The following is a 111,874-nucleotide window of genomic DNA, read 5'->3' on the forward strand; positions in this document are numbered from 1 at the left end:
AGCGGATCAATTAATCAGGAAAGATGTACTTGGTCGGATGGATACATTAAACCCATACATGACGGTTATCGGTCAGGTTATCGGTACAGCGTCATCGAGTTGATGTCGGCGGCGCTGCAATCGAATCGCAAGACATACATGTCGGTAGCGGAAAGGAGGGAGAAGCCGGAGCATGTGGCTAAACAGCCCGAGATGGCCACCATACGACGGGTAGGAAAGAAATAACCTTCAACGATAGCCCCAATAGCCCTGCAAATTGAACGCGGGGCTATTTGGTTTGAGACTAGCCAAAAACGAAAGATACGCGCGCGAGGGAGACCCACGATAATTCAGGTCAAATAGGTATTCTCTGTGTCTATTGACATGATAGACGTGGATTATTTTGAAAACGGATGATATTTAGTTACGTTTGCTCACTAGATCTAAAAAAACAATTATGAACCAATTTACCACAACCACAACAAACTCAATTGAAGGGTGGGACATAAAAGAGTATCTACAGCCCGTGTCATCCAATGTTGTAGTCGGCGCAAATATCTTTAGTGATTTTGCAGCGTCGATAACAGACTTTTTCGGCGGCCGTTCCGATGGCTATGAGAGGCGACTAAATGAAATCTATGACCAGGCACTTAAAGCCCTCATCAATAAGGCTAGATCAATAGGCGCAAATGCCATTGTGGGCGTAAAAATTGATTTCGGCGAGGTAAGCGGCAAGGGAAATCAAATGTTTATGGTTTCTGTTGTAGGCACTCCAGTTAAGGCTGTCAAAAGGGGAGACAAGGCAGGCGGCGGCGAATCGTCGAGCTATGAGGTTTATGATGGCGAACTCGTAGAGCGAAAAGTCAGGGCAAAAAACATCATTGAACGCTTCGATAGTGATAAACCTGCTATTTCGAAGATACCCGAAAATACCGTGAATTTTATTGTCGAGAGCAGACTACCCGAATTATGTAATTTGGTTATGGGTCTGCTTTCTGTGTGGTCGATGGAACCCGCATCTTCTTCGAAGCAGCTGGCGCTACCTAAATATTTTGATAATTTAGATACCGATTCGGCTATAAATGGCCTGTATAGCTATTTGGAAAAACATGATATTGATAGCGACGCGCTTAGAAGGTTCTTAAAGATAGCGTCTGATAATAACCTCATCGATTACGAAAAACTTAAGCCATTACTATACAACAACCATTTGAACGGTAGAAAATTTGCTTTGGAATTGCTCAGGAGAGGTAAAGCCTCTTATTCAGCGAAGGAGATTGAGTTGCTGCGTAAATATTCGGATGACTTGGTTGGCCTCTTCCAGCCTTTGGGTACGACCGACCAGGTTAAAGGAATGTTTTCATCCACAGCCAAGGAAGTTTGGGTCTGTGTCTGTGGCACTAAAAACAACCAAAGCGTCAAATATTGCGGTAATTGCTATAAGGATAACTATGGGTTTTATGAGGCTGAGGTCAAGCCCGAAACAGTTGCAAACTTGATTAGAAAAAGGCTGGATGTAATATCGACGTTGTAAAACATTATATTTGGCTGGGGCATATCTTAGCTTTAAGATGTTTATAAAGTGCCCTACGATCTCACTAGGGCCACCCCGGCAACACCAAGTCGGGGTTACTTAATTTGGGTTGAGGTTTAACAATATTTAACGTTACGACCGATATTGCGGCACACCCTTTGAATGTCTATGGTCGTAGAATTGTCTTTTCATAATTTAGGTTTATAATTGGTTAGTTAGAAAGCCCTGCGTCTCCCCGGCGCGGGGTTTTCATTGTCGGTCGACACAGGAATTTTCAGTCCCTTGCTTAAAACAGCACAAGGATAACTAGCACTCTAGATTAATTTGCATAGAAGTAACTTATAAGTTACCTTTGCATAGTGAAAGTCAGAGAAGTCATAGCATTCAGAAACTACTTTGAGGATTTCCTCAATGGCCAGCCACAAAAGGTGCAGGACAAGATTTTCAAGATTATTGAGGCCATTGAGACACTGGAGCGCGTGCCTTCGAATTACCTGAAGGCCATGACCGGAACGGATGGGCTATACGAGGCAAGGATACAGCTTGGCTCAAACATCTGGCGGGTATTCTGTTTCTTTGACGGTGACCGGTTGGTCATATTGCTGAACGGTTTCCAGAAGAAAACACAGAAAACCCCGAAGAAGGAAATCGATAGGGCATTGAGATTGATGGCTGAATATTACGAACAGAAAAGGAGCAAATGATGGAAACTAAAAGCTGGAAAGACATCAAGGATAGTGTTTACGGTGCCCAGGGTACCGAAAGGAGGGATGCGCTGGAAAGGGATTTCGAAGGTTTCAAGGTTGGCTTGTTGCTTAGGAAGGCGAGGGAAGATAAACACCTCACCCAGGCGGAACTTGCTGAGTTGGTGAACCGGAAAAGGGAATATATTTCGAGGATCGAGAACAACGGGAGCAACCTAACATTAAAAACCCTATACGACATCGTAGAGAAAGGGCTCGGTGGTAAGGTGAAGATTTCGATAGAGGTGTAATCCTACGTCCTGTCAATAAAACGTCGAAACCCCATCAAATAAATGACGGGGTTTCTTTTTCGGTTAAAAATTACAGCCTCACGGCCATGATCCAAAGTTACGGATTATTGGCGGAAACAGGGCATACCTCAACAAACCGACAACAAAACCGACAACAGAAAATGAAAAAAGCCGTTCTGTTTGATTAGAACGGCTTTTGTTGTGATCCCGCTGGGATTCGAACCCAGGACCCATACATTAAAAGTGTATTGCTCTACCAGCTGAGCTACGGAATCGCTTCTTATTCTATTCAGAACGAACTTCCCTGCTTTTGGAAAGTGGTGCAAAGATAGAATTATAGGGTGTACTGTCCAAATGAAATTTGAGATAATTTCGGCTTCCATGATAAAAGCTTTAGTCTCAACCATTAATATTAATACAGCCCGCATGCTTAGTGCTGCTGCAGGAAAGCGATGCCAGGGTGGTGAAGGCTGCTGTCAAGGTGACGATGACGTACTTCATAAGCGCAAATAAATTATCGGTTAATTATTTCATGGCGTGCACCATTCGGTCGGCACCTTGCATATCTTGATGGAGTGTAACTTGCTTTAGGCCTTTTTTCTCAAACAATTCAATTACCGAATCGCCGTAACTCCGGTTGATTTCTACGTATACCCCCCCGCCGGGCTCCAAGTGGTGCGATGCGAAAGCAGCAATGTAGTCATAAAACAGTAGCGGGGCACCACCCTGCACGAAAAGTGCCAGATGTGGCTCATGTTCCAACACGTTACGGTGCATGGCCTCCCGCTCGGCCAACGTGATATATGGTGGGTTGCTTACCACGATATCAAACCGCTGCTCGTCTTGGAAAACCAACTCCCATTCCAGAATATCGGCATGGAGGAAGTCAATATGTACGAGTTGCTCTTTCGCATTTTGCCGAGCGACAGATAGTGCATCTTCAGATACATCAAGTGCGCATACATGAGCCTGTGGTAACGCTCGTTTCAGTGCAATGGCGATACAGCCGCTCCCGGTTCCTATGTCGATGATGCGCAAGGGCCGAGATGTAAGTTTGTAGTGATTTACAATCAATTGGACGAGTTCTTCGGTCTCGGGCCTCGGTATCAATACGGCATCACTGACGGTCAGCTTCATTCCCATAAACCACGCATAACCTAAGATGTGCTGGATAGGCTTCCCTTTCGACAGGTCTGCCAGAGCGGCCAACAACCAATTTGTATCATCCTTGCTCAAAAGGGTTTGCCGGTTCAATAGGTGTGTCGACTTAGACCACCCTAGGCGATCTTCAAGCAGCATGTGATACAGCTGTTTGATTTCATTCAAGTGGTACAGGTGCAACAGAGCATCCACAAATCGTTTTTCTATTGCCGTTACGGATTGCATGAATACAAACATACGCTATCTATACGGGTTGAGCAAGGGCCAACGAGGTTTAGGGAAGAAGACTGTAAAAAGAACATTTTTAATTAAGTTTGCGTCATGCATGAACATGAGCTTTACATGCGGCGTTGCCTGGAGCTAGCCCAATTGGGCATTGGGTCAGTAAGCCCCAACCCGATGGTAGGGGCACTACTGGTACATGACGGGAAAATTATTGCTGAGAATTACCACCAGCGGTTTGGCGGTCCACATGCTGAGGCCCTGGTAATCGAAGAGGCCCTCGGCAAGTATGGCGACCGTGCGCCGGCGCTATTCCGCGACTCAACGATGTATGTAAGCTTGGAGCCCTGTGCCCATTATGGGAAAACCCCACCATGCGCCTCGCTATTGGCGCAGCACCAGATTGGCCACGTGGTTGTGGCTTGCCGCGACCCGTTCGACAAGGTGAATGGCCGCGGTATAGCCTTGATGGAGGAAGCCGGCATCCGCATAACAGAGGGGGTATTGGCCGACGAATCTCGCTGGTTGAACCGGCGGTTTTCCACGAGGGTGAGCCGGCAGCGGCCATATGTTATCCTTAAGTGGGCACAAACAGCTGACGGCTACATGGCTCCGGTCGACGGGACCCAACGGTGGATAACCGGTGCGGCAGCCAAGCAATTGGTACACCGGTGGCGCAGCGAAGAGGATGCGGTACTGGTGGGAACCCGTACCGCGTTGGCAGATAATCCGCAGCTCACCGTGCGGGAGTGGCAGGGCAGGAACCCGAAACGGGTTCTTATCGATAAAGACCTTGCCGTAGGTGCAGCAGCGCAGCTGTTTGGCCAGCAGGCCGAAACGATTGTCTTCAATGCAACAAAGGCAGACTGGGACAGGAATATCAAATACATCGCGCTCGAGAATTTTGACTGGTACCTACCCCAGAATATATTGTTCCAACTTTACCTGATGGATGTCCAATCGGTCATTATAGAAGGGGGACGCAAAACGCTCGACCTTTTTTTCGATGCTGGTCTTTGGGATGAAGCCCGTGTTTTTACTTCGCAGACGGCTTGGGGTGCGGGTGTATTGGCCCCGGTTTGCCGGGCTGCTGTAGCTAGCAGCCAGCAAGTGGGTCATGATCAGCTAAATATATATTATCACAACACACAACGTAGCACCGATTAATGGATTTTTACCTTGCAGCAGTCATCCAGGCTTTATGTTTCGGCCCGTTAGTCATCGGCCTTTTTTTGTCCATGAAGATTTTCAATATCCCGGATATTACCACGGATGGGAGCTACACATTGGGTGCCGTGATTACGGCGGTGGGGCTATCTAATGGATACCCACCGTTGCTAACGCTCCTTTTGGCGATGGTTGGCGGCGCATTGGCCGGATGCTGCACGGCACTGATACATACGTGGCTCCGCATACATGCGCTATTGGCCGGTATTTTAGTGATGACCGCGCTTTACTCGGTAAATCTAGTGCTCATGGGCCGTTCCAATATGCCGCTGCTTGATTATCCTGATGTGTTTAACGGGCTGGGGCTATTTGATAATACAGACGATAATACCTTGTCGGTTCTGCTGCTGTTTGTAATTGCGTTGCTTTTGGGCATGGGCTATTTGCTCCGGAGCGATTTTGGCATCGCGCTTCGTGCTACGGGTGACAGTGAGCCTATGATCCGTGCCCAAGGGGTGAATACCACACGGATGAAGGTCTACGGACTTGCCCTTTCGAATGCCTTGGTTGCCTGGAGCGGAGGGCTAATGGCACAATTTCAAGGGTTTGCAGATATCAATATGGGTATCGGTATTGTAATCAGTGGCTTGGGGGCAGTAATCATCGGCGATACGCTGATTAATTTCCTCAAACTACGTGCTATGTTGCCCATGCTGGTTTGTGTTATTGCGGGGGTCATCTTATTCCAATCGATGTTGGCGCTGGCACTAAGTGCCGGGATCAACCCTAATCTGCTAAAACTTGCCACGGCATTGCTGGTATTGACCATTGTAGCCTTACCTCGCGTAGGGGGTGTATTGCAGCTGGCCAAACGTTAATTGAGATCGATAATGCTTCAGCTCCAACATATCACCAAGGTATTCAATGCTGGCAAGGCGTCGCAGGTCGCGGCCGTCCAGGACCTCACACTCCGGCTGGAGCCAAAGAGCTTTACCGTACTGGTGGGAGCGAACGGTTCGGGGAAAAGTACGCTGCTCAACCTTATTGCCGGCAGTATATACCCGGATAGGGGCAGCGTGTTATTGCAGGGTCGGGAAATCCAGCGGATGCCCGATTACCGCCGCAGTCGGTGGATAGGGCGTGTTTTCCAGAACCCCTTGATGGGAACATCCGCTTCGTTGAGCATTTTAGACAACTTCCGAATGGCCGCCCTCCGTAGGTCTACTAAATGGATAAAACTGGGCACCGGCAGTGCTTTCCGCAGTCAGGTTGCGCAAAAGGTAGCCACGCTGGGCATGGGCTTGGAAAATAAGCTCACGCAGCCCATGGGTACGTTGAGCGGCGGACAGCGGCAGGCGCTCACACTGCTGATGACCGTGATGGCCGATTTAGATGTGCTATTGCTCGACGAACCATCGGCCGCACTCGACCCCCGTTCCGCACGCGAAGTGATGGAAATAGCGAACCGGCTGATTGCTGAAGACCACCTCACGGCATTACTTGTTACCCATAATATCAGCGAAGCCATCCGGTATGGCAACCGGCTTATACAAATGGAAAATGGAAAAGTGATCCGCGATTACGATGAACCGGCCAAACGTAAGCTCGATCACACTGCAGTTGTGTCATGGTTTGATTATTACTGACGGAATCCATATCTTTGGTCTGCATTACCTGCGACCAATTGTATGGCTTTATCTGAAGATATATTGCATTTTGTATGGAAGTACCGTTTGTTTACCATACAGGATTTGCGCACGCATTCAGGTAAGCGGATTCGGGTTACCCAAACGGGTACGCATAACCGCAATGCGGGCCCTGATTTCCTGGCTGCCCGAGTGTTCATTGACGACGTGGAGTGGGGCGGCAATGTGGAGATCCACGTCCGGGCCTCGGAATGGGAACGCCACGGACACCATCAGGATGGTGCTTACAACAGCGTCGTGTTGCACGTGGTTTATGAGTACGACAAGCCTGTCTACCGCGAAGATGGGACACTCCTCGAAACGGTCGTATTGAAGGATCGGATTTCGGCTTCTATTTTACCTAAATACCGGGAGTTGATGAGCGGAATGTGGTGGATACCCTGCGAGAAGCTGATCCATAGTGTCCCGCCGTTCCACCTATCCCAATGGTTATCTCGCTTACTGATAGAACGCTTTGAGCACAAAATCGCAGCTATATACACCATTTTGGAAGAGCAGAGAGGTAGCTGGGAAGACACTTGCTATATCTGGATGGCGAGGAGCTTTGGGTTTAAAGTGAACTCCGAAGCGTTCGAGCAACTGGCCCGAAGCCTGCCCCAGTCGGTCATTGCCAAATACAAACATCGCCCACGAGCGGTGGAGGCATTGTTTTTCGGGCAGGCAGGTATGTTGGATGAAGCAGTTTTCGAAGATGCTTATCCGCAGGAACTGCAACGGGAATATGTCCATTTACGCCGGCTGCATGCACTGCGACCGATGAATGCGGCCACCTGGCGATTCATGCGCACACGCCCGGGCAATTTCCCTACCGTCCGCATCGCACAGTTCGCCGCTCTTTGCCTGCGTTCTACACAACTATTTGCCGCCATCACAGATACCAAGGAAATCCACTTGCTGAAATCATTCTTCAACCACCTTCCAATACATCCCTACTGGCTTGAACGATACCGTTTTGATAGCCCCGGCCCGACCCACAAAAGCCAATTGGGTGAACGCTCGGTAGAGGTACTGCTTATTAATGCCATCGCAGCCATAATATTTGCTTATGGTAAATATATCGGCAAAGAAGCGTATATTTACCGGGCTATTGCATTGCTTGAGGATTTAAAAGCAGAAGATAATGCGGTTGTAAGGCGTTTTTCCGCATTGGGGGTACAGGCGGCGCAGGCTGCCGAGACACAAGCTTTGTTACAAATGAAAGCGTTTTACTGCGATAAGAAAAGATGTTTGGAGTGTGGGATAGGGTTGCAGTTAATCAAACACAGTGAATGATGGTAAAGCGAATTCTCCTGTTCTTCGAACAGCGCTCCTTTGGAGTCTGCACGTACATCGGTGAGCGCTTGGGTATTTCTATTTCCAAGCTCCGATTGTTTTTTATCTATACGTCTTTCCTGGCCGTAGGTTTCCCGATTATCTTTTATTTTTTGGCGGGTATCGTGTTGGACTTCCGGGATTATATCAAGCGCATGCGTCACCAAGTTTGGGACGTTTAGGCCTCTATACTTTCAGTATATTCGCTATTTCCACATGCCCTTTCTCACCTGCTAAGTCAGACGCAGTTTTTCCCATATCGTTTTTGATTTCTACCATCGCTCCGTTCTCCAGCAGTAGGATAATCAGGTCGATGTTGCCCGTTTGGGCCGCTAGATGAAGCGGGCTGGTTCGCGATGCTTGCAGTACGTTGACTTCGGCGCCTGCTTCTATAAGCATCTTCGCGATACTGTCAAAACCCGACCCGACCGCGGCGTGAAGTGGGTATACGCTATAGCCATTCTGCGAGTGCATGTTCGGGTCGGCGCCTTTTTCCAATAGGAAGCGGACAATCTGCTCGTTACCGAAATGCGTCGCCATCCCTAGTGGTGTGAATCCGTGGTCCGAAATTTCGTCCGGCGCGTCCGGTCTGTTTTCCACCATTGCCTGTAATTGCTCTAAGAGGTTGGCTGCTGCTGCTTCGTGAATGGAAACCTCATTGATGTGCTTGAGCAACACTTTCACGATCTGGGGCTTATTATAGTAGCAGGCAAGCAGGAGGGGGGATATGTCATGACTGGTTTTTTGGTTGCACAGCGCTGGATTGCCATTCAGCAAATCGTCGATGGCTATACTGTCACCCGTCTCTATATATTCTTCCAGTAAACTAAGACTCATTTTCTTTTTTTCGGTGGTCAACAACAAAATTACAGAGACGAAATAACTAAAAATTTATCAAACCTGCACCAGTAGCCGATGAAAAAAAACCCGAATAAAGTGGCTGGTGGATACTCCGCCGTGGTGAACCAAGTAGAAATGTAGTATTACGTCTACAAAAACCGTTTTTAGGCAGCTATTTGTTTGGTATCATCAATCTTTAATGTACTTTTGTAATGCCCTCCCAAAGGGCATGTTTTTCATAGGTAGATGTAGGGTCGAATATTCAGTTATTCGGCCCTTTTTTGTTTGCCCCGGTTTAAGCTTTGATTTTGTGCCCTTTAAGGGCATAATATACAATAAACGCAAACAAGGGAATGGGGGCCAGGAAACCAGCAGCCATGCCATGTATGTCGGCCACGTAACCCATTATAGGGGGGAATATTGCACCGCCGCCCACAGACATCACCAAAAAAGAAGCACCTTGTTTAGTGTGGATCCCTAAACTCCTGATGGTCAGTGCGAATATCGTTGGGAACATGATAGACATGAAGAAGAAAACGCCATAGAGCGCGATGAATGAAACCCAACCCAGTTTTAACGATATGATGGGCAGTAATATGCATATAGCCACCGCATAGCAGGCCAGCATACTGGCAGGCTTGAAATACTTCATCAATGCACTGCCTGAGAAACGGCCCGCCATGAATAGGAAGAAGCCTGCCGACAAGAAATATGGACCGTATTCCACATCAAACCGGGGGTGCATATCATGGTCGGTAACAAAGTTAATGAGGTAGCTGAAAACACCGGTCTGGGCCGCCACATAACAGGCCTGTGCGGCGACACCGAGTTTGAAATGTCTGTTTTTCCATAACGGTTTCTTGGAAATGTAGTCCGGATGCGTAGGGTCCGAAATTTCCATATCGCCACCTGGTACGCTGCCTCCGTGGGCATGCATTAAATCTTCCTCATCGATTTTAGGTAGCTTCAACCGCGAGAAACCAAAAGCGATGGCTAATACACACAATCCGATAATTGCAAAAGGTATGACAATCGAAATCATCTTTTCGCCTTCAACATGGCTGCGGTTGCCATAAATAGACAGTGCAATCAATGGTCCAATTACCCACGCAAACCCGTTGAAAGACTGCGCAATATTAATCCGACGTTCGGCAGATTCCGGTGGCCCTAGCTTGGTGGTATACGGGTTGGCTCCGGTTTCCAGTGTCGCTAAGCCGGCACCGATCACCAATAGGCAAAACAAAAAGAGAATGAACGATTGTAGCGGGGCCGTTCCGGCAGCGAGAAGTGCGCCGATCCCAAAAAGGCTCAACCCGAATATAATCCCTTTTTTGTAGCCGTATCGTTTGGTATATAGGCCTGCCGGTATCGCGGTGCAGAAATAGGCGCCATATAAAGAAACCTGTATGAAGCTTGATTGCCACTTTTTCAGATGCAGTAGGTCTTGGAAGTTCTTATCAAGCGTGTCCAGCAGACCATGGGCAATTCCCCAAGTAAGGAACAGCACGCAGATGGCCATAAAAGACCTTGTATAATTCACACCGTCCTTGACGAAAATCGATTTTTTGCTCATAATTCTATATTGGTCGTTCGCTACGTATTAATTCTGCCGTCAAAAAAATAATCGGCCTAAAATAGAGATTATTTTTTAGTTCTTTTGTCCAAAATCGTAGCCTCCCATGAATTAATATGTATATTGGACAGGTGAAAGTCGGCGTACGCTCAAGAAAAAGGAATTATGCATTACTCACTTTACTTTCCGCAAAAGGGAAAGACTGAACTTCAAGGAAAGACAATTCTAGCGGCCGACATCGGCGGCACCAAAACAAGTCTGGGTTTATTTGCGGCGCAGGGCGACACACTGAAGCTCTTGCGTGAGGCCACGGTGCCGTCTGCTGGAAACAGTACCTTTAAGGGGATTGTCGCCAAATTTCTAGAGAGCCATTCCGATACTCCTGATATATTGTCCATCGGTGTTGCCGGCCCTGTTGCTGATAACCGGGTAAAGCTGACCAATCTGACTTGGGAGCTCGATGGCAGTGAATTGCAGCACAACCTAGGTATCGGCCATGTTGTACTCCTCAACGATTTGGAAGCCACCGCATATGGGCTAGCCGGATTGATGGAGGACGATTTAGCCACCGTATTTGACCACGGCGAGCCTGCTAAAGGTAATATGGCTATCCTAGCCCCGGGTACAGGGCTTGGTGAAGCCGGGCTTTTCTGGGATGGTAGTGCTTATCGACCCTTCGCCACCGAAGGTGGTCATAGTGACTTCGCGCCCCAAACGGAGTTGGACCTGGAGTTGTATGCCTACCTCGGGCAGGAAGAGGGTATCGTGTGTTGGGAGCACGTCGTCTCGGGCCCCGGTATTTCGCGGATTTACCGGTTTCTTCGCGACTCGAAGGGATACAAGGAGCCGGCATGGCTCACCGAGAATTTTAAGAATGATAGCGATCCTGCGGCAGTAATCAGCCACGCAGCGATGCGTGAGCTGGATGCCACTTGCATCAAAACCATGGAGCTCTTCGTACGTTATATGGCACGTGAGGCTACCAGCCTGGTACTTAAACATAAGGCTACCGGAGGGTTGTTGCTCGGTGGCGGCATACCTCCCCGGATTTACCCCTTGCTGCACGATGCGCCTTTCCGCGAGCAGTTTATCCGGAATTCACACATGGCGGAACTATTGGAAAATGTGCCCATCAAGGTAATTCTCAATAGTAAGGCAGCACTCATCGGCGCTGCTTATTATGGTGCTTACGGAGAGATATAAGCATGTTTTACCGTATTCTTATTGTATTTTCCCTTCTTGCAAACGCATGTGTCAACACCCATTACCTCTCGGGCGAAGTTGTGCGCGTGGCCGATGGTGATACGTTTACCTTATTGGTAGAAGGGCAGCAATACCGTATCCGGTTGCATGGGGTCGACTGCCCGGAGCGCGGACAACCTTACAACCGTGTGGCAACGCAATTCACGCAGGAGCTGCTCGCTACGGGCGAAGTGAAGGTGCAACAGATGGATACAGACCAGTATGGTAGGGTGGTAGGTATCGTATTGATTGATGATACTATAAACCTGAACGAGCGTTTACTGAAATCCGGATTGGCCTGGCATTACCGGACTTATGACCGGAATCCCCGGTGGGCGGAGCTCGAAACAGCAGCTAGGGAGGCAAAACGCGGCCTTTGGGTAGAACCCGGTGCGATTCCTCCGTGGAAATGGCGTAACCGGGAGCGCGCCGAACGTAATAATCACCGGTAGTAGCCAATGGTATTAAACTGAATAGCAGATTTAGAATTTATGGAATCAATTTTACCACGCCATATATCAGCTTCCACAAGCCGCTTTGCGGCGTTCACGTTCGATGTCCGATTCCCGTTCATCATCAATCAGCTCAAATCCACCAACGTGCTTTCCCACAGGCAGCAGGCGGAGATCGATGACCTCGTGTATGAAATTGGATCGGGAGTGGTGCCGCATCTTGAAGACCTGTTTTACCCCGGAGACAGGGCATATTGGGAAACGTTTCTCGACGCACATACCGGAAAGCGATATGCCGACATACCCTTTTACGAAGCAGAGGCTTATATCTATTACCGAATCATTCGTATTGTCGACTATAAACGTAGTGGTTTAGACCCATTTTATAACCTCAAGGCGGATAGCCTAAGGCACCACCGGCAGTTTGTCGAAACTGTAGCACGCAAACACATGCAGCATCCGCCTGTTTTCGAGGCGGCACATTTCACCTCATTGTTGCAGGCCGCATTATGGGGGAACAGCGCAGATTTAAGTCAGCTGGAAACCAACGATGCACTGGTTGATCCGGCTCTCCGGAATAACCTGTTGATCGACGATTCCCCTGTATTGTATGAGTTGCTCACATCCGCACCCGCCCGAGAAGTGGATTTCATCGCAGACAATGCCGGACTGGAATTATTTTCAGATTTACTGCTGATTGACTATTTGTTGAATACCGGCCAAGTGTCGCGGGTCAACCTGCACCTGAAGGCTTATCCCACGTTTGTTTCCGATGCGACTGTCCGCGACTTGATAGGCCATTTGGAGATCATGCGTAGCTTCCGGTCCGGGCCATTGAGCCAATTTGCCGATCGGCTCGAATCCCATCGGCAATCGCATAGAATCCGTTTGTTGGACCACCCGTTTTGGAACAGCCCCTGTTATTTTACGGAGTTACCGCCGGCAATCAAACAGAGCTTCAGTGATGGGTCCGTGCTGGTTTTCAAGGGTGATGCAAATTACCGGAGACTGTTTGAAGACCGTGAATGGCGGTATACCACGCCGCTTGACAATATGCTGGATTACTTGGGGCACCCGTGCTTTTCTATCCGTACCCTCAAATCGGAGATTGTGTTAGGGTTGCATGAAAGCCAGATCAACAGCCTTGTCAATACCGATAAAGATTGGCTTACCAACGGTAAATACGGACTTATTATGGGAAATCGGTAAATATATCCCATTTATTATCGCAGCATCCGTAAATTTGCAGCCGATGGGCGGTCGAAGATGGTGTACCGCGCTTTGACCAGGTGAGCATGTGGTGAGCCCTCACGAAAAATAATTAAAAATTTAGCACACAGTTTTATGAAGAAAGCCATTGTTTTATTATTCCTCGCCTCCTTGAGATTAGGTGTTTATGCTGACGAGGGCATGTGGTTCCTAATGCATCTGGAACGCCTTAATGAACGCGACATGCAGAAAATGGGTCTCCAGCTTACCGCTGAAGAGATTTATAGCATCAACCATTCTAGCATCAAAGATGCCATTGTACAGTTTGGCGGTGGATGTACTGCCGAAATCGTCTCGGGGCAGGGACTGGTACTCACCAACCACCACTGTGGCTATGGTGCAATCGCTGAGCTCTCCACCCCCCAAAACGACCACCTCACCAACGGATTCTGGGCTGCGACGAAAAGTGAAGAACTGAAACCCCAAAATCTCTCGGTACGTTTTTTCGTACGCATGGACGACGTTACCCAACGGATACTTGCTGTAGTGGATGAAACGATGACGGAAGCAGATCGCGAACGGGCCATCAATCAAGAAATTGCCCGGATTGAACAGGAAAATAACGAGGACGGGAAATATACTGTTTCTGTACGCTCATTTTATGAGGGTAATGAATATTATTACTTTGTCTACCAAGATTTCCCCGATGTGCGGCTGGTAGGTGCCCCACCCAATAGTATTGGCAAGTTCGGGGGCGATACCGATAACTGGGAGTGGCCGCGCCACACCGGTGATTTCTCGCTGTTCCGGGTGTATGCGGATAAAGATGGTAATCCGGCGCCGTATTCGATGGATAATGTGCCACTGAAGCCGAAGTACCACCTCACTGTCAGCCTGGACGGTTACACGGAGAGAGACTTCGCCATGATTCTCGGTTATCCCGGCCGGACTAACCGCTGGATGCCATCCGGCGGCGTGAACCAAAACGTGAACTATGCATACCCGGCCTGGGTAGAAGCCTCTAAAGTCGGTATGGATCGGATGAAAAAATACATGGATGCCGACCCCAAGGTGAAGCTCGACTATGCTTCCAAGTACTCGCAGGTAGCTAATTATTGGAAAAACCGGCAGGGGATGATCGACGCACTTACCCAACACCAAACCGCTAGCGTCAAGGCCGCAGAAGAAGCCAAGTTTAATGCCTGGGCCCAGAAACGGCGAAACCTCCGGCGCTACGGCAATGTCATAGCCGATATCAATGCATATTATGAGAGAACCAATTTGAAGGCCCGCCACGATAACTACCTTATCGGATTACTGCGTTCCAGCACCTTTGCGGCGTTGCCTTATTCATTGGGGAACACGTTAGCATACTACGCTACCCAAAACGAAGCCAAGCAGCGAGAGGTCGCCCAGCAGATTACCGCCAACCTCGGTAATACATACGATAACCTTTATCTGCCTTTAGAAAAAGATGTGCTCGGAGCGTTACTTAACCTTTATGCAGCGAAGGCCGCTGAAGCCGGGATCCCGCCGTACATCGATTCGCTGTACAGGAACCATAACCGCGACCTCTCCGGATATATCGATGCGGCCTTCGAAAACAGTATCTTCTCGAGCCGGGAGCGGGTAGAGGCATTCCTCGCCCGACCTGATACGTTAGCCGTACAGGCTGACCCGCTCTACCGCCTATCGGTCACGTTGCTCGGCCGCTACCGCCAAACAACGCCCGAACAAGAGGAGCTCGATGGGCAATTTCAGAAAGCTTTCCGCCTGTATGTGGAAGGGACGCGCAAGCGTAACCCCAAGAAGAAATATTACCCGGATGCTAACAGCACCCTCCGGCTAACCTATGGAAAAATTAGTCCGCTGCCACCCGATCCACGCAATGATGCCAGCGCCAACTATTTCACGACACTGAAAGGAACAGTAGCCAAATATCAGCCGGGCGACGAGGAGTTTGACCTCCCCGAGCGGCTGCTGGATCTATACGAGCGCCGCGATTATGGGCAGTATGCCGACCGCGAGGGCAACCTGCCCATTAATTTCCTTACCGATAACGACATCACAGGAGGTAATTCGGGGTCGCCCGTACTCAATGGGAAAGGTGAATTGATCGGAATCGCTTTCGATGGCAACATCGAGGCCATGGCCGGTGACGTGATTTTCGATAAGGAACTCCAGCGTACCATCGCTGTTGATATCCGCTATGTGTTATTCATCATCGACAAATTTGCGGGAGCCCGCCATTTGGTCGACGAGATGACAATAGCACAGCGTTAAAAAATGAGGTATGTTCGGCAGCTTCGCTCCGTTCTTTCCTGAAAAGTATGTAAATTTGTGTTGTGAGACCGGTAATCAAAACACAAACCGGAAGCAATTGAGGGCTCCGGAAATACATGAATTTCCGAACATCCTTATCGACGTTTGAGTTTTGATAAACGGCCACGATATATAAAACAAGCTTATGAACACAAAAGTGATCATTGGTGCCGTCATTCTTTTGGTTTTGCCTTTTGCGTTTCTGGCAAGCAAAATGATAAACGACAGACCAAGCAACGAGCAATCAAGGAAAGAGAATACGTTAAACAAGCAGGTAAACGACAAACATATGGCTAATAGTAAAAAAGTATATATCGCAGGTGGGTGTTTCTGGGGGATGGAAGATCTGTTCAGAAACCAAAAAGGCATTTTAGATACCGAGGTAGGGTATATCGGTGGAAAAAATGAAAACCCTACTTATGAAAACCATCCCGGCCACGCCGAGGGGATTGAAATCACGTATGATACGACCGTAACCAATTTCAAAAATATTTTGGATTATTTTTTTCGTATCCATAATCCTACAACGGTTAATAGACAAGGTAACGACATTGGATCGAGCTATCGATCGGCAATTTTCTATCAAAATGAAGAGGAAAAGCAAACGGCTGAAGAAATGATAGACATCGTAAATCGATCGAACCGATGGGACGGAAAAGTGGTTACTACATTGGAACCATATACCAGGTTCTGGCCCGCGGAGGATTACCATCAGGACTATCTGGTTAAAAAGCCCAATGGTTATACCTGCCACTTTGAGCGGTTTGGAACATTTTTAGATGAAGAATAGAAAACAGCCATAATTATCACAATGTATACCGACAAGATCCAAAACACCATCGACATCTTGAATTTTTAACGAAAATAAAAACTATGCGGAACAGTGTGTTTACCTTAGTGTGTTTGGCATTGATGGCGTGGAACGCGTTTGGACAGGAGGATGCCGAAAGGGCTAAATACGAGCTCATCCGGGAAACCATCAACTTTTTAGCAACGGACAAGACGGTTTCGCAAGACACAGCATTTCGGATTACATGCGAAACGCTTGATTATGGATGCTTTGGGCAGCAGTTGTCCAGTAACCCCATAACGGGTATCGTAACATGGTATAACCGTTGGCAGTCTATTCCGGTAACCAAGAAGGAAGAGCTACAGCGCTTGAAAGAACGGATATTCGCAGATATCCTCGATAGACCGGGTAAAGGATACCGAAAACAATTAGCAGGCTACAGCGGTTATGCTGCCCGCGTGGCCGACCTCCTTGGGCCGCCATCCGGAAATACAGTGACCACGGATGAAGGGGCTGAAGATACAGCAGCATTAGAACTGGTGCCAGACCACGCCGGATTGCAAACGATATACCCCGAACAATTAACCGATCAGATTGATAACCCCGAAAACGAAAATCCTATGATTGCCTACATTGCCATTATTATCGGCCTCGCCGCACTGGCCCTTGCAGCACTGCCTTTTATCAAGAAAAAAGAGCCGCATGAGTCCGCAGATTTCAGTAAATCGGATGAGCTGCACGTACGCCTCGATGGGATTGCGATGCGGATGAAAAACCTGGAACAAAAAATCGGTGATGCCCAGATGGCTGATGCCGTGGCCCACCTGACTGAGATCATGGAGTCTGTGGAAAAACGGGTCGTTGAACTAGAACGCCGTAAGGGCGAGTGAGGTTAAATAAAAAAAATAATTTATTATTTAAGTTTGATATATGAAACAATCTATAATCCGGTGCATCTTCGTCAGTACATGCTTATTCGGATACGTATTCCATGGCTATGGACAAGAGAAGAAGACAGCATTCAACCATGTCGCACTATCTGTTTATGACTTGAAGAAAAGTGCTTCATTCTACGAAGAGGTGTTGCAGCTTGACACGATACCCGAACCTTTTAAGATAGGTAAGCACAAATGGTTCAAAATCGGCCCTGGTTTATCGTTGCACCTTGTCAATGATGCGCCGGAAATCACTGAGCACCGACGGAATACGCATATCTGCTTCAGTGTGGCCTCCATAGACGAGTTCGTTGGCCGGCTCAATGAGTTTGGTGTGGCATATTACAATGTGCAACAAGAACGTGGTAAAGTAGGGGTCCGGGTGGATGGGGTAAAGCAGCTCTATATTCAGGACCCTGATGGATATTGGATAGAAATAAACGATGAACGAATAGGACGGTAAAAATTGTAACTGGCTATAACTATGTGTAACTTGCGCGGGCAAATAAGAGTATATGCAGTATAGGCAATGGCGGGGAGGATCCGAGAAGCGGGAAACCAATCAGCACGTGTATGGTATCCGTGCAGTCATGGAAGCCATCGATGGCGGAAAAGAAATCGAGTCTCTTTTCATTCAACGGGGATTGTCCGGACCATTGTTCCAGGAGCTGAAGCAGTTGCTCCGGCAGTATGACATCGGTTACCAGCAGGTACCCGTGGAAAAGCTGAACCGGATGACGCGCAAAGTCCATCAGGGGGTAATAGCCGTTATCTCACCCATTACCTACCAGCGGGTGGAAGATGTAGTGCCGCTCATATATGAAAGGGGAGAGGTGCCCTTGCTCCTCATCCTCGATGGCATTACCGATGTACGCAATTTCGGTGCAATTGCCCGGACGGCCGAGTGCGTGGGCGCGCATGCCGTCATTGTACCCAGAAAAGGCTCGGCCGAAATCAATCCCGACGCCATCAAGACCTCCGCAGGCGCCTTATTCAAAATCAATGTTTGTCGCGAAGATAATTTATCGCGTACGGCACGGTTCCTCCAGGAATCGGGCATACAGGTAGTAGCCTGTACGGAAAAAACCGAAAATAGCATCTACGAATTGGATTATTCAGGACCAACAGCGTTTATCCTCGGTTCAGAAGAACGGGGGATTGCTGATGACCTGATTCGTGTTTCCGACCAATTGGCGCGTATCCCGATGACGGGTACTATCGCATCGCTCAACGTTTCCGTTTCAGGAGGCATTGTACTTTATGAAACACTTAGACAGCGTATGGCAACCGTTAAATAGACTTCTCGTCGTTTTTTTTCGCTGCGGCTTCCTGTGACTTCTTTCGTTTCTTGGCCGACTGCCGTCTCCGGCCGTAGGTTCCGTTCACGATTTTCCCACGCTTGGTTTTCTTATCTCCTTTTCCCATATTGATTAGATGACTTGTCAAACATAATAAAATAGGGTTCCGAAAATTTTAAAACGAATATAGCGATTACCAGCGTCAAAACCGAAAAATGACGATGTTTTTCGCTAGATATTGGTGTTTATTTGCATTAACTCGTGGTTAATTATACTTTTTAAACTATTGTAAATCAATTTATAATATATTATATATAATCTATTTGTTTAAAGCGTTTCCTTGCACGTATTTCTCACCGTAATACCACAATTTTCGCATATCTTAGTGGGATGTTGGAAAAGCAATATACGCCCGGCGGCTTGCCCATTCGTGTGGAAATAGCGGATGGCATGGTGCGTATTGTTAGTGACCGGCCACTAAAACAAACCGTGGTTGCTCAACCTGAAGCGGCCACCAGTACATTAATTGCAGAGATTAAGGCAGACTATAAGGTTGCGTTTGGCAAGCACATTGATATACAAGACGATTCCTTCATCGTGGAAATATGGGGACATTTATATGCTGATTATTTGTTGCTTAAATACAGTAAAATACTGAGATATATATTCATGTTTGGTTTATATGCCAGGTTTCGTCGTTCTTGTGAAACAATTGACTGTGGCGAATATGAGAAAGACCCTAATCGGTGGTTGTGGAATAAGTTGGTGCCATTTCGGCAATTGCTGGCCCGGCGATTGGGCAATATCCCGTCATCTCGCTTTTCGGAAGGTTAATCCAATAGCACTGATGTCCGCTAGGGCATATCCTTATTGATTTCATCGCTATGTATCAAGCGACTTCGCGCATATCAACAGCAACCACACGGGAAATGCCTTGCTCGACCATGGTGACCCCATAGATAATATCGGTGCTGGCGATCGTACGCTTATTGTGCGAGACGATAATAAACTGCGATTGGTCGGAAAACTTGCGGATAATGTTATTGAACTTATCAATGTTGGTATCGTCGAGGGGTGCATCTACCTCATCAAAAATACAGAAGGGCGCAGGCTTAAGAAGGTACAGTGCAAAAAGCAGCGCAATCGATGTTAACGTCTTTTCCCCACCGGATAGTTGGTTAATGGATAATGGTCGCTTGCCTTTGGGACGCGCCATGATGTCGATATCGGACTCCAAGGGATTCTCCGGGTCGGTAAGAATCAGGTCGCAGGTATCCTCCTCATTGAATAAGGAGCGAAATACAGTAATGAAGTTATCGCGGACTTTGCTAAAGGCGGACATGAACTTATCGCGTGCGGTATCATCAATTTCCCGGATTGTTTCCAGTAGTGAGTTTTTCGCGTCCAATAAGTCCTGCTTTTCCTTGATGATGAAGGTGTAGCGTTCGTTCATCTCTTGGTATGCTTCCATCGCCATCGGGTTGATGCTTCCGAAGTCGTCCAATTGCCGTCGAAGTTTATCGGTTTTTTGGCGGAGGGTTTCCTCGTCCTGTACGGCAACTGTTTCGCCTTCGTTGGGCTCGGGCAGTGACAGGTCATTGATATCGATGGAGAATTCGACGGAAAGTCTTTCTTTCAACGCATTGAGGTCGAGTTTTAGATTTGTTTTCTTGTCACGAAGTTCATCAAGCAGGACGTCTACCTGTTCTTTCTGCCGGCGCAAATGCGTTATTTGTTCTTCAGTTTCATTTATCTTCCCCCGGGAGGCGTAATAATCGTCTTCTATTTCCTGTAATCCCTTTTCATAGGCTTCTTTCTGGGTGTACATTGCAACGAGATCATCATCGGAATCATCCACATGCTGCAGCGTGTCTTTTATGGCTGCTTGCACCTGTTCATATTCCACTGTATTTTTGGCGATCCGGCTCTCGTAGGTCTCCTGTAGACTTTCGCGGTACTCCAGGTCCTTGTTTATGCTTGCTACCGCATTTTGCTGTTGGTGGAAACGGATATTCTCTTGGTTGAACTCAGACGATTTATCGGTCAGTATATCAGATAGTTCTTGGTAAGTAATCTGCATTTCTTGTAGTTCGGCACCCGTACGCTCTCTTTCTTCGTTCAACTTCACGATTCTGGGTTCGGCCGCACGCAGGTCTGCAGCTATACTCATCATCTTCTGTTCGATATCTTGTTTCCGGTTCTGGCTATTGGTGATGAAGGCCGCATACTGTTCCTGCTTGGTTTTTACAGATACCAGTTCATTATTCAGGCGGTTTAGCTGACGGGTCAATTCTTCGATATCCGCTTTTTTGGAGCTGCTTTTCATCACGGTCACCTGTTGGATAGCGTCATCCAACGCCTCCTGTTGCTTGGCAATACGCAGGCCCAACGATTTGATTTCTTTTGTCAGGTTTTCCAGGTTCTTTGCTCGGCCGATGCGCTTGCCCTCGAATAACCCTACGGAGCCGCCCGATAAGCCTAGCCTATTTTTGCTGAACTTGCCGCTTTTATGGAGGAGTACAATATCCTCCTGAGGTAGTTTACTGGCTGTCGCTAACTCGTCCTCGTTCTCAAGGAGATACACGTTGTTAAGCAATGTGCGGCAGAGGGGGAGGTATTGTTCTTCCACGCTGATAATCTCGAGCGCTGAGATGAGCCGCTCGCCGGGCTTGAGCACCGGCATCGTATCCCCATGGTTGCCGATGGCGTCGAGCACGAAGAAATTGGCACGCCCACGTGCTGCGTCGCTCAATAACCGGATGGCATGTACAGCCTCGTCCAGCCGTTGAACGACATAATGGTTCATGTAAGGCTCCAGGTAGTTCTCGATGGCAACCCGATATTCTTCCTGGCAGAAAAGGATATCCGAAAATAGGGGATATTGGTTTTTCCACCCGGCATTTTTACGAAGGAAGCGTATTGAGTCAGGAAATCCCTCCAGGTTATCTACCAACGACTTGGTGAGGTTGTATTCGTTTTGCTTGGCGTCGAGTTGTCGATTGTCGTGTATCAGGCCCTCTTTGAGGGATTGAATAGCCTTCTCTGTAGCATCCAGCCGTTGTTGTAGGGCGGTTTCAGCGTCGTAAGCGGCATTATATGTTTGTTGTACGGCTTCCGTTTGGTCTTCCAGCTCAGCAACCAATACATTGAATTGGTCGAGCTCTGCGGCTTTGGATTCAGCGTCGGTTACATTCCGAAGGCTCTCCTGTTCGAGCGCATCATGTTGGATGCGTAGTACGGCTATTTCCTTTTCCAGTTTATAGATTGCATTCTGCTCCTCATTGTGCCGACGTATCGTGCCGTCGAGTTTTTGCTTAGTGCTATGCTGCTGGCCACGTAGTTCGTCCACCTCCGCTCGGCGCTGCTCCAAAGTGATGGTGATTGCATTTAGTTTTTGTTGAGCTTCGAGGTGCTCTTCATTGAGGCGCTTAATGTTGTACAGCACATGATTGAGTTGCTGCCGGTCCTGTGCGAGCTCGTTACTGATCCTCGCTTCTTTATCTTTCAGGTTCCGGAGCTGCTCGTTCTTCACCTTCTTATCACTTTCATACGCGCGTATCTTGGCCACGTATTCGTTTGTGGCTCGTTGCTGCGCCGCTAGATTTTTTTCCTTAGCCAGGCTCTCCTGCTTCAGCTGTTGGGTGAGCGCTTCCAGTGTCGCGATTGCTGTGCCGATGCGTGTCTGCTCGGCACGGTGAGCGAGCTCTTGGGCGTCGAGCGATGCCAACGACTCTTTGAAATGGCCGATGCGATAAGTAGCCAGTGCAATGCTCGACACTTTATACTCTTCTTTGATCCGATAATATCGCTCGGCCTTCTTGGCTTGGTTTTCCAGTGTTTTGAGGTTCTTTTCGATTTCGAATAGCAGGTCATCCACACGCTCCAGATCACCTTCTGTATCTCTTAATTTGTTGAGTGTCTGCTTTTTGCGAACTTTATATTTAGAAATTCCAGAGGCTTCTTCAAACAGTATCCGCCGTGAGTTCTCTTTATTGTTGATGATCTCATCGATCATTTTTAACTCGATGATGGAATAGGTATCCGCACCAATCCCCGTATCGAGGAAAAGGTCGGTGATATCTTTCAGTCGGCACTTCACATCATTGAGCCGGTATTCGCTTTCGCCACTCCGGTATAGCTTCCGGGTAATGGTTACCTGCGAAAACTCAGTTGGTAAAATATTCTTGGTATTGTCGAACGAGAGCGATACTTCGGCCAGATTCGCCGCCTTACGGCTTTTGGTACCATTGAAGATGATATTTTCCATCTTTTCGGAGCGTAAAACACGCGTGCTTTGCTCGCCTAATACCCAGCGTATGGCATCCACCACGTTCGATTTCCCGCAACCGTTAGGTCCTACGATAGCGGTGACACCCTCATTGAAATGAATGGTGATCTTATCGCCAAAACTTTTAAACCCCTTTATTTCGAGCTTGGTCAGCTGCATCTATGCAATCATTCCTTTCGTTCTTCCAGTGCGAATTTAAGAAATTGGTTTGAGTTTTTTACTTCACACTGAATAACATAAAGAAGCCTTGCATATATCGATACTTCGAGGACGGTCACCTGAATCGGAAACCAGACACAACGGCGACGACAGCAGGAAAGTACAGGATGCTTTCCCGGTTTTTTTACGTACTTTAGTTGGTAAACGACATATTATAAACCAGTGTATGATTAAACGAACAGGAATTATGGGCTCGCACATCGTCAATTACCTATGATCGGATCGGTTGATATTTGGTGGGGCTGGGAGTTAGCGGGGCGGATGCACCCCATGCTGGTGCATTTTCCGGTATCGTTGTTATTAATCGCTACCGTGATGGAGTTGTTGACTTTCCGCCGCTTCCAATCGCAACTGCGGAGCGGTATCAATTGGCTCGTCTTCATCGGCAGTTCAAGTGCCGTCATTGCTGCGTTATGTGGCTGGTTGCTTGCTTGGACCGGCGAGTATGGTGGCGATACATTCAACGCCCATCAATGGGCCGGGACCGCCACGGCAGTGCTTGGCGCGTTAGCTGGCTTGCTGCTATGGATGGTGGTCCACAAAAAGCGAACGGCATTTATCAAGGTATACCAATTTACCTTGCTTCTTTCATCCGTGGGGGTATTCCTTGCGGGCCACTATGGAGGGTCCCTTACCCACGGTCAGGATTACCTGCTGGGGGTTACGCCTTGGGGGGGTGACGACGAAAGGATAGCCGCTGCTTTGGGTGGCCCCCCGACCACGGTAGCATGGCAGTCGTTCGCGCAGCTCGATACCTTGGACGAACAGCAGGAAGCCCAGCTGAACATGGTCGTCCGCACCGTGCTCGCACACCGCTGTTTCCAATGCCATAGCAGCGATAAAACGGAAGGGAAATTGCGCCTCGACCAGCGGGAACTTGTTTTCCTGGGTGGTGAGTCTGGGCCTGTCATCGTACCGGGCGATGTAAATAACAGTGAACTGGTGCGGCGTATCACGCTGCCGGCGGGACATAAGGAGGCCATGCCCGGAAAAGGCAAGCCGCTGGATGATAACGAAGTAAATCTGGTCAAACTCTGGGTTGCGAAAGGCGCACCTTGGCCGGAACATATCAAAGGGATTTTTCCCATGGCGCCACTGGCACCGCGACGCCCCGATTTGCCGGCATTGGCGAAAGGGTTAGAAAATCCCATTGACCGATGGGTCAATGATTATTTCGGAGGCAATCAGCTCACATGGCCCGACGTGGTAGACGACCGGATATTCCTCCGGCGCATTTACGTTGATTTGATTGGTTTGCTACCCACACCGCAGCAACTACGCGATTTCGAAGAAGACATACAGCCCGATAAGCGGGCGCGGGTGGCAGCCGAGCTGTTGGGGCGCAACGACGACTACGCCTTGCATTGGACTACTTTTTGGAATGATTTGCTCCGCAACGATTATACGGGGCCGGGCTATATCACCAACGGACGCTTCAATATTTCCGATTGGTTATACCGGGCGCTCGTAGACAACAAGCCTTACGACCAGTTCGTGCAGGAGCTGCTGGACCCCGATGAATCGTCAAAAGGCTTTATTAAGGGCATCCAATGGCGGGGGGCTGTCAATAGCAGCCAAACTACCGCAATGCAGGCCGCTCAAAACGTATCGCAGGCACTGTTGGGTGTGAATTTAAAATGTGCCTCCTGCCATGATAGTTTTGTGAGCGACTGGAAACTCGACGACGCTTATGCGTTTGCCAACATCTTTTCCGAACAACAGCTGGAAATAGCCCGCTGTGATATCCCTACTGGACAACTGGCCGACACGAGGTTGCTTTGGCCCGAGCTGGGAAACATTACAAAAAACGGGTCGGTCGAGGAGAAGTCGCGCGAACTCGCGCAATTGCTTACACAGCCGGAAAACGGACGCCTATATCGCACGCTGGTAAACCGGATATGGGCGCAGCTGATGGGACGCGGTATCGTGGCGCCAACGGACGAGATGGACAACGAACCATGGAGCCGGGATCTCCTGGATTGGCTGGCTGTGTATTTCGTGGATAACGCATATGACTTGAAGCATTTGCTTTACCTGATTACCACGTCGAAAACCTACCAGCTTCCATCTGTAGCCATAGCCGATCCGGCGACGATCAACAAACCTGATTTTGTGTTTACAGGGGTATTGAAAAGGAAGCTTACCGCCGAACAGTATGCAGATGCCATCAGCATGATCGTCCATCCAATGTATCACACTACATCCTTGAAGTATAATCCGCAAGGCGACACGGCATCATATAAGGAGGCCCACCCGTTTGTTCGTGCAGTGTTGGTGCAAAACGACCCGTTTCTGACCGCGCTTGGCCGTCCTAGCCGCGAGAATATCATTAGCGTGCGCGATGGGCAAGCTACGCTTCTACAAGCAATGGAGTTGACCAATGGGGCCCTATTGAACGAAACATTGATCGCAGGTGCACGGGAATGGCTGGCAGCTTACCAGGGTGCAGACGAGCTTATTGCAGCACTATTTATGCAAAGTCTTGGCCGCCTACCGTCGGAGGACGAAAAGCATGTCTCACATAAAATATTGGGATCGGAGATGGATGCAACCGGTGTACAGGATTTACTATGGTCTGTCGTGTTGTTGCCCGAATTTCAATTTATCGAATAATATAGCTATGAACCGATACTACAACAGGCGGGATTTCTTGAAAACTGCCACTGCCGGCACCTTGGGTGCATTGGCTGCGGGTGCGCCGCTCGCGGGATTCTTGAATTCGTGCTCCGGAAAGCAGGCAAGTGCAGACGCTGTCATCCTGCTGTGGATGGCCGGCGGAATGGCCCACACGGACACGTTCGACCCTAAGGCGTACACGCCGTACGAAAAAGGACTGGATTCTAATCGGGTGCTGAGCACTTTCCCGTCTATCCCAACGGCGCTGGATGACATCTATTTTTCGGAGGGACTCGAGTCCATAGCCTCGCTGATGGATAGGGGTACACTGATCCGCTCATACGTAGCTGCCGATCTCGGACACATCCTGCATTCTCGGCACCAATACCATTGGCATACCTGTTATGAACCTCCACAAACAGTGTCGGCCCCACATATCGGCGCTTGGATAGCACAGGAACTGGGACCGAAGAACCCGGTAATTCCGGCCTTTATAGATATTGGTCAGCGGATGACAGTAGGGGAGGCCGAGGAACTCAAGGCATTCCATACGGCGGGGTTCTTGGGTAGTGAATACGGCCCATTTATGATTCCTGATCCATCGGCAGGTCTCGATGCCGTAAAGCCACCCGCAGGCATGTCGTTTAGCCGATTCGAACGGCGTAACCAGCTGTATACCGAGTTGCTCGATAAACATCCCATTGGCGACTTTGGCAGCGATTATCAGAAGGAATCATTCAAAAGATCGATGGAACAGGCATATATGTTGCTTAAATCGCCCGAAGCCAAGGCATTCGACCTCCGGGAAGAGCCTGAGGAACAATATGCCGTGTACAATACGGGTAAATTCGGACTCGGATGTTTGATGGCCCGCAGGCTGGTCGAACAAGGAGCCCGATTTATTAGCGTAACTACCGAATATGAGCCATTTATGGGGTGGGACACCCACGAAAATGGCCATGTCCGTGTGGGAGATATGAAAAAGCTTATCGATGCACCTGTCGCCCAGCTCATCAAAGATCTGGACCGCAGCGGGCATTTGGACCGTACACTGATTATCATCGCCAGTGAATTTAGCCGAGACATGGTTATGGAAGGCCGTCCGGGAGCAGAAGTGAAGCACCAGGTAGACCAACCGGATGTAATCAATGATATCCGTAATTACGGTATGCACCGCCATTTTACCGATGGTTGCTCCATATTGATGTTTGGTGGGGGAATAAAGAAAGGGTCGGTATTTGGAAAAACAGCTGACGAAAGACCTTGTAAGACCATCGAGAATCCCATCCGGATTGAGCAGATCCACCAATCGATTTACCATGCCTTGGGTATAGACCCGCAGAAACATGCGATGGTGGAGGGGAGGCCGTTTTATACCACGCCCGACGGTGTACATAAACCGGAAATGGCATTATTTGCGTAGTTACTGCACAAGTTACAAAAAAATAATGCACCACACACAATACCCGACAGTAATATACGTTCTTAATAGAAATCAGTAAAAGAGTCTTTTTTTCATAATTTAGGTTTAATAATTGGTTAGTTTGAAAGCCCCAGTCCTCCCGGATTCGGGGCTTTTCTCTAACACTACTTTTTTCGGCCAGTTTAGGCACAAGGATTGCGGCGTATTTTTAAACGCAGACGATGAAGACCATTAACTTTTCTGTCATACCGCTGTTTATTGCCGCCCTGTCCCTGTGGGGTTGTACCAAAGATACAGCACCGGAGGTGTATCCGGTAGCAGAAGACGTCATCTTGAAAGATGTGACATACGGGGGACACGCGCAACAGCGGATGGATGTTTACCTTCCCGCAGGCAGATCACAGGCGGCGACAAAGATTGTCGTTTTTATCCACGGTGGTGGCTGGGTGGCAGGCGATAAAGACGACTTTCAGTTTACAGACGAAAATTTACAGACGCTGAAAGTATATTTCCCCGGCTTTGCACTGGTGAATCTGAATTATCGGCTTGTGAATGGCGACGAAAACCGATACCCGGCTGCAGAAAATGACGTAAAGCAGGCGATGGATTACCTGTATCGTCAATTGGAATCGTACCAATTGTCTTCAGACACGTACTTGGCCGGCGGCAGTGCGGGGGCGCACCTGGCCGCACTTCATACGCTGAAACACAACAGCAACAGCCATATCAAAGGCTGTATTGCGATTGCTGGTGTCTACAACATGCAATCGCTTTATGAATACGGAAGTACGGAAGCCAAATTGATTGTCGCTGCCTTCATGGGCGGTAGGCCCACCGATCAAGGCAATCGATACGAACAGGCGTCGCCAATCAATTTTGTCACATCGTCCAGCCCGAAATTCCTTTTATTGCACGGCACAGAAGATGAATTAGTGCCAGTTTCGCAGGCTTATGAATTTCGTGATGCACTTGCCGGCAACGAAGTTGAACACACGGTCTTTACGTATTCCGGGGGGCACGGTATCCCACCCGAGCACTTGGTTGAGGCCTTTGAATATATCGGTGCTTTCTTGAACTAGGCCTGACTTCAGCCTGCTGGAACGGAAGTCGCTGGACCGCATCCGCTCCGAAGGCGATATATTCAAACCGGTATTAGGCAAGGGAATCAACCTCAAGAAACTGATCAAAGACTTGGAAAAACAGCAATGGAAATCAGCGAATCAATGATTTTTATTTACTTTTATGGGTATATCCGGCCGTTGCCCCTTGGAGCGGGGGCAAAAAAAAATGGAAAAGTTAACCGTAAAAAAAGAAGAGATGCAACAGCTAAAAAAAGAAGACATTAAGCAGGAAGTCTTCGACCTCTACGACGATTATGCGCACAGTCGGTTATCGCGGCGAGAGTTTGTACACAGGTTATCGGCTTATGCCGGAGGTGCCGTAACGGTACCTGCATTAATGAGTTTTTTGATGCCAAATTACCAGGAACGCATCCAAGTGAAAGCAGGTGATCCGCGCATTGAGGAAACGTATATCGAATACCCTTCACCCAAAGGCGGAGGTACGATCAGGGGTTTGCTGTGTATGCCGAAAGGCAATAATCAGAAACTTGGCGGTATCGTGGTGGTACACGAAAACAGGGGGCTGAACCCGCACATCGAAGATGTGTGCCGTAGGACAGCGGTTGCCGGTTTCGTAAGCTTGGCACCAGATGCATTGACACCGCTAGGGGGGTATCCAGGCACCGACGATGAAGGCCGCCAAATGCAAAGTAAGCGGGATCGCGACGAAATGCTTGAAGACTTCATTGCGGCCGCGGCGTTCCTGAAACAACAGCAATCATGCAATGGCAACATTGGGGTAGTAGGCTTCTGTTTTGGTGGGTGGATTTCCAACATGATGGCTGTACGTATATCCGATTTGAAGGCAGCTGTACCATTTTACGGTGGCCAACCACCTACGGCGGAGGTATCTAGAATAACGGCTGCTTTGCAGTTACACTACGCTGAGTTAGATACGCGGGTAAATGAAGGATGGCCAGCTTATGAACAAGCATTGAAGTCAAACCACAAGGAATATACTATGTATATGTATGCCGGTGCCAACCATGGATTCCACAACGATACGACACCACGGTACGACCCGGAAGCCGCAAAACTCGCGTGGCAGCGGACTGTCGACTTCTTTAAAGAAAAACTCGGTTGACCGGGAGCTGCCGTCTATTAGGCGGCACTAAAGCAATAATATCAGTGTGGAAACCACCGTCAAGGCCATCATCACCATCCGGAATCGTTGTTCTGGTAGTATGCGGACAACAAAGATGCCCAATATGCCACCTAATAGGATGAATGGTATAGCTACAGCATTGAGTAATAGGCCATCCCATGAAACATTATCCCAAACGAGGATTTGGAGAGGTATTTTTAGATAGTTCAGTATCATGATAAACCATGCTCCCGTGGCTACAAACCCGAATTTTGGTAGCCTGAGTGCGAGTAGGTAAACGACAAGAAGAGGACCGGCCGCATTGCCGATCATCGTTGAAAAACCGAGCAGGAAACCCATTACCGGAGCAAACCATACCGACCCCGTGAACGCATCAGCCCGCTCCGGCTTACGGGTACCCAGCATCGTGATTATTCCCAGAAGGATGCATACCGCCATCATCACCTTGAAACCCGACTGCGGGATAAGGTGGCCAGCTACCAGCGCCACCACTAACCCAAGCAACGCCCAAGGCATCGGCTTAAGCACCAGGTCGCGATGGAACTTCTTGCGGTAGTAGATCACGGCCATTAGGTCTGCGAAACAAAGCATCGGTAACACCACGCCGGTGGAAGCCTTGGCCCCGAATAACAGCGCAAAAACGGGCACCGTAAATGTACCTAGGTTTGGGACACCTGTTTTGGACATGCCGATAAGCATGGCACACACTAAAAAGACGGACCATTCCAGCGGCCCCTGGAGCAGCTCCGGGAAATTAAGCATCGTGTCCCGTTAATAGCTGGTTGATATCTACCGCTCCGATTTTGCGATAATCGTGGACGTAACGTTTACAGGGAGGAAGTTCATCTGCTGTATGTGAAGTAAGTACCCCGACCACTGTTGTGCCCGCATTGAGCGCCGCAGAAACCCCAGAATGCGAGTCTTCGAAAACCACGCAATGTGCAGGCTCCACTTGGAGTGTCTCGGCCGATTTGAGGTAAATTTGGGGGTCAGGCTTGTAGGCGGTCACGTCTTCACTAGACAAAATAGCGTCCATATAGGTACGTAAGGAGAGTTTGTCGATAATGAAATCGAGATTAGCGCGGGGGGCAGACGTTGCCACACCCAAGCGATAACCCGCTGTTTTAAGCTCATCCAGAAAGTCGGGAAGACCCGCTATCGGAGCAACCGAATCAGCGTAAATCTCCCGGAATAGCGCCTCTTTTTCTTCCGATAGCTGTTTTAGCTCGCCATCGCTTAGCGGACGTTTGAAAAAATAACGCATGATATAGTCATTGTGTTTGCCATACATATGGTCTTCAAACTCTTCCTGGGAGTAGTCAACTTGGTATTTGTCGAAAAACTGCTTGAATGCCTCAGTGTGGTAAGGATTGGTGTCTGCGATGACCCCGTCCATGTCAAAAATAACGGCGTAGTTGCTCATGATACAAAGGTAGCCTTTTTGGGCCGTTAATTAAGCTTAGCTTTATACTGGCCGGGTGTTACACCAAAATACCCCTTAAATAGCCGGATGAAATAAGAAGGATCATTAAATCCCACTGCAAACGCAATATTTGCGACCGACTCGTGTCTGTTTTCATCCAACAGACGCATACTTTTCTTCAGGCGCGTTTCGGTGATGAAGTCATTGGGCGTCTGACCGGTTATTTCTTTTATTTTCGTAAAGAGCGAGCTCCTGCTGATGCCCAGTTCGGCAGCAAATTTATCAATGCCAAAAGCGGGGTCATCCAGGTTATTCAGAACCACATCACCAGCACGTTCAATAAATTGCTGTCCTTGTACGTTTACCGACAACACCTTACCATTTAAACCGCCCAACGAAACTAATGTATCTTTCAGGGCAATTCGATTGTTTATCAATCCATTGACCCTTGCTATCAGTTCATTGGTGTCAAAAGGTTTGATGACGAAATCGTCCGCACCGATTTGCAATGCTTCAATCTTTTTCTCAGGGGCGGCTACTGCTGTCAATAAAACCACCGGTATGCCCTTAGTTGCTAAGTCGGCTTTTAATTTCCTGCAAAGTTCGATTCCTGGAATATCCGGAAGCATCAAGTCCAATAAGACGAGGTCTGGCCCCACTTCTTTAATCCGATGCATAGCGGCTTTTCCATTAGCTAATGCCACCACATGATATAAAGGGGTGAATATTTCTTCCAGAAGCATCCGCATCTCGTCGTTGTCTTCGACAATCACGATTGTACTACTTTTCTTTGACGTTTTTGTTCCATTGCCAGACACGTACAGTGCTGATTCCGGAAGAGCCGACGCATGGTACGCTGCTTCTGCGGTGGTGATGACGTTGCTGTCGAAATGTGCCGATCCAAGGGGCAACGAAACCTTGAAGACGGTTCCTTTTCCGACATTGCTTAGCACACTGATCGTTCCCTGGTGTTGCTCTACAATATCTTTTACCAGAGAAAGACCGATTCCTGTACCCAAATCGAGTGCATGGGTGTTGCTAACAGCATCTTGCCCTTTAAAAAACCGATTAAAAATAAGGGATATATGCTCCTGTTTAATGCCGACACCTGTATCTTCCACCGTGATTTCCACCGCTTTATTCATTTTCTTTATAATCATTGACACAGCACCGCCCGATGGCGTGAACTTAAAGGCATTCGAAAGCAAGTTGTAGAATACCTTGTTCATTTGGGCGGGGTCAGCGTATACGGTGATTGAATCTTCTGTACTTAAGAATGAGGTATTGATATTCAGTGAGCCTGCATAATCTTGAAAAGAAAGGAATATATCATTCAAGTATTTCACGATATCCAGTTCGGCTATTTCGAGCGGTACGTATGGTTCCTCCTGCTTTTTGAAATCGAGGAGTTCATTAATCAGATTTTTCAGATTGGAGGCATTCCGCTTGATGCCCATCAACTTATGCATCGCCGTTTGCGGGATACTTGTTGATTTATTGATTAGGTTATCCAGTTGGGCAATGATTAACGTTACTGGCGTCCGTATTTCGTGTGAGACATTGACAAAAAAGCGCAGTTTCGACTGATTCATCTCTTCCGCATGTTTGGATTGCAAATCGGCATGCCTTAACGAATCCCTCAACCGCAATTGGATATATATCAAGTATAAAACTCCGAGAACAGCCAACGAATAAAAGAGATACGCGTACCAGGTTTTGTAGAAATACGGTTTGATGACCAGTGTAAGGTTCCTGCTCGCCAGCTCTTGGCCCGATACCGGGTCAATGCTTCTTATTTTTAACGTATAATTTCCGGAGCTTAGGTTGGTATAAGTAATGTTATTATACGATTTTGCATCAATCCAGTCCCGGTCAAAGCCAATCAGCATATACTGCGCTTCAGAGCGCAACGCATTGATGTAATTTGAAACGGCAAAATCAATGGAAATAACAGAATGATTCTCCTTTAGGACGAGTTCATCGGTCACGATGATAGAATTCGCAAGTAATTCGTTGTTTGCTGCAGGGAATACACGTTCATTATTTATACTGAGCGACGTAAGGTTAATCCGGTAGGGTTTTGGGGTGAGCAACAAATCCTTATCCGAGATGATCATCATGCCGGACAGGCTGCTTAAAACAATATCTCCGTTTTTTCGTACACAAAGGCTTTTTTCGTTAAACGCCGTAAAAGGGAAAAACTGGTTGTTATTGTAATTATAAAACACACCTTTCCCAGGTTCGTAGCGTGACAAGCCGTTATTTGTTGTCATCAGTATATATCCAGTTGAAGACTCTTCTATGGCCAGGATATAATTGTCCGCGAGCTCCGAATTTTGGGCATGGAAGTTAACAATATCACCGGTCTTGCCGTCCACCCTGAAAAGTCCGTTCCCAGCACTTCCTACCCACATATTCCCCGTTTTATCTTCAAAAAACACCCCCCGGTCGATCGTTAGGGGCTCTTTTAATGGGACCAACTTATCACTTCTCAGATTATATTTATATATCGAGCCGTGTATGGAAAACCACAGGCAATCATTTTTATCGATCAGCAAGTCCCATACTTGTCCTCTGTTAAACTCCAGCTTTTCGCTCAATAGCGGCTTTACTTTCCCGGTAGGGATGTGATATTTCTGGACAGCGTCATGCGTAGCTAAAAGTAAGTAATCTTGGTATTTCGCGATGGCTCGGACGTAGTTGTTCCGGGCCCGGTTTCCCGCGTCGAACGCAATCCTTTCTATGTTTTTCGTTTTCAGGTCCAGCCGGTCTAACCCGCCCAGATGTGACCCTATCCAGAGGCAATCGTTCTCATAGTCCAGATAAAGATCCTTTATGGTATTTGAAGAAATAGAGTTTGCATTTTCCTCTTGGGTGTAATAGCTGAAGGTATTTTTCTCTACATCGTAAAAATTTACTCCCCCATAGTCAGAACCTATCCAGAGATTGCCTTCCTTGTCTTCTACCACTTTACTGATGATGGCGCTATTGGGCCCATTGGAGTTACCCATCGGCCTGAAAAATCGATTGAATGAAAATTCAGGATTGAATATATTAACGCCGCCAAAATAAGTACCGATCCAAAGGGACCCCTGGATATCCTTTTTGATACACCAAATAGAAAGGTCACTTAGCGAATTATTGTCAATGTTTGAATATTTGTAATTTCGGAACTCTTTGGTTTCGGGGTTAAACGAATCGAGGCCGTTGAATGTTCCGATCCAGAAACTGCCGAGGTCATCCTGGCATATTGCACGGATAAAATCGCTCGAAACAGACTTGGCATCTCCTTTTATATGCCGGTAATTGGTCACCTCATTTTTGGAATCTATGCAATATAAGCCGTCTTCGAGCGTCCCCACCCATATCCGTTTCATGTGGTCTTCGTAGAGGCATACTACAAAAACATCTGCTATCACATTTGCAACTTTCGCGTTTTTGTCCAGAAACAGTACGCCGGTATTTGTGCCGATATATAGGCTTCCATCGGCAAGTTCCAAGAACGTACGGACCTGTATTTTACTATCTAATGTTTTGTACAATTCAATTTGGTTGGTCGTTTCATCCAGATAACGTATAGTGTTCTCGCTACCAATCCATAGTCGGTTATTTCCATAATATTGACAATATACCCCCGTCTTTGTGAGTATCGTGAAAAGTTGGGTTCTAAGATCATACGCCACGAGGCCGGCTTGGCATTGCAGGAATAGTTTACCGTTCTTGTTTCCGGTGACACTTTGGATATTATTGCCGAAGAGGCCATTGGGGGTGGCGATATCCGGCCTGAAAGTTTCAATGGTATTTCCATCATATCGGTTCAAGCCGTCATTGGTAGCAATCCACATCTGCTCGAACTCATCTTGATAAATATCGTGGATGGTGTATTGTGACAATCCCTCCTTTACACCCAAATGTTCGAAAAACAGGCTTTGGGCTATGCTGTTCGCATAATGAAAAGCAAATACCACGATTAAGAGACACAGTCTACTGGCCATATTTTTATAGTTCAATCGTACGAAAATGCATTCGTAAACTTTCAAAAATAGAAATAGCAGACAATTTTATCGAAATATAATGCAAAATGATAGTAAAATAATACAAATCGGTCTTTCGTGTTTCAGTTGGACGATTTTATTTTAAATAGGGTTGTTCCACCTATGGTCTTTAGAAATCGTACTACATTTTTGTCTTTGGATAATAAAACTAATATGAACGCTAAAATGAAACCAAATGAACCCTAACAAAAAAATGACAGACAGGGTACACCTATCCATGCGTTGGATGGTATGTGGTGTAGTGGCCTTGCTTTGGTGCATGAGCAGCACCGCCCGTGCACAGTCGACCACCGTAAATGGGCAGGTAACCTCGGAGGCTGGCGAAGTGCTCGCGGGCGTCACGGTAAGTGATGCTTCAAGCACGAATAAGGTAATCACAGATGCTGATGGGAACTATTCGATCGCTGTTTCTAACCCAAACACAACTCTTATTTTCTCTTACGTTGGATACAAGGAAGTACGAGCGGCACTGAACGGCAGGACACGGCTGAATATGGCCCTGGAAGAGGACAGCAGAATGGTAGACGAAGTGGTTGTTATCGGTTATGGTACTACCAGGAAAAGCGACCTTACCGGATCGGTATCCTCTATCAAATCGGAGGCACTGGAAAAGTTCCCCGCATCCAACGTCACGGAAATGCTGCGCGGGCAAGCAGCGGGCATCCATGTTTCAAGCAATAACACAGCTCCCGGCGGCGCTTCTAATATATTGGTGAGGGGGGGCCGTTCGCTAAGCGGCGGCCAGACACCCCTATTCTTAGTGGACGGAATGATTGTGCCACACTTGAATGATCTGAATGCGAACGATATCGCCTCCATAGAGGTGCTGAAAGATGCGTCGGCACAAGCCATCTACGGATCGCGGGCGTCCAATGGTGTGATTCTCGTAACCACAAAAAGAGGCACGGAAGGCAAAGCGTCCGTCGATGTTTCGTCTTATGTAGGGTTCCAAAACTATGATCGCAATTTCGACCTATATAATCCGCAGGAGTTTGTAGATCTACGGTTCTGGGCGAAATATAACGAAGGTACCAGCGGGGTAGGAACACCAGACAACCCAGATTATGCAACGGTCATCGATGATGCAATCATGCACGACGCATACGTGAATAGTAATTTTGTGGATTGGGAGAGGCTTATGCTGACCAACGCGCCACAGCATAAGCACGATGTGAGCCTCCGCGGCGGTTCCCACAACCTGAAATACGCAGCCAGTTTAGGCTACCTCGATCAAGATGGAATTGTAAGTGGCTCTGGCTTCCAACGGGGGAATTTCCGTTCAAATGTTGACTACTCACCGGCCGATTGGTTCGATATAGGCGTCAATATGTCTTTTGCCCGGTCGGCAATCAATAGTGTAGACGCAAATTTTAATGGTATCTTAACCATGCCCCAACTGGCACAAGCGTTTGATGCCGATGGCAACCTAATGAGAGAAGCGAACACAGCCGGAGATATCAATCCCCTCTGGAGAGTACGGGAATACAATGCTGAGCAAACGGATGACTACTTTGTTCTTGCCTCAACGCTGACGTTCAAGCCGTTTGCGCACTTTTCATACAGCGTACGGACCAACCTGAGAACCAACAACAGGGAAAGTGGCGACTACCGGACCAAGCGCTATCCATCTTCCACGGGTATGGGGCAATTGACACAGTTTGCACGAAACAGTTTCCTGATCGAAAACGTGATCAATTATGACGTGCCGTTTGCCAATTCCAACCACCGGTTACAGGCTACGCTTATCCACGCCTTTGAGCAAGATCTCCAGAAAACGCTCGGCATGAATTTTATAAATTCCACTACGGATATATTTGACTGGAATGTGGTGGGCGACGCCGAAATCTCGGGCCCTATCCGCTCCATCAATCGCAACCGCTCCATTTCGTATGCCGGAAGACTACAGTATAGCCTGATGGATAAATACTTACTTACGGCTTCCGTGCGTAGAGACGGGGCATCGGTATTTGGAAGTACAAATAAATGGGCCAACTTTCCTTCATTAGCTGCCGCATGGCGGCTGGATCAGGAATCGTTCTTCCAGGATGTCTCGTGGTTGAGCCAGCTCAAGGCAAGGGTAAGTTATGGTGTTGTGGGAAACTGGGCAATTCCAGCATATCGTACGCTAGGCTTGTCAACATCGTATGAATACTTGTTCGGCGATGCGCTTTCAATCGGTTACCTGCCATCAAATCAGTTGATGAACAAAGACTTGAAATGGGAAACGACACATTCTGTAAACTATGGACTGGACTTTGGCTTTTTCAGGAATAGGATAACGGGTAGTGTGGAATACTACAATACACGGACAAAAGACCTGTTGATACAACGTACGGTCCCATCCATCACCGGTTACAATACGATGTGGGACAACCTGGGTGAAACAAAAAGTTCGGGATTTGAAGTTACCGTAAATGGCGACATCATGCAAACGCGGGATTTTGACTGGACAGCGGGGGTTACGTTTTCCCGGCAGCGGAACAGCATTGTGAAAATTGATGGCCGCTTGGATGAAAACGGTAAACCGATCGACGACCTCTCCAATAACTGGTTTGTGGGATCGCCGATAGATGTGGCATACAACTACGTATTCGGCGGAATCTGGCAGACGGGGGAAACGCCCCAGGAGAACCAATATCTGCCGGGAGACGCCGCGCCGAAACCGGGCGACATAAAAATATTCGACTACAACGGAGATGGCCAGATTACGACGGATGACCGTAAAATCTTTAACCTGATGCCCGATTGGTACGCCACCTTCCAAACGGCATTCTGGTATAAGAATTTTGATGCTCAATTCGAATTTTATACCGTTCAAGGGGTAGATAAAAGTAACCCATACTTATACGGTTTCAACGAGGGTGGAAGCCTGAATGGGAAGAAGAACGGCATCAAGGTAGACTATTGGACGGAAAACAATCCGTCAAATACAGCACCCAGGCCCCAGTTCACGGCTTCCGTGCCTTATATGGGAATACTGGCCATGCAAGACGCATCGTATTTCAGGCTTAGAACGGCAACCTTAGGGTTTACGCTCCCTCAGCAGTGGACGTCAAAAATACAGTTGAAGCGTGCGCGGATTTACGCCACGGCCACCAATATTTTCACGCAGACAAAATATCAGTCATATAGTCCTGAAAAAACTCCGGGTGGTTATCCAGAACCCAAAATGATGACATTTGGTGCTAACCTGAGTTTTTAAACGTAAAAAACTAAAGCAATGAACAAGAATATAATATACTCCCTGGTGGTGCTGCTTGCATTTACCTTCTCTTCATGCAAGAATTACTTGGATGAAGTGTCGGAGACCAGCTTTACGACTGCCACGCTTTTCGAAACGCCGGAAGGCATTGATAAGATGGCCGAAGCAATGTACTCTTACGAAAGGGACCTGGCAAGAAAGGGAAATGCAAACGGCTTTCTGGCCACGCATATCTGGGGAGAACGGACAACAGACCTAAGTGTGTTTACAACGGGTGACGATGCCAACCTTAGCCGGTACACCTCACCGGGCCCTACTTCCAATATTCGGGCGCTGATATACAGTCCTTTCTGGACACACCGGTATTATATGATCGGCCGGGCCAATGAGATTATCCATCATGGCGAGCAATTCGGTGAACAAACGGAGCGGTCGGTGGGTGAGGCCTATTTTTGGCGGGCTTACAACTATTACGGGTTGTGGTCGCGGTTTTCCAGGGTGTATTTAAGCACCGAGCCTGTTACCAAGGAAAACATGGATCAATTGAAATATACCCCCGCGGACAGTGCAGACGTCTTCACGTTGATGATGACAGATGCCGATAGAGCAATTGCTTTACTGCCAGTGACAGACAATGCCGATGGCAGGGTAACGCAAGATGCCGCCCGCCACCTGAAAGCACTTATTGCTGCTTGGGCTCGCGATTGGGACGAAGTCCTGAACCAGGTGGAAAGCATCGAAGCCAATAACGCCCACACGTTTGCGGGTGACGTTGCAACGATCTTTGACCGAAAGGATTTCTACAACCTAAGCGAATCCCTATTTTCACTTAATTACTCATTGGAAAGAGGGGGAGGGCAGGGGCACCGGTTAGGCTCCCAATACATAAACACCATTTCTGAGGTGGATTACACCCATAAAGTAATCAATGGGATACTGACCAAATATAACGAGGACAACCTCGGCAGGCAATGGGGCTTGGCATTTCCAAACAGCTACCTTATGTCGCTTTATCCCGAAGGAGATAAACGCCTCACCGCATATTATAAAAACGACTACAGCTACCAGAACCCCGACAGGCTGATTACCATCCCAGTTGCGGAAACCATCACCGACCCGCAAACAGGCCGCACATATATCACAAGTACCAATACATCGGATGCCCCAAGAAGCGTATCTATCGGCGATATCATTTATGGAAGGGATATTTTTGCTGCCACAAACTCGAAAATCGATAGACGGAGCATGCTTCCTTCTTCTGTAAAGATGTATGATCGGTGGGATAAAATGATCGACGCTGATGGTCCTGTAAGTTATAAGGATGTTATGGTTTACCGACTAGCCGAGTCATTTTTATTGGCTGCCGAGGCAGCCGTGAGACTTGGCAACCAGGATAGAGCGGCATACTATTTCAATAAAACTTGGGTAAGGGCAGGAAATGCGCCGGTAACTTCGGCGGTCACGTTCGATATGGTAAAAGATGAGCATGCCCGAGAACTTGCTTTTGAAGGCAGGCGTTGGGATTTTCTTAAGAGAAATGGCATCTGGTATTCTCAAATGATAAAATATGCAGGCGATTTCACGAAATATCCCGGCTCAGCTGTCGCATACAATGAGGCATCGTACGGAAACGGCGACGGACGCGACAAGGAGTTCGGCCCCAATCCAAACTATTATGTCGATTTTAACGGGTCCGACAATGATGTCTTAGTACGTTTCAATGTCAAACCCATTCATGTCAATTGGCCAATCCCACAAGATCAGATTGATGCCATGGGGCCTGAAAACTTCCCACAGACAGAAGGATATTAATCCACGGATAACGCTTTCCCCAAGTGTGCGTAGGCACACCGGGGAAAGCTTTTCAAAACTTCTATTTTTTGTAAATGAAAGCCTCAAAAAGCGTATTTTCTGTATTTCTTTTTCTTTTTATATCGTATGCCACCCTCTATGCTCAAACCACACTCAAATACACGATAAATGAGGCTTGGACGTTCCATAAAGAGCAAGGAGAGGAAGCGATTGTCTCATTCCCCCACACTTGGAACGCACAGGATGCCATAGATGACCAACCCGGTTTTTATCGCGGAAAGGCCTCCTATAGCAAGGAAATTTACATCCCGGTTTCTTATCGCGAAAAATCAGTATATATATACTTTGAAGGTGCAAACCAAGTAACCAACCTGTACATCAACGGCCGCCACGTCGGAACGCACAAGGGAGGATATACACGATTCAACTTCGAAATAAGTGAATTCCTGCAATGGGACAAACCTAACGATTTCGAGGTGATGGTTACCAACGCGCATGATGAAATGATCCCACCGTTGAGCGCTGATTTCACGTTTTTTGGAGGGATATACCGTGATGTGTACCTGGAAGTAAAGGAAAAGCTCCATATATCGCCCGCAGACATGGCATCAACAGGCGTTTACATCACCACGCCTGACGTAAACGAAAAGCAAGCGTCTGTAAATGTCAAAACATTACTAAACAACGCCTCACACCACGAGAAAGAAGTGGTGGTGCGGCATGCCGTCTACAATCCAGCGGGCGTATCAGTCTATGAAACACAAACGGAAGAAAAAATAACGGCAGGCGAGGTGAATTACGCACATGAAACAGATTTTCAACTCACCTCGCCGTTACTTTGGTCGATCGAAACGCCCCAACTATACACCCTCAAAACAACCGTCGTTGAAAAACACACCGAAAGACAGCTAGACGAACTGTTGACCACGTTTGGGCTCCGGTGGTACCATTTTAGTCCCGATAAGGGCTTTTTCTTAAATGGAAAGCACGTGAAATTAATCGGTACCAACCGCCATCAGGATTACCTCAATAAAGGCAATGCACTGGATGATCAACATCATGTGTCCGATATCCAGCTGCTGAAATCCATGGGTGGCAATTTTCTTCGCATATCGCATTACCCACAAGATCCGTTGATTTTGGAAATGTGCGACAAACTGGGCATTGTGGCTTCTGTTGAAATCCCCATTGTGAATGCAGTGACCGAAAAACAAGCATTTCTTGACAACTCCTTATACATGGCCGAGGAAATGGTGAAACAGAATTTCAATCACCCCGCTCTTGTTATCTGGTCATACATGAATGAAGTTATGCTTCGGCCGCCTTATGCGCCCGGGGACATTGCTTACCAACCCTACTGCAAGGAAGTAAACCGCCAGGCTACGGCTATCGAAAATCGGATAAGAGAACTTGATCCGACCAGGTATACGATGATTGCGTTTCATGGATCTGTAAAAGCCTATGAAGCGGCGGGGCTGTTTGATGTACCTATGATTATCGGCTGGAATCTCTACCAAGGATGGTATAGCGAAGGGGTCCACCGTTTCGATAGTTTCCTTCACGATTACCACGCCAACTATCCGACAAAGCCCACCATCATTTCAGAATACGGAGCCGACGTGGATACGAGGATCCACAGCTTTGAGCCGGTGCGTTTCGACTTCAGCGTGGAATATGGTGATATATACCATGAATATTATCGTAAAACCATACTCGCAACGGATTTCATTGCGGGCGCTGCTATATGGAACCTGAATGATTTCCATTCCGAACCCAGGGGTGATGCTGTGCCGCATATCAACAGCAAAGGAATAACAGGACTCGATCGCACACCCAAGAATACGTTTTATCTTTATAAAGCCTACTTGACTACAGTACCGTTTGTGAAGATCGCGGCTACAGACTGGCTAAACAGGAGCGGACACGAAACTTCACCTGGTATCTCGGTTCAAAAAATCAAGGTTTATTCCAATCAAAGCCGTGTAACGGTTTACCACAACGGGAAGAAGCTTGGTCAGGTACGGGTAAAGGACAACGTGGGTGAAATAGAAATCCCGTTTAAGCAGGGGCAGAATCTGATTGAAGCGCGGACTAAGAAATCGGCCGATATTTACATAACCGATTTTCAGGTTATACCGCAGAAAATAGGATCCGATTTCACGGAGCTGAATGTCGCGTTGGGTAGCCGTCGTTATTTTGAGGAAAAAGAAACCAAGACTAGTTGGATACCTGAGATGCCGTACCAAGTAGGAGGATGGGGTTATGTAGGGGGCGAGCCATTTAAAGCAAAAACTAGGTTTGGCTCTTTGCCGGCAGCCGCAGTCAATATCCTAGGGACTGATCTTGACCCTATTTTCCAGACCCAGCGCGTAGATATTGAGCAATTCAAGGCCGACGTACCGTTCGGAAGATATGCAGTATACCTCTACTGGGCAGATTTGAGTACCCATACACCCACCGAATCACTGGCTTATAACTTAGGGAACGACGCAATCCTAGAAAACAGTGAAGCGCGTGTATTTGACGTACTGCTGAATGGTGCAACAGTGCTCGAAAACTTCGATATCCCCAACCAAGTAGGCATACAACGGTCCATTGTGAAAAAGTTTGTCGTTGATGTGGCAAATTCTGACGGAATAACCGTTGAATTTAAGCCCAAAGCGGGGAAAACAATTTTGAATGCCGTTAAAATTCTAAAGTTAGATTAGTAAGCCTTAAATTTAGGACAAAATGAAATTCAACATCATCTTACCGCTGCTTTGCTTGGCACAGCTGTCGCTTTTTGGCCAGGAGTATACACCAATACGAGTTGAAGCCAAACCGTGGGTATATAATAACCCCAACACGGCATGGAAGATGTTCGACACCCGGATCATCGATAATATCATCGGATATGCACCGATAAAAGCGAAGTCGGTGAATAGCTACGGGAGTACGTTGGAACGGCCTTCGGAAGCAACCGGGTTTTACCGGACTGAATACATCGATGGAAGGTGGTGGGTAATCGATCCGGAAGGTTACCGGAATATTCAGGTTGTAATCAATTCGCTTAGGCCCGGGGGTTCTGAAAGGAACCGTGAACGGTTGCTGGAAAAATATGGCACGGAGGAAAACTGGATAAATGCAACGGCCGACTCACTACATCACTACGGATTCACAGGTGCGGGGTCGTGGAGTGTCAATGAATTGCTGATTCAAACCAATCAACAGAAGGATTACCAGCTTACTTATACGCCCAACCTCAATTTTATGAGCTCCTACGGCAAGAAACGGGGCGGGACTTATCAATTGCCGGGAAATACCGGCTACCCTAATCAGACCATCTTCGTTTTCGATCCGGAATTTGAAGCATTCTGCGATGAACATGCCATGCAGTTGGAAAAATATGCGTTAGATAAAAACCTATTTGGGGTTTTCTCCGACAATGAACTTCCCATCGGAATGAAGAACCTGGAGGGCTACCTCTCGCTTACGAATCCACAGGACCCCGGCCGCCTTGCCGCCGAAGCGTGGCTGGCCGCCCGGAAGAAGCCAGTAAGTGAAATAACCGACGCAGACCGGGCAGACTTTGCCGGGTATGTGGCAGAAACCTATTATAGCATTGTATCAAGGGCGATAAAAAAGTATGCACCCCATCACATGTATCTGGGAAGCAGGCTGCACGGTGGTGCAAAAAACATCATTCCTGTAATGAAAGCGGCCGGCCGATTCTGTGATATTTTAAGTTTCAACTACTACGGTGTATGGACACCCCAGCAGAATCTCATGCAGCAGTGGGCCATGTATGCGGATAAGCCGTTTATGATTACGGAATTCTATACCAAAGCGATGGATTCCGGCTTGGCAAATACCACCGGGGCAGGGTTTACTGTACATAATCAAACTGACAAAGGCTATGCTTACCAACATTTTTGTTTGGAGTTACTAGCATCTAAATCATGCGTAGGCTGGCATTTTTTCAAGTACCAGGATAATGACCCAACAGCAAAAAATGTAGACCCCTCAAATATCGACTCCAACAAGGGAATCGTTGACAACGACTATCAATATTACCCTGCACTCATGGCAGTTATGGAGCAGCTTCATACCAACCGCTACAAGCTCATCGATTTTTTTGACAGAAAACGGGATACTTCCGATGAATGGGAATTGGTGTGGGGAGACGAGTTTGATTATGAAGGACTGCCTGATCCCAAAAAATGGTCGTACGATACCCGGGGGAACAGCTATGGTTGGGGAAATAACGAGCTGCAATGGTATAAGATCGAAAGTTTGAAGAATACCGAAGTAAACAATGGGACACTAAAAATCCGTGCGCACAAAGAACCCACCTCGGGGAAAAACTATTCCTCAGGGCGGATCATGTCGAAATACAAAGGAGATTGGTTGTATGGGAAAATAGAAGTAAGTGCCAAACTACCTAGAGGAAACGGCACATGGCCCGCAATATGGATGCTGTCGACCGAAAACCACTATGGTACCTGGCCGAAAAGCGGTGAGATCGACATCATGGAACACGTAGGTTTTGACCCCGATACGGTATTCAGCACAACCCATACTGCGAAATACAATCATGTGAAGGGGACACAGAAAAAAGGTAAGATCGGTTGCCCTACGGTAACGACAGCCTTTCACAAATACACGTTAGAATGGGAAAAGGACGAATACAAAGTGTATGTTGACGATCAACTGATATTTACGTATTTAAATGACGGGGAAGGACCTGAATCTTGGCCGTATAACCGCCCATTCCACCTTATCCTCAACCTGGCTATCGGCGGTAACCTCGGTGGTAAAAAAGGTGTGGACGATAGTCTCTTCCCCCACACGTACGAGATTGATTACGTACGGGTATATCAAAAAGAAGAACACCTAAAGGCTAACAGAATAACGGATTGATCGATTAATTCGGGGTTTTCCGTTGTCGTTATGAATATGTAATTTTGTGCACATGAAAGTACAAGGTGAGGGCTATGAGCCAAAATTACCACAGTTCATAGAACAAATCATTTTCGAAGACGACAATGTCATTGTAATCAACAAGCCGCCTTTTTTAGCATCGCTGGATGAGCGGGAGGGGGGGGAGCCAAGCGTTTTGCGCTTGGCTAAGAAATACCATCCGGATGCCCGGGTCTGCCATCGGCTTGATAAGGAAACATCGGGCGTGTTGGTCATCGCTAAGAATCCCGAGACGTACCGGCTGGTGTCAATCGAGTTTGAGCGCCGCCGGGTCAATAAAATATACCATGCCCTCATCGGTGGGACACACGTTTTCGACGATTTGCTGGTAGACCTTCCGATACTCAACCTTGGTAATAAAAATGTGAAAATCGACCGTGCCAACGGCAAACCGGCAGAGACCTATTTCAAGTCACTTCGTCATTTTAAGCACTTTACGTTGGTAGAATGCCGGCCGGTGACCGGGCGCATGCACCAGATACGTGTTCATTTGGCGACACAACAAGCGGCTATTGTGGGTGATACGCTATACCACGGAAAACCGGTATACCTCTCGCAGATAAAAAAACGTGGCTTCACCCTGGGAAGGGGAAAGGAAGAGCAGCCGATTATGAGGCGGTTTGCCCTCCACGCATGTGAGCTGCGATTAACCATCGGCGAGAAACCGCATCATTTCCAGGCGCCATACCCGAAAGACTTCGCAACCCTACTCCGCCAGTTGGAGAAGTTTGATGATTGATTATTATGTAGGTTCAGCTGGAGAAACTGATATTTGGGCCTCTAACCTCAATCCCGAGTGCGCTGTTAAGTCGATCGATGAAATAGGACGAAAGTATGGGCGATTCGATTTCGACATGCTGGTGTACAAAAAAGTAAAGCGATTGCAGTCCAGCATCACGCCACTCACTGATGCGTTCCACCCATTCATCCAGCCTGGGCCTGTCTGAGTGATGATTATGGCCGACATAACGGACAAACGCTGTGGGTGTAGAAAGACGCATATGCAGCATATCGCGGCGGCCCAATGCATCCACCAACACATTAGCAACACCTTCTTTTTTTAGCAAGCCGTATAGCTTTTGAGCGACCTCGTCGCTGGAAAACCATTCGGCATTGCGCACTTCTACCGCCAATGGAACGGATTTGGAAAACTTCTCAACGAACCTAACGAGGCGATCAAAATCCTTCGGTTTATAGTTGTCGTGCATCTGCAGGAAACTTACCCCCAACCGGTCCTCAAAAAGTGCGATGGCGTCGCAAAATGCCGTCATTTTTTCATCGACATTCAGCAAACGCCCGAAATGACTTATGCTCTGCGGTATTTTGGGGAAAAACTTGAAGTCGGCGGGCGTCTTGTTTTTCCAGGTTTCCACCTGTTGCTTATCCGGCGAATTGTAAAAGGTAGCATTCAGTTCGATGCAGTTGAACTGTGTTGCATAATAGCTTAATTCATCTTTCGTACCCCTCGGATAAAACCCTTTCAGATCCTGCCTATTCCATTTGGCACACCCCACATATACTTCCAAAGGTTTGACCCGCTCATATTTACCCAATAATTCCAAGGTGTCGGGATGGGTAGGAGGCAGGGTGAAATCTATCGCTTCTGGATTTTCAACGCTTCCGAATTTCATGCTGAGTTGTTTTAGTTGAACACGGATGACACAGATCCAACCGATTTGCACAGATTTATCCGCCAGTTGGTCAAGTATCCGCGATGATCCGTTTAATCTGCGTTATCCGTGTTCCATTGCTAATGTTTGAAATGCCGCACCCCGGTAATAACCATCGCCACACCCTTTTGGTTGGCCATTTCCACCGACTCCTGGTCGCGTATGGAGCCACCTGGTTGTACAATAGCCGTAATACCGGCATCGGCCGCAATCTCCACGCAATCTGGGAATGGGAAAAATGCATCCGAAGCCAATACTGCACCATGAAGGTCGAAGCCGAACACCTTGGCTTTTGCGATAGCCTGTTTCAACGCATCTACCCGTGAAGTCTGCCCGACACCACTGGCCGACAGCTGGCCATCTTTCGCAAGTACGATCGCATTTGATTTGGTATGCTTCACAATCTTGTTGGCAAAGAACAGATCCGCCAACTCGCGTTCGGTGGGAGTTTTGTCGGTAACCGGCTTCATTTCTACCGGGCCCTCAATGACGAGGTCTCTATCTTGCTCTATCACGCCATTGAGCAGCGTCTTGAACTGGCTCTTCGGGAGGGCCGTTTGCTTCCGCTTCAGCAATATCCGGTTTTTCTTACTGCTGAGTATACGCTGGGCTGCTTCACTGTAGGCCGGCGCAATCAGTACCTCAAAAAACAGCTTGTTGATTTCGGATGCCGTTTGCTCATCTATTTCGCCGTTGCAGATGATCACGCCACCAAATGCCGATACGGGATCGCAAGCGAGTGCATCCTGCCACGCAGCAGACAAATCAGATCGGGTGGCCACGCCACAGGCGTTTGTATGTTTCAATATGGCAAATGTAGGCTCCCCGAACTCGTCGATAAGGGATACCGCAGCATCTACGTCTACGAGGTTGTTGTAAGAAAGCTCTTTCCCATTAAGCTTGTCGAATAATGCTTCGAGATCGCCATAGAACACACCTTTTTGATGCGGGTTTTCGCCATATCGGAGTACCTGAGCGCGTTGCTCGCTTTTTTTGAACACCTGCAACGGTGCTTCTTGATTGAAATAATTGAATATTGCCGAATCATAGTGTGACGACACGTTGAAGGCCCGCTTGGCTAGCTCTTTCCGATGTTCGACAAACGTATACCCTTCGTTTTCAGCGAGGATATCTTCAAGATACTGGTAATCACCTTTCGAGGCAATGATGACCACGTCATTGAAATTCTTGGCCGCTGCGCGAATCAATGAGATGCCGCCGATATCTATTTTTTCGATGATATCCTGCTCAGATGCGCCTGACGCAACGGTTTCTTCAAATGGATAAAGGTCTACGATAACCAGGTCGATTTCAGGTATATTGTATTCTTCCAGCTGCTGCCGGTCGGCCTCAAGTGGCCTGCGCGAAAGGATACCACCAAAAATTTTGGGGTGGAGTGTTTTTACCCGTCCGCCTAGGATAGACGGATAGCTAGTTAGGTCCTCTACCGGGATTACGTTGTGGCCGAGCTTCCGGATGAACGCCTCGGTGCCGCCGGTAGAGTAAAACGTGACACCCTGTTTGTGCAATAGGTTAATTAACGGGGCAAGGCCGTCCTTATTATATACGGAGACCAATGCATTTTTGATTTTTACGGGATGGCTCATTCGCTATTTAGCTATTTAGTATGAGCTGCAAAGATAACAAAAATCCCTGCCCGTCACATTTTCTTCAACAAACCCTCGATGACTTTCGGGTAATGTTGGTGCTCCAACTGCTGGCCTTTAAACCTGATGACCTCCAAACTGTCGCCCGGCTCGATACGAAAGCGGGCCTGGTAAATGATTTCACCCTCATCGAAGTGCTCATTGACGAAATGGATCGTAATGCCCGACTCCTGTTCGCCGGCATCGAGCACTGCTTGGTGTACCCGGTCGCCGTACATCCCTTTCCCACCATAAGCCGGGAGTAGCGCCGGGTGGATATTGATGATTTTATTAGGGTATTTGTCCAATAAGTTCTTAGGTACCAGCCAAAGGAAACCTGCGAGCACCACCAAATCGATTTGGAGCCGGGTCAAGAGGTCGGTTATCTCATCGGTTTGATAGAACGTATGCCTATCAAACACATGGGTAGGCACCTCAAAATTGTCGGCACGTTGCAGTACATAAGCATCCGAGTTGTTACTCAATATCAAAGCCACTTCGGCTTGGTCGTGGTATTTGAAGTGCTCCATGATTTTCTGGGCATTGGATCCCGAACCAGAAGCAATAATAGCGATTCGTTTCTTCACGTTATTTCGTTGAATTGATGGTATTCTCCAGCAGCTTGCACCCAAACTTAGCAAAGTTTACCAAATAAAACAAGACAAACAGTTATCTTTGCGGCGTCGCAAAAATAGTGTTTATCCAGCGGTCGGCCAATTAAGCCATGCCCACCAACGTATATAGCGCGAGGCAAGATGTTTTCATGCATGCTTTTTATATTAAAATTGTGACAGTTGAGCGCTTATTTTATTAATATAATTATCTAAATATTATCATTTTTTTGAAAAAATGATTAGAAATAATAGTTTTTGTTGCGAATATCAATATTTTATCCGTTACTTTGCAACATTAGCTATAATGAGTATTTAATCATATTACATTTATGTGTGGAATCATTGGAGCTTTTGACTTGAAAACCAAGTCGGAAGAATTGCGCCCCCAGGTATTAAAGATGTCGAAGAAAATTCGCCACCGGGGACCCGATTGGTCTGGGATATACAGTTCCGACCGGGCAATCTTGGCGCATGAGCGTTTGGCAATTGTTGATCCAAAGTCTGGCAGGCAGCCACTTTATGGTTCAAATGGGCGTGTTGTGCTGGCGGTGAATGGAGAGATTTATAACCACCAGCAGTTGCGGAATGAATTGTCCAATTACGGATTCTCTACGCAAGTAGACAGCGAGGTGATCTTAGCGCTTTACGAACAGAAAGGGGCGGCCTTTATTGAAGATTTGAACGGCATTTTTGCTTTCGCGCTTTACGATTCCAAAAACGATACTTACCTGATTGCCCGGGACCATATCGGTATCATCCCACTTTATATGGGCTGGGACGAGGCGGGCACATTTTATGTTGCGTCCGAGCTGAAAGCATTGGAGGGGCAATGCAACCGCATTGAAACATTCCCTCCGGGACATTACATATATAGCAAAGAGGGCCATACACCCAAAAAATGGTATACCCGTGATTGGGAACAATACGAGGCCGTAAAAGACAATGTAACCGATATCGATGTCCTACGCAAGGGTTTGGAGGATGCTGTGCACCGCCAGTTGATGTCTGACGTTCCTTACGGGGTATTGCTTTCGGGCGGATTGGATTCGTCGGTTATAGCAGCTGTTACAAAAAAATTCGCTTCGCGCCGCATCGAGTCAAACGACCAGGAAAAGGCGTGGTACCCGAGGTTGCATTCATTTGCGGTGGGACTGAAAGGGTCGCCCGATTTGGCAGCGGCAAGAAAAGCTGCCGACCACATTGGCACGATCCACCATGAGATCAATTTCACCATACAGGAAGGGCTCGATGCCGTACGCGACGTAATCTACCATTTAGAAACCTATGATGTGACCACGATAAGGGCGTCTACGCCCATGTACCTCCTTGCGCGGGTCATCAAATCGATGGGGATCAAGATGGTGCTGTCGGGCGAAGGGTCTGATGAGTTGTTCGGTGGCTACCTATATTTTCACAAGGCTCCTAATGCGAAGGAGTTCCATGAAGAAACTGTCAGGAAGCTGAGCAAGCTGCATCTTTATGACTGCTTGCGGGCGAACAAGTCCTTAGCTGCGTGGGGTGTGGAAGGACGTGTGCCGTTCCTGGACAAAGAGTTTATGGATATTGCCATGCGCGTAAATCCGGAGGACAAAATGATCCGGGACGGGCGGATGGAAAAATGGATAGTACGCAAAGCATTTGAAGACTACCTGCCCGAAAGCATCGCTTGGCGTCAGAAAGAACAATTCTCGGATGGCGTCGGGTACAGTTGGATTGACACGTTGAAAGTGCAGGCGGAAGAGCGTGTCAGCGACGAGCAATTGGCCGCTGCCGCGGAGCGCTTCCCGATCAATCCGCCACAAAACAAAGAAGAGTACCTGTATAGGTCCATTTTCACAGAGCACTTTCCGTCGACCGCGGCCGCATTGACGGTGCCGTCCGTCAAATCGGTGGCATGCAGTACGCCGGAAGCCTTGGCCTGGGATGCGTCTTTCCAGAACTTGAACGACCCTTCAGGACGGGCAGTGGCAAGCGTGCACAACGAAAGCTACGAGAAGACAATAGTCAATTTTTAATGGTTAATTTTTAGTTGTCAACTATAGAAGAAAGGGCCGGAAAACTCATGTTTTCCGGCCCTTTCCGCATTAACCATTAACCATTAACCATTAACCATTAACCATTAACCATTAAAAATTAACAATTAACCATTAACAATTAACCATTGACAATTAACCATTACAAAGGTCTAATCCATATATTGCGGAAGCTCACCGGATTACCATGGTCTTGCAATATNAAAAATTAACAATTAACCATTAACAATTAACCATTGACAATTAACCATTACAAAGGTCTAATCCATATATTGCGGAAGCTCACCGGATTACCATGGTCTTGCAATATGATGGGGCCTGCGCCGTGGGCTTTGTATTTCGGAATGCCTATGTATTCAGTGGGGCCGTCGAGTTCAACATTGTTTTGTACCAAGACACCATTGTGCAGCACGGTGACGCGTGCTTTGCTTATCAGGATTCCATCCGCGTTGAATCGGGGTGCTGTCCAAATGATATCGTATGTTTGCCATTCGCCCGGGGCTTTGGTCGCGTTTACAAGTGGAATCCGTTGCTTATAAAGGCTAGCGGCCTGCCCGTTGGAATACGTACGGTTATTATAGCTATCCAACACTTGCACTTCATACAGTCCCTGCATAAAAATGCCGCTATTGCCCCGGCCCTGACTTTCACCGACGATTTCCGTTGGTGTCCGCCATTCCACGTGGAGCTGGTAATCGGTAAACTGTTGTTTGGTTTGGATATCGCCCTTACCTCTTACCACGGTGAGGGCACCGTCAGATACCGTCCATTCCGCGGGCGAAGAACCGTCTTTCCTGCTTACCCATTGATTCAGTGACGTCCCATCGAATAACACGATAGCATCGGAAGGTGCCCTATCGGGTAGTGTTGTAACTACCCGCGGCTCGGGTTCCCACACTTCGGTCTCTTCGGGTTTCATAGTCTGTTGTGCTAAGGCTGGTAATGCAACAAGCACGGCTGCTCCAGCGGCAATAATTGATTTTCTGTTCATATCGATGTAAAACTATTAAAAACTGTTGATTTGCTATGAAAAAATTAACCAAAAGCATTGATTCCTGTGATGTCCATCCCGGTTATCAACAGGTGCACGTCGTGCGTCCCTTCGTAAGTAACAACTGACTCCAGGTTCATCATATGCCGCATGATGGGATATTCGCCGGTAATCCCCATCGCACCGAGCATTTGGCGTGCCTCCCTTGCAACATGCAGTGCGGCGGCCACGTTGTTGCGCTTAGCCATTGAGATTTGAGCCGGTGTAGCCCGATCATCGTTTTTGAGTGCGGCAAGTCGCCATGCTAGCAACTGCCCCTTGGTGATTTCGGTAAGCATCTCGGCTAATTTCTTTTGCTGCAATTGGAAGGCTGCTATCGGCTTACCGAACTGTTCACGTTCTTTAGCGTAACGCAAGGCGGTATCGTAACAATCCATCGCTGCGCCCAACGCGCCCCAAGCGATACCATACCGAGCTTGGTTGAGGCAACTTAGCGGCCCACGCATACCAACGGCGCCTGGAAGAATCTGTGATTTCGGCACGAAGACGTTATCGAATACCAGCTCGCCCGTTGCAGATGCACGTAAGCTCCATTTATTGTGTGTCTCTGGAGTTGTAAAGCCCTCCGTACCACGTTCAACAATCAGTCCTTGTATGTTGCCTTCTGGATTTTTTGCCCATACTATAGCGATATCGGCAAACGGTGCATTAGATATCCACATCTTGGAGCCGTTTAATAGAACAGCATCCCCACGGTCCTCAAACCGGGTGAGCATGCTGCTTGGATCCGATCCATGGTTCGGCTCGGTGAGACCGAAGCAGCCCATCAGTTCACCGCTGGCCAGTTTTGGAAGATAGCGGCGCTTTTGTTCTTCGTTACCGTAAGTGTAGATGGGATACATGACCAGCGACCCCTGCACCGACGCAGTAGACCGGATGCCCGAGTCGCCACGCTCGAGTTCCTGCATCATGATGCCATAGGCCAAATAATCCAAACCGGCACCGCCATAGCTTTCAGGTATGGTGGGCCCGAATAAACCCAGCCCAGCCATACCGCTGAGCAATTGCCTGGGAAACTCAGCCCGTTGGGCGTGGTCTTCGATGATAGGCATCAGTTCCCGGTTAACCCATTGCCTTACGGTATCTCGGATGAATAGATGTTCTTCGCTCAATAATTCGTCTAACAAATAGTAGTCGGGTGGACTATATGGCCTCATAACTTATATTTGCACAAGTATACATATAAATTTACGGATGCACCGCCGGGCGATTGGCATTTCCCAAATTAAATTACGGGAAACGAAGCAATCAAAAATAATATTTTTTTAATTAGATTTGGCTACTTAGATTTGAATTGAAAAGACTGATGCCTGATTTTTTACCTATTGATTTTGATTGCAGTGATGCCATCCGTCAAACTGCCTTACTGAAGCTGGCGGCATTTGACGCGATTGCCGACGAACTTCCGGTATATATTATCCACGATGTGCGCGATTTCTCGGTAGTATATATGTCTAGGTCGGGGTTACGCCAGTTAGGGGTGACACAAGATGAGCTGCGCCAACTTGTACCGGAATATATAAAGAGATTCTTCAATCCCACTGATGTCGAATTTTACTTTCCTAAAACTGTGGAAGCGTTACGAAGCACAGTGCAGCCGCCGGTATGGTTTTCTTTCTTCCAGCAGGTGACTACAGGCTACAGAAGCGATTATGAGTGGTATTTGAGTGCGTCGCGGCCATTCATTTATGATGAGTCGGGGGTGCCATTGTTATCGTTGACTTTTGCGCTGCAACTGGACCCAGACCATCATATGGCGGAGAAAGCAGAACGGCTGATGGAAGAGAACCTCCTGCTGAAGGAAAACTACCAGCGGTTCGCGTCGTTGACAAAAAGAGAAAAGGAACTACTTAAGTATATTGTGTCGGGCGAGAAAACGATCGAAATCAGTGAGCGCACGCATATCTCGATAAAGACACTCAATACGCACCGCCGGAATATCAAAAGGAAACTGGGCGCAAAATCACATTATGAGATAATCAAGTTTGCCCAGGCGTTTAATCTGGTGTAGGTTTATATCTTTGTGGTCATGGGGAAGATACGCCAACAAGTTTCGCTTATCGACGCGCTATTCTATGCATATCACGGCTACTATCCGGAAGAGCAGGTGCTCGGTAACGAATTTGCCGTTGATATCCGGGTGACATTTGATAAGAATGAATACGCTACGGATGAATTGGGGCATACGGTGAATTACGAACTCTTATATGAAATTGCAAAATCTGAAATGGAACGGCCTCGCAAATTGCTGGAAACGGTGGCAGAGGCTATGTTGCACCGTGTCAGGAAAGATTTCCCGTTCGTCTCCAGTGTGGAAGTCAGCCTCACAAAAAACAATCCACCCTTTGGCGGTAATCCCGCAAAAGCACAAGTAAAGCTGAGTTGGGCCGATCCAAAGTAGTAGAAAAACAGCCAACCTCATGCTCGGAATCTATGTCGGCCCATCCCGCCTATAATGACTTTATGTCATTTCATTTCAGATTTTAATGACAAAAAGTCATTAAAATAGATTATTTTCCTATTGGTATACAATTTGGATATCACTAAGTGAGTTCAAAAAATAAAATTTAAAGGAGGATAAAAAATGACACTTGTAAAATTTTCTGGAAACAAAAATAGGGGCGTGGACAACTGGATGAATGACTTTTTCAGCCCTATTTTTAATGATTCATTTTTATCGGATCGTTTTATATCGCGCGTACCGGCTGTAAACGTATCCGAGACAAGCGATGCTTATCAAATCGAGCTTGCTGCACCGGGATTGGAAAAAGGGGATTTCAAAATCAACGTTGACGATGACGTATTGACCGTTTCAGGTGAAAAGAAGTCTGAAACTACTGATGAAAATAAGAAATACAGCAAACGCGAATACAGTTATACATCGTTCACCCGTTCGTTTACTTTGCCCGAAAGCATCGACCACAATAGCATCGACGCCAACTACAAAGACGGCGTGTTGAAGGTGACGATCGGCAAGAAAGAAGAAGCGAAAGTGGCTTCACGGCTGATCGAAGTGAAATAAAAGTATGTAAATTAAAAAAGGCTTATGGATTATATTTTCATAAGCCTTTTTTAATTTAAGTCGCTACCTCTTCGTAATCCTCACTTTTTGGAAGGTGAACAACGATGGCCTTCCAATCTTGTGGTAACTCAGTGAGTTTACGCTTTTCAATGTCCATCCATGCACCATCCACAGTCACCACGGCACATTTAGTCCCGTCAGACCGGAAGATTTCATGCCGGAATGAAAACCGGGAGTTGCTGGTGTTGTACTTGGTCATCACTACGGTCACTTTAACCTCGTCATTAAGATGTATTTCACGTAAATATACCAACTCCTCACGGAAAAGTATAGGGCCAATATTCCTTTCAGCAATCTTATCCAGCGAAAGCCCTGTATCCCGTAGCATATTGCTCCTTGCCTGTGCACATAGGTCGGCATATGCGGAATGGCGTAGGTGTCTATTGGCATCGATTTGAGCCCATATGATCTGTCCTTCGTAGAAAACGTTTTCCATAATCCAAACATAGCAATAAATCGATAAACCAAGCGCAGCAATTTTTGTAATAAAATAAAACGTAGTGATTTTTTTGCACCTTAGCCCCACGGATATTCACTATCCCGTTTAGCAAACACTTTTTCACCGCAACAATCCGTGAACGGTTAACACCTGCGTCGTACCTACTTCGTTATGACCCTATATAATATCCATAGTAAGTCCAAGGTGAGTCCAAGTTTTACCGATAAAACTTGGACTCAACCTGGACTCACCCCAAACCAGGTATTAAGCAGGTACCCGCTTGGTACGATGGATGAATGGAGGCTACCGGTAGATCAGGGGTGCTGAACGCGCCAACGGGATACGGCAAAACCTTTGCTTGTATGGTTCGGTATCCTCCAGCGATATTACCGGGATGAGAAACGCAAGAAAGGGCAGCATGCATAAACCTATCGGACGCCCTTGACCGCCATTTGCAGCGTAAACACCTTGTCGCTCGCGGTGATGAATAGCACGTCCCTGTCCGCTCCACCGAAACAAACATTGGCCGTCCAGTTTGAGGGTACGTCGATGTGGTCTATTTTCTCGCCGGATGGATTATAGACGTGTACCCCTTTGCCGGTAAGGTAAACGTTGCCTTTTTCATCGATTGTCATCCCGTCCGAGCCTTGCTGCGCAAAAAGCTGCCTGTCGGTAAGCGAGCCGTCGCGGCGTATGGTGTATCGATAGGTTTTATTGTCGCCGATATCGGCCACATATAAGAACTTCCCGTCAGGTGTACCGATGATGCCGTTCGGTCGTTTAAACTGGTCATCCACCCGGGTCACTTTCCCATCCCGGTACATATACAATGCTTCGGCCGCGAGGTCGGGTGCGGTGCGGCTCCAATAATCGCGCTGGTAATAAGGATCGGTGAAATAAATGGTGCCGGTGGGGGAAGCCCAGACATCGTTGGGTCCGTTGAAGAGGGAGTCCCGGTAGCTTACCGCTAGCTTTTCGACTTTCCTGTCCATCCCGATGCGCCACAATTCGTTGTGCTCATCGGCACACGCGATCAGGTAGCCTTGTTGATCGAAATAGAGGCCGTTGGCCCGGCCGGCTGGTTTCATGAAGATGGCCAGGTTCCCGTTTGTACTGTACCGCCATATCCGGTTGTTGGGCTGGTCGGTGAAAAATACGTTGCCATTGCGGTCTGCGGCAGGCCCTTCGGTAAAACTGAAACCGTCAGCGACGAGCTGCAGGGTGGCACCAGGCGCGACAACTTGTGCAAGGCTACCATACACCAGTGAAACGGAAAATAAAATGGTGAGATAAATACGGCTTTTCATTCTTGAAATATTTTAGTTCTTGTCTATTCTATAATTTTGAAATCTGTCCGCCGATTGAGCCGGCGGCCTTCCGGCGTATCATTGGTTGCTATAGGTCGTGATGGGCCATATCCCCTGAAGCTGAGGCGGGCCTCCGAGACTCCTGCCTGGAGTAAATAATCATATACGGCTTTAGCTCGGCTTTCCGACAATCGTTGGTTGTGGTCCGCACTGCCTGTGTTATCCGTATGTCCGCTTATCTCTATTCGCACGCGGTCGTTGAGGTCAAGGAATCTTATTAATTGCTCAAGATCGCTCTTGGATTCGGGCAGCAAGGTATACTTGTCTGTTTGGAAGAAGATGTTGTTCAGTGTTTCAGATTTATCAACCGTTATCGGAGATAATGGAATGCGTATCTCGTAGGCATCACTGGTGTTAGTACTGTCATCAAGCGGGTAGCTTTCTGAGAAAAACAAGTAGCCCGGTTGATTGACATGGAGCGCATACGTTCGGCCGAAGGGTAGGGGGGCCAGGAAAGTACCGTCCTCATAATCGGATTGTTCGTTATACAGCATGTCGTTGGACACTACATCGGTCACTGTAACCACTGCTTGGAGCGGCTGGTTGTTTTCCGCGTCTATAACGATACCTTTGAGGTAAGCTACGGGTTCGGGTCGCAATGCCTCTGGCAATGGGAAGGCGTAGATATCTAATCCTCCGATAGCATCCTGCCTATGCGTTGAAAGAAAAGCCTGGTGTCCGTTCATGCTCACTGTCAATGCATTCTGCTCATGATGGTCGTTGATGGGGTAGCCAAGATTGATCGGCTCTTCCCAAATTCCGTTGTGATTCCGGTAGCTTTTGAATATATCTTTACCGCCCAACCCCGGCCATCCGTCTGACGCGAAGTAAAGCGTGCGGTTGTCGGCATGGATGTAAGGGGAGCTCTCGTCGTATCGGGTATTGATGGCCGGTCCGAGATTCTGCGGTTCATTCCATCCACCGTCGGCTTTCAGCTCAGTTCTCCAAATATCGTAACCACCCTGGCCACCGGGACGGTTGCTTACGAAGTAAAGTGTACGTCCATCTGCCGATAACGCGGGTTGCGCTTCCCAGCCCCGGGTATTAATGGGGGCACCTAAATTGTGGGGCGCGCCCCATCGGTCGCCCTCACGCCGAGATACATATAGATCGCAGCTACCGAGCCCATCGGGCCGGTTGCAACCGGTAAAAAACAGGTATTTCCCATCTGGCGATATGCAATGTGCACCCTCGTTATATGAGGCGGAATTGATGTTACCTTTTAAAAGGGCCGCATTTTGCCAGTTTCCGCTATCATCCCTGCTGCTTTCGAAGAAATTTTCACGGTTATCTTTTTTACGCGTGAAAATAATCACCTGTCGATCTGCTGTGAGCTGCGGGAAATACTCGTCGTCTACACTATTAATGGCAGGCCCCTGGTTCTGGGGCAAAAATGGAACCGGATTGGCTACCGCGGTTACACTGAATTCGCAGTCTAAGATATATTTGTCGGTAAGCCGTTTGCCCTCGGGGTCCAGTCCGGGTGTTCCACGGTATCGTTTCAATGCCGTCAATGCATCGCGGTAGTTGCCGATGCGGAGCAGACTCTCGCCAAGGCCGAACCATGTAAGTGTAGTTAGTGCTGAATCGAGTTGAATAACCTTTTCATAGTTACGGGCTGCCGCTGCATAATCCTGTTGTCGGCGTAAAATATCGCCCAATTGCTGGTATGCACCAGCAAATCCGGTGTCGATTGCAACCGCCTTTTCCAGCGATTCGATGGCTAACTTATATTCCCGGTTTTTAAGGTGTGTGCCGGCTCTATCAAATGCCTGTTTGGCCCGTCTACTCTGGGAGTCCCACTGTGCAACAACCGGCGTTGTATTTAATACGCTGAACAAGGCTAATAAATACAATACATTCGCTATGTTCATGTCTTCGGGAGCTTTCCTCTAACTATCGCTGTTTGAATTCGTATAATGATTGCTTCGATTCCTCGCTTAATGCCAAACGGCCGCTAATAGCCGCCAGGTCGTGTAGTAGTATCTCCCAATGGTCTGTGCCTTCCCAGAGGGTCCGTTTCAATGCAGTGAGTGCCTCCAAGTTTTTGTTAAGCAGGAGGTCACAAAATGCTTCTATAGCTGTGTCCATTTCACTAACCGTAGCCTGCACACTATGTATAAGGCCTTGTTGCTGCGCCCATTGGGCGTCGAAAAAGGTGGTCGGGTTGAGGGAGAGTGCGGTAAACGCGGAGAGCCCTATTTTACGTTTCAATGCCGGTGCGATGACGAATGGCCCGATATTGATACTGATTTCACTAAGCTTGACAGCCGCGTTTTCGGAAGCAAAGCAGTAATCACAAGCCGCCATAAGGCCTACACCTCCTCCAACAGCCTTGCCCTGTGCCCTGCCTATGATCAGCTTGGGCGATCGGCGGATGGCGTTGATCACATGTGCAAATCCCGAAAAAAAAGCCTTGCCTGCTTTTTCGTCTGTCAATGCTAATAGTTCATCGAAACTTGCTCCCGCACAGAATGTGCGGTCACCGGCACTTTGCAGTAAAATAAGCTTCACTGCTGTCTCGGCCCCCGCAGTCCGGATATGCTCACTAAGCTGGGCCAATAGGGGGGAAGGGAGCGAATTGTGTGCGGGGTGCCCGAAAGTAATTACGGCCAGTCCTTTGTCGTTTGTTTCGGTTTTTACAAATCCTGTATCCATAAGACAAATCCTGCGCACAGGTGCACAGACCTCAGTTGATTCCCTTAAATATATTTATTGCCAAACTTGGCTTTCACATCAGCTACGATTTCCTTTACAGCCTGCTCCTTATCTTTCGGGCAGATCATCAACGCGTCGTCAGATTGCACCACGATGAAGTTATGAAGACCTTTTACGACAACGAGCTTATCTTTGGGTGCATGGATCATGCAGTTTGACGAGTCATAGGCAATAATATTTTCTGATGAAGATGACACATTACCCAAATAGTCTTTTTCAGACAGTTCATACACGGACCCCCAAGTACCCAGGTCGGACCACCCGAAATCCGCCGGCAATACGAACACGTTGTCGGCCTTTTCCATGATAGCGAAATCGATCGAAATGTTAACACACCGTACGAATGCTCCAGCGATGAATTTTCTTTCCCGTTCCGAATTATACGTTTCCGCGCCTTCTTTGAATACCTCGTTCATTTCTGTTTGGTATTTTTGGAACGCTTCGATAATGGTTTTTGCCGACCAAATGAAAATACCTGCATTCCATAGAAAATCACCACTTTGTATAAATGTAGTGGCCAATTCCAGGTTTGGCTTTTCGGTGAAGGTCTTTACTTTTCTAAAACCTTGTACCATAGCACTTTTTCCGTATTGGATATAGCCGTAACCAGTGTCGGGCCGTGCAGGTTTGATACCCAAAGTAATCAACCAGTTGTTATCTTCGGCGCATCGGAGGCCATTGGTTATGTCGGCTAAAAAAACGTCCGGTTCCAGGATCAGGTGATCGGCCGGGGCAATGACCATGACGGCATTGGGGTTCAGCTGCTGTATCTTGTGGCTGGCATAAGCGATGCAGGGTGCTGTATTGCGCATGATCGGCTCCAATATAAGCTGCTGGGACGAAAGCTCCGGCAATTGCTCACGTGCCAGATCGGCGTATACCTCATTCGTGGCCACAAAGATATTCTCTTTCGGGATGATCTTGCGAAAGCGGTCGTACGTTGTCTGGATCAGTGTTCTCCCAACCCCCAGCATATCGATAAACTGTTTGGGCATTTGGGTGCGGCTCACCGGCCAAAAGCGGCTGCCGATACCTCCTGCCATGATAACAGCATAGTAATTCTTCATGTATTGTTATTTCCGTTGTTATTTCTTGTTTTGCAATTCCAGCTGGTATACCCCTTGTTTCCAAAGGTAAGAATGAATTTTGTTTCTGCGCTTAATATAGCTATTTTATGCATGCGGCCAACAGGTCAACTTATTTTATTGCCATTGTATTTTGCCTGCTGCGTCGCTGCAAGCGTATGGCTGGGCGTGATACACAATTGATTAATGCAATATTTTTTGATTTTGGATTGCTATTCACAAATATATTTACTAACTTTAGATACTGATATGCGCAAAAATATGTTATTTTGGGCATTCTTTGATTATCAGTCTATCTGAATTTTTGCGAAAGGCGCAATGGAAATAGAGAAAAGGTTATTTGACAATCTACAGGATTTTTTTGGGTTTGATACATTTAAGGGTGACCAGGAAGCGATAATCACCAATATCCTACAGAAAAACGATACGTTTGTGATTATGCCTACCGGTGGTGGCAAGTCCATATGTTATCAATTACCGGCATTGATGAGCGAGGGGACGGCTATTGTCATCTCCCCGCTTATTGCCCTGATGAAGAACCAAGTGGATCAACTGCGTTCTTTTGGGGGTGATGACAGTATTGCCCATTTCTTAAACTCATCTTTAAACAAAAGTGAAATAACACGTGTTCGACAGGATGTCATAGCCGGTAAGACGAAGTTGCTTTATGTCGCACCCGAGTCGCTTGCTAAAAGTGAGAACGTGGAGTTCCTCAAACTCATTACAGTATCGTTCGTGGCGGTGGATGAAGCACATTGTATTTCCGAATGGGGGCACGACTTCCGCCCGGAATACCGTAAAATACGCTCGGTGATCAACTCCATCGGTGATGGTATACCGGTCATCGCACTGACGGCGACGGCTACTCCAAAAGTACAATCCGATATCCGTAAGAACCTACAGATGAATGATGCGACGTTGTTCAAGTCATCGTTCAATAGGGCAAATCTCTTTTATGAGGTGCGTCCCAAGCGGAATGTTGTAAAGGAGATTGTCCGTTTTATCAAAAACAATCCCGGCAAGTCGGGCATCATTTATTGCCTTAGCCGGAAAAAGGTTGAGGAAATAGCCGAAGTGCTGAATATAAATGGTATAAAAGCGCTACCCTACCATGCGGGTTTGGACGCCAAGACACGCGCAGACACACAGGACAAGTTCCTCATGGAGGACGTTGAGGTCATTGTCGCAACCATCGCCTTCGGCATGGGGATCGATAAGCCCGACGTAAGATATGTTATCCATCATGATATCCCCAAGAGCATGGAAGGTTATTACCAAGAAACCGGACGGGCCGGACGGGATGGGGGTGAGGGCCACTGCTTGGCGTTTTATTCGGAAAAGGATATCGAAAAGCTGACTAAATTCATGAAGGATAAACCCGTGTCTGAGCGCGAAATCGGCACACAGATACTCAAGGAGGTGATCGATTATTCAGAGTCGTCTGTCTGCCGCCGTAAACAGATTCTTCATTATTTTGGGGAAAACTTTGACGAGACCGGGTGCAATAGTATGTGCGACAATTGTTGCGCCGAACAGACAACTTTCGAAGCAGAAGAGTCGTTGTTGGACGTACTGAAGTTTATTCAAGAGCAAGGCGAGAAATTCGACGACCACCATATCATCAACGTCTTTATCGGACAGAATAACCAGCCAATATCATCCTATAAGCATGATACGCACCGGGTGTTTGGAAGTGGCAAGGAGCACGGGATACTCTATTGGAAATCACTCATTAGACAAGCGGTATTGAATAATTTCCTGGCTAAGGATATCGATAACTATGGGTTATTGATGCTTACCGATACCGGTAAACGCTATATCGAGAATCCGTATGGTTTGAAATTCATCCTTAATAAACCGATGGAGGCAGCAACCGAAGACGGTAGTGATGAACCCACCCAGCAGGGCGGCGGGGCGGTAGATACGCAGCTGCTCAAAATGCTTAAAGAACTACGCAAGAAGATAGCCAAGCAAAAAGGATTGCCCCCCTTTGTCATTTTCCAAGACCCATCGCTCGATGAGATGTGCACGCATTACCCCATCACGATGGATGAGCTCAAGCAAATCCATGGGGTGGGGGCAGGGAAGGCACTTAAATTCGGCAGCAAGTTCATCGAACTCATCAAACAATATGTTGAGGAGAATGAAATAGATCGACCACAGGATTTGGTAATCAAAGGCACGGCTAATAAATCAGCCTTAAAAGTGTCCATCATCCAGAATATCGACCGTAAAATCGGACTCGAAGACATCGCTCATGCAAAAGGAATTACTTACGAAGACCTCCTGAAAGAAGTTGAATCAATCGTCAACTCCGGCACCAAGCTCAATTTGGGGTATTTTGTGGATGAAATAATCGACGAAGACAGGCAGGACGAAGTTTTTGACTACTTCCGGACCGCTGAAATCGACTCCGTAGATCAAGCATTACGCGATTTAGGGACGGATGATTATACCTATGAAGAAATCCAATTGATGAGAATCAAGTTTATGTCGGAATTGGGGAACTGATAAGTGTCCGAAAATTGACAAGATGTTTAAAAGGTGCTGACACGCTCTTTTAGACATCTTGTTTTAGTACGCCATACCACAATCTAAATATCATAAAGCATTTGTTATCAAGTTTTTAACTAAAAATGGCGGGTATTTTTCATTTTAATACTACTACTTCTATATACATTAGGTATATTTGCCCCGTGAAAGTAGCGGAAGCTAGCCGTTAGTTTGAACGGATTTAGAAAAACAGGAGAGGGAAATAAGCGGATTCATTCAATTTTTAATTAGCTAAACAACACCCATGCAGAGCTTTAGAACGGAACTCGAAAATCCGATCGTAGAAAAGGAAATTATTGAACTTGAACGCAAAATCAGGGCGTTTAGGGATGGTTCAATGCCAGAACAGAAATTCAAGAGCTTACGGCTAGCCCGTGGTATTTATGGCCAACGGCAACCCGGTGTTCAGATGGTGAGGATTAAGTTGCCGTTCGGTAAAGTCACCTTCAAGCAATTGCTTCGTATATCGGATATCTCTGATGAATATGCAATCCGCAACCTGCATTTCACTACGCGCCAAGATATCCAGATCCATTTCGTGAGCTTAGACCGTACACCGGAGCTGTGGGCAAAACTCGCAGAAGATGAGCTGACCATCCGCGAAGCTTGCGGTAATACCGTACGTAATGTCACTGCATCACCTCATGCGGGTATCGATCCCGAGGAGCCCTTCGACGTTTCGCCTTATGCACATGCGACTTTTTCGTATTTCCTGCGCAATCCTATTTGCCAAGAGCTCGGCCGGAAATTTAAATTCGGTTTCTCCTCCAGTTCTCGTGACACCGCTTTCGCCTTCGGGCAGGATCTCGGATTCATCCCCAGGGTGAGGGTAATAGATGGCCGCGAAGAACGAGGTTTCCGCGTTATCTTAGGAGGCGGGTTGGGGGCCCAGCCGATGGCGGGACACGTTGTGCATGAATTCCTTCCGGAGGACCAGTTGATACCCTATTCCGAAAGCGTGCTACGGACGTTCGACCGGTATGGTGAACGGAACAACCGTAACAAAGCCCGCTTCAAGTACTTGATCCAGAAGCTTGGGTTCGAAGAAGTGAAAAAACTGATTGAGGAAGAGCAAACAGCGAGCAAGGTTAAAACATACCCGATTGACCGCGATGCCGTACCGCAGCCCGAACCACCCGCGCAGATATCAAGCGAGGCGGTGCCCGTCGTGGATTTGTCCGCTTATGAGATATGGAGGAAAACCAATGTGTGGCCCCAAAAGCAGGAAGGTTTCTATGCGGTACATGTCAAAGTTCCCACCGGCGATATGCCCACCGAAAAGGCCAGGCAATTGCTGGCCGGCATCCGTGGCCATGTGGCCGACGAATTGAGGGTAACGCAAAACCAAGGATTGTTGCTTAAATTCGCACGGGAGCAGTCATTGCCCCATATTTACAACATCTTGCTTAAAATCGGTTTTGCGAAGCCAGGGTTCGATAGTGTAGCCGACGTGACAACCTGCCCCGGTACCGATACTTGTAACTTAGGTATATCTAATAGCACTGAAATGGCCCGGGTACTGGAGTCGCTGATATACGAGGAGTATGAAGACCTTGTTTACGACCGGGACCTTAAGATTAAAATAAGTGGTTGTATGAATTCATGCGGCCAGCACGGGATTGCCCATATCGGGCTGCATGGCAGTTCATTGAAAGCAAACGGCAAAGTGGTGCCGGCAGCACAGATCATGCTCGGTGGTGGCGTTTTGGGTGATGGCCTTGGCCGTGTGGCTGAACGCGTGATCAAAGTGCCATCGAAGCGTGTTGTGAATGCCGTGCGGCTCCTGCTAGACGATTATGCTGCGAATGCGCTCCCGTCGGAATATTTCCACGATTACTTCGAACGGCAAACGAAAGACTATTTTTACCGGTTGCTGAAGCCATTGGCAGACCTGACGACGTTAACGGACGAAGAATTCGTTGATTGGGGCCATCAGGAAACCTACCAACAGGCAATCGGTGTGGGTGAATGCGCAGGTGTAGTGATCGATTTGGTTTCGGTTCTTCTTTTCGAAGCGGAAGAGAAATTGGATTGGGCCAATGAAAGCTATCGAGCAGGTGCATTTGCTGATGCTATTTACCATACCTATAGCATGTACATCAGTGCAGCTAAGGCACTGCTGCTCGAAAAAGGAATTCATAGCAGCACCCAGATAGCGGTAATCAATGATTTCGATAAGAACTTTGTGGAGACGGGTGAATTTGTGATCCCAGGTGGCTTTGCCAAGCAGGTGCTAGAAATTAATAAGCACGAGCCGTCAGAAGACTTTGCACGTAAGTACTTGGCCACGGCGATTGACTTCCACGAGTCGAACATAGCAAAGCGGTCTGCCGTTGCTGCGGCAATAAACGACTAACGGTAATGTGCGTTTCGCCCACGTATACAAATACAAAAAAGACTAAACAACGAAAATGAACAGATACCCGAAAATAACATTGGTAGGGGCGGGGCCGGGTGATACTGACCTGATTAGCCTGAAAGGGCTGAAGGCCTTGTCAAAAGCCGACGTAATACTGTATGACGCCCTGGTCAATGAAGAACTGCTTGATTATGCCCCCGAGCATGCGTTACGGATCTTTGTAGGTAAACGCGCAAGCCACCATGCATTCAGCCAATCGGAGATTAACAAAATGATGGTCGAGCTAGCCCAGACAAACGGACACGTGGTCCGTTTGAAAGGCGGCGATCCTTTTGTTTTCGGCAGAGGTGGCGAGGAGTTGGCCTTCGCAGCAGAAAACGGTATCCCTACAGCTGTGGTACCGGGTATTTCAAGTGCGATATCGCTGGCAGGGTTACAGGGCGTTCCGCTTACCCACCGGGGTGTAAGCGAAAGCTTTTGGGTAATCACGGGTGCCACTAGTGCGGGTACGATTTCGAAGGACCTTTATGCAGCAGCGCATACGGACGCGACGGTAGTCGTGCTTATGGGACTGAATAAACTTGCCGAGATTGCCCACATTTATCAGGGAGTCGGGCGTCCAAAGCTACCCATTGCAGTTATCCAAAACGGCTCGCTCCCGAACGAAAAGGTAGTGTTGGGCACAATCGATACCATCGTTGACCGGGCTGAGCAACAACAAATCAGCTCGCCGGCGGTGATAATCATCGGGGAAGTGGTGGCCAAACACCCGAATTTTGCATCGGAACGGCAACAAGAAGAAACAGCATTGACCTTATGAGCGATCAAGCAAATAACCAACTGTTCCCCGTTTTCCTGCAACTGAATCGGCTGCGTGTACTCCTCGTGGGCGGCGGGAACGTGGCGTTGGAAAAGCTTACCGCTCTACTTGGCAATAGCCCCCTTACCGCCGTCACAATCGTCGCAAAGGAAATCAGCTCCGACGTTCGGACGTTCACAAGCGATTATCCGTCCATCACACTGCACGAGCGCCCGTTCCAGGATGCTGATTTGGATGGGGTGGATGTTGTGTTCGTAGCAACCGATAATACTGAGCTGAATACCTACATCCGTAACGAGAGCCGTAAAAGGCGGTTGTTAATCAATGTGGCAGACAAGCCTGAGCTCTGCGATTTTTACCTCGGGTCGGTAGTCAAAAAGGGAAATCTGAAACTGGGTATATCCACGAATGGAAAATCACCCACAATTGCCAAACGGATAAAAGAACTCCTGAATGAGGCGTTACCCGAGGAAATTGATGAGACCCTGAGTTATATGAGCCGGCTTCGTGATTTACTGAAGGGAGATTTTACCGATAAAGTAAGGACACTAAACGCACATACCGTATCTTTGCTGGCATCAACGGAAAAAAAATGAATACGCTAACAGCTGAAATCACTGCATTGGTGGACGGAAAATCCGTGTCGGATGCGTTGACGGCCATAGCCGATCACTTTCCGGGACGCGTGGCATTTTCCACGAGCTTCGGGATAGAAGATCAAGTTGTCACTCACATTATTTTCAGCAATAACCTGCCAATACGGGTGTTTACGCTCGAAACGGGCAGATTGTTCCGAGAAACATATTCCGTGTGGAGCCGGACACTGGAGGTGTACCAAAAGAAGATTGAGACATATTTCCCCGACACCCAAGCCGTAGAGCAGCTGATCAGCCAAAAAGGACCGGTTAGTTTTTACCAGTCAGTTGAAAACAGGAAAGAGTGCTGCCACATCCGCAAGATAGAACCACTTGGGCGCGCGTTGAAGGGGGCGTCCTGTTGGGTCACGGGTATCCGGGCATCCCAGTCAGATAATCGGCAGGGGATGACACAGGTTGAGTGGGACGGAGGGCATGGCCTTGTCAAGTTCCACCCCATATACCAATGGTCTTTGGACCAAGTATGGGATTACGCAAAAAAACACCGTATACCGTATAACCCACTGCATGATAAAGGGTTTCCAAGCATTGGTTGTGCGCCCTGTACCCGGGCTGTTCAGCCGGGAGAGGACTTTCGCGCAGGCCGGTGGTGGTGGGAAGATCAAAGTAAAAAGGAGTGTGGCTTACATACCACCGATAGGGGGTGACTGAAAATTGATAATGAGAATCGCTGTCGTATAGCGTCATACCAAAGAAAATAATATTTATGGATTATTTAGATCATTTAGAGGCGGAGGCCATATACATTCTGAGGGAAGTAGCCGGGCAATTTGAAAAGCCCGCTCTACTGTTCTCCGGTGGGAAAGACTCGATTACGCTGGTGCATCTGGCAAAAAAGGCCTTCCGGCCGGGTAGATTCCCTTTTCCCTTGGTACATATCGATACCGGCCACAATTTCCCGGAAACCATCGCTTTTCGGGACGAATTGATAGCAGAACTACAAGAAGAATTAATCGTTGGGTACGTACAAGACAGTATCGATGCGGGGAAAGTAGTTGAACAGAAAGGAAAAAACGCTAGTCGCAATCAACTGCAAACCACCACACTATTGGATACCATTGCCGAAAATGGCTTTGATGCATGTATTGGCGGTGCACGCCGCGACGAAGAGAAGGCCAGAGCAAAAGAACGTATTTTTTCGGTACGTGACGAATTTGGGCAATGGGACCCCAAGCGGCAGCGTCCCGAACTATGGAACATCTACAATGGGCGGATCTTCAAAGGCGAAAATGTACGGGTGTTCCCCATCAGTAACTGGACTGAATTGGATGTATGGAACTATATCCGGCGGGAAAACATCAAGCTACCATCGATTTATTTCTCACACGAGCGCGACGTCATTACCCGGAACGGGCAATTGATGACAGCCACGGAGTTCCTGAACATAGATCACGAAGACATCGTACAACGGCATCGGGTGCGTTTCCGTACAGTGGGCGACATGACGTGTACAGCCGCTGTGCTATCCGAAGCGTACCACATCGACGACATCATCGAAGAAATCCAGTTATCCAACGTTAGCGAACGGGGAGCTAGGATGGACGATAAAGTCTCGGAAGCCGCCATGGAGGATCGGAAAAAAGGCGGATATTTTTAAGCCGTCTCACAATAGCAAAATAATAAAAACTCAAACAAAAAAGATAAAATCCAACATGGATCTATTGAAATTCATAACGGCAGGTAGTGTAGACGACGGGAAAAGCACCTTGATTGGCAGGCTGTTGTATGATACAGACTCTATACTAGACGACCAATTGGAAGCTATCCAACGGGCTAACCGGAAAAATGACGATGGAACGTTAGATTTAGCCATTCTGACAGATGGCCTGAAGGCGGAACGCGAACAGGGCATCACTATTGATGTCGCTTACAAATACTTCCATACAGATCGGCGTAAATTCATTATCGCCGATACACCAGGGCACATCCAATATACCCGAAACATGGTAACCGGCGCATCCAATGCTGATCTAGCCATTATTTTAATAGATGCCCGCAAAGGGGTTGTGGAACAAACACGGCGGCATTCATTTCTGGTATCGCTGTTAGCTATTCCCAATATCCTCGTTTGCATCAATAAAATGGATATGGTTGATTACGATAAAGCGGTTTATGACAAAATCAGAGCCGATTATGAGCGGTTGGCCGGGAACATGGAAAAAACACAAGTGGACTACATCCCTGTAAGTGCATTGAAAGGTGATAACATCGCGAGCAGTTCTTCAAATACACCCTGGTACGAAGGGAAACCACTATTGGAATTCCTCGAAACGGTAGAAGTGAACCGCCAACCCCAAACCCAGCAAGCCCGGTTCCCCGTGCAGTGGGTCATCCGCCCGCAAACCGTAGAGTTGCCGGATTATAGGGGCTACGCCGGCCGCATCGTAGGGGGGGATTTTTCCGTGGGAGACCGCGTCGTAGCGCTGCCTTCTGGATTTATGAGTACCATAACCCGTATCGAGCTGGCAGGCGAAAATTTACAGATTGGCGAAAATGGAGCGTCGGTCATCGTCCATCTGGCAGACGATATCGATATCAGTAGGGGAGATATGCTGGTGAAAGCTGATGAGCAGCCAGCTTTATCCCAAAGTTTCGAATCCGATATTTGCTGGATGGATACCAAACCACTCGACCTCGGCCAGACATATTTTTTACAACAGCACGGTAAGATAACCAAGGTTAAAATACAGGATATCGTTTACCGTATCGACATCCAAACGCTCGAAAAATCAGCAAGCGACAGCTTTGGGCTCAACGATATTGGCAGGGTCCGTTTCAAAAGTGCAGATCCGCTAGCATTCGATCACTATGCTTCTAATAAGGCGAACGGCGGCGCTATACTTATCGATTCGCGCAATAACCTCACCATCGCCGCATTGATGATCGACAAACCCGTGGATAACTGATAGGAACTTTTATTTCTTCGGCAAAATAGGAACGAGGCCCCCCGAAGGAGGCTTCTCACTTTCTTATTTAACATAACGTGTATTATCATGATATTGGATGGGAAGAATATGCTGTACTTATATATACAGGCTAGAATCCTTACCCGTGCAGCAGGGAAACCCCTTTGGAGTTATTCTTAGGCAGATTACGCAATGTTGTTTTGACGTAATTTCAATAAAATACCAATATAACATTAAAAATTCATAAAAAAATGTGACTTTGATTAAAATTTTTTTAAATTTGCCTGCTTCATAAAACTTACAACGCAATATGCCAAACTATTTCGAATCGTTTATCGATTATGTCACAGCACGTAACCCCAATCAACCTGAATATCTGCAAGCGGTAAAGGAAGTCGCGGAAGACGTTATTCCATATATCGAAACCCAAGCCAGGGAGTTGATTGCTTGCAGGCTTTTCGAACGTATCACCGAGCCGGAGCGGACAATCTCTTTCCGCGTGGTTTGGTTGGATGATTCCAATAATGTGCAAATCAACCGTGGTTATCGTGTCCAGATGAATAGTGCCTTGGGCCCTTATAAAGGCGGGTTACGGTTCTCCCCCACCGTGAACCTCAGCGTGTTGAAATTCCTTGCATTTGAGCAAACATTTAAGAATAGCCTCACAGGGCTTCCTCTCGGAGCCGGTAAAGGTGGGGCCGATTTCGATCCGCGGGATAAATCCGATAGCGAAATCATGCGTTTCTGCCAGAGTTTCATGACCGAGTTATACCGCCATATCGGCGCAGACACGGATGTCCCTGCTGGGGATATTGGTGTCGGCGAACGTGAAATTGGGTATTTATTTGGCCAGTATAAGCGTATCCGAAATAATTTTACAGGTGTTCTTACGGGCAAGGGCCCGGCATGGGGTGGTAGTTTCATCAGGCCGGAAGCTACCGGTTTCGGTCTACTCTATTTTGTGGAGCGCATGTTATATGAAACACAAGATTCGCTTAGGGGCAAAACCATAGCTATCTCCGGAGCAGGTAACGTGGCTTACTACGCTGCCCTCAAAGCACTTTCTTTGGGAGCTAAAGTAATCACCATTTCCAATAGCAACGGCACTATCTATGATGAACACGGTTTTACACAGGAAAAACTGGATTATGTAGCCTCGCTCAAGCGCAATTTGAAGGAATACACCAACCGCTTCCCGGCAGAGTACCACCCTGACAAAAAGCCGTGGCAGTTTGCATGCGATATCGCCCTACCATGTGCAACGCAAAACGAACTCGATGAGCAGGATGTGAAGCAACTCGTAAAAAACGGTTGCATGTGTATTGCGGAAGGTGCGAACATGCCTTGTACCGAGGCAGCAGTAAAGGCAATCATGAAAGCCAAGATACTCTATGCCCCTGGCAAGGCCGCAAACGCCGGCGGTGTAGCGGTATCGGGCCTCGAAATGTCACAAAACCGGATCGGCCAGCAATGGACTGCTGAGAAAGTCGACAGCAAACTCAAACGTATCATGCAGGAAATACACGACACGTGCGTACATTACGGTAAAGACAGAAATGGTGTCATTAATTATATGAAAGGGGCCAATATCGGTGGGTTCGTAAAAGTGGCCACGGCCATGAAAGCTCAAGGATATGTTTAAATAGGTGCCAATGAGAACCGTCGCCGAACTTCCCCACCCCGATTTCAAGATCACCATCTTCACGATGAACCAAAAGTTCATTGTCAAGTTTGAGCAAGGCACGCTTGAACAGGTGTATAAAATTGCTGAGTCTGATATCACCGGTGGTGTCGACGGACTATTCCAGCTAATCGATGCGGAGTTTTCCAAATCTGTTGCCGCTCGGTTTGACGAGATGCGGCGGAGCTTTATAGATACGTATAATAGGTACGAATATTAAGCCATCAACTGGTCAACCACGTGTGGTACACCCGTCGTTGCTTTTCGAGCGATACGGGTAACGGGCCGTTGGATCTGTAATTCGGAGGCGTGCGGATCCACGATGTAGACGTCAGCGTCCATGGGTACTTCGTTAAGTAGACCTGCTGCTGGATAGACTTGCAATGAAGTACCTACCACCAGGAAAACACTAGCTTGCCTGCAAACGCGAATGGCCAGTTCCATCGCCGGCACGGGTTCGCCAAACCATACTACATGTGGCCGCAGTTGGCTACCGAGCTCGCAATGCTCGCCCATCGTTATTTCACTCCCCACTATCGGATAGGTAAGCCGTGGATCGATGCTCGATTGTGATTTGGTAATCAGCCCATGCAGATGCAATACATTTGTAGACCCCGCCCGCTCATGCAAATCATCTATGTTCTGGGTTACAATGGTTACCTTCTTTTTATTTTCCAGGGCTGCCAAAGCTAGGTGGGCAGCATTGGGTTTTGCCGCCAATACCGACTTCCGTCGCATATTATAGAATGCCTGCACGAGTTCAGGGTTCTGCTTCCATGCCTGAGGCGTTGCAACGTCCTCAACGCGGTAACCTTCCCAAAGTCCGTCCTCTCCCCTGAATGTCTTGAGCCCGCTCTCGGCTGAAATTCCTGCACCGGTAAATACTACTACATGTTCCATAAACGCAAAATAAGCAATTCCGGGCAGATATATCAACCGATTCCGACATGAATGAACTACATTTGCGGCAATGATTGAACTATATACAGATGGAGCATCGAGCGGTAATCCGGGCCCAGGCGGGTACGGTGTCATCCTGCGGTCAGGCCCTCACTATAAGGAGTTGTCGGAAGGATTCCGTAAAACAACGAATAATCGGATGGAGCTGATGGCCGTAATCAAAGGCCTAGAAGCTCTTAAAAAACCAAACGAAAATGTAACCATTTATTCCGATTCGAAATATGTCATTGACGCTGTGGAAAAAGGTTGGGTGCACGGTTGGGTACGTAAAGGATTTGCAGGCAAGAAAAATCCTGATCTTTGGATGCGTTTCCTCAATGTATATAAACTGCACAACGTCAAATTTGTGTGGGTGAAGGGGCATGCAGGACACCCTGAAAACGAACGTTGCGACCGCCTCGCGGTACAAGCCTCTCAGGATTCAGCCAATTGGAAAATCGATACCGTATTTGAAACAGGCAACGGATGACGGCGTTAATGCATAAATACCTATTTTGGTGTATTGGCATTGCCCTGATTTTTCACGATGTTTGTTAACATACTAGTAATAAGTTTTTTAACAAAGCCATAAGATGAAAAGTACAAATTCTCCAAAGAAAAGTAAATTAAACCTCATCCCTGTTGAACTGGCACAGCAGATGGTTAATGCGTATGACAAGCAGCGCCGTGGGCCGGCCGCAAAGCAACGGAGCAAAGAATTAGGAAAAACCGTTCAAGAGCCCCGCTCGTTTTGGGTAAGTAAGGACGCGCTCTTAGAGTTGCTGGCAATCAATAAGGCCGACGGGATCCGGTTCTATTATGCTATAGCGGATGATTATCCGGGATTCGAATTAAAAAGGCCCGAACATAAGAAAGCGCATACCGCCATAATGGTGGCCACGCGATCCGTAGATCCTGACAATCCTACCATGGAGAACAGTGTGGATTGTCTCAATATACCCCGTAAAGAAGCAACCATACATAAGGAGAAAGGCGGTATTGGCCCCGTGGTTTTGCCCATCACTTCATCGTTAGCAGGACTACCTGCAGATGAACTGGACCTATGCCCCCCACCGTCGCCCAAGGGCCAGTTGTTATAGGCAACAGTATATAGTCGAAAGCGCTCCACCGGGCCGCAAATGATCCGGTGGAACGTTGAAGCTCCGACCAACGTCCCAATAAAATATCGACCTATGAATAGTGTTACCATCATTCTGTTAGGAATAATTTTATTAGGCGTAGTAATCGGATTATACCGCTGGCATAAGCTCGACCTGCCCGTATTGAAGCTATTCCCTTATTTTTTGTTGTTTCAGTTCATTTACCAGTTGTTTGCTTCGTTATATTCCTTTGTCTTTACCGACCACGCCTCCAATCATTTCATTTTCAATGGTGTCCTACCAGTAAATATCTTGTTTTTCGGCGTACTGTTCCACGGTGTAATCAGAAACCCCACTACACGCAAAATCATTATTGCCGGCACCGTGCTCAATCTGGTGTTTTTCTTTATCGATCTATTTTTTATCCAGGACTTCTCATTTCTGATGACCTATCCACGCACCACCATGTCGGTATCGCTAGTTGTATTCGCGTTACTTTATTTCCACGAGCTCATCAAGTCAGACCGTGGATATGACATTAATCCAGTGCGCAATGCCGCATTCTGGATTGTCACCGGGATATTCTTTTTCTATCTCAGCAGTACGCTCACCATTATTTTCTGGAACTATTTCGTGGTCAACAACGTTTATTTCGGATCGGTTATGATGCGTGTTTTTGCCTTTATATTGTATTCCATGTATATTGCCGGCATATTGCTGCATAGACCATATAGCAGGGCGAACCAGTAGCCTGCCAACGTATTGAATTGTGGAAGAAACCATAAATATTGAAATAGCGATTGCAGTCCTATTTGGCAGCCTGATGCTTGCATTGATCGGTGTGTTCATGTTCCTCATGGTCATTATTTACCAAAAGCGCAAAATCAAGGGAATCCGAGAGCAACAGCGGCTTATTGCTCAATATGAACAAGCTGTATTGAAAGCCAAAGTGGAGATGCGTGAGGAAACGCTGAAATACGTGGGGCAGGAACTCCACGACAATGTGGGGCAGGTACTCTCTTTGATCAAGCTATACCTCTCCCGGCCCGACACGCAGCAAAAGCCTGATGTGAAGCACCTGATCGATCAAGCTATTACAGATATCCGCTCATTGTCGCACGATCTCAATATCAACCGCGTGGAACAATACTCGCTGGGTGATTTCATCGAGCAAGAGCTCTATAAGGTAAACAAAACGGGAGTCGTTAAGATATCGTTCGAAAATAACGGCTTTTGCGAACCCGCTTCCATCCACGATAGGCTGATGATCAGTCGGATATTTCAGGAGTGTATCAATAATATCCTAAAACATGCGGAGGCTAAACATATATTTGTTAAGTTAGAGGCGGCCAAAGGATGCTGTGCCCTATCCATAGCCGATGATGGTATTGGATTCGAATCAGCTTCAACGTTAAAGGGGTCGGGACTTATCAATATATACGACCGGGTCAATCTCATCGGCGGGCATATCGAAATAGATTCCGCGCCTGGCGATGGAACCAAGGTTTTATTGCGTATACCGAACGAATGACACCCAATTGCAGGATAAACAATGATCACTATTGCTATAGCAGATGACCATAAGCTGATGTCGGAAGGCGTTGCATCGATTCTACAATCGGATGCCGAGCTGTCGGTTGTTAAGATTTGCAGTAATGGCAGGGAGCTCATCGACTATTTACACAAAAATACGGTCGACCTGGTGTTGGTCGACCTGAATATGCCGATATTGGATGGACCCGATACGATCCGCATTATCAAAAACAACCAGTTTTCCTGCAAAATCGTGGTGCTAAGCATGTATGCCGACGAAAACATCTATGCCAAATGCCGTGAATTGGATATCAATGGCTATTTGCACAAAGACTCCGATGCGCAGCACCTTATAGACACCATCAAACAAATCCATAAGGGGCACAACCATTTCGATTATGAACGTGCAGCAGCTGCCGAACCAAATAAGCTTTTCGACGATAAATTCCTGAATAAGTTCAAGCTCTCCCCACGCGAATTGGAAATTATAACGTTAGTAAGTGGAGGCCTTACCAATCAAGAGATAGCAGATAAGCTCTTCCTGTCAGTTCACACGGTGATGACGCACCGCAAAAATATCCTTCATAAGCTGCAAGTGCGTAATACGGCAGAGATGCTGTCCCTAATCAATGGTTGAGGGCTAACAATAGGTCTTACGACTCATCGCTGTATACATATCGTATCTCTTCACGGAGATTATACCGTGAGGCCATCACTTCGCCGTAAGCACCGGCCGTACGAATAGCAATCAAGTCGCCGCGTTGTGTTTTCGGCAGCGGTACTTCTTTGCCAAAACAATCTGTGCTCTCACAGATTGGCCCTACCACGTCGTAATGCAGCGGTGGTTCATCAGTATTATCATTGTCGGCAGCAGCAGCGGTGAGGTTCTCAATCCGGTGGTAAGCTTGGTATAGCGCCGGCCGCATCAATTCTGTCATTCCTGCATCGATGATCAGGAAATTCTTCTTGATGCCATTTTTTACATATAAGACTCGTGAAACCAGACTGCCGCATTGCGATACCAATGCCCTGCCCAGTTCGAAATGGACCTCTTGGCCCGGTTTACGTTCCAAGAATTCACCAAAGACCGAAAAGTAAGCCCTGAAATCAGGGATAGGGTATGCATCCGGCTCATGGTAGTCTACGCCCAGCCCCCCTCCTACGTTTAGTATACGCAGCCGGAATCCCCGCTCATCAAACCAGTTATTAAGTTCGTTCACTTTCACGCAAAGACTTTTGAATACATTCAAGTCCGTAATCTGGGATCCCACGTGGAAATGTATACCCACCAATTCGATGTGCCGGCACTTCCGCAATGTTTCAACGGCTTCCGGCAGGTCCCACTGGGCAATACCAAACTTGTTCTCGTCCAGTCCTGTTGTGATATATTGATGGGTATGGGCGTCGACATTGGGGTTGATGCGGAGTGCTACGCGGGCTATTTTCCCTAGTCCGGCAGCCAACCCATCGATAACCTGAAGCTCCTGGATCGATTCGACGTTAAAAGCAAAAATGTCCTCGTTGAGTGCGTAAGTGATTTCTTTGTCTGATTTGCCCACACCTGCAAATACGATTTTGCCGGGATCGAACCTGGTTTCCACAGCCCGCCGCACCTCGTTGCCACTCACACAGTCCGCACCGAATCCAAGATCCCGTATCCGTTCCAAAAGACGATTGTTGAAATTGGCCTTCAAGGCATAGTGCACATGGAAACCCAGCGTATCGGCAGCCTCGAGGGCCGAGGTCAACGTCTGTTCCAACAGTGCTATATCGTAATAATAAAACGGGGTTTCCTGTTTAGCAAATGCATTAATACGACTGCGATCAAACATCATACCGGTCATTTACTTGTTTAATTAGAAGAGCCTATTATGCAGTGAACGAAGAGATTCCACTTTGTATTCCGTTTGCAACAACAAGGAGATGTTATAATCGCTCCCGCCATACGAAATCATGCGTATGGGGATGTGTTTCACGGCATCCAATACACGCGATGCATAGCCGTGCGTATCCAGCCCGAAATCACCCACCACGCAAATGATGGTCTGGTCGCGATCGATGTCAACCGTACCGAAGTCGAGGAGCTCCTGTTCGATTTCCTTTAAGTATTTGGTGTCGTCTATGGTCAGCGATACAGCCACCTCTGATGTGGTAATCATATCTATCGGCGTCTTGTAGCGTTCGAAAATCTCAAACACCCGCCGTAGAAAGCCATAGGCCAGCAACATCCGCGACGAGTGGATACGGATAGCCGTAATACCATCTTTTGCGGCGATAGACCGTACCACCCCTTTCGCTGCACCGTCTTTACTGATCAGTGTACCCGGCGCATTAGGCGCCATGGTATTGAGCAATCGTACCGGCACATTAAAACGCTGCGCCGGGAAAACGCTATGCGGGTGCAATATCTTCGCGCCAAAATAAGCGAGCTCCGCAGCCTCATTGAAGCTAAGGTGTGCAATCGGCTCCGTACCTTTCACGATCCGGGGATCATTGTTATGCATCCCATCGATATCCGTCCATATCTGTATCTCATCAGCACCTATCGCCGAACCGATCAGCGATGCAGTATAGTCGCTCCCACCGCGCCTCAGGTTATCGATTTCACCGAATGCATTCCTGCATATATACCCTTGGGTTATAAAGAAGTTATGGTCGCTCGACTGAAGCAGTAATTCATTCAGGTGTTCACGTATAAAATCGATTTTTGGCTCGTTGTCTTCGTCGATTTTCATGAAATCGAGTGCCGGCAACAGCTTCGATCGGATACCCAGTTCGGTCAGGTGGAAATGGAATAATGTCGTAGAAATCAATTCCCCCTGTGCGAGGGCTATTTTCTCTTCCAACGGTGTGAACAACTGATTTGAGAAAGACCTAATTAAGTTGAAATGGTAATCAATCAAGTCTTGGCCGTTCTGGCGACCTTCGTCCGTTGTGAACAGTTCCGATATCAGCTTCTGGTAGCTTTCGTATAGCGCGTCAATAAGGTCCGATGCTTTTTTCTTCTCACCCGCCATATAGGCTTGTGATATTTCGACCAGCGCATTCGTTGTGCCCGCTACGGCCGATAGAACGATGATTTGGCGCTCTTGCGGACGGATGATGTCCAGCAAGCCTTTAATGCGATCTGCACTTCCGACGGAAGTTCCTCCGAATTTTAATACTTTCATCGATGTGTTATTATTCGAATTACGCAGGTCCGTATCCGAATACCGTATCTATACGTTTAACTTATTTTTTGAGGTGCTCGATAATCAACCCTGCCAACTCCTCTCCAATCCGTTCCTGTGCTTCGCCCGTTGCCGCACCGATATGCGGTGTAAGCGAAACCCGCGGATGGGTAAGCAACTCCTTACGTGGGGTGGGCTCATTGTCGTACACATCCAGGCCGGCGAAAGCCACCTTGCCACTATCTAACGCCTCGATGAGCGCAAGCTCGTCAATCACCCCGCCCCGCGACGCATTCACCAACCCGACCCCGGTTTTCAACAATTCAAATTCTGCCTTTCCGATAATCGGCTTATCCGTAAAAGGCACATGGAGCGAAATGAAGTCGGCTTGCCGGAATAACGCTTCGATTTCGACTTGACGAATCGGTACATCAACCGTGATTCCCCCCGAAAGCTCCACGGGAAGGCTTTTGGGTGCTTCAAACAAATCGCTTACAATCACGTCCATCCCTAAACCGATGCCTACTTTTGCTGTAGCCCGGCCTATACGGCCTATGCCGACAATACCGAGCGTCTTGCCACGCAGCTCAACACCTTTTGCATAAGCCTTCTTCAGGCCGGCGAAATTAGTGTCGCCTTCCACAGGCATTTTCCGCTGCGAGTCGTAAAGAAAGCGTACCCCGCTCAACAGATGGGCAAATACCAGCTCAGCAACCGACAGGGATGATGCAGCAGGTGTATTCACAACCGCGATTCCTTTTGAACGGGCGTACTCAACATCGATGTTATCCATCCCTACCCCACCCCTACCGATCAGTTTCAAGTTGGGGCATACGTCAATGAGCTCCTTGCGTACTTTTGTGGCGCTGCGCACCGTAATGGCATCGTATGCCGGCAGCTTTTCCGCAAGCTCTGCTTGGGGTATGTGCGTTGTATCTACTGTAAATCCCGCGTCTTCTAGCAGTTGTTTTCCTAAAGGGTCTATACCGTCATTTGCTAATATCTTCATGTCTTATCGTCGATGTTACTTGTTTTTCTCTTCAAATTCCTGCATGGTGTCTACCAATGCATTGACTCCCGTAATACTCAGCGCGTTGTAAATCGATGCGCGGAAGCCCCCCACACTACGGTGCCCTTTCAGGCCGACCAAACCACGCTCCTTCGCCAATTCGAGGAATGCAGCCTCATGTGCCTTGTCTTCGGTTACAAACGTCACGTTCATCCTTGAACGGTCTTCCACCTGCGCAGTGCCTTTGAACAAGGTATTCCGGTCGATTTCGTCATAAAGCGTACGTGCCTTGATGATGTTCTCCTGCTCAATCACAGACACCCCGCCTTTATTCTTCAACCACCGGAGGTTGAGCATGGCCACGTAGATAGCGAACACCGGCGGCGTATGGTACATAGACCGTGCGTTGATGTGCGATTGGTAATCGAAAATAGTTGGCATTGTCCGGCCTGTTTTCCCCAGCAACTCCTCCTTCACGATGACAGCGGCCGCACCTGCCGGTCCAACATTCTTCTGCAAGCCTGCATAGATCAGGCCATAATCAGCTACATTGATTTTACGGCTCAAAATATCGGACGACATATCAGATACCAGTGGGATGCTGGTTTTCGGAGCCTCGAAGATTTCAGTCCCGAAAATCGTGTTGTTGCTGGTATAGTGCAGATACGCTGCATCGGCAGGCACCTCATAGCTCTTCGGCACATAGCTGTAGTTCTTATCGGCCGAAGAGGCCACTACGACCACCTCACCAAATTTCTTCGCCTCCTTGATCGCTTTGCTCGACCACGTGCCCGTGTCGAGGTAGGCAGCCTTACCACCCTCAGGTAGCAGGTTCATAGGCACCAACGGAAATTGCGTGCTGGCACCTCCCTGTATGAAAATGACGGCGTATCCTTGTGGTACCGAGAGCAGTTCGCGCATTAGTTGCTCAGCTTCGGTCATCACAGCCTCGAACTCTTTGCTCCGATGCGAAATTTCCAAGATAGACAATCCGGTATCATTGAAATTCAATACAGCCTGGGATGCTTCCTGGAAAACTTCTTGGGGCAATATACATGGCCCCGCTCCAAAATTATGCTTCATGTTATTTTATCTGAGAGGTATATCCTTTTAATTTGCCGCAAAAATAAGAATTATTTATTGAAATTCATTCAATAATTTCAATAATCCATTGCGAATAATTCAAACACGCGGACCGCCATTGTACCAGCAACAATGTTTTTCAGGCTGCCGTTAAATGCCCTGCATCCGGCAGGGTGGCAACTTTGCGGTGCAGGTCACCCGCGACAGGCGTGTGTGTTGCGGCAATCGGCCTACCCCATGCGCCGGTTGCGCAGCGGCGTGGGCACTTTAAACAGGTTGGCACTATTCAATCCCGTATTTTTCCATCTTATTATACAACGTTTTGCGGTCGATATTAAGCATCTGCGCGGCCTTGCTCTTGTTATATTTGGCTTTCTGCAACACATCTATGATCAACTTCCGTTCGTGTGCTTCGCTATGGAGCCGCAAGTCGGGGTTATCTGCCGAAGGAGCCACCGCGGTATTTTCTATGGGCTTCCTTATGGCCAGTACCATTTCTTCGGGCAAAGCCGATGACTCTGCACGCTTACCGGGGGTGAGCAACACCATCCGCTTGATTACATTCTTCAGCTCCCGTAAGTTGCCCGGCCAATCATACGCATCGAAAATATCGGTCACTTCGCCGGCCAGTTCCTCCACATTCCGGCCCAGCTCTTCGTTGGCGTTAGCAACGAAGAAGTCGACAAACTGCTGGAAATCCCCGCGCCGGTCGCGGAGCGCCGGCACGATGATTTCAAACTCATTGATCCGGTGATAAAGGTCTTCCCTGAATTTCCCCGAGCCCAACAAGTCCTCGTTGGTCGCGGCGATAACCCGAACATCTACATTGACGGTCTTGTTGGCACCCACGGGTTGTATCACCTGCTCCTGCAGGGCACGCAGTAGCTTCACCTGTACGTCGTACGAGAGATTACCAATCTCGTCAAGGAACAGTGTACCGCCCGAGGCTTCTTCGAATTGGCCGACCTTATCGTTCAACGCGCCGGTAAACGATCCCTTTACATGCCCGAAAAGTTCGCTGGAGGCCAGCTCCTTAGACAGTGTACCGCAGTCGATGGAGACAAACGGCTTGTCGGCACGCTTACTCTTCCGATGGATCGCCCGGGCCACATATTCCTTGCCGGTACCGCTTTCCCCACGTATCAGCACAGACATGTCGGTGGGCGCTACAAGCGCAATATACTCGTGGAGTTTACGTGCAGCACTGCTGGTACCCTCCACAAAATCGGGAGTGACAGCTGCCGAGCTGGCCTTGCGGGAAGGCGAGGTTGTTTTTGCCTTATCTGCCGACTTCCCTTCCAGGGCTTCATTCACTACCATCAGCAGCTCGTCGGGGTTAACGGGTTTGGTGATGTAGTCAAACACCCCCTGCCGTATTGCATTCACTGCCGTACGGACATCGTTGAAACTAGTCATAATCACCGAAGGGACTACCTTTCCCCGGGCATGAAGCGCTTCCAACACGTCTAAACCAATACCGTCACCCAGTCGATAATCGAGCAGTATCAGTTGGAACTCATGTGCTTTGAGTGCTTCGACACCACCTTTTACACTGTATTTGACTACAACGTCAAATCCTTTTTTCTTCAAAAAGTTTTCGAGTATGGTAGCAAAGGTAGTGTCGTCTTCTACCAAAAGGATATTGGCCATGGAATAACCGAATTAAAAGTGTTCCGTATCTGTTGTTTATATCGAACGGTCAAAACCCGATTTTATTTTATCGATGATTGCCGATGCAAATTCACTTGTTTTCAATAATTTTCCATCGGTCATCTGATTAAAAAAATCAACAGTTACCGTTTTATCCAAAATCGTCTGCCGTAGTGCTTCTACAATCTGTTCCGCGGCTTCTGTCCATCCGATGTATTCGAAAAGCATCACTCCGCTTAAGATCACTGACGAAGGGTTCATGCTATCGGTATCGGCAAAGCGTGGCGCTGTACCGTGCGTTGCTTCAAAAACGGCATGCCCTGTCATATAATTTATATTGGCGCCCGGCGCTATACCGATGCCGCCCACGATCGCAGCCAAAGCGTCTGATATGTAATCCCCGTTCAGGTTCAAGGTGGCAATAACTGCATAATCCTTAGGATTCAATAATATTTGCTGCAGGAAATTATCAGCAATCACGTCTTTGACGATGATTTTACCGCCCGCCTGCGCAGCAGCCATTTCATCATTTGCCGCTTGCTCGCCATCGGTGACCTTCGTCCGTTCCCACTGTTGCCATGTATAGGTTGCGGCACTGAACTCTGTTTCCGCCACATCATACCCCCAACTTTTGAATGCGCCTTCGGTATACTTCATGATGTTGCCCTTATGTACCAGAGTTACCGAGGGCAAGCCATGCCGGATGGCGTGCTCGATCGCTGCCCTTACCAACCGTTTTGAGCCGTGCTCGGATACGGTTTTAATACCGATGGCGGTATCGTCGGTGAAATCAAAGTCAACAGCCATGTCACGTCCAAGAAACTCCTTCACGCGCTGCCCTTCGGCAGACCGGGCCGGAAATTCGATTCCCGTATAAATATCCTCCGTATTTTCCCTGAAGATTACCATGTCTACCCACTCCGGATGTTTCACGGGCGACGGCACCCCCTCAAACCAACGGGTAGGTCGTTGGCACACGTACAAGTCGAGTGCCTTGCGTATGGCCACATTGAGCGAGCGTATGCCACCTCCTATCGGTGTGGTGAGCGGCCCTTTTATGCCTACCAGGTATTCCCTGAACGCGTCCAGCGTTTCCGTGGGCAACCACTCTCCCGTTTGGTGAAATGCCTTTTCGCCAGCCAGTACTTCTTTCCAGTCTACCTTGCGCTTGCCGTTATACGCCGTCTCGACCGCAGCATCGAACACCCTGACCGATGCACGCCAGATATCGGGCCCGATCCCGTCTCCGATAATGAACGGGATAACTACCCGGTCCGGAACGGCGAGTGTTCCATCGCCCAACTTTGTGATGTGGGTTGTTGCCATAAATCAATCGTCTTGTCTGTCTTTCGTAAATATGTTGCCTATCCCCCGGCCAATACGGCGCAATATGGGTGCCGTAGTCACATCTTCATACTCGTCCAACGAGTGTAACGCACGCCGGCTCGGGAATACCAGTACCCGGTTGTGCTCCGCATAAATCTTTCCGATTTTTTTGGGCATACCATCAAACGAGTGGCGGTACGATACTTCGCCTTGCCTGGCTGACACGAATACCACAAGGTCGTTATCCTTCACCAAATCGCGTAGGGTCGCCAAGTCATCCCATTCGTTGTGTTCGGTGAAAAGTGCACGTGTACTGCTCTTATTTTTCTCCATATAGGCCGAAATCGCATCTTTCGTCCTTTTATTACAAACATAGCATACCGGAACGGTCAACTCCTGCGACAAACGAAGCACCTTGCTCATGCAGAAGTCGAAGCCCAGCTCAGACTCGGCCAGTGGGGGATAGAAAACCACGATGCGCTTTTGCAGAACCAGGGGCTTATCCACATGGCACATAAACAGGTTCGCATCGGTTTGGTTCAAGATGCTCTCAGTCTTTTCCCCCACCATTTTCTCGATGATCCCCGGGCGGCTCGGCCACCCCAGGAGGATAGCATCGGCTCCGACTTCCCGTGCAGCGCGGCTTATTCCGCTGGCAATGTTGTAGTCGATGGTGGCAATCATGTTTACCTCAGTTTCACTGCCCGACGCATATTTAGCGGTCGAATCCAGGTTTTTGCGTGCGCGTTTCAGGTTTTCTTCGGCCTGCTCGTTATTCGGCACCACCGTTACCACAGTAATGGGGTGGGGCGACTGCTTGCTTTTCATCAACGTTGCGAAATCGAGTAACGACTCCATGTTGTTGAGGTTGGCAATGGGTAGCATGAGCTGTTCTTCGCGGGCAATATTCTTTTCGCTGCTGGGCATCGCGTCTTGCTCACCCGCCAGCACCACCTTCTTCGAAGCCGCCTCGGTGGCTATCGTGGCTACAATACAGGTTACGAGGATCAGTACGATGGTGCCGTTGAGTACATTTTCGTCGATTACCTGATAGCGGTAACCCACCATGATCACTGCCAGCGTTGCTGCGGCGTGCGCACCGCTGAGGCCGAAGATGACCTGCCGCTGCGCTGGCGAGTAGCCATATATCAGCTGCGTGAACCATGCTGCTACCCACTTGCTGAAAATCGCTATCACCGTTAGCGTGCCGGCGATGATCAGTGCCGTAGGACCTTTGAGCAGCACGCTTACGTCCACGATCATCCCCACGCTGATTAGGAAGAAAGGTATAAAAATCGCATTCCCGATAAATTCTATCCGGTTCATCAGCGCCGAAGAGTGGGGGATCAGCTTATTAAGCGCCAAACCGGCTACGAACGCACCGATGATATGCTCCAAACCGGCGAGCTCGGCGAGAAAGGCAGCAAAGAAAACAACGGTAAGCACAAAAATATAATGGGCCGTCTTCTCTCCCTCTACTTTTTGGAAAAACCATTTGGCAATCCGCGGCACCACGCCCAGCATGATCGACAGAAAAATGGCAAACGAGATACCCAGTGTCACCCAGAACTCCTGGTTTAGCTGCCCTTGAGATGCCCCGATAATTACCGCCAGAATAATCAATACGGCCGTGTCGGTGAGGATGGTCCCCCCTACGGTCACCGCCACCGCTTCATTCTTGGATATCCCGTAACTGTTTACCACCGGGTAGGCTACCAGCGTGTGCGTGGCAAACATACTGGATATCATAGCACTGGCCAACACATCGTAGCCGAGGACATAGTAGCATACCGGGTAGCCGATAAGGATGGGGATAGCAAACGTAAGGAAACCAAACACGACACTCTTATGCCTGGTCTTCCGGAATTCGTTCATGTCAAGTTCCAACCCGGCAATGAACATGATATATAATAAACCAATAGTGGAAAAAAGATCCACTGCGGAGCTCTTTTCCAGCAGGTTCAATCCGTGCGGCCCTACAATCACACCTGATAGTATGAGGCCGATGATTCCGGGGATCTTGATCCGGCGCAGCAAAATCGGTGACAGCAGGATGATGAAGAGGACAAGCGCGAAGATGAGTACAGGGTTACTTAGCGGTATGTCGAAAGCATGGGTCAGCCTGTCCGATATGTTTCCAGCCATAAGGTGATATTAGGGTGTGCGTTTCTTTCGTATATTCAAACAGCGTCAAACTTAGATAAAGTTGATTCGAAATACAAGAAATACAAGCTAAAATTGCCTCGGGCACCAGCAGTTTTCATTGAAACTGTATGGCCTTGATGGGGCTGATGCGGGCTATCAGGTACGAGGGGATGATCAGTACGGCCAATGCGACCACCGCTATCCCGGCATTCAACAAGACCACTTCAAGCAGGCTGATGTCTACGGGGACATAAGAAACGTAGTAAGAAGCTTCATCCAGCTTAAAATAATGGGTTTGCCGCTGAAACCAGTAGAGCCCGTACCCCAAGAGGTTGCCGAGTGCAAGCCCTAGCCCAATCAGGTAGGCCGCTTGGTATAGAAACACGTTCCTAATGCCGCCGTCACCATAGCCCAATGCTTTCAAGATGCCTATCATCGATGTGCGTTCCAAAATGATGATGAGCAATGCCGACACCATGTTTACCACGGCCACCACAATCATCAAAATCAGGATAATGATCGTATTGACATCCAGCAGGTCCAGCCATTGGAAGATCTCGGGCAGTTGATCGCGCACACTGATCGCGTCGATGGTTAGCGGCAATCGTTCCCGTACTGCCTCCGTAAGTCCGTCGAGTTTGCTGAAATCGTCAATCGTCACCTCATAGCCGCCAACTGCACCGGCTTCCCAGTCGTTGAGCCGCCGTACAAGCGATAGCGCTCCGATCACATAGCTGTTATCAAGCTCCTCTACGCCGGTATGGAAAATGCCGGCTATCCGGAACTTCCGCGGCCGCGGCCTGCCCTCAAGTTGCACAAAGTACATGATGAAATCGTCGCCCACCGACAACTGCAGCCGGTTCGCGGTATACTGCGATAGCAAGATCTGGGTCGCCGCTTTTGCACTATCTGCAAAATCAATGGGGAGGCCGTCAACCAATGCACTTTCCAAAAACTGCTGATTATAGCTGCTGTCGATCCCTTTAAACAGCACCCCTTCTACTTCGTCGTTTATCGTGATGATACCTGCCTTGGTAGCGAAATGGCGGATATCGGTTACCCCCGGCACCGTGCGCACCTCGCGGATATCTTCGGCTGAAAGCGATATCGGAACCGGTTCATACGACGAATTCAGATCGTAGCTGATTAGGGTAATATCGCCAAAGAAGCCCCGTTGCTTTGCCGTCACTTCACCCTTGAACCCTTTCAATACTGCGATGGATAGCATCATAGCGGCGATACCCAATGCGATAGCCCCTACAGCTACACGGACAATCAGGCCGGAAAACGTCCGTTTGCCATCAACAGCTATCCGCTTCGCTAAAAAGTATGGGAAATTCAAGTCGCCCGATATAATTTGTACCTTTGCAAAGGTAAGGTACCGGATTAAAAATACGAAATACAAGATACAACATGCGCATTATCTTTATGGGTACACCCGAATTTGCCGTCGCGTCGCTTGCTGCGCTGCTCGAAGCCGGTGAAGACGTGGTGGCGGTAGTGACGGCTCCCGACAAACCTGCGGGCCGTGGCCAGAAACTACAGCAGTCGGCAGTCAAGCAATACGCACTCACTAAGGGAATCCCTGTATTGCAACCCGAAAAGTTACGCAACCCCGACTTCTTGGCCGAACTCCGGGCGCTCCGCGCAGACCTGCAGGCGGTGGTGGCTTTCCGGATGCTGCCCGAGGTGGTATGGGATATGCCCCCCCATGGAACAATCAATCTGCATGCCTCCCTCCTGCCCCAATACCGCGGCGCGGCCCCCATCAACCACGCCATCATCAATGGCGAAAAGGAAAGCGGCGTAACCACTTTTCTCCTACAACACGAAATTGATACCGGCCACATCCTCAAGGCCGAGCCTGTAGCCATTGGGCCCAACGACACGGCGGGCGACTTACACGACCGATTAATGGTTGTGGGGGCCAACCTGCTTGTCGAGTCAGTGCAAGCCATCGCCAACGGTACCGCCCGACCCGTGCCACAGGAAAGCCTTGCAACGGGGGTGGAACTCAAACAGGCGCCTAAAATCTTCAAGGAGAACTGTCTTATCGCGTGGGATAAGCCGGTGGCCGTGGTGCATAACCTAATCCGGGGCCTCAGCCCCTATCCTACTGCCTACACTGTGATGGGTGGAAAAACGCTGAAGATCTTCGAGGCGGGCAAAGAGAAAACAACGCCGCAGCATGGGCCGGGTGTTCTGCATACCGATGGTAAATCATTTTTGAAATTTGCATGTAATGATGGCTACATCATTGTAAAAACGCTGCAGCTCGAAGGCAAAAAGCGCATGGATGTCAAAGACTTTTTAAAAGGTTACCGTTTTTGACCACGTATTTCACCGGCGGCAACCAGCGCCATTTGACATTGTTTTGTCATGCAAATCCGGTTTCAAATATTTGGAACACTTTTTGAGGTAGGTTGAGTTGTAAAAAAAACGGATAATTTCCTCTAAATCAGACAACTTTTTCCGAAAAAATCAGTTTATATGATTAGAAAAACCGTATTTTTGCACTCTTTTTAGAAAGGAAGGTACTTAAAAGATTAAATGAGACAGCTCAAAATTACACAATCCATTACCAATCGCGAGTCGCAATCGTTAGACAAATACTTGCACGAGATTGGTAAAGTCGACTTGATTACAGCCGAAGAAGAGGTAGTCCTGGCCCAGAAAATTCGTGAGGGCGACCAAGCTGCATTAGAACGGTTAACGAAGACAAACCTCCGGTTTGTGGTCTCCGTAGCCAAGCAATACCAGAACCAAGGGCTCACTTTAGGCGATTTGATCAACGAGGGGAACCTCGGGTTGATTAAGGCTGCTAAACGTTTTGATGAGACCAAAGGCTTCAAATTCATTTCGTACGCTGTATGGTGGATCCGGCAATCCATCCTCCAAGCCATCGCCGAACAATCGCGTATCGTACGCCTTCCGTTAAATCAGGTAGGTTCATTAAGTAAAATCAGTAAAGCGTTCTCCAAATTGGAGCAGGAATACGAACGGGAACCCTCACCTGAAGAACTGGCAGAGATTTTAGAGACCACGGTTGACAAAGTTTCAGATACATTGAGCAATTCAGGGCGCCACGTGTCTATGGACGCGCCATTTGTACAAGGCGAGGAAAACACCCTGCTGGATGTACTCGAAAACAGTGACCCGGATACGGACAGTACCCTGATCGATGAATCGCTTTCCGAGGAAATAAAACGCTCGTTGGCTACGCTCACTGAGCGCGAGCGCGAGATTATCGTGTTGTTTTTTGGCCTAGGTTCGAATCATCAACTGTCGTTGGAAGAAATCGGTGAGAAATTCAACCTCACCCGCGAACGGGTCCGCCAGATTAAGGACAAAGCTTTGCAGCGGTTGCGCCATACGTCGCGCAGCCGGATATTGAAATCTTATCTAGGCTAGATAATCAAAAGCTACGACAAAAAAGGAACGCTCGGGTACGAAATACCGGAGCGTTCTTTTTTGTGTTTCCATACCGCCTGGATACCACTATTCCCCTTCCGGCATCAGCACGAACCTGAAGAGACGGTCTTCCACAAGGTATTTGTTCGCTACTTCCTTCACACTTTCCACTGTCACCTTATTCAGCTCATCTACATACGTTAAAATATAAGCGGGGTCTTCGTGGCGCTGGTAGGCACCCGATAAGTGCCCCAGCCAAAAGCCGTTTTCACGTAGTTGGACCTCCAGCTGGCGCTTCTGTTCGCTTACAAATTTCTCGATATCCACCTGCTCGGGGCCACGTTGCTTAATCTTATTGATTTCATCGAGCACCGAAGCCATCAGCGGAGCCACTTTATCGGGACTTGTACCGTAAGCAATTCCAAATGAATAGCGGTAGCGCGGGTATTTGGCATACGACGCATTAGCAGACACTCCATAAACACCGCTCTCTGCCTCGCGTAGCCGTTCAATCAGTTTGATGTCGAGGATACTCTCCAGCGCATCGAGCTGCATGTTTTCTGTTTCCGAATAATCATAATCGCCGAAATAGTAAAGCCGTACGCTCGATTTCTGCTCCTTACCGCGGTATACCGTACGTTCCAACCCTTTTGCTGGCGGGTAGATGCCCAGGTCGCGTGCCTCCTCCTTCCGGCCATTTGCCGGCAGACCACCCAGATACTGCAGCACCAGTGGCATCAACTCATCTTCTGTAAAGCTACCCACGATAGTCACGGTGAAATCAGATGCATCGGCAAAACGCTCTTGGTAAATCTCGTAAGCGCGTTGGGGATCGATAAGGTCTACCTCTTCCACGGTCATACTCGCTCGGCGGATGTTGTTGTTGTAGAGCACCGCATTGATGGTATCTGAAAATACCGCGTTGGGATCGTCAAGACGGTTGGCCAACGACGCCTTTATCCGTTGCATATACCCTTCGAAAACCTCTAAGTCGAGCCGAGGCACCGTAAAATAAGCATAGATAAGTTCAAATGCGGTGTGCAGGTCTTTTTTGCCGCTGGTAGCATTAAACCCCTCGGTTTGTTCGCCGATGTATGGCTGCACAGATACTTTCTTGCCACTAAGGTGCTTGGTTAGCTGCGTAGCATCATACGGACCGAGGCCGCTGCCGCCCACCACACTGGCCGCATAAGCAGCTGAAAGAAAATCCGTATCACCATATAGCGAAGTACCCCCGGGGCTGAACGCCGTCATCCTGATTTCGTCATTCTTGAAATCCGTAGGTTTGAGGATTACACGCACGCCGTTGCTCAACGTAAGTTCAACCACATCCAGCTCCGCCCGTTCGCGCCGTTCGGCAACCGTACCAGGCGTGGGAGGATTGTCAAGCAGCGGCATCTCCTGTACATTGTCGTCGTAGGGAGCAATGTCGGCTGCTTTTACAGCGGCCAGCCATCCATTGACGGTTTCCTCGCCCGGCAACGTATCCCGATCCTTGTCAGGCGCCAGGATAAGGATATCGCGGTTCTCATCGGTATAGTACTGCCCTGCCAGTGCGTTAACGTCGTCAAGTGTAATTGTACCGATGAGCGACTTGCCCAAGCGGTAACGGTCTTCGTTGCTCAATGCACTTTCCCCCTCCAAAAAATGGTTGAGGTACGTAGCCACATAACTTTCCGATTTCCGTTTGTCGCGTTCAGCATAAGCAGACTCCACGCTGGTTAGAAAATTATCTTTGGCACGCCCCAGCTCAGTGGCCGTGAAGCCGTAGCGTTTTATGCGCTCAAATTCGGTCACCACCGCCTCAAATCCGCGTTGTATCTCCCCCGGCTTCGCCGCATAATACATCGTAAACGCATCCAGCCCCCGCATGAACCCGCCAATGCTGCCGCCACCTTGGATAAACGGCGGGTCAGATTGGCGGATCAACTCGGCAAAACGCGCCCCAGCCATTTGGTTGAAGAGCGACTTAACAAGCTGAAGCCGGTAGTCGGCCACTGTTTTTACAGCTGCCTCGGGGTGTTTCACAATTACCTGTACCACGGTTTGTGGCATCTCGGCATCGGTTACCACCATAAACTGGTTCCTGCCTGTCAACGGGATACTGTATTCCGTCCGTTCAGGTGCTATCGTAGGGTTTTCCAAATCAGTGAAGAGCGCCTTTACGCGCTGTTCCATAGCAGCCACATCGATGTCACCCACAATAATCAGCGCCTGCAGATTAGGGCGGTACCATTTGCGGTAGAAATCGCGTAGCGTTTCATGCTCAAAGCCCTCAATGATTTTGCGTGTTCCTATGGGTAGGCGCTGTGCGTAGCGCGAGTTGTTCAGAATCATCGGCAAGTACTGGTCGCGCATACGCTGCTGTGCGCCGCGGCCGCCAAGCAATTCATTGAGTACCACACCCCGTTCCTTGTCTATCTCTTCGCCATCTAGGAGTGCGCCCTGTGCCCAATCGCGCATCACCTGCAGACCACTTTTCAGCAGCTCCGGATCGTCGGAAGGGATGGGCAATTGATAGACGGTTTCATCGAAAGACGTATAGGCATTCAGGTCGGAACCAAAGCGCACCCCCGCGCGTTGCAGGTAATCCACCAGTTCGTTTTTCGGGAAGTTCTCCGTACCGTTAAACTGCATGTGTTCCAAGAAATGGGCCAAGCCCAGCTCGTCATCGGTTTCCAATACCGACCCCACCTTGGTAGCCAAATACATCACCACCCGGTCTTTGGGCTCTTCATTATGCCGTATATAATAGATGAAACCATTGGGCAATTCACCCTGCAACACACTGGAATCCATGGGCAGTGTGTCGATGAGCCGCAAGCTGTCCGCTGTAGCCGAGTACGGAGTCGCGGTCAGCGGAGCTAAAAATAAAAAGAGTATTGGCAGCGCCAATAAAGGAGTTAATCGAATCATGTTGTGCATTTTATTCAGCATAAAAGGTCAATGGCCGTGTTGACACCCGGCCGCGGTCAAAAATAGCAATATTTTCCAACCCATTCTTCCGACCGCCCAAAAACATTGGAACAACATTTGTAAATCAATATCTTTATCTTTGGACATAAACTATACGTATGGCAATATATTTTCGTTTACTGACAGCGCTCTGCCTCACAACGATTGTTGCGGCCTGTGGCAGCGACAAATCCATCAACGAGCGTGTGGCGTTGGGCGAAGTGGCTTTCTATCTGGAGTCCAATCCCGTTTATGAAACAGCCGAAATAGATTACGGCGAGGTGAAGTTCCGGCAGAAGTCCGATTCCAGCCTGCTCACCGCCTACCACAACCTCGAACGATGGGGATATGTCACCATGGAATTGTTAAAGGAGCGCAAGCGCTTCCTATCGAAAGACAGTACCTTCGTTTACCTGATTAAGCTAACGGACAAATCGATCCCCTTCGTACTGCAAAAAACCGATAAGCGGGCCACGGTGAAGACCGCTGAATACACGTTGGATGAGGAAGGTGGTGTACACATCGAGCAGGCTGGTAAGAAGCGTGCCAATGCTACCGTAACACTCAACAAGGTGGAGACCGACTTCATCGACTTTGCGAAAAAAGGTGTCGACAATAATGCCTCATTTATCAAAAAAACCTATTCGCTCCGCTTCAATGGCGATGCCGGCTGGGAGGTTACCAAATAACCATGAAAGGCTTACCTACCATTATTACGCTGCAGGCCCTCTTGTCCACGATCTCGGGGGTATTGCTGTCGAAGATGTCGCTTGTCGGCAAAGTAGGCATCACGATGGTGTATCGCGATTACGGCATTTTCAAAATCTGGTGGAAAACTGCCATTTTGCTGTTTGCCATCCAGTTGGCTCTCGTGCTGGTACTTTGGTTGGTCAAACGGCTGTTGGGCCGGCGGCTGGCGCTCGCCACGTTCCTGCTCTTCCTGCTTTTCGGCCTTGTGGGTGCTTATTTCACTTACCTCGATTTCACCACCACCTCCCACCGGCTGATGAAAGCAAGTTTCCACTCCGGGGTTTACCTATTCTGGGGAGCATGGACGCTATCGTGTCTTTATTTCATGATGGTACCCCATAAAAAGCGGCAACGCAGCGTACCCCAGGCAAGTGAACCGGTTTCTGATGAGGGCAGTAACGCACCTGTGCCGCCGCCAACCGATGCTGCGGATACCCGGCTTACTTAACTTAAAAGGCCCAGCTATCCGTCCGGAAGGGTGCAACGGGAAGGCCGCTTTTGTTAAACAGGTTAGGCATCGCCGTTTCGGAAAACCCGAAACGCACGGCCACCGGGGCGGCCACCTTTGGCGATGACACCAATAACACATTGCCGTTGATGTTGCCTTCTGCCTCATGAAACACACCATCCGCACCCGCGATATAGAGATCGGTGATACGGTTGCCTTTCACTTCCAGTCCATTTTGCAGGTGGTCGAATGAAACGGCTATCGTATTACCCTGCACCTCATATCCCTTATAAAGCGGCGAGCGGTAATCGTCGTCGTTTCGCGTGCCATAGTGCTCGTTCAATGCAATGGCCGCAAGGCGATTGGCCACTTCGCGTTTTTGTATGGGATGAATATCCTTGATATTGTCCACCAGGTCGCTCACCACCACCATTCCCGTATTCGGCAAAGTCGTTGCCGTCATAGCCTGCTGTTCGCGGAGTAGGGCTGCTAGCGGCTTTTCGTTGCCGTACGCAAACGGCGCTATCTGCACGAAATAGAAGGGCAATTCGGCGTCCCAGGCCATACGCCATGATGTCACCATGGCGCGCATCAGCTTATCGTACCCCCACCAGGTGCCCACGTTGCTTTCGCCTTGGTACCAATAAAAGCCCGATAGCGTAAATGGAGTAAGCGGCCGTATCATGCTATTCCAAAGCACCCCCGCCTCCTTCGGTCTGTAGGGCGCCGGGCCTTGCATGGCCGCCAGGCTACGCAGCTCATTGTCGTTCTCGATGAGGTAGGCCGGTGTCCATACTTCTGCTGGCGTTCCACCCCACGAAGCATTGATGATACCAATGGGCACGTCCAACTCCGCGTGCAACTTCTTTGCCACGAAATACCCGATGGCCGAAAACGGCCTCAGTGATTCGGCGTCAAGCGTCTGCCAATTGTTGGAAATATCGTCTTGCGGGTAGTCAGCTGCCGTACGGCTCACCTGCAGCAGGCGTATCTGACTGTTATTTGCGTGGGGGAGTTCGGCGAGTATTTCCGGCAGTCGGTTGTTGCCACTCCACTCCATGTTTGACTGCCCCGAACACAGCCATACGTCACCCAACAGAATATTATGCAGCGTGATTTCACTTCCTGCCGAACGGATTTCCAGCTCATAAGGCCCCCCGGCCCGCGTGGTGGGTACCTGCACCACCCATCGCCCACCTGGGTCCACCGTGGTCTTCACGGTGTCCTCCAGCCACGATGCCTTGATAGCCACTTCCGCGGTGGCATACCCCCATCCCCAGATGTTGGCATTGGCATTCCGTTGCAATACCATATTGTCAGATAAAACGTGCGGTATGCGCAGCTGGGCGAAACAAGCCAGCTGGAAAACTGTAACGAGGCACGTGAGCAAGAACATTCTTTTCATGTCGGCGTTTTTAATCGGCATACAATATAGAAAAAGAAGTCGGAAAAATAAATTACTCCCACAGACTAATTATTTTAGTATATTTGCAGTATGAAGCGGTCAGGCATACCCCAAGAATACGCCATTGTGGATATCGAAACCACGGGTGGTTATGCATCCGGTAGTGGTATCACCGAAATTGCCATCCTCATCCATGATGGGCAACAGGTTATTGAGCGTTACTCGTCGTTAGTGAACCCCAACCAGTCGATTCCGCTGTCTATCCAGGCATTCACGGGCATCACCAATGAGATGGTGGCACACAGCCCGGCGTTCCCCGAACTGGCTACGCACATTTACGGGTTGCTTGCAGGCCGCATATTCGTGGCACACAACGTTAATTTCGATTATTCGTTTATAAAACACCACCTCGCTGCCGCCGGCTACCACCTTGATGTGCCCAAATTATGCACAGTTAGGATGAGCCGCAAACTCCGGCCCGGCCTCCCCTCCTACAGCTTGGGCAGGTTATGTGACGCATTGGGTATCCCCCTTAGCAACCGCCACCGGGCGGGGGGCGATGCCGACGCAACGGCTATCTTATTCGGACAACTGATGCAATGGGATACGCAGGGAGTCGTTGCGGAAATGCTGAGGAAAACATCGAAGCACCAGCAGCTGCCCCCAAATCTACCGAAGGAGCAGTTCGATGCATTGCCCCGTGAGGCCGGTGTTTACTATTTCAGGGATAAAGCTGGCGAGGTAATCTACGTGGGCAAGGCGCGCGACATCCGCAAGCGGGTGTTACAGCACTTCACCGGGCACAGTGCGCAACCTCAGCGCCAGCATTTCCTGCGCCATATCCACTCCGTCACGCATGAACGCTGTGGTACCGAGCTCATGGCGCTGCTGCTGGAAGCGGCGGAGATCCAGCGGCTGTGGCCGACATACAACCGGGCCCTGAAGCGATTCGAACCCAAATACGGGCTCTACACATATCAAGACTGTGGCGGTTACGTGCGCCTTGCCATAGGCAAGCATGGCAAACACCACAGCCCCGCGCACGTTTTCCACCGCCGAATCGATGCATACAACCTGCTGCACCGGCTCATCCTTGAGTTTGATCTCCATTCCGGCCTTTGCGGTATCGGTTTACCCAATGCCGGTGCAGCGCCTGAACCCGAAAGGCACAACCCACGCGTAAACCGGGCACTAGCCCACCTCGCCGGGCATCTGCCCACTTTCGCAATTTTCGACAAGGGCCGCCATGACAACGAAACCAGCTGCATCTGGGTGGAGCAGGGCAAGCTATATGGCATGGGATACGTCAGCCAGCATACGGACATCGCGGCTCCGGAGGCGGTGAGAGAGACGCTCATCCGCTATCCCAGCAACCATTACATGATGCAGCTCATCTACGGCTACGCTGAAAAACACCCAGCAATGGTATGGAAGCCCGGCCAGCCGCATAATGGTTAGTCGCCTACGAAATAATTGCGTAGGTTTACACCCGATTATGAATATACCTATCGCACTACTTTGCTTGCTGATATTGACAGCTAGCACCACCCACACCAAGCACCCTATTAAGGACCGACCTTCGACCAGCAAAGGCGTATTCCACGCCAAGCATACCATTGCTGAACAAAACCTCTTACGGGCCATCGAGCTTGCGGATGACGCGTTTGAACGCTATTTTACAGGTGATGACTTCGCCATGGCTAGGTTCTATAATCCATATACCGGCGCGCGGTCGGAAGAAAAAGGCAGCGTGTGGATGTACACCGCAGCCATCGAATCTGTCAACGCAATCCTCCGTGCGCTACACACACATGCCGAACAGCAGGACACAGACTTATACAGCACCCACGCAAAGCGCTACCGCGACCTACTCGGAAGACTTTACGACAACCTAGCTTATTACCGTGGCACTTTTGAACTCACCTCGTATACACAGACCCGTGAATGGACGGTTTACGGCGTGCATCGTGCCACAACCAAAGGCAGTGCGAAGGTTGCCGGCATAGAAAACGTGTATGACGACCAGCAGTGGCTCATAAGGGAGTTCCTCCACGCTTACAGGCATACCGGTGAATCGCGTTACCTCAAGGAGGCGGAATACCTTACCGAGTATGTGCTCGACGGGTGGGACTGTACGCTCGACGAAGCTGGCAACGAGCACGGCGGCATTACGTGGGGCCCGGGTTATACCACTAAACACGCGTGCAGCAACGGTCCGTTCGTCAGCTCACTGGTGTGGCTGCACGAGCAGTACGTGCAAAGCGAGGAGGAAACCACGTATCGATACATTGATGCCGACGGCAGCCGTAAAGCGGTACCGGTGGCTAAAAGCGATTATTACCTGAAGTTTGCCGAGTCTGTTTACCAGTGGCAAAAAAAGAACCTCCTTAGGGCCGATGGCGTATATGACGACTTCTTGGGTGGATGCCGTGATTGCAGGGTCAGGTACGAAATAGTCGACGGCACCCATTACCGCGCCAATACCCCCCTGCGTGAGCCTGTAGGCCCGCCTTACTCTTACAATACCGGTTCGATGCTTTCCGGTGCCGTGGACCTATATCGGGCAACGGGTAAAAAGGAGTACCTTGACGACGTGAGGCGGCTTGCAGACGACAGCTTCCGTTATTTCGCAAAAAGAGATAAGCAACTTACTGGCTATTATTCGTTCACCACAAGTGGGTTCAATAATTGGTTCAACGGTGTACTCATGCGGGCGTACATCGAGGCCTACCCGTTATATCATACCGCGCACCGGTATATCCAGCCGTTCCAGCAAAACCTCGATTTCGGTTATACCCACTTCCGGCACCACGGCATTCTTCCGCACGACCTCCTCGGGGGCTGGGGCAGTGACGACCATCGTGTAGAGGGCATGTTTGCGTTTACATTCGCTGCAGAATACGCCCTCCTATCGGAATATGCACTGATGCTGTAAGCTTACCCATGTAATTCCTTGTTTTCGTGGATTGACACGCTACCGGTTCTCCCTTATTTTTATCCGGAGAAACGACAACGTATGAAACGAGCTTTTGTATCACATGGAATTGCTGTTTTGGTAGGGTTGCTTACCCTTGCCTGTTCAAAGAACAACGACACACCCGGTAACGGAAATGGCACAACCGGATTGAAAGGAAAACTCCTCTATACCTTTGCGGGAACGGTGAGTGAACTCGACCTGAGCAGTAACGATGAGCGTGTGTTTTTCACCTACAATACCTACGGCTTCAACAGTTGGCACATGAGCCGGGATTACCGGTATCGGCTGGTCAGCGAACGCGAGCCCGGGATGTATAATGGCGTCAAATTCACATTGGTAAACAATGCCAACGGCATCATTGCAGATGAGTACGATTATATCGGTCCGTCGGCAAGCGAGACGGGTGTAGGTGGCCAGCTTTCACCAGATAATACGATGGCTCTCATTTCGCCTACCCTCAATGATGGCATCGTTATTACTGATCTGGATGGGAACCATCTACATCATTTCGAAGGCATCAATGTAAACGGTACGACAATTGAAATCGGACTGGGCGACGAAGCACTATGGCTTCCAGACAACGGCATCCTGTTCACGCTTGGCGAGCGGTATATCCTTCGGTCATCCCCACCATATACCGAGGTTTCGCTGTTACGCGAAATGCCTTACACCCAATGGGGCAATCTCCGCATCAACAACACCGGAACACAGCTGTGTTTGCAAATAGACCTCCATATCTACGTGATGGACCTCGACGGCGGCGATCCCGTGCAGGTCACCAATAGCAAAGGGGTTGAGCTTTCGGCGGCATTCTCTCCGGATGGCAGGCACTTGGTTGTAGGAAAGCGGTTGGGCGATGTCACGTACTTTAATCTCGCTATCGTGCCCAATGACGGTAAGGTCTACGATATGGATAATGATCCTGCAGTCATCATCGTCCAACCCAATGGCGACAACATACCGGCTGCCGTAAACGGCCAGTATTTCTGGACCCCGTCTCCTTAGGGGCGTGTCCAGAACAGTCCAACAAGCTGTCGGTTACCTGGCTGTCGGCCTTTCCGATTGTCGTTCGGCCAAACCATAGATAACCACCAAATTCGTGGATTCCATATCATTCCTTTGATGCTTTTCGTGGCTGAACAGCATCCCAGGCTGCTTGCAGCGCTATCCCCGCTTCCGTTGCCAGGTCAGATTCGAGCATGGCTGCACCGTCCGCTACCAACGCCCGATACCCTTCGTGCAGCTCTCCCCGGTCAATTCGGCCTTGGGAGTATGCTCGGTCCAGTTCAAATGAAGTTCCCCGTACGGGCGTTACGCCCGCGGCATGCAGGCCGGCAATGACTGCCGGGTCATTTGGCGCTTTATGCCCTACAAATGCCAGTATATTTTCCATCGGTATACCCGCTTCGCGGAATTTAGCCAGTGCTTCCATAGAAGGCACCATCACCTCCATCACAATATCGGAATCATAACGGTATACGGCAGCGGCATCCGCTACGCTATATACAATCAACATGGCGTGTGCCTTTGCATCGTGCTCTACCAGCAATTTAGCCCGTTCCAGCGCGGGTATTCCCTTTTGGTCAAGTATCAGCACGGTTTTTCCTTTGGCCCATTGGAGCGCTTCCTCCAAGGTATTTACTCCAAAGGGTGTGGTACGGCCGTTTACGTCCTTCAGGTACAATTGGCGCAACTCAGCAAGCGTATGGTCTATCACTTTCCCCCGGCCCGTGGTCATGCGCGACAGCGTATCGTCGTGCAGCAACACCACGTGTCCATCTTTGGTATAGCGCGGGTCTATCTCCATAAAAGCAGGGGTATACGAAAGCGTATGGGCAAATGTGTGGATGTTGTTTTCCGGATAACCGGGTGCTGCCCCACCCCTGTGGGCGCTGACCAGCGCTGGGCGGTCCGGGTTGTAACGAAGGTATGCTTTCAGCCCTTCGGCATTTTCGAAAGCTACGGTGTGCATCGGCGGTTCCGCCACAGTTAGCTGTGCGAATATCTCTTGGCTTATTAGTCCGACGACGAGTATCGCGATCAATCTCCGGGATACCGGCGATAATAGATTAACTAATTTATTCATGTTCATAATAAATTTTCAGGCGTGTCTGGGTTCCACGCAGGCAAGTCCGCGCGTTTGCGTGTAGCGAGATATTGAGCAGCGCGCCGCACCAATTCAGGATACCTAGCTGCTACGTTATGTTGTTCGGCGCGGTCTGTCTGGAGATCATACAATTCGATGGGGCTGTCCCATTTGTGTACGCGCATATCCTTCCGGATTGCCTTCCATCGTCCAAAACGCACAGCTTGCTCGCCACTACGTTCCATAAACTCCCAATAGAGAAACGTACGCCCCTGTTGCAGTGCCGGATTACCGCTCAACACCGGCCAAAATGAAATGCCATTGATACCTTGTGGCACTGCGGAACCACCGGCATCTAGAAATGTGGGCAGTAGGTCCCAGATTGCCAAGGGATGGTCTGACCGGCTCCCGGCTGGGATTTTACCTGGCCATGCGGCGACAAAGGGCACACGGATACCGCCCTCATGGAGCGAACCTTTGCGCCCACGTAGTCCGCCACTCGCGTCGAAGAAATCGGGGTCGGCACCACCACCGGTGGCTGCACCATTGTCTGAGGTAAACACGATGAGTGTATTGTTTATCAATCCGTTTTCTTCCAGCGCCTGCACCAACTGGCCTACGTAATCGTCCAATAGCGTGATCATTGCCGCATACGTCTCACGCGGCGTTCGGTTGGGCAGGTACCCCGGTCCGGTGAAGGGCTTTTTGTCAAACTTCCCCCTATACGGCGTCAGCGCACGTTCAGGTACCTGCAATGCCATGTGCGGTAATGTGTATGCCATTTCCAAGAAAAACGGCCGGTCGCGGTGATTACGGATAAACCGCACTGCTTCTGCTGTCATGGTATCGCATGAGTATATACTACCGCGGTAGCGTTCATAGGTTGCCGGGTCATTTGGATCGGCGCCTTCCGGCAGTTTTTGGTGTGCGCTGGCTAAAGCCCCTGGAAGCGATTCACGCACCCCATTGCGCCAAAGGTGGTCGGGGTAATAATTGTGGGCCTGTTTCTGGTCGAGGTACCCGTAGAAAAAGTCGAAACCCTGGCGGTGCGGTTCGCCTGTGGAACCCGGGCCACCCAATCCCCACTTACCGATGATCGCAGTCGTATAGCCGGCTGCCTGTAGAGTCGTCCCCATGGTAAGAATATTGGCAGGCAGCGGCAGCTGGCCGAACTCTTCCGCATTATCAAAGGTACCCAGTTCCATGTTGCCTCTTACGAGGCCATCACCGGTATGCATACCCGTTATCAAGCTGCCCCGTGTAGGCGCGCATACTGCGTTGGCGTAGAAATCCGTCAGGACCATCCCGTTTTGGGCAAGCCTGTCAAGATTTGGTGTTTGGATAAGCTGCTGGCCAAACGCCCCAATGCTGCCATACCCCAGGTCATCCGCTAAGATAAAAACAATGTTGGGCTTGTCAGTTTGTTGGGCCGCGGCCCGCAGCATCCCACCCGCCAGCAGTAGGAACGCGATAAGGAGACCAATCCCGGTCATCCTGTTCATTCTGTAATGTTGCATGTCGACAATAGTTACCATTCGTTTGTAGGCGCACATATATCTCCGTTTATCATATAGAGACACTGCGACCGAAAAAGTCACATCATTTTTTTATTTTTTTTCCCACAAAAAATTTGTTACCCGCCACGACATGATACCTATCTGATTTCCTTTTGTCGTTCAGCTTACCGCCTCCAATACCCTGCTCTCTTTCGGTTGCCGCCAATGTGCGGGGAGTTCCACGTATGATGGATCGAGGTCATCGATGGATTGCGCACCGAGGAAGGCAAGCCCTTCGTAAATCTGCTGGTGAAATAAATCGAGGATATGACTCACACCCTGTTCGCCGGCGGCAAGCAACGGATATAGGTACGCGCGGCCAAGGAGTACCGCTTTTGCGCCGAGTGCCACCGCCTTGAGCACGTCCGTACCTCTCCTCACCCCGCTATCCACCAATACTTCGATCTTATCGCCCACAGCCTCTACGATTTCAGTAAGCACCGGGAGCGTGGATACACTGCCATCGAGCACGTTTCCACCATGGTTAGACACCACAATGGCATCGGCACCCATTTCCACGGCCCGTTTTGCATCCGCAGCGGTAAGGATACCTTTGATAATCAGCGGCCCGTCCCAATGTTTCCGTACCCAGGGGATATCTTCCCACTTCGGCGTTTCTTTATAGATTTCTGCTATCCCCTCAAACAGGCTCATCGCCGTACCGTCGGGTCGTAGCCCCATCGAAACCTCGGGTTCAGGCAGTCCGGCCTTGATAAAATCCCAGGTCCAAGCCGGTTTATTCCAAATTTGAGGAATAAATTTAATTGCTTCCTTGAAGTTCACGGTGTATGGAACGCTGCGTCGCATGGTATATGGCAAATCCCGTGGCCGGGCAATGGTCGGGGTATCGACGGTGAGGATAAGTCCGCTCACGCCCGCTTTTTTCACACGCTCGATGATAGGAGCTGACGCGTCGCGCCCACCGATATAATACAATTGGTAAAAAACCGGTCCGGTAGCCGCTTCCATGATCTTTTCGATGGGTGTACCCGTTACCCCGCTTACAAATTGGATGGTACCCGCCTTACCGGCAGCACGTGCCACCCCCGCTTCGCCATCTATATGGCCTGTTGCCAGGAACCCAACCGACGAGACAATTGCCGGCATCGATATCTTGTGCCCCAATACCGTGGTACTGATATCGTATTCCGGATGGAATACCGCATTACGCGGGCGGAACCGTACCGCCTCAAACGCCTTTACATTATCCTCGGCCGTGACATTGGAACCGCTACCGGCCTCGAACATTTGGTAGATACCGGCAGGAACCCGCTTCTTTGCGAAATAACGAGCATCCTCCACAGACAGAATTTTTGATGATATATTTTTCATTATAGCCTCCTTTTATTTTAGTGAACTGTTGATATAACAATAATTTTCACAAATAACTAATAATCAAATACATGATTACTATCGGATGACTTTCGACTTGCGGTTAATGGCTCTACCTCAATAAAAAATGCCCGGAGTTTTGGAATTCCGGGCAGGAGCGTTTCTGCCGGCGACTCGAATAGACTCGGACAGCATTGATATCCGTTGTTTGGCAGGGGAACGCTGTTCGCCAGGGCTGGCTTTTTTTTACCGATATTGTTTGCTATTTTTGATATATCGCAATCACGCCGGAAAGGTCATCAAGAGAAAGATATGTTGCTCCTGACAATGAAACCGGGAGCTTTAAGTATGCGGCTAGAGGGAAAATCAGATGAAATACGTATTAGAAAAAGCAGTTCGGGGCACCATCGGTGAGCAAAAATTTAAAACTTCCATCCAGTGGCGAAATGGTACGCTCATCACCGATGAACCCGAGAAATTGGGCGGGAAAGACATCGGCCCCGACCCGCATTCCCTTCTGTTGTCTTCGCTGGTAGCATGTACGCTGGCGACATTGCGCATGTATATCGACCACAAGAAACTGGCGATTCCCGAAATTACCATCGAGGCCAATATGGCGCACCGGATCAACGCTTCTACCGGAGAAATCACCACCCATATTGATAAGACCATCTCCTATGGAAGCACAACGGTGGATCCCGAACGGAAAGCACGGCTCCTCGAAATCGCCGAGCGCTGTCCCATTTCCAAAATACTCAAAGGAAATATCACGATCGCCACGACACAAATTTAACCCCCCGCATCAGAAGCATTGCTCCATTAGCGGCAGTTTTACGATTTGCGGATGGAGTATACGGGCAGGTTCCAGTGGAAACGGAGTGCCAGCATCCGCACACCGAAACAGACAATCAATGCGACAATAGAAATCCAGTCGGTCGTTAGCCAATCGAAGTAATAGCCTAAAACGACAATGCCGGCCCCTACAAGTGCGGCTGAAGCATAAATTTCTCTTTCCAATATTATGGGGACCCGGTTAAGGAGCACATCACGCAGTACCCCGCCCCCAACGGCTGTAACCACCCCCAAAAGGAGGGCTACCTCTGCGTTGTGGCCGAAAGCGAGGCTTTTCTGTGCGCCGGTGACGGCAAATAGCGATAAACCAAGGGCATCAAAAAATAAAACGGGCCGGTTAAGTCGCCTCACAAACGGATATAGGCCGATTGTGGCACCGGCAGCACACATTGCAGCTACCAAATAGCGCCAATTGGTCAGACCCGCCGGAGGTATGGCCCCGATGCACAGATCGCGGATAACCCCACCGCCACAGGCAACCGTGAATGCGATAGCACAAATCCCGAACAGGTCGAGACCCCGCTGCCTTGCCGCCGTCGCCCCGCTTATCGCAAATGCAAAGGTGCCAGCCAAATCGAGCAGATAATATAGTGTATGTAACCTCTCCATCTTACGTTATATCGGCCGGACCCGATGGCTTCCACAATATGGTCTAGCGTACGAAGCCGGGCAACCGACGGAAGTAAAGATACGAAAACGCACAAGAGTGTGCGGTGCAGACCTGACGGTATTTAGTATCCACATTTCGCGTTATCGCGAAATATCGCAACCGATATGCGGTACATCTCTATATAATAATCTCATTTTCAATAAAATAATTCATTGGCACATCGCTTGTCTACAGCCTATCATTGTTTATTTTTTAACTATTTAACTATTTAACGATGAATGAGTATCTATTAGTGATCCACCGGGATCTGACCAGCGATCAACCTCGCCCCACCGCAGAGCAAATGAAATCAGCATTGAAGCCTTACCAGCATTGGGTTGCCACCATTGCAGACCAGAATAAGTTGGTGGCCCCACCAAAACGGTGGGACACCGACGGTAGGGTTATACAGGCAAAAGCCGACGGATTGGCAATCAGTGAAGGGCCGCTCGCAACGGGCGACCGTTCTATCGGTGGGCTTTTCTTAGTGAAGGCAGACAACTACGAAGACGCTGTCGAGCTCGCCAAAGCCTGTCCGATTATCCAGTATGGTGCCGTCGTTGAAGTCCGGATGGCCGTACCCACGGCATAGGCGCCCAAGCCCCCGCCGCATTTGAAAGGCGGGGGTCCTTAAGCTGAAAGCATAACGTAACAAGAACCAATAAATACAAGAACATGAACAATTTATCAAGATCAAACCGCACAGAAATTGCGGATTATGCAACAGACCCGCTCCTGAGCCGGGAGACCAGGACCTTTCTAACGGCGTTGAATACCGCCGGCGGTGCCCCTATTGAAACCCTCACGAAAGAGGCTGCCCGCCAAGTGCTGGCGGATGCGCAGGCAGCGGTTCCTGTAGACCTTTCGGGAATCTCCATTACAGAAAAAACCATCATCAGCGAGGGTTACAAAGTGAAAATCCACGTGGTGCGGCCCCAGGGCACCGAAGGCAGGTTGCCCGCCTTCATCTTCATCCACGGGGGCGGCTGGATCCTCGGCGATTTCCCGACCCACAAACGGCTGGTACGAGACCTGGTGGTCCAATCGGGCTGTGTGGCGGTGTTTGTGAACTACACCCCCTCGCCGGAAGCGCATTACCCACAGGCTGTCAATGAAATCTATGCAGTGACCAAATGGGTTGCAGCCAATGGTGATGAAATCGGTGTGGATGGCAGCAACATCGCCGTCGTGGGAAACAGTGTCGGCGGCAACATGACCGCCGTGACCGGCCTGAAAGCACTGGAAAAGGGAGGCCCCAAGCTCAAACTACTGGTCATGATGTGGCCCATTGTAGATGCCGACTTCGAGACAACCTCCTACCAACAGTTCGGTAAAGACAGGTTTCTCACCGCCTCCATGATGAAATGGATGTATGACCAATACACCACCGACCCCGATGAGCGCAAGGAGATATTCGCATCGCCGTTGCAGGCCACGATAGCGCAGTTGAAGGACTTGCCGCCAACACTGATCCAGGTAGCTGAAAACGATATTCTACGCGATGAGGGCGAAGCATTCGGCAGGAAGCTGGATGAAGCCGGTGTGGCGGTTACCACCATCCGGTATAACGGTATGATCCACGATTTCGGCCTACTGAACGGATTAGCTACACTTCCTGCGGTCAAATCGCTTATCGCCCACGCAGCCGCAGCACTTCGCAGCCGGTTAGGTTAAATAAATAAGCAACTCATAAGTAAATTCTTATCCACTAAATAATTCACTAAAAATTTAACTGTTATGACTACATTACATCAATTTGCATTGTGTGCCGTAATCGCACCGATTACCTTATTTTCCTCGGGTGTCCACCCCAAAAACAGACCGGCACTGAATGGCGTCAAAAACGTGGTCCTTGTACATGGCGCGTTTGCCGATGGCACCAGTTGGGCCGCGGTCATTTCCCGGCTACAGGAGAAAGGCTACCATGTGGCTGCCGTACAAAACCCACTCACCTCGCTTGAAGACGATGTGGCGGCTACCAAGCGCGCTATTGCCCTCATGGACGGCCCCGTATTGCTGGTGGGCCATTCCTGGGCAGGGATGGTCATCAGCGCCGCAGGCAACGACGCGAAAGTAGCCGGACTGGTGTATGTGGCTGCACTGATACCAGACGAAGGCCAGTCGGTGGTCGATGTGAACGCCCCCTTCCCTCCGGGGCCGGGTGGAGCAGAATTCCGTCCCGATGCCGAAGGTTTCCTGTCCATGACCGCCAAGGGCATCCATGAAGACTTCGCCCAGGACCTGCCGGAAGCCCAACGGAATGTACTGGTGGCCACCCAAACACCGTGGGCTGCCGCCGCTACCGTACAGCCCGTACACAATGTGGCTTGGAAAACCAAGCCCTCATGGTGTATCGTGGCCACAGAAGACCGGATGATCAATCCCGACCTGGAACGGGCCACAGCAAAAATGATCAATGCTACCACCATCGAGCTGGAAAGCAGCCATGTACCCATGGTATCGCAGCCCGATGCAGTTGCTAACTTCATCGATCAGGCAGCCAATCGGTTAAGCGCAAATTAGGCTCCATTTGAATGATATGGCGGCATCCTAGGAGATAGCCGCCATTTTTATGCTTTTATGGTTCCATTAAACATATTGGGCCTTCGATACGCCCAATTTTTTCATCTTCGAATGCAGTGTTGTGGCCGGTATCCCCAGGATGTCTGCTGCCCCGCCGCTGCCGGAAATCCGGCCATTGCACTTTTTCAATACCTTGATGATATACGAGGCTTCCATTTCCTGAAGTGCCCTGGGATAGCCATCGCCATCGTCTCCCACCCTGTCGCCGGCAACGGGCAGGGGCACCTCACTGATGGTGTCACCTTCGGTCAGCAATACGCTGCGCTCCATCAGGTGCTCCAGTTCCCTGACGTTCCCCGGCCACGTGTACCGCTTCAATGCGTTGATTACTTCCGGCGTCAAATCCATCTGCCCCTTACCGCTGCTGCGGGTGTAGCGTGCTACGAAATAACGGGCCAGTGGTTCTACATCCTGCAACCGGTTTCGTAAAGGTGGCAACACAATGGGGAACACATTCAATCGGTAATACAAGTCGGAACGGAACCGTCCTGCATTTACTTCTTCTTCCAGCTTGCGGTTTGTGGCTGCAATAATCCGCACATTTACCTTAATGGTGGTCTTCCCGCCTACTCGCTCAAACTCACGTTCCTGTATAACCCTCAGTAACTTAACCTGTGTCTCCAAAGGCATTTCACCGATTTCATCGAGAAAAAGCGTGCTATCATCCGCTAACTCAAATTTCCCTATCCGGCGATCAACAGCGCCGGTAAATGCCCCGCGCTCATGACCGAACAGTTCACTTTCAATCAGATTTGCCGGCAATGCCGCGCAGTTGACTTTTACCATCAGTTTATCTTTGCGCGGCGACGTGTTATGGACGGCCCGGGCAATCAACTCCTTGCCGGTACCCGTTTCACCCAACAGCAAAACCGTGGAGTTGGTATGCGCCACCAATGACATCAGGTGATAAACCTCTTGCATCTCCTCGCCGCTGCCGATGATTTCAGAGAAATTATAAATGGTCTTGATCTGCTCTTTGAGGTGATCATTTTCGATTTCGAGCATTTGTTTATAATGGAGCAGCTTCTCGTTGGCTAGGATATTTGATACAGCCACCGCCAGCTGCGAACAGATTGCCCGCAATAGATTGGGTTTGGTAATCAGCACCTCGTGGCGATCGATATGGAAAAAAGCTATCCCTACCACGGCACCACCGGCCCGCAAAGCAATGCTCAAAATCTGCCGAAGGCCGAGATGTTTCCAGAAACCCACATACGCCGGCATATCCAGCTCAGCCGCAAGTTCGTCCACACCCAATACAACAGGTTCATCTGACGCGACGATACGGCGGAAAACGGGATCGCTGACCCGGTATTTGGCTTTACTGATCCGTTCAAAATCGGGGTCACGTACGATCGCTTCGCCCAGGTCTGTCATGAAATCACTATACGTGCGCCCGTCGTCGTCCACCTTTAAAATCCCGAATTCCTCGATGGCGAACAGCACCTTGAGCTTCGCGCTAACCAACCGCAGTAGATCGCTCCGGTTTCTCATCCGGGCAATTTCATCGCTAAGTACTAATAACTTTGATTTTTCTTCCTGCCGCCTGATGATTTCTTCATTGGCGAGGATATTGGAGATGGCGATAGACAGCTGGGCACATATCCCTTCCAGCAGTGCGGTGTTAATGGCGTTGGTGATTACCCACAGTACGCCGAGCTCTTTTTCGCCGGCCCTGAGCGGCGTACCCACCATCTTTTCGAACCCCGGCTTATTATAGCCCACTTGTTTCCAGAATTCCACGTAGTAGTCGTCTGTCCCGCGGTGTATCTCTTCGGCAAAGTCGATGACCACCGGTATATTCCCGGCCATTACCCTTCCGGTAATTCCATCTGTCGTTGTTATCTTCTTATTAAGCAGCGTTTTAAATAAAGGACTACCGATATAGTATGCGTCTTTATCGTGCAGAAAGGGGGTTAAAGTCACCCCGTCGCTGCTCACTATCCGGATAAAATAGGCCTTTATCTGGCTTAATTTCTTCAGCGACAGGTACACGACGTCAGCCAGTTCGTCTTTGGTTCTCACCGCGGCGATGCTGTTACTGAAATTCAGCAAAAACGACTTGTCCCACTCCTTTTCTTTGATTTCTTCATTCCTGATAATATTGGAAACAGCCGCCGCAAGCAGGGGCGACACCGCATTTATGATGTGCTGGAAGGGCACCGTGAAGCCATCGGGGATATCCGAAGCCAGGTGCAGGAATGCCATCACGCTTCCATCGCGCGTTAGGGGGGTCACCAACAGCGATGCGGTCGCCGCATGGTAGCTTTTCTTGGGCAATAGAGAATTGATGGGATCACGCGTCGATTCATCCGTTTTGAGTAAAAATGCTTCTTCGGCCCCTAACAATCGTGTGATCAAGGGATTATCGGATGAAAACGGTTTAGGCGGGACTGGTTCGTTACCGGATGTTAAAAACGGGGTAATGGTGTGATGATGTTCGTCTATCAAGGCAATACCCATGTGGGTAAATGCTAACAGGCGGCTTATCTTAGTTGAAAAAAAGGCCAACAGATCGTCACGCGCCCGTACCTGGGTTATGGCTTTACTCAAATCGAGTAAAATCTGTTTTTCGCCTTCGAGAGCCTTTACCTCGTCCCTGAGCCGCTCGATCCGACCCGGGTCGGTCCCCTTGGCTATATGAGCACGTTCTTTCCGCACTACATTTACGGGCCTTTCCATTTCCGTTCAATGAGTATTATTTTGCAAGACGTTAGGAACACGCGATGGCACTTAACGCCATTTAGATGCTATAACTGATTCAAAGTTAGCAATTTGTTATTACGTTACACTATGGTGTCTGATTTTTTTCGCTTTGACACCGTTTGATTTACGGTTGCATCTCCGCCGCGCTTACCTGCTTGGAAAACCATGCGCACTGTGTTAAAAAGGTCGGCCAAGGCCCCTGCAATGGACTATCATCAACCGAACATGCCCACCTGATAGGTCCCCGGCGTATTCTCAAACGCGATATTGAAGCGGTTCCATGTGTTGATGGTTGTGATTGCCAAGGTCAGATCGATGACCTCTTCGTCTGTGAATTCGGCAGCTATAAGGAGATAAACAGACTCGGTAACCTCCACCGCGGTAATCGCTTCGGCCCATTCCAACGCCGCGCGCTCCCGGGAGGTATAATAAGGGGCTTCCCGCCAGGCACTGAGACCGTATAACCGCTGCTCGGTCTCGCCCATCGCACGTAATTCTTTCGCGTGCATATCTAGGCAGTAAGCGCAGGCGTTCAACTGAGAGACCCGGAAATCCACCAGCTCCAACAACTGTTTCTCAATGCTGGATTTCTTGAGGTACGCCCCGATATGATACAGCGGAGTCAATGCTTTTTTTCCTTTTTCAAATACGTTAATTTTAGTTTTCATGATTCCTTTCTTTTATAAATTTTATTCTTGTTCACGCAGTTTACAGTGTGCGGATATCTTATCATTACCTCACCCACTTCAGGTAGATGGAAAGCGGCATGAGTGAAAACGCGAGAAGCATTACCAGTGAAAACATGCGTCCCGTCCACCGGATGAGTCCGATATATTTACTATGGTCAATGCCCAAGCTTTGGAATGCGCTTGAAAATCCGTGCAACAAATGCCAATACAATGAGGCGGCACCCACCAGATATATCGCTACTTCGATCGGATTGCTGAATTTTTGAAGCATCATTGCGTAAAGTGGAAGTTCCTCCCCATAGCGGAATTGATGCACCCGGTTGGGTATCCAGAAATTGGAAGTATGTACCACAAGGAACAGTAATATGAGGGTTCCTAATAGGGTCATACTCCGGCTATACCACGTGCTTCGGCGGGGCGCGTGTACCACCGCGTAGCGAATGGGCCGTGCCGCACGATTGGATCGCCACAACAGCAGGCCCTGTACGATGTGCCACAAGATACCGACTACCAGTACCACTTCAATGGCACGGATTACGGGGTTTGTGGCCATGATGTGCGCACCCTTCGTAAACGTCTCACCGTTATCGTTGATAAAGATGAGTGCATTGATGCTCGCATGCACCACCAGGAAACTGATAAGAAACAATCCGGTCAAAGCCATCGTCATTTTCTTACCGATGGAACTAGTCATGATGCCGTATAACCCGCCCATGTCAATCATTCATTTGCCGTAGCGGCTGTTCCACCATTCGGATGCTATCATTGAGGAATTCGCTGCCGAATGTCGTGCAATCGCTTTCCGCTTTCATATTGCCGTGCTGGATAATGCCGTCCAATAAATAGTGGACCATCATTCCGAACATACTTCTGTAAACCATGTCGACTCGTTTCATTGCTAAATATTAAATACCCATAATGTGCTGCCTTCATTTCCCGGCGTAACTGATCGGTTTTCATGGCAAGTCCATGCCGACGTAGGATTTATACGTGTACGAACGGGTGGAAAGTACACGCCCTTTACAGCCGCCTCCGGGAGCTGACACCCGTCATCTTCGTTACGAAGCCAGTTGGGATGTATTAAGAAACATTTTCCAATTTTCGTTGAGTAATCAACCAATCCGTTACCCTTTTGTTGCCCACATGCGCAAAACCGCGGGGCAAGAGCGTGGCTTCCGTGAGTAAAGCGCCGAAATAGCGGGCCCACGGATCGCCAACAACCTCCCGCTGATCGCCGGTAGCGTCCAGATACAGTTGGATTAATTCAGGCAGCGGGAAACGGTCGGGCCCGGCGATTTCCACCGTACCGTTAACAGGCCGTTCGAGCGTTACCTCCGTGAGGGCCGCCGCCACATCGTCTGAGGCAATCGGTTGGACCAATGCGGTAGGCACCCGCACTGTTCCCTCTTCCGAGGCCGACTTGACAATACCCCCCAGGAATTCAAAGAATTGAGTGGAATGCACAATCGTATATGGCATACCCGATTCGCGGATAAGCTTTTCCTGTGCGATTTTAGCCCGGAAATAGCCGCTTTCCGACAGCAACTCGGTGCCCACAACGGATAGCGCCACATGGTGGCCTACCCCGGTGGCACGCTCTGCCGCCAACAGGTTCCGGCTTGAAGTCTCAAAAAATTCGAGTACTGCCCGGTCTTCGAAAGAAGGGGAGTTTGATACATCGACGACAACCTGCGCATTTTCCAGCGCTTGTGTTAGCCCTTCACCCGTGATGGTGTCTACCCCTGTCGCCGGCGATGCGGCGAACACTTCGTGGCCAAGTACGCGCAGGTTGTGCACTAATTTACTTCCAATGAGGCCCGTGCCTCCAATTACAACAATTTTCATCAGAATATGTTTAAATCATTTATTTGTTTATCAATCA

At 48.9% G+C, this 111,874-nt stretch carries 94 protein-coding genes and 1 tRNA gene; 56 read left to right on the forward strand and 39 right to left on the reverse strand.

Going from position 1 to position 111,874, the window contains the following annotated elements; genetic code table 11:
- The 4 genes from NGM62_RS06215 to NGM62_RS06230 all read left to right on the forward strand — a co-directional run.
- A partial coding sequence (locus tag NGM62_RS06215) for a hypothetical protein (protein WP_262246636.1) occupies nt 1-225 on the forward strand: 225 nt, incomplete at its 5' end.
- A gap of 211 nt (nt 226-436) precedes the next feature.
- On the forward strand, nt 437-1,513 hold the full coding sequence (locus NGM62_RS06220; protein ID WP_262246637.1) for a YbjQ family protein: 1,077 nt from the start codon (nt 437-439) through the stop codon (nt 1,511-1,513).
- 359 nt (nt 1,514-1,872) lie between these two features.
- Entirely contained in the window at nt 1,873-2,217 is a 345-nt protein-coding gene (locus NGM62_RS06225) for a type II toxin-antitoxin system RelE/ParE family toxin (protein ID WP_262246638.1), read from the forward strand.
- The gene (locus tag NGM62_RS06230; RefSeq protein ID WP_262246639.1) at nt 2,214-2,507 is read left to right on the forward strand and encodes a helix-turn-helix domain-containing protein; all 294 of its coding nucleotides are present in this window, start codon (nt 2,214-2,216) and stop codon (nt 2,505-2,507) included. The genes NGM62_RS06225 and NGM62_RS06230 overlap by 4 nt, the downstream gene beginning before the upstream one ends.
- A 202-nt stretch (nt 2,508-2,709) precedes the next feature.
- Here NGM62_RS06230 and NGM62_RS06235 read toward each other — a convergent pair.
- Both NGM62_RS06235 and prmC read right to left on the reverse strand, forming a co-directional pair.
- Nucleotides 2,710-2,782 (reverse strand) — tRNA-Lys (locus NGM62_RS06235).
- Between the two features lie 250 nt (nt 2,783-3,032).
- The gene (gene prmC, locus NGM62_RS06240; RefSeq protein ID WP_262246640.1) at nt 3,033-3,905 is read right to left on the reverse strand and encodes a peptide chain release factor N(5)-glutamine methyltransferase; all 873 of its coding nucleotides are present in this window, start codon (nt 3,903-3,905) and stop codon (nt 3,033-3,035) included.
- Nucleotides 3,906-3,989: 84 nt separating this feature from the next.
- On the opposite strand from prmC, the gene ribD reads away from it, so the two are divergent.
- From ribD to NGM62_RS06265, 5 genes are read left to right on the forward strand one after another with little or no spacing between them, the layout of a single operon-like run.
- Nucleotides 3,990-5,057 carry a bifunctional diaminohydroxyphosphoribosylaminopyrimidine deaminase/5-amino-6-(5-phosphoribosylamino)uracil reductase RibD gene (gene ribD / locus NGM62_RS06245; RefSeq protein WP_262246641.1) on the forward strand — a complete coding sequence of 356 codons (1,068 nt, stop codon included), beginning with the start codon at nt 3,990-3,992 and terminating at the stop codon, nt 5,055-5,057.
- Complete coding sequence (locus NGM62_RS06250; RefSeq protein ID WP_262246642.1) at nt 5,057-5,935, forward strand: ABC transporter permease; 879 nt, start codon at nt 5,057-5,059, stop codon at nt 5,933-5,935. The genes ribD and NGM62_RS06250 overlap by 1 nt, the downstream gene beginning before the upstream one ends.
- Nucleotides 5,936-5,947: 12 nt before the next feature.
- A complete protein-coding gene (locus tag NGM62_RS06255; protein WP_262246643.1) occupies nt 5,948-6,703 on the forward strand; it encodes an ABC transporter ATP-binding protein in 756 nt (251 codons plus the stop codon).
- A gap of 42 nt (nt 6,704-6,745) precedes the next feature.
- On the forward strand, nt 6,746-8,035 hold the full coding sequence (locus tag NGM62_RS06260; protein WP_262246644.1) for a DUF2851 family protein: 1,290 nt from the start codon (nt 6,746-6,748) through the stop codon (nt 8,033-8,035).
- Nucleotides 8,035-8,256 (forward strand): PspC domain-containing protein, encoded by a 222-nt coding sequence (locus tag NGM62_RS06265; protein WP_262246727.1) that lies wholly within the window; start codon nt 8,035-8,037, stop codon nt 8,254-8,256. The genes NGM62_RS06260 and NGM62_RS06265 overlap by 1 nt, the downstream gene beginning before the upstream one ends.
- Before the next feature lie 4 nt (nt 8,257-8,260).
- Here NGM62_RS06265 and NGM62_RS06270 read toward each other — a convergent pair whose 3' ends face one another.
- Nucleotides 8,261-8,911 (reverse strand): ankyrin repeat domain-containing protein, encoded by a 651-nt coding sequence (locus NGM62_RS06270; protein ID WP_262246645.1) that lies wholly within the window; start codon nt 8,909-8,911, stop codon nt 8,261-8,263.
- A 298-nt stretch (nt 8,912-9,209) separates the two neighbouring features.
- Complete coding sequence (locus NGM62_RS06275; protein ID WP_262246646.1) at nt 9,210-10,487, reverse strand: sugar MFS transporter; 1,278 nt, start codon at nt 10,485-10,487, stop codon at nt 9,210-9,212.
- 165 nt (nt 10,488-10,652) lie between these two features.
- Between NGM62_RS06275 and glk the strand changes: the two genes are divergently transcribed.
- The 8 genes from glk to rlmB all read left to right on the forward strand — a co-directional run bounded on the left by glk (nt 10,653) and on the right by rlmB (nt 18,735).
- Entirely contained in the window at nt 10,653-11,690 is a 1,038-nt protein-coding gene (glk, locus tag NGM62_RS06280; protein ID WP_262246647.1) for a glucokinase, read from the forward strand.
- 2 nt (nt 11,691-11,692) lie between these two features.
- On the forward strand, nt 11,693-12,181 hold the full coding sequence (locus NGM62_RS06285; RefSeq protein ID WP_262246648.1) for a thermonuclease family protein: 489 nt from the start codon (nt 11,693-11,695) through the stop codon (nt 12,179-12,181).
- Between the two features lie 39 nt (nt 12,182-12,220).
- The gene (locus NGM62_RS06290; protein WP_262246649.1) at nt 12,221-13,390 is read left to right on the forward strand and encodes a damage-control phosphatase ARMT1 family protein; all 1,170 of its coding nucleotides are present in this window, start codon (nt 12,221-12,223) and stop codon (nt 13,388-13,390) included.
- A gap of 135 nt (nt 13,391-13,525) precedes the next feature.
- A complete protein-coding gene (locus NGM62_RS06295) occupies nt 13,526-15,673 on the forward strand; it encodes a S46 family peptidase (RefSeq protein WP_262246650.1) in 2,148 nt (715 codons plus the stop codon).
- 184 nt (nt 15,674-15,857) lie between these two features.
- Nucleotides 15,858-16,502, forward strand: a complete 645-nt coding sequence (msrA, locus tag NGM62_RS06300) for a peptide-methionine (S)-S-oxide reductase MsrA (RefSeq protein ID WP_262246651.1) — start codon at nt 15,858-15,860, stop codon at nt 16,500-16,502.
- A gap of 83 nt (nt 16,503-16,585) precedes the next feature.
- Complete coding sequence (locus tag NGM62_RS06305) at nt 16,586-17,392, forward strand: hypothetical protein (RefSeq protein WP_262246652.1); 807 nt, start codon at nt 16,586-16,588, stop codon at nt 17,390-17,392.
- Nucleotides 17,393-17,432: 40 nt separating this feature from the next.
- Nucleotides 17,433-17,900, forward strand: a complete 468-nt coding sequence (locus tag NGM62_RS06310) for a VOC family protein (RefSeq protein ID WP_262246653.1) — start codon at nt 17,433-17,435, stop codon at nt 17,898-17,900.
- A 52-nt stretch (nt 17,901-17,952) separates the two neighbouring features.
- A complete protein-coding gene (gene rlmB, locus NGM62_RS06315) occupies nt 17,953-18,735 on the forward strand; it encodes a 23S rRNA (guanosine(2251)-2'-O)-methyltransferase RlmB (RefSeq protein WP_262246654.1) in 783 nt (260 codons plus the stop codon).
- Here rlmB and NGM62_RS06320 read toward each other — a convergent pair.
- Nucleotides 18,728-18,862 (reverse strand): 30S ribosomal protein THX, encoded by a 135-nt coding sequence (locus NGM62_RS06320; RefSeq protein WP_262246655.1) that lies wholly within the window; start codon nt 18,860-18,862, stop codon nt 18,728-18,730. The two genes, rlmB and NGM62_RS06320, sit on opposite strands and share 8 nt — an antisense overlap.
- Before the next feature lie 263 nt (nt 18,863-19,125).
- Between NGM62_RS06320 and NGM62_RS06325 the strand changes: the two genes are divergently transcribed.
- Complete coding sequence (locus NGM62_RS06325; protein ID WP_262246656.1) at nt 19,126-19,569, forward strand: hypothetical protein; 444 nt, start codon at nt 19,126-19,128, stop codon at nt 19,567-19,569.
- 55 nt (nt 19,570-19,624) lie between these two features.
- Here the strand turns inward: NGM62_RS06325 and smc are convergent, their stop codons facing one another.
- Nucleotides 19,625-23,182, reverse strand: coding sequence for a chromosome segregation protein SMC (smc, locus tag NGM62_RS06330; RefSeq protein WP_262246657.1), 3,558 nt, complete (start codon nt 23,180-23,182; stop codon nt 19,625-19,627).
- Nucleotides 23,183-23,455: 273 nt separating this feature from the next.
- Here smc and NGM62_RS06335 point away from each other — a divergent pair, with 273 nt between their 5' ends.
- The 4 genes from NGM62_RS06335 to NGM62_RS06350 all read left to right on the forward strand — a co-directional run bounded on the left by NGM62_RS06335 (nt 23,456) and on the right by NGM62_RS06350 (nt 29,486).
- Complete coding sequence (locus NGM62_RS06335) at nt 23,456-25,855, forward strand: DUF1549 domain-containing protein (protein WP_262246658.1); 2,400 nt, start codon at nt 23,456-23,458, stop codon at nt 25,853-25,855.
- 7 nt (nt 25,856-25,862) lie between these two features.
- Entirely contained in the window at nt 25,863-27,281 is a 1,419-nt protein-coding gene (locus NGM62_RS06340) for a DUF1501 domain-containing protein (RefSeq protein WP_262246659.1), read from the forward strand.
- Between the two features lie 221 nt (nt 27,282-27,502).
- Complete coding sequence (locus NGM62_RS06345) at nt 27,503-28,360, forward strand: alpha/beta hydrolase (protein WP_262246660.1); 858 nt, start codon at nt 27,503-27,505, stop codon at nt 28,358-28,360.
- A 208-nt stretch (nt 28,361-28,568) separates the two neighbouring features.
- Nucleotides 28,569-29,486: a dienelactone hydrolase family protein gene (locus NGM62_RS06350; protein ID WP_262246661.1), complete on the forward strand. Its 918-nt coding sequence runs from the start codon at nt 28,569-28,571 to the stop codon at nt 29,484-29,486.
- Nucleotides 29,487-29,513: 27 nt separating this feature from the next.
- Here the strand turns inward: NGM62_RS06350 and NGM62_RS06355 are convergent, their stop codons facing one another.
- From NGM62_RS06355 to NGM62_RS06365, 3 genes are read right to left on the reverse strand one after another with little or no spacing between them, the layout of a single operon-like run.
- The gene (locus NGM62_RS06355; protein ID WP_262246662.1) at nt 29,514-30,269 is read right to left on the reverse strand and encodes a sulfite exporter TauE/SafE family protein; all 756 of its coding nucleotides are present in this window, start codon (nt 30,267-30,269) and stop codon (nt 29,514-29,516) included.
- Entirely contained in the window at nt 30,262-30,930 is a 669-nt protein-coding gene (locus NGM62_RS06360) for an HAD family hydrolase (RefSeq protein WP_262246663.1), read from the reverse strand. Before NGM62_RS06360 ends, NGM62_RS06355 begins: the two co-directional genes overlap by 8 nt.
- 26 nt (nt 30,931-30,956) lie before the next feature.
- Nucleotides 30,957-34,925: a hybrid sensor histidine kinase/response regulator transcription factor gene (locus NGM62_RS06365; protein WP_262246664.1), complete on the reverse strand. Its 3,969-nt coding sequence runs from the start codon at nt 34,923-34,925 to the stop codon at nt 30,957-30,959.
- A gap of 235 nt (nt 34,926-35,160) precedes the next feature.
- Here NGM62_RS06365 and NGM62_RS06370 point away from each other — a divergent pair, with 235 nt between their 5' ends.
- From NGM62_RS06370 to NGM62_RS06390, 5 genes are all read left to right on the forward strand, one after another.
- Entirely contained in the window at nt 35,161-38,187 is a 3,027-nt protein-coding gene (locus tag NGM62_RS06370; RefSeq protein ID WP_262246665.1) for a SusC/RagA family TonB-linked outer membrane protein, read from the forward strand.
- An 18-nt stretch (nt 38,188-38,205) separates the two neighbouring features.
- Nucleotides 38,206-39,999, forward strand: coding sequence for a RagB/SusD family nutrient uptake outer membrane protein (locus NGM62_RS06375; protein WP_262246666.1), 1,794 nt, complete (start codon nt 38,206-38,208; stop codon nt 39,997-39,999).
- A gap of 74 nt (nt 40,000-40,073) precedes the next feature.
- On the forward strand, nt 40,074-42,707 hold the full coding sequence (locus tag NGM62_RS06380; RefSeq protein WP_262246667.1) for a glycoside hydrolase family 2 TIM barrel-domain containing protein: 2,634 nt from the start codon (nt 40,074-40,076) through the stop codon (nt 42,705-42,707).
- A 22-nt stretch (nt 42,708-42,729) separates the two neighbouring features.
- On the forward strand, nt 42,730-44,898 hold the full coding sequence (locus tag NGM62_RS06385; RefSeq protein WP_262246668.1) for a glycoside hydrolase family 16 protein: 2,169 nt from the start codon (nt 42,730-42,732) through the stop codon (nt 44,896-44,898).
- Between the two features lie 52 nt (nt 44,899-44,950).
- Nucleotides 44,951-45,697, forward strand: coding sequence for an RluA family pseudouridine synthase (locus tag NGM62_RS06390; protein ID WP_262246669.1), 747 nt, complete (start codon nt 44,951-44,953; stop codon nt 45,695-45,697).
- 13 nt (nt 45,698-45,710) lie between these two features.
- Here NGM62_RS06390 and NGM62_RS06395 read toward each other — a convergent pair whose 3' ends face one another.
- The 3 genes from NGM62_RS06395 to purN all read right to left on the reverse strand — a co-directional run bounded on the left by NGM62_RS06395 (nt 45,711) and on the right by purN (nt 48,861).
- Nucleotides 45,711-46,589 (reverse strand): DUF72 domain-containing protein, encoded by an 879-nt coding sequence (locus tag NGM62_RS06395; protein ID WP_262246670.1) that lies wholly within the window; start codon nt 46,587-46,589, stop codon nt 45,711-45,713.
- Nucleotides 46,590-46,708: 119 nt separating this feature from the next.
- Nucleotides 46,709-48,235, reverse strand: coding sequence for a bifunctional phosphoribosylaminoimidazolecarboxamide formyltransferase/IMP cyclohydrolase (gene purH / locus NGM62_RS06400; RefSeq protein ID WP_262246671.1), 1,527 nt, complete (start codon nt 48,233-48,235; stop codon nt 46,709-46,711).
- A gap of 53 nt (nt 48,236-48,288) precedes the next feature.
- A complete protein-coding gene (gene purN, locus NGM62_RS06405) occupies nt 48,289-48,861 on the reverse strand; it encodes a phosphoribosylglycinamide formyltransferase (protein WP_262246672.1) in 573 nt (190 codons plus the stop codon).
- A gap of 356 nt (nt 48,862-49,217) precedes the next feature.
- Here purN and asnB point away from each other — a divergent pair, with 356 nt between their 5' ends.
- Nucleotides 49,218-50,903 (forward strand): asparagine synthase B, encoded by a 1,686-nt coding sequence (asnB, locus tag NGM62_RS06410; RefSeq protein ID WP_262246673.1) that lies wholly within the window; start codon nt 49,218-49,220, stop codon nt 50,901-50,903.
- Between the two features lie 268 nt (nt 50,904-51,171).
- Here asnB and NGM62_RS06415 read toward each other — a convergent pair whose 3' ends face one another.
- Both NGM62_RS06415 and NGM62_RS06420 read right to left on the reverse strand, forming a co-directional pair.
- Nucleotides 51,172-51,912, reverse strand: a complete 741-nt coding sequence (locus NGM62_RS06415; protein ID WP_262246674.1) for a 3-keto-disaccharide hydrolase — start codon at nt 51,910-51,912, stop codon at nt 51,172-51,174.
- 44 nt (nt 51,913-51,956) lie between these two features.
- Nucleotides 51,957-53,129 (reverse strand): acyl-CoA dehydrogenase family protein, encoded by a 1,173-nt coding sequence (locus NGM62_RS06420; RefSeq protein WP_262246675.1) that lies wholly within the window; start codon nt 53,127-53,129, stop codon nt 51,957-51,959.
- 149 nt (nt 53,130-53,278) lie between these two features.
- Here NGM62_RS06420 and NGM62_RS06425 point away from each other — a divergent pair, with 149 nt between their 5' ends.
- The 3 genes from NGM62_RS06425 (at nt 53,279) to NGM62_RS06435 (ending at nt 54,994) form a co-directional block, all read left to right on the forward strand.
- Nucleotides 53,279-53,983 carry a helix-turn-helix transcriptional regulator gene (locus NGM62_RS06425; RefSeq protein WP_262246676.1) on the forward strand — a complete coding sequence of 235 codons (705 nt, stop codon included), beginning with the start codon at nt 53,279-53,281 and terminating at the stop codon, nt 53,981-53,983.
- 18 nt (nt 53,984-54,001) lie between these two features.
- Complete coding sequence (gene folB, locus NGM62_RS06430; protein ID WP_262246677.1) at nt 54,002-54,373, forward strand: dihydroneopterin aldolase; 372 nt, start codon at nt 54,002-54,004, stop codon at nt 54,371-54,373.
- Between the two features lie 183 nt (nt 54,374-54,556).
- Complete coding sequence (locus tag NGM62_RS06435) at nt 54,557-54,994, forward strand: Hsp20/alpha crystallin family protein (RefSeq protein WP_262246678.1); 438 nt, start codon at nt 54,557-54,559, stop codon at nt 54,992-54,994.
- 55 nt (nt 54,995-55,049) lie between these two features.
- Here the strand turns inward: NGM62_RS06435 and NGM62_RS06440 are convergent, their stop codons facing one another.
- From NGM62_RS06440 to NGM62_RS06460, 5 genes are all read right to left on the reverse strand, one after another.
- Nucleotides 55,050-55,490: an acyl-CoA thioesterase gene (locus NGM62_RS06440; protein ID WP_262246679.1), complete on the reverse strand. Its 441-nt coding sequence runs from the start codon at nt 55,488-55,490 to the stop codon at nt 55,050-55,052.
- A 431-nt stretch (nt 55,491-55,921) separates the two neighbouring features.
- Nucleotides 55,922-56,800, reverse strand: a complete 879-nt coding sequence (locus NGM62_RS06445; RefSeq protein WP_262246680.1) for an SMP-30/gluconolactonase/LRE family protein — start codon at nt 56,798-56,800, stop codon at nt 55,922-55,924.
- Between the two features lie 23 nt (nt 56,801-56,823).
- Nucleotides 56,824-58,734 carry an OmpA family protein gene (locus NGM62_RS06450; RefSeq protein WP_262246681.1) on the reverse strand — a complete coding sequence of 637 codons (1,911 nt, stop codon included), beginning with the start codon at nt 58,732-58,734 and terminating at the stop codon, nt 56,824-56,826.
- 22 nt (nt 58,735-58,756) lie between these two features.
- A complete protein-coding gene (locus NGM62_RS06455) occupies nt 58,757-59,518 on the reverse strand; it encodes an enoyl-CoA hydratase/isomerase family protein (RefSeq protein WP_262246682.1) in 762 nt (253 codons plus the stop codon).
- 44 nt (nt 59,519-59,562) lie between these two features.
- Complete coding sequence (locus NGM62_RS06460; protein WP_262246683.1) at nt 59,563-60,645, reverse strand: mannose-1-phosphate guanylyltransferase; 1,083 nt, start codon at nt 60,643-60,645, stop codon at nt 59,563-59,565.
- A gap of 336 nt (nt 60,646-60,981) precedes the next feature.
- Between NGM62_RS06460 and recQ the strand changes: the two genes are divergently transcribed.
- From recQ to NGM62_RS06505, 9 genes are all read left to right on the forward strand, one after another.
- The gene (gene recQ, locus NGM62_RS06465) at nt 60,982-63,174 is read left to right on the forward strand and encodes a DNA helicase RecQ (protein ID WP_262246684.1); all 2,193 of its coding nucleotides are present in this window, start codon (nt 60,982-60,984) and stop codon (nt 63,172-63,174) included.
- A gap of 286 nt (nt 63,175-63,460) precedes the next feature.
- Nucleotides 63,461-65,572, forward strand: a complete 2,112-nt coding sequence (locus NGM62_RS06470) for a HEPN domain-containing protein (protein ID WP_262246685.1) — start codon at nt 63,461-63,463, stop codon at nt 65,570-65,572.
- Nucleotides 65,573-65,627: 55 nt separating this feature from the next.
- On the forward strand, nt 65,628-66,395 hold the full coding sequence (cobA, locus tag NGM62_RS06475) for a uroporphyrinogen-III C-methyltransferase (RefSeq protein WP_262246686.1): 768 nt from the start codon (nt 65,628-65,630) through the stop codon (nt 66,393-66,395).
- On the forward strand, nt 66,392-66,991 hold the full coding sequence (locus tag NGM62_RS06480) for a precorrin-2 dehydrogenase/sirohydrochlorin ferrochelatase family protein (RefSeq protein ID WP_262246687.1): 600 nt from the start codon (nt 66,392-66,394) through the stop codon (nt 66,989-66,991). The genes cobA and NGM62_RS06480 overlap by 4 nt, the downstream gene beginning before the upstream one ends.
- The gene (locus NGM62_RS06485; RefSeq protein WP_262246688.1) at nt 66,988-67,698 is read left to right on the forward strand and encodes a phosphoadenylyl-sulfate reductase; all 711 of its coding nucleotides are present in this window, start codon (nt 66,988-66,990) and stop codon (nt 67,696-67,698) included. Before NGM62_RS06480 ends, NGM62_RS06485 begins: the two co-directional genes overlap by 4 nt.
- Before the next feature lie 59 nt (nt 67,699-67,757).
- Nucleotides 67,758-68,648 (forward strand): sulfate adenylyltransferase subunit CysD, encoded by an 891-nt coding sequence (gene cysD / locus NGM62_RS06490; protein WP_262246689.1) that lies wholly within the window; start codon nt 67,758-67,760, stop codon nt 68,646-68,648.
- A gap of 55 nt (nt 68,649-68,703) precedes the next feature.
- Nucleotides 68,704-69,957, forward strand: a complete 1,254-nt coding sequence (locus NGM62_RS06495; protein WP_262246690.1) for a sulfate adenylyltransferase subunit 1 — start codon at nt 68,704-68,706, stop codon at nt 69,955-69,957.
- Nucleotides 69,958-70,267: 310 nt separating this feature from the next.
- Complete coding sequence (gene gdhA / locus NGM62_RS06500) at nt 70,268-71,599, forward strand: NADP-specific glutamate dehydrogenase (protein WP_262246691.1); 1,332 nt, start codon at nt 70,268-70,270, stop codon at nt 71,597-71,599.
- A 10-nt stretch (nt 71,600-71,609) separates the two neighbouring features.
- Nucleotides 71,610-71,858, forward strand: a complete 249-nt coding sequence (locus NGM62_RS06505; protein WP_262246692.1) for a hypothetical protein — start codon at nt 71,610-71,612, stop codon at nt 71,856-71,858.
- Here NGM62_RS06505 and NGM62_RS06510 read toward each other — a convergent pair.
- Complete coding sequence (locus NGM62_RS06510) at nt 71,855-72,538, reverse strand: SIR2 family NAD-dependent protein deacylase (RefSeq protein ID WP_262246693.1); 684 nt, start codon at nt 72,536-72,538, stop codon at nt 71,855-71,857. The genes NGM62_RS06505 and NGM62_RS06510 overlap by 4 nt on opposite strands.
- A gap of 70 nt (nt 72,539-72,608) precedes the next feature.
- Here NGM62_RS06510 and rnhA point away from each other — a divergent pair, with 70 nt between their 5' ends.
- The 5 genes from rnhA to NGM62_RS06535 all read left to right on the forward strand — a co-directional run bounded on the left by rnhA (nt 72,609) and on the right by NGM62_RS06535 (nt 75,847).
- Nucleotides 72,609-73,067 (forward strand): ribonuclease HI, encoded by a 459-nt coding sequence (gene rnhA / locus NGM62_RS06515; RefSeq protein ID WP_262246694.1) that lies wholly within the window; start codon nt 72,609-72,611, stop codon nt 73,065-73,067.
- A gap of 103 nt (nt 73,068-73,170) precedes the next feature.
- Nucleotides 73,171-73,677 (forward strand): hypothetical protein, encoded by a 507-nt coding sequence (locus tag NGM62_RS06520; RefSeq protein ID WP_262246695.1) that lies wholly within the window; start codon nt 73,171-73,173, stop codon nt 73,675-73,677.
- 93 nt (nt 73,678-73,770) lie between these two features.
- Nucleotides 73,771-74,427 carry a hypothetical protein gene (locus NGM62_RS06525; RefSeq protein ID WP_262246696.1) on the forward strand — a complete coding sequence of 219 codons (657 nt, stop codon included), beginning with the start codon at nt 73,771-73,773 and terminating at the stop codon, nt 74,425-74,427.
- A gap of 19 nt (nt 74,428-74,446) precedes the next feature.
- The gene (locus NGM62_RS06530; protein WP_262246697.1) at nt 74,447-75,208 is read left to right on the forward strand and encodes a sensor histidine kinase; all 762 of its coding nucleotides are present in this window, start codon (nt 74,447-74,449) and stop codon (nt 75,206-75,208) included.
- Between the two features lie 21 nt (nt 75,209-75,229).
- Complete coding sequence (locus NGM62_RS06535; RefSeq protein WP_262246698.1) at nt 75,230-75,847, forward strand: response regulator transcription factor; 618 nt, start codon at nt 75,230-75,232, stop codon at nt 75,845-75,847.
- A gap of 16 nt (nt 75,848-75,863) precedes the next feature.
- Here the strand turns inward: NGM62_RS06535 and lysA are convergent, their stop codons facing one another.
- The 8 genes from lysA to NGM62_RS06575 form a co-directional block, all read right to left on the reverse strand.
- Entirely contained in the window at nt 75,864-77,042 is a 1,179-nt protein-coding gene (lysA, locus tag NGM62_RS06540) for a diaminopimelate decarboxylase (protein WP_262246728.1), read from the reverse strand.
- Nucleotides 77,043-77,066: 24 nt separating this feature from the next.
- Entirely contained in the window at nt 77,067-78,380 is a 1,314-nt protein-coding gene (locus tag NGM62_RS06545) for an aspartate kinase (protein ID WP_262246699.1), read from the reverse strand.
- 61 nt (nt 78,381-78,441) lie between these two features.
- Nucleotides 78,442-79,389 carry a D-2-hydroxyacid dehydrogenase gene (locus NGM62_RS06550; RefSeq protein WP_262246700.1) on the reverse strand — a complete coding sequence of 316 codons (948 nt, stop codon included), beginning with the start codon at nt 79,387-79,389 and terminating at the stop codon, nt 78,442-78,444.
- Between the two features lie 15 nt (nt 79,390-79,404).
- A complete protein-coding gene (serC, locus tag NGM62_RS06555) occupies nt 79,405-80,472 on the reverse strand; it encodes a 3-phosphoserine/phosphohydroxythreonine transaminase (protein ID WP_262246701.1) in 1,068 nt (355 codons plus the stop codon).
- A gap of 282 nt (nt 80,473-80,754) precedes the next feature.
- On the reverse strand, nt 80,755-82,122 hold the full coding sequence (locus tag NGM62_RS06560; RefSeq protein ID WP_262246702.1) for a sigma-54-dependent transcriptional regulator: 1,368 nt from the start codon (nt 82,120-82,122) through the stop codon (nt 80,755-80,757).
- A 36-nt stretch (nt 82,123-82,158) separates the two neighbouring features.
- Entirely contained in the window at nt 82,159-83,448 is a 1,290-nt protein-coding gene (icd, locus tag NGM62_RS06565; RefSeq protein WP_262246703.1) for an NADP-dependent isocitrate dehydrogenase, read from the reverse strand.
- Between the two features lie 3 nt (nt 83,449-83,451).
- Nucleotides 83,452-85,593 carry a cation:proton antiporter gene (locus NGM62_RS06570; RefSeq protein WP_262246704.1) on the reverse strand — a complete coding sequence of 714 codons (2,142 nt, stop codon included), beginning with the start codon at nt 85,591-85,593 and terminating at the stop codon, nt 83,452-83,454.
- Between the two features lie 115 nt (nt 85,594-85,708).
- The gene (locus tag NGM62_RS06575; RefSeq protein ID WP_315975853.1) at nt 85,709-86,998 is read right to left on the reverse strand and encodes an ABC transporter permease; all 1,290 of its coding nucleotides are present in this window, start codon (nt 86,996-86,998) and stop codon (nt 85,709-85,711) included.
- A gap of 8 nt (nt 86,999-87,006) precedes the next feature.
- On the opposite strand from NGM62_RS06575, the gene fmt reads away from it, so the two are divergent.
- Entirely contained in the window at nt 87,007-87,924 is a 918-nt protein-coding gene (gene fmt / locus NGM62_RS06580; RefSeq protein ID WP_262246705.1) for a methionyl-tRNA formyltransferase, read from the forward strand.
- 219 nt (nt 87,925-88,143) lie between these two features.
- Nucleotides 88,144-89,004: a sigma-70 family RNA polymerase sigma factor gene (locus tag NGM62_RS06585; RefSeq protein ID WP_262246706.1), complete on the forward strand. Its 861-nt coding sequence runs from the start codon at nt 88,144-88,146 to the stop codon at nt 89,002-89,004.
- An 87-nt stretch (nt 89,005-89,091) separates the two neighbouring features.
- Here NGM62_RS06585 and NGM62_RS06590 read toward each other — a convergent pair whose 3' ends face one another.
- The gene (locus NGM62_RS06590; protein ID WP_262246707.1) at nt 89,092-91,920 is read right to left on the reverse strand and encodes a M16 family metallopeptidase; all 2,829 of its coding nucleotides are present in this window, start codon (nt 91,918-91,920) and stop codon (nt 89,092-89,094) included.
- Between the two features lie 158 nt (nt 91,921-92,078).
- Between NGM62_RS06590 and NGM62_RS06595 the strand changes: the two genes are divergently transcribed.
- Both NGM62_RS06595 and NGM62_RS06600 read left to right on the forward strand, forming a co-directional pair.
- Entirely contained in the window at nt 92,079-92,648 is a 570-nt protein-coding gene (locus tag NGM62_RS06595) for a hypothetical protein (RefSeq protein ID WP_262246708.1), read from the forward strand.
- Nucleotides 92,649-92,650: 2 nt separating this feature from the next.
- Nucleotides 92,651-93,157 (forward strand): hypothetical protein, encoded by a 507-nt coding sequence (locus NGM62_RS06600; RefSeq protein ID WP_262246709.1) that lies wholly within the window; start codon nt 92,651-92,653, stop codon nt 93,155-93,157.
- Nucleotide 93,158: 1 nt separating this feature from the next.
- Here NGM62_RS06600 and NGM62_RS06605 read toward each other — a convergent pair whose 3' ends face one another.
- Nucleotides 93,159-94,562 (reverse strand): sialate O-acetylesterase, encoded by a 1,404-nt coding sequence (locus tag NGM62_RS06605; RefSeq protein WP_262246710.1) that lies wholly within the window; start codon nt 94,560-94,562, stop codon nt 93,159-93,161.
- 90 nt (nt 94,563-94,652) lie between these two features.
- Between NGM62_RS06605 and NGM62_RS06610 the strand changes: the two genes are divergently transcribed.
- From NGM62_RS06610 to NGM62_RS06620, 3 genes are all read left to right on the forward strand, one after another.
- Entirely contained in the window at nt 94,653-96,020 is a 1,368-nt protein-coding gene (locus NGM62_RS06610) for an exonuclease domain-containing protein (RefSeq protein WP_262246711.1), read from the forward strand.
- Between the two features lie 37 nt (nt 96,021-96,057).
- Entirely contained in the window at nt 96,058-97,497 is a 1,440-nt protein-coding gene (locus NGM62_RS06615) for a glycoside hydrolase family 76 protein (protein WP_262246712.1), read from the forward strand.
- 81 nt (nt 97,498-97,578) lie between these two features.
- A complete protein-coding gene (locus NGM62_RS06620) occupies nt 97,579-98,544 on the forward strand; it encodes a TolB family protein (RefSeq protein WP_262246713.1) in 966 nt (321 codons plus the stop codon).
- 106 nt (nt 98,545-98,650) lie between these two features.
- On the opposite strand, the gene NGM62_RS06625 is transcribed toward NGM62_RS06620, so the two are convergent.
- From NGM62_RS06625 to NGM62_RS06635, 3 genes are all read right to left on the reverse strand, one after another.
- On the reverse strand, nt 98,651-99,625 hold the full coding sequence (locus tag NGM62_RS06625; protein ID WP_262246714.1) for a glycerophosphodiester phosphodiesterase family protein: 975 nt from the start codon (nt 99,623-99,625) through the stop codon (nt 98,651-98,653).
- Nucleotides 99,626-99,627: 2 nt separating this feature from the next.
- On the reverse strand, nt 99,628-101,127 hold the full coding sequence (locus NGM62_RS06630) for an arylsulfatase (RefSeq protein WP_262246715.1): 1,500 nt from the start codon (nt 101,125-101,127) through the stop codon (nt 99,628-99,630).
- A gap of 174 nt (nt 101,128-101,301) precedes the next feature.
- On the reverse strand, nt 101,302-102,513 hold the full coding sequence (locus tag NGM62_RS06635; RefSeq protein WP_262246716.1) for an alpha-hydroxy acid oxidase: 1,212 nt from the start codon (nt 102,511-102,513) through the stop codon (nt 101,302-101,304).
- A gap of 370 nt (nt 102,514-102,883) precedes the next feature.
- Between NGM62_RS06635 and NGM62_RS06640 the strand changes: the two genes are divergently transcribed.
- Nucleotides 102,884-103,306, forward strand: coding sequence for an OsmC family protein (locus tag NGM62_RS06640; RefSeq protein ID WP_262246717.1), 423 nt, complete (start codon nt 102,884-102,886; stop codon nt 103,304-103,306).
- 38 nt (nt 103,307-103,344) lie between these two features.
- Here the strand turns inward: NGM62_RS06640 and NGM62_RS06645 are convergent, their stop codons facing one another.
- Nucleotides 103,345-103,974 carry a trimeric intracellular cation channel family protein gene (locus NGM62_RS06645; RefSeq protein ID WP_262246718.1) on the reverse strand — a complete coding sequence of 210 codons (630 nt, stop codon included), beginning with the start codon at nt 103,972-103,974 and terminating at the stop codon, nt 103,345-103,347.
- A gap of 275 nt (nt 103,975-104,249) precedes the next feature.
- Here NGM62_RS06645 and NGM62_RS06650 point away from each other — a divergent pair, with 275 nt between their 5' ends.
- From NGM62_RS06650 to NGM62_RS06660, 3 genes are all read left to right on the forward strand, one after another.
- Nucleotides 104,250-104,606, forward strand: a complete 357-nt coding sequence (locus tag NGM62_RS06650; protein WP_262246719.1) for a YciI family protein — start codon at nt 104,250-104,252, stop codon at nt 104,604-104,606.
- A gap of 83 nt (nt 104,607-104,689) precedes the next feature.
- Nucleotides 104,690-105,688, forward strand: a complete 999-nt coding sequence (locus tag NGM62_RS06655) for an alpha/beta hydrolase (RefSeq protein ID WP_262246720.1) — start codon at nt 104,690-104,692, stop codon at nt 105,686-105,688.
- A gap of 63 nt (nt 105,689-105,751) precedes the next feature.
- Nucleotides 105,752-106,537 carry an alpha/beta fold hydrolase gene (locus NGM62_RS06660; RefSeq protein WP_262246721.1) on the forward strand — a complete coding sequence of 262 codons (786 nt, stop codon included), beginning with the start codon at nt 105,752-105,754 and terminating at the stop codon, nt 106,535-106,537.
- A gap of 66 nt (nt 106,538-106,603) precedes the next feature.
- Here the strand turns inward: NGM62_RS06660 and NGM62_RS06665 are convergent, their stop codons facing one another.
- The 5 genes from NGM62_RS06665 to NGM62_RS06685 all read right to left on the reverse strand — a co-directional run bounded on the left by NGM62_RS06665 (nt 106,604) and on the right by NGM62_RS06685 (nt 111,837).
- Nucleotides 106,604-109,279 carry a sigma-54-dependent Fis family transcriptional regulator gene (locus tag NGM62_RS06665; protein WP_262246722.1) on the reverse strand — a complete coding sequence of 892 codons (2,676 nt, stop codon included), beginning with the start codon at nt 109,277-109,279 and terminating at the stop codon, nt 106,604-106,606.
- Nucleotides 109,280-109,518: 239 nt separating this feature from the next.
- Nucleotides 109,519-109,971, reverse strand: coding sequence for a carboxymuconolactone decarboxylase family protein (locus NGM62_RS06670; RefSeq protein ID WP_262246723.1), 453 nt, complete (start codon nt 109,969-109,971; stop codon nt 109,519-109,521).
- A 64-nt stretch (nt 109,972-110,035) separates the two neighbouring features.
- Nucleotides 110,036-110,686, reverse strand: coding sequence for a succinate dehydrogenase cytochrome b subunit (locus NGM62_RS06675; RefSeq protein ID WP_262246724.1), 651 nt, complete (start codon nt 110,684-110,686; stop codon nt 110,036-110,038).
- A 22-nt stretch (nt 110,687-110,708) separates the two neighbouring features.
- On the reverse strand, nt 110,709-110,888 hold the full coding sequence (locus NGM62_RS06680; protein WP_262246725.1) for a hypothetical protein: 180 nt from the start codon (nt 110,886-110,888) through the stop codon (nt 110,709-110,711).
- Between the two features lie 184 nt (nt 110,889-111,072).
- Entirely contained in the window at nt 111,073-111,837 is a 765-nt protein-coding gene (locus NGM62_RS06685) for an SDR family oxidoreductase (protein WP_262246726.1), read from the reverse strand.
- Nucleotides 111,838-111,874 lie beyond the last annotated feature (37 nt).

The sequence above is a fragment of the Parapedobacter soli genome (assembly GCF_025460835.1).
In the GTDB taxonomy this organism is placed as follows: domain Bacteria; phylum Bacteroidota; class Bacteroidia; order Sphingobacteriales; family Sphingobacteriaceae; genus Parapedobacter; species Parapedobacter soli.

Excerpts from the sequence above, each read along its gene's own strand:
- NGM62_RS06220 (WP_262246637.1), top strand. The coding sequence starts at position 437 with ATGAACCAATTTACCACAACCACAACAAACTCAATTGAAGGGTGGGAC.
- NGM62_RS06230 (WP_262246639.1), top strand. The coding sequence starts at position 2,214 with ATGATGGAAACTAAAAGCTGGAAAGACATCAAGGATAGTGTTTACGGT.
- prmC (WP_262246640.1), bottom strand. The coding sequence starts at position 3,905 with ATGTTTGTATTCATGCAATCCGTAACGGCAATAGAAAAACGATTTGTG.
- ribD (WP_262246641.1), top strand. The coding sequence starts at position 3,990 with ATGCATGAACATGAGCTTTACATGCGGCGTTGCCTGGAGCTAGCCCAA.
- NGM62_RS06250 (WP_262246642.1), top strand. The coding sequence starts at position 5,057 with ATGGATTTTTACCTTGCAGCAGTCATCCAGGCTTTATGTTTCGGCCCG.
- NGM62_RS06255 (WP_262246643.1), top strand. The coding sequence starts at position 5,948 with ATGCTTCAGCTCCAACATATCACCAAGGTATTCAATGCTGGCAAGGCG.
- NGM62_RS06260 (WP_262246644.1), top strand. The coding sequence starts at position 6,746 with ATGGCTTTATCTGAAGATATATTGCATTTTGTATGGAAGTACCGTTTG.
- NGM62_RS06265 (WP_262246727.1), top strand. The coding sequence starts at position 8,035 with ATGGTAAAGCGAATTCTCCTGTTCTTCGAACAGCGCTCCTTTGGAGTC.
- NGM62_RS06270 (WP_262246645.1), bottom strand. The coding sequence starts at position 8,911 with ATGAGTCTTAGTTTACTGGAAGAATATATAGAGACGGGTGACAGTATA.
- NGM62_RS06275 (WP_262246646.1), bottom strand. The coding sequence starts at position 10,487 with ATGAGCAAAAAATCGATTTTCGTCAAGGACGGTGTGAATTATACAAGG.
- glk (WP_262246647.1), top strand. The coding sequence starts at position 10,653 with ATGCATTACTCACTTTACTTTCCGCAAAAGGGAAAGACTGAACTTCAA.
- NGM62_RS06285 (WP_262246648.1), top strand. The coding sequence starts at position 11,693 with ATGTTTTACCGTATTCTTATTGTATTTTCCCTTCTTGCAAACGCATGT.
- NGM62_RS06290 (WP_262246649.1), top strand. The coding sequence starts at position 12,221 with ATGGAATCAATTTTACCACGCCATATATCAGCTTCCACAAGCCGCTTT.
- NGM62_RS06295 (WP_262246650.1), top strand. The coding sequence starts at position 13,526 with ATGAAGAAAGCCATTGTTTTATTATTCCTCGCCTCCTTGAGATTAGGT.
- msrA (WP_262246651.1), top strand. The coding sequence starts at position 15,858 with ATGAACACAAAAGTGATCATTGGTGCCGTCATTCTTTTGGTTTTGCCT.
- NGM62_RS06305 (WP_262246652.1), top strand. The coding sequence starts at position 16,586 with ATGCGGAACAGTGTGTTTACCTTAGTGTGTTTGGCATTGATGGCGTGG.
- NGM62_RS06310 (WP_262246653.1), top strand. The coding sequence starts at position 17,433 with ATGAAACAATCTATAATCCGGTGCATCTTCGTCAGTACATGCTTATTC.
- rlmB (WP_262246654.1), top strand. The coding sequence starts at position 17,953 with ATGCAGTATAGGCAATGGCGGGGAGGATCCGAGAAGCGGGAAACCAAT.
- NGM62_RS06320 (WP_262246655.1), bottom strand. The coding sequence starts at position 18,862 with ATGGGAAAAGGAGATAAGAAAACCAAGCGTGGGAAAATCGTGAACGGA.
- NGM62_RS06325 (WP_262246656.1), top strand. The coding sequence starts at position 19,126 with ATGTTGGAAAAGCAATATACGCCCGGCGGCTTGCCCATTCGTGTGGAA.
- smc (WP_262246657.1), bottom strand. The coding sequence starts at position 23,182 with ATGCAGCTGACCAAGCTCGAAATAAAGGGGTTTAAAAGTTTTGGCGAT.
- NGM62_RS06335 (WP_262246658.1), top strand. The coding sequence starts at position 23,456 with ATGATCGGATCGGTTGATATTTGGTGGGGCTGGGAGTTAGCGGGGCGG.
- NGM62_RS06340 (WP_262246659.1), top strand. The coding sequence starts at position 25,863 with ATGAACCGATACTACAACAGGCGGGATTTCTTGAAAACTGCCACTGCC.
- NGM62_RS06345 (WP_262246660.1), top strand. The coding sequence starts at position 27,503 with ATGAAGACCATTAACTTTTCTGTCATACCGCTGTTTATTGCCGCCCTG.
- NGM62_RS06350 (WP_262246661.1), top strand. The coding sequence starts at position 28,569 with ATGGAAAAGTTAACCGTAAAAAAAGAAGAGATGCAACAGCTAAAAAAA.
- NGM62_RS06355 (WP_262246662.1), bottom strand. The coding sequence starts at position 30,269 with ATGCTTAATTTCCCGGAGCTGCTCCAGGGGCCGCTGGAATGGTCCGTC.
- NGM62_RS06360 (WP_262246663.1), bottom strand. The coding sequence starts at position 30,930 with ATGAGCAACTACGCCGTTATTTTTGACATGGACGGGGTCATCGCAGAC.
- NGM62_RS06365 (WP_262246664.1), bottom strand. The coding sequence starts at position 34,925 with ATGGCCAGTAGACTGTGTCTCTTAATCGTGGTATTTGCTTTTCATTAT.
- NGM62_RS06370 (WP_262246665.1), top strand. The coding sequence starts at position 35,161 with ATGAACCCTAACAAAAAAATGACAGACAGGGTACACCTATCCATGCGT.
- NGM62_RS06375 (WP_262246666.1), top strand. The coding sequence starts at position 38,206 with ATGAACAAGAATATAATATACTCCCTGGTGGTGCTGCTTGCATTTACC.
- NGM62_RS06380 (WP_262246667.1), top strand. The coding sequence starts at position 40,074 with ATGAAAGCCTCAAAAAGCGTATTTTCTGTATTTCTTTTTCTTTTTATA.
- NGM62_RS06385 (WP_262246668.1), top strand. The coding sequence starts at position 42,730 with ATGAAATTCAACATCATCTTACCGCTGCTTTGCTTGGCACAGCTGTCG.
- NGM62_RS06390 (WP_262246669.1), top strand. The coding sequence starts at position 44,951 with ATGAAAGTACAAGGTGAGGGCTATGAGCCAAAATTACCACAGTTCATA.
- NGM62_RS06395 (WP_262246670.1), bottom strand. The coding sequence starts at position 46,589 with ATGAAATTCGGAAGCGTTGAAAATCCAGAAGCGATAGATTTCACCCTG.
- purH (WP_262246671.1), bottom strand. The coding sequence starts at position 48,235 with ATGAGCCATCCCGTAAAAATCAAAAATGCATTGGTCTCCGTATATAAT.
- asnB (WP_262246673.1), top strand. The coding sequence starts at position 49,218 with ATGTGTGGAATCATTGGAGCTTTTGACTTGAAAACCAAGTCGGAAGAA.
- NGM62_RS06415 (WP_262246674.1), bottom strand. The coding sequence starts at position 51,912 with ATGAACAGAAAATCAATTATTGCCGCTGGAGCAGCCGTGCTTGTTGCA.
- NGM62_RS06420 (WP_262246675.1), bottom strand. The coding sequence starts at position 53,129 with ATGAGGCCATATAGTCCACCCGACTACTATTTGTTAGACGAATTATTG.
- NGM62_RS06425 (WP_262246676.1), top strand. The coding sequence starts at position 53,279 with ATGCCTGATTTTTTACCTATTGATTTTGATTGCAGTGATGCCATCCGT.
- folB (WP_262246677.1), top strand. The coding sequence starts at position 54,002 with ATGGGGAAGATACGCCAACAAGTTTCGCTTATCGACGCGCTATTCTAT.
- NGM62_RS06435 (WP_262246678.1), top strand. The coding sequence starts at position 54,557 with ATGACACTTGTAAAATTTTCTGGAAACAAAAATAGGGGCGTGGACAAC.
- NGM62_RS06440 (WP_262246679.1), bottom strand. The coding sequence starts at position 55,490 with ATGGAAAACGTTTTCTACGAAGGACAGATCATATGGGCTCAAATCGAT.
- NGM62_RS06445 (WP_262246680.1), bottom strand. The coding sequence starts at position 56,800 with ATGAAAAGCCGTATTTATCTCACCATTTTATTTTCCGTTTCACTGGTG.
- NGM62_RS06450 (WP_262246681.1), bottom strand. The coding sequence starts at position 58,734 with ATGAACATAGCGAATGTATTGTATTTATTAGCCTTGTTCAGCGTATTA.
- NGM62_RS06455 (WP_262246682.1), bottom strand. The coding sequence starts at position 59,518 with ATGGATACAGGATTTGTAAAAACCGAAACAAACGACAAAGGACTGGCC.
- NGM62_RS06460 (WP_262246683.1), bottom strand. The coding sequence starts at position 60,645 with ATGAAGAATTACTATGCTGTTATCATGGCAGGAGGTATCGGCAGCCGC.
- recQ (WP_262246684.1), top strand. The coding sequence starts at position 60,982 with ATGGAAATAGAGAAAAGGTTATTTGACAATCTACAGGATTTTTTTGGG.
- NGM62_RS06470 (WP_262246685.1), top strand. The coding sequence starts at position 63,461 with ATGCAGAGCTTTAGAACGGAACTCGAAAATCCGATCGTAGAAAAGGAA.
- cobA (WP_262246686.1), top strand. The coding sequence starts at position 65,628 with ATGAACAGATACCCGAAAATAACATTGGTAGGGGCGGGGCCGGGTGAT.
- NGM62_RS06480 (WP_262246687.1), top strand. The coding sequence starts at position 66,392 with ATGAGCGATCAAGCAAATAACCAACTGTTCCCCGTTTTCCTGCAACTG.
- NGM62_RS06485 (WP_262246688.1), top strand. The coding sequence starts at position 66,988 with ATGAATACGCTAACAGCTGAAATCACTGCATTGGTGGACGGAAAATCC.
- cysD (WP_262246689.1), top strand. The coding sequence starts at position 67,758 with ATGGATTATTTAGATCATTTAGAGGCGGAGGCCATATACATTCTGAGG.
- NGM62_RS06495 (WP_262246690.1), top strand. The coding sequence starts at position 68,704 with ATGGATCTATTGAAATTCATAACGGCAGGTAGTGTAGACGACGGGAAA.
- gdhA (WP_262246691.1), top strand. The coding sequence starts at position 70,268 with ATGCCAAACTATTTCGAATCGTTTATCGATTATGTCACAGCACGTAAC.
- NGM62_RS06505 (WP_262246692.1), top strand. The coding sequence starts at position 71,610 with ATGAGAACCGTCGCCGAACTTCCCCACCCCGATTTCAAGATCACCATC.
- NGM62_RS06510 (WP_262246693.1), bottom strand. The coding sequence starts at position 72,538 with ATGGAACATGTAGTAGTATTTACCGGTGCAGGAATTTCAGCCGAGAGC.
- rnhA (WP_262246694.1), top strand. The coding sequence starts at position 72,609 with ATGATTGAACTATATACAGATGGAGCATCGAGCGGTAATCCGGGCCCA.
- NGM62_RS06520 (WP_262246695.1), top strand. The coding sequence starts at position 73,171 with ATGAAAAGTACAAATTCTCCAAAGAAAAGTAAATTAAACCTCATCCCT.
- NGM62_RS06525 (WP_262246696.1), top strand. The coding sequence starts at position 73,771 with ATGAATAGTGTTACCATCATTCTGTTAGGAATAATTTTATTAGGCGTA.
- NGM62_RS06535 (WP_262246698.1), top strand. The coding sequence starts at position 75,230 with ATGATCACTATTGCTATAGCAGATGACCATAAGCTGATGTCGGAAGGC.
- lysA (WP_262246728.1), bottom strand. The coding sequence starts at position 77,042 with ATGTTTGATCGCAGTCGTATTAATGCATTTGCTAAACAGGAAACCCCG.
- NGM62_RS06545 (WP_262246699.1), bottom strand. The coding sequence starts at position 78,380 with ATGAAAGTATTAAAATTCGGAGGAACTTCCGTCGGAAGTGCAGATCGC.
- NGM62_RS06550 (WP_262246700.1), bottom strand. The coding sequence starts at position 79,389 with ATGAAGATATTAGCAAATGACGGTATAGACCCTTTAGGAAAACAACTG.
- serC (WP_262246701.1), bottom strand. The coding sequence starts at position 80,472 with ATGAAGCATAATTTTGGAGCGGGGCCATGTATATTGCCCCAAGAAGTT.
- NGM62_RS06560 (WP_262246702.1), bottom strand. The coding sequence starts at position 82,122 with ATGGCCAATATCCTTTTGGTAGAAGACGACACTACCTTTGCTACCATA.
- icd (WP_262246703.1), bottom strand. The coding sequence starts at position 83,448 with ATGGCAACAACCCACATCACAAAGTTGGGCGATGGAACACTCGCCGTT.
- NGM62_RS06570 (WP_262246704.1), bottom strand. The coding sequence starts at position 85,593 with ATGGCTGGAAACATATCGGACAGGCTGACCCATGCTTTCGACATACCG.
- fmt (WP_262246705.1), top strand. The coding sequence starts at position 87,007 with ATGCGCATTATCTTTATGGGTACACCCGAATTTGCCGTCGCGTCGCTT.
- NGM62_RS06585 (WP_262246706.1), top strand. The coding sequence starts at position 88,144 with ATGAGACAGCTCAAAATTACACAATCCATTACCAATCGCGAGTCGCAA.
- NGM62_RS06590 (WP_262246707.1), bottom strand. The coding sequence starts at position 91,920 with ATGATTCGATTAACTCCTTTATTGGCGCTGCCAATACTCTTTTTATTT.
- NGM62_RS06595 (WP_262246708.1), top strand. The coding sequence starts at position 92,079 with ATGGCAATATATTTTCGTTTACTGACAGCGCTCTGCCTCACAACGATT.
- NGM62_RS06600 (WP_262246709.1), top strand. The coding sequence starts at position 92,651 with ATGAAAGGCTTACCTACCATTATTACGCTGCAGGCCCTCTTGTCCACG.
- NGM62_RS06605 (WP_262246710.1), bottom strand. The coding sequence starts at position 94,562 with ATGAAAAGAATGTTCTTGCTCACGTGCCTCGTTACAGTTTTCCAGCTG.
- NGM62_RS06610 (WP_262246711.1), top strand. The coding sequence starts at position 94,653 with ATGAAGCGGTCAGGCATACCCCAAGAATACGCCATTGTGGATATCGAA.
- NGM62_RS06615 (WP_262246712.1), top strand. The coding sequence starts at position 96,058 with ATGAATATACCTATCGCACTACTTTGCTTGCTGATATTGACAGCTAGC.
- NGM62_RS06620 (WP_262246713.1), top strand. The coding sequence starts at position 97,579 with ATGAAACGAGCTTTTGTATCACATGGAATTGCTGTTTTGGTAGGGTTG.
- NGM62_RS06625 (WP_262246714.1), bottom strand. The coding sequence starts at position 99,625 with ATGAATAAATTAGTTAATCTATTATCGCCGGTATCCCGGAGATTGATC.
- NGM62_RS06630 (WP_262246715.1), bottom strand. The coding sequence starts at position 101,127 with ATGAACAGGATGACCGGGATTGGTCTCCTTATCGCGTTCCTACTGCTG.
- NGM62_RS06635 (WP_262246716.1), bottom strand. The coding sequence starts at position 102,513 with ATGAAAAATATATCATCAAAAATTCTGTCTGTGGAGGATGCTCGTTAT.
- NGM62_RS06640 (WP_262246717.1), top strand. The coding sequence starts at position 102,884 with ATGAAATACGTATTAGAAAAAGCAGTTCGGGGCACCATCGGTGAGCAA.
- NGM62_RS06645 (WP_262246718.1), bottom strand. The coding sequence starts at position 103,974 with ATGGAGAGGTTACATACACTATATTATCTGCTCGATTTGGCTGGCACC.
- NGM62_RS06650 (WP_262246719.1), top strand. The coding sequence starts at position 104,250 with ATGAATGAGTATCTATTAGTGATCCACCGGGATCTGACCAGCGATCAA.
- NGM62_RS06655 (WP_262246720.1), top strand. The coding sequence starts at position 104,690 with ATGAACAATTTATCAAGATCAAACCGCACAGAAATTGCGGATTATGCA.
- NGM62_RS06660 (WP_262246721.1), top strand. The coding sequence starts at position 105,752 with ATGACTACATTACATCAATTTGCATTGTGTGCCGTAATCGCACCGATT.
- NGM62_RS06665 (WP_262246722.1), bottom strand. The coding sequence starts at position 109,279 with ATGGAAAGGCCCGTAAATGTAGTGCGGAAAGAACGTGCTCATATAGCC.
- NGM62_RS06670 (WP_262246723.1), bottom strand. The coding sequence starts at position 109,971 with ATGAAAACTAAAATTAACGTATTTGAAAAAGGAAAAAAAGCATTGACT.
- NGM62_RS06675 (WP_262246724.1), bottom strand. The coding sequence starts at position 110,686 with ATGACTAGTTCCATCGGTAAGAAAATGACGATGGCTTTGACCGGATTG.
- NGM62_RS06680 (WP_262246725.1), bottom strand. The coding sequence starts at position 110,888 with ATGAAACGAGTCGACATGGTTTACAGAAGTATGTTCGGAATGATGGTC.
- NGM62_RS06685 (WP_262246726.1), bottom strand. The coding sequence starts at position 111,837 with ATGAAAATTGTTGTAATTGGAGGCACGGGCCTCATTGGAAGTAAATTA.